Here is a 90,021-nt window from a genome sequence, read left to right on the forward strand (position 1 = left end):
GTACGTTCATCGGACACCGCGCATGAGGAGCATCGTCTGCGGCGTGACCGGCCGCGGACGGCGTTCAAACCGATCCATGCGGCGACGGCGGTGCTGATACTTGCCACGATGCTGTGCGCCAGCCTGACCATGCTCGTCCGGCAAGCGATCCGTTACGAACGGGTACTGACCGATGCTCAGACCTCGTCCGTGGCATCCGGTTCGTCCGATTCGTCGTCCCGTACCGGAATCGGTGATGGAATGGATACGTCGGCCGGTGATGACACCCGATCAGACAGTCGTTCCTCCGACTCCGGTTTCGGTGTGCAGAATGACGATGTTGACGGAACGACGACAAATGGTGACGACGCCGAACAGAGCGGAGGCGAAACATCCATTGACTCGTCGGCGGCCGAACCGGCGCAACCCGTTCCCACCGATGATGGCAGAATCGATCTCAATACCGCGACGTCCGAGGAATTACAGACCGTCAAGGGCATCGGCCCGGTCACCGCCGAACGTATCCTCGCGCATCGTAAGGCGATCGGACGGTTCACCAGCGTCGACCAGCTGCTCGATGTCAAGGGCATCGGCACGAAAACCCTCGCCAAAATCAGAGACGAGGTGGCGGTGCGATGAACAGACGGATACGGCGCGGCCGAATTGTTTCGAACGGGCGGCATGGTGGATTGAGATCCGGCGGCCGCCGATACGGGAAAACAACTGCCGGCATTACGTCACACAGGGAGCAGGGGAGTCGCGACTGGCGCATGCTGCCCGTCGCGTTCGTCGTATGGATGACAAGTCTGGCCGTCCATCAGGCGTTCAACCTGTTCATGGGTTCCGACGCGCCGGACGTTCTATCCCTCGCCGTTCTCCTCCTTGCGATCCTTGTCGCCTGTTGTATCGCATACGCGTCCTCCCGTGCCGCTCTCACCGTGCTCATCGTCGCCGTATGCCTTTGCGGTATCAGCACCCTGTCCGTCGCGCTCGCCCAATGGCACGACCCCGCCACCCGGGCGGCACGTCGAACCGCCGAAACCGCAGTCATCGCAACCATGCGCATCATCACGCCGCCTACAGCTTCCACCTTACGTGACGCGGACTGCCAGACCGACGCGGTCCTGCGATCGTTGTCGGACGGTTCTGTCGCGCAATCCTCGCTCGCCTCCCTGCGCCTATTCGCATCCGGAACGGCATGCGCGCAACTCGCACACGGTTCCGTCATTCGCATCCATGGCGTCCTGCAACAGGCACGATACGGTAAACAGCCGCTCTGGCTGATCACCGAACCTTCATCTGGCATGCCTGAAACGATCCGTGCGCCGACCCTGCCGCGGCGAACGATCACAGTCATGCAGCAGTCGTTCTTCTCCGTCACCGAGCGGCTTTCCGACCAGGGACGCGTGCTCGTGCCGGGTCTGACGCTCGGCGTGCTCGGTCAGGATCACGTCAACATCGGCGACGGTGTATACGACAGGCAGCGTCATGCGCAATCACCGGTCGAGGAGGCGTATACCGAACTGGTCGAAGACAATTTCCGTCGATCCGGCATCATGCATCTCATGGCCGTCTCGGGAGGTCATTTCATGCTCGTCGCCGACCTGATCCGACGACTGTGCGCGCGGCTGCTCATGCCACGTCGGCTGGTCGCCGGTCTCGTGGCGGCCTCGTACCTGCTGCTTGCCGCGGCCATGTACCCATCCGATTCCGTGTTGCGCGCGCTCGTCATGGGATTGCTCGGCGCGGTGGCGCTGTACGTCGGTCGGCGTGGCCAGTCGGTGAGCGCGCTGAGCTGGACGGTGATCGGCGTATTGCTGGCCGATCCTACAATGGCGCGCAGCTACGGGTTCGCGCTGTCCTGCGCCGCCGTGCTCGGCATCGTGCTGTTCTCGCGGCCGCTCGGAACATGGATGGAATCCGTGATGCCGAAAGTGCTGGCTGAATCGCTGGGCATGACCGTTGCCGCACAATCGCTGACCCTGCCAATACAGATCCTCATGGAGCCTGAGCTCTCGCTTGCCTCCGTGCCGGCGAACCTGCTGGTCAGCCCGTTCGTCGGATTCGCGACAATGGCCGGTCTCGCCGCGCTGCTCGTCGCATGGGCAAGCCCGACACTGGGTTTCCTGCTCGCATGGACGGCATCATGTGGCACGCAGGTCATGGAACGCATCGCCGCATGGCTCGCCTCCGGTCGCTACGCCGTCATCGCATGGCCCGCCGACCCGTCCGGTGGACAAACATCCGGCAATCTGCCCGGCGCACTGCTCATGCTCCTTGCGGAAGCCATGCTCGTCGCCGTGCTCCTATACGGCGTCCGTCTCACCCGTCGCCTGAGCGATTCCTGCCCCGAGCTGCCTGGAAAGCCCTTTCGTCCGGGCCCGCGCACGCGCATCGCCCTCTGGTTCGCCCACACCAAGACGTTCCTTGAACGGGACTGGCGCCGGTAAGCGAATCGGCGACGGCATGATTCGTGGGCGAGGCAAACGAAAGCGGACGTCCGATCATCGCGGTCGAACGTCCGCTCACGCCGTTGACAACGCTGCTCAGTACTGGCCGGACTGGGAGGCGAGGGTCCACTGGTCGTTGAAGGCCTGGTGATCGCTCACTTCGGATTTGTCCTTGAGTTGGTACTTATCGATGGCCGTATCGCCATCGTCATCCCACGTCGAATCGACGAGCAGCCACGTGCCGTCGATGTCCACGTAATTCCACGCGTGACTGGCGGTGGTGCCGGTCACGGAACCGATCACCACTCGCGTGTCGAGCCCAGCGGCCTTGGCCAGCAGCTGGTAGGCGTACGCGTATGCCAGGCATACGCCCTTGCCGTCCACCATGCCATAGGCGCTCCATGCGTTCGGATACTGTTCGGAGGACTGCGAGGATTCGAACGCGCTGCCTTCGCCGTTCTTTCCGACGCTGTTCAAGGCATCGTAGTCATAGGTCATACGCGCTGCGAGGAACTGGTCTATCGCGATTGCTTTGTCCCGTGCGGAGCCTTGGAACCTGCCTTTTACGGAATCCACGAAATCAGCAATCTGCTGCTGACGTTTCGCGTAGTCCTGCGGATAGTGCACCCACATCACCGTCCGGTCGCCCTTCTTGCGCACGGTGTAAGACACGCCGGATGAATCGGTGCGTATATACGGGTTCTGGCTGATTACCTCATTCATCACGTCCGACGTGCTCACCTGATAGTCGTCCGTGGCGTAGTCGGTGATATCGATGACCTCGTGGCCGTTGAGAATGTTGTTGGCGAGGTACGTGCCGTATTCGGTCGACGCGTAGGTGAAGTACTGGGACTGTTTCGTGTCCGAGTCGATGTCCTTCGCGTCGTAACCGCTCCAGTCGGTATCGCCTCGCACCGCGTTGATGCGGTCGAGCACGCCGCCAGCCTTCGGCAGTGCTCGGAGCGCGGCCTGAGTAATCTGCGCGAATGCCTGGTTCAGGTCTCCCTCGTAGTACAGGGACCCGGAGTTGGTGATCATCGTTCCGGGGGCGGAGACGGTGAACCGCCAGCTGCTGGAGGAGTTCTCGTCGCGGCGTAGGTCGCTGAACGTGCTGGGAATCGGGGCGGTCGCGCCGTTGGCCATGGTCACGAACGTGTAGGCGTATGCCTGCATCGATTCGTCGGCCGTGTTCTTCTCGCCGAACGCGCCGCTCAGGCCGTAGAACCATTGGCTGACGCGAGCGTGCTCGGCCGTCGTCAGCGGGATCGACGGCACGATGCTGCTTGCGTCAACCGCGCGCCATCGGCCTTCATGCCCGTCCGCATCCACCGCGGTGACGATGAAGTACAGTTTGCCCGCCGAACCGGGATCGTACGAGCCGCCGGCCTGCTGCAGTATGTTCGCGCAGTATTCGTCCGTCGCGTTCTGGCAGGAATCGATCGCGTCCTGCCTCTCCACGGCAAGCGACTGGTAGGCCTCGTTCTGGCTGTAGACGGCGTCCGTGCCGTCGACGAGCTGGTGGCTTTTCGGCTTGTCGTAGTCCTTCGACAGCAGCGTGGTCGTCGTGGACGAGCCGATCTTCGTGACCGTGCTGCGCTCTTCGGCGAAGTAGTCGTCGCCGGGCTGGCCGACCTGCGGGGTGACGATGTAGGCGTACACGTTGTACGACTTCGCGCCCTCGAGCTTGCTCCACGAGATGTCGACGCCGCCCTGCGCGTTGACGGTGGGCGTGATGCCGTTCACGGGGGAGAGCTGTTCGACATCGGTCGGATTGACGACCTTGAAGAACTGGACGATCGGCTTGGCGAGTTTCGAACCGTCCTCGCCCATGTACTGCACGTAATAGTAGCCATCGGACGGCAGGAATCCGTGATCGCTGCCGATGTCGTCGTTTCCGTCGCGCAAGTACTCGGGGATGTCCATCTCGCCGCCGACGTCGATGACGCCGTTGCCGTCCTTGTCGCTTTCCGGCATGCCGGCGTTCGCGCTGGTCGGGACCGGCACGGACAGCGCGGCGTCCTGATAGACCTTCGCGCAGTCGAATGTCGTCATGTCGGCGCCCTTGAGTTTGAACACCCAGTAATCGTCCGGGACGACCGAGGCCTTGCCCTTGAGCGTGATGCGGAACTCGTGGTAGATATCGACCGCGATCGGGTCCCTCAACTCGTACTTGGATGCCGGCAGGGCGCTGCCGTACGCTTGTTCGGCCGTGGGCAGCGATGCGGACTTGTTATCCGAATGGGAGTTTGCAACGAACAGGCCGCCGATGACGCACGCGATGACGGCGAGGACCGCGATCAGTATGAACGGCCACTTCCTCCTGCGCTTGCCGTTGGCGCCCGGTCCGGTCGGCTGCGGCTGCGCGGGGAATGGATACGGCTGGCCGGGATACGGCTGCTGGTTGGGATGCTGCGGTTGCCGGTACGGCTGTTGCGATTGAGCCGGGTAAGGTTGCGGCGGATATGGTCCCGCCGGGTTCGCGGCCGACTGCGGTTGTGGTTGTGGCATGGGCTGTGACTGATGCTGCCCAGCGTATGGTGCCTGATACGGCTGACCGACAGGTGCCGGATACTGTTGCCCGGCCGGTTGCGGGGACGAGAACTGTTGATACGGCTGCTGCGGATGATATTGAGGTTGCTGTGCGTCACCGTTGTCCGCGGTGCCGCCGTTCGGCTGTTGTGTCATGGTGGAAACCCCTTTGTTCGCTTGCGCGTCATTGTCAGCATCATCCTACCCGTCCAAGGCCGGGCCTCCACGGATTTGGCCCTGGTGTTGTCCAACGTTGCGGCGAGATTGGGGAGCATGGCAAACAAGGCAGGCAAGAACGCGCCGTTCACCATCGTGTTCGGCGGCGACCCGTATCTGAACGGGCAGACGGTGCGCGATCTGCGGCAGCGCGCGCGGCAACGCCGTCCCGATGCGGAGCTGATCGAACTCGACGCCGGCGACGCCGACCGCTACGAGTTCGACGAGGCGGTCGGCCCGTCGCTGCTTTCGGACACGGCGATCGTGACCGTGACCAACCTGCAGAACGCCGACGACAAACTCGCCGACGCGATGATCGCCTACTGCAAGGAGGCATGCGCCGACCCGAAGAACGCCAGCATCGTCATCTGCCAGCACGAAGGCGGCATGAAAGGCAAGCGTGTCGTCGACCAGCTCGAGAAGGCCGGCGCCCGCAAGGAGACCGTGGCCGATCTCAAAAAGGCCGATGCGAAGCTCAATTTCACGATCGGCCGGTTCGAACGCAACCATCGGCGCGTCGACCCGGCCGCGGCCCAGCAGCTCGTCGCCGTGCTCGGCGAGAAAACCGGCGAACTGGCCGCCATGTGCGACCAGCTGTGCTTCGACTTCGACGACGACCCGATTGGTCTGAACCGCGTGAACCAATACCTGACCGCCAACCCGCAGGTCACCGGCTTCGCGGTCGCCGACACGGCCGTCGCCGGGCGCACCGCCGAGGCGATCATCCAGATGCGGTCCGCGGTCGAGCAGGGCACCGACCCGATCGCGCTCATCGGCGCGCTCGCGATGAAGCTGCGTTCGATGGCGAAGGCGTCGGCCGTGCGCTCGGGCGTGATCTCGCAGGCCGAGGCGAAGATGAACCCGTGGGTGCTCAAGAACGCGCAACGCCAGCTCTCCGGATGGACGTCGGACGGCATGAGCCGGTGCATCCGACTGCTCGCATGGGCGGACGAGCAGAGCAAGACGAACGGCGGCGACCCGGTGTATGCGCTCGAACGCTGCCTGACCGCGATCAGCAGGAAGGGAAGGGAATCATGAACGACACGAGTCGAAGCATCACCATCGACGTACCCACCGACGACGACATGCGCGCGCTGGGGGAGCGGGTCGCGCGGCAGGTGCACGGCGGCGACGTGCTGTTGCTGTCTGGTCCGCTCGGCGCGGGCAAGACCACGTTCGCGCAAGGATTCGGCCGGGGGCTGGGCATCGGCGAGCCGATCGTCTCCCCGACGTTCACCATCGCCCGCGAACTGGACGGCCGGTTCCCCGACGGCGCACCGGCGCATCTCGTGCACGTCGACGCATATCGGCTCGGCGGCAGCGCGTACGCTCCCGGTCAGGACGCGATCGGCCGGCTGCTCGACGAATTGGAGTCGCTCGGACTCGACGAGGAACTCGAGGATCCGAGCGCGAACACCGTGATCCTTATGGAGTGGGGCGAGCAGATGGCCGCCGCGCTCGCGCCGCAGCGGCTGGAAATCCACATCGACCGGCCGCTGCGGTCGTCTGGCCATGATCCGGCAGGAGATGGCGACGCGGACGACGAGCTGACCAGCGACGGCACGCGCGTGGTCACGCTGGTGCCGGTCGGCGCACGATGGGATTCGTGGACGATCGACTAACGGATAAGGGATGCGGGACTCCTTGTTGTAGACTCGCTACAGGTTTTTCGGACGCATCGTTCGGGATCAGTCACGATCAAGGAGAGACACGCATGGGCTGCACGCTGGTGATCGACACGTCGTACGGTTCGACCGTAGGTATCGTGGGACGCGAACCGATCGTCGAAACCGACTCGCGCACCCACGTCGAACGACTGCAGGTCAACATCGCGCGGGCGATCGACGACGCGGGGCTTGCGCCGTCCGACATCGAAACGATCGTCGTCGGCATCGGTCCGGCCCCGTTCACCGGCCTACGCGCCGGCATCGTCACGGCCAAGGCCCTCGCGTTCGCGACCGGTGCGAAGCTCGTCGGGCAGAACGTGCTCGAACCGCAGCACGAGATGCTGGCCGCCGTCATGGGCGGGCATGATATGTTCGCCGGCGTCGACTTTCTGGTCGGACTGCCACGGCTCGTGCCGGCCGGCGTGTCAGGGAATCCCGACGATACGGCCGCGCGGACAGGGGACGCCGAACTTGATCGTCACGTCACCCTGTGCGTGAACGACGCGCGACGCAAGCAGCTGTACTTCACGCTCATCCACGGCACGATCAGCATGCCCGATGATGAGGCCGACGGCAGTCGCTGGATCGGCATGGACATCGACTATCCCGAACGGATCGTCGAACGCGTGCATGACGTGATCGACGAGCGTTCTGAACGGGATGGCGTGCGTTACATCGTGGACGTGGCCGGTCACGGCGCGGCCAAATATGCATCCGCGTGGACTGGTCTTGGCGACGCTCTCGGATCGGTCGTCGACGGTTCGATACTGGACGCCGGAACGGACGGCGTGGCGCTGTTCTCGGCGATCGCACTGTCGCGCGAACTGCGCGGTGATAAGAAAGTGCCGGTCGAACCGCTGTACCTGCGCCGACCGGACGCGGAGATCCCCGCGCCGCTCAAGCACGTGCTCAACCATGCCGGCGCGGAAAGGACCGCCTGATGCTCGTATCGTTGGACGAACTCGACCGCGAAACGGCCGTCGCCGCGGTGCGTGCGCTCGAGGTCGAACTGTTCGGCAGCCACGCGTGGAGCGAAACGTCGATACGGCAGGAACTCGACGCACCCGCGCGCACGTACGTGTTCGACGTTGCGGACGAGCGGAAGGGCGGCACGATACAGCCGGACGATGTGCGCGGATTCGCCGGCTACTGGTACGACGGCGACGACGCGGAGATCATGGACGTCGGCGTCGGCAAGGCACACCAGCGGCAGGGGATCGCGGCCGCGATGATGACCTGGCTGATCGGGCGGGCTGGCGAACAGGGCGCACGGCGCATCCTGCTGGAAGTCAGCGTCGTCAACGATCCGGCCATCGCGCTGTACCGCCGATTCGGATTCGAGAACATCGGACTGCGCAAACGGTACTACCAGCCCGAAGGCATCGACGCGCACGTCATGGCACTGGACCTGGAACCGCACGTCGTCGGCTTCCAAAGCGCACACGATGCGGACGCAAGCCATCTTGACACGGAGCATACGGAACGCACGAACCACGAGGAGACGATATGAGCGAACCGATCGTACTGGGCATCGAATCGACCTGCGACGAAACCGCCGCGGCCATCGTACAGGGCCGCACCCTACGCTCCAACGTCGTCGCCTCATCCATGAACGAACACGCGCGATACGGCGGCGTCATCCCCGAAATCGCCTCCCGCGCGCATGCCGAAGCGTTCGTGCCGTGCGTCTCGCAGGCGCTCGCCGACGCCGGGCTGGAACTGTCGGACGTGGACGCGATCGCCGTGTCCGCCGGGCCGGGCCTCGCCGGATGCCTCGCGGTCGGCGTGTCGGGCGCGAAGGCGCTCGCATGGGCGGCCGGCAAGCCGATCTACGGCATCAATCATGTGATCGGGCATATCGCGGTCACGCAACTGCAGTTCGGCGCGTTCCCGCCGGACACGCTTGCGCTCATCGTGTCGGGCGGTCACACGTCGCTGCTGCATGTCGAGGACGTGGCGCGGCGCATCGACGTGGTCGGCACCACGCTCGATGACGCGGCGGGGGAGTGCTTCGACAAGGTGGCGCGGCTGCTCGGCTTCCCGTACCCGGGTGGCCCGCACATCGACCGGCATGCGCAGCACGGCGATCCGAAGGCCATCCGCGTGCCGCAGGGACTGACGCAGGGCAAGGCCGGGGCCGCGCACCCGTACGATTTCAGCTTCTCGGGCGTCAAGACCGCCGTGGCCCGCTGGATCGAGGAACAGCAGGCGGCCGGGCGTGAGATCCCGGTGGACGACGTGTGCGCGTCACTCGCGGATTCGGTGGCGACCGTGCTTGCACGCAAGGCGATGCGTGGATGCGAGCAGTACGGGTCGAAGTCGCTGATCGTGGGCGGCGGATTCTCCGCGAACTCGCAGCTGCGCGCCAAGCTGCTCGAATACGGCGAGCGTTGCGGCGTCGAAGTGCGCATCCCGCAGATCAAGCTGTGCACCGACAACGGCGCGATGGTCGCCATGCTCGGCGTGAATCTGGTCGAGGCCGGCGTGGCCCCGTCCGCGCCCGATTTCGCGATCGACTCGGCCATGCCGCTGACCAAGATCAGCATGTAGCCCGTTGTCGGGCGCGGCGGTCTGCCTTCGCGGGCGCTTTGGCCGGGTGTAGAGGCCGCCCCCCACTGAGACTCGCAAGCCCGACTCTGGCATCCGCCGCCCGGGCTTACGGCCGCTGTCGCACCCCGTACCGGCCGTAAGCCCGGGAATGAGCATCTCGTCGTACCAATGGTTCCACTCTTCCGAGCTCACGGCCGTTCCCGGCTATGAAACCGGCGAACCCAGGAGGGTTGTTGGTTTTGCAGGTTCTCTCCCGGGCTTACGCCCGTTTCGGAGGCGATGGCCGGCCGTATGCCCGGGAGAGAACCGGGGCGATGCCTCCTCCCGGGCATACGGCCGGTTTGAAGACCTGATTCGGCCGTATGCCCGGGGACGATGTTGGCTTGCGGATCCCCTCCCGGGCTTACGCCCGTTTTGTGGACGGGAACCGGCCGTATGCCCGGGAAGTTGACGGAATGTACTGGGTTTAACCCAATGCATGGATAGCAAGAGGCCTCGGAACATGAGTTCCGAGGCCTCAAATAAGCTCCTGCGGCTGGGCTTGAACCAGCGACCGTCCGATATACAGTCGGAATCTGACGAAATCGGCTTCTACAAGGCAGCAAACGGCGAGAGTCAGGATGAAGACACTAGGACGGTATGGTTCACCGTATCGAGTCGGTTCGTCACGATGCTGTACGCGATCTGGGGTTTGAGTCTTTCATCGTCGTGCGCATGCTGCGCCGAACACGAGTGACCGGCCTGGAATAGCATTGCTTCCGGGAGGTGATGGGGTTACATCACCTCCCTTTTTCTATGCGAAGGAGCATGCGAATGAATTACTGGAGTACCCGCCGAAACTGCGCACACGTCGAACCTCGCGACGACTGGCAAGAACCTCTTGAGCAATGGATCGAATGGCAGCGGGCACTGGGCCGATCCAAGGAGACGATGCGCACGCGCTGGTACCAGATAAACCGGTTCTCCAGAAAGGTCGATAAACCGGTAGCCGACGTGACCGGCGACGATCTGATCTTCTACATCGCCGATATGGGCACCGAAGGACGGCGTGGCATGCGCAGCTGCATCAAGAGCTTCTACGATTGGGCCGTGCAGCACGGGATCGCGTCACGCAACCCGGCAGACGAAGTGCCGACCATGCCCATGTCGCTGCCGTCCGGCCAGATATGCCCCGAGGACCACATCGAACAGGGCATCGCCAGTCCCGAGGAAGACACGAGGCTCGCCGTCATGCTCGGCGCGTTCTGCGGCCTACGCAGAGCCGAGATGACCCGGATCAATCTCATGAGCGACCTACAGGAAACCCCGAACGGACTGCTGCTGCTCATCCACGGCAAAGGCAACAAGGAACGCACCATGCCGGTCCCCGCACGTCTGGCGGCCGTGCTGCGCAAACGCGAAGGCATGTGGCTGTTCCCCGGAACCGTAGGCGGCCACTGCGGCGTCGATTACGTCGCAAAACGCATCAAACGAGCCACCGGCTACCCCTCGCACAGTCTCCGTCGAAGGTTCGCGACCGTCTCCTACTACCGCAACGGCTGCAACATCGTCCTCGTAAGCCGCATGCTCGGCCACGCCAACATCGCCACCACCATGCGCTACATCGGACTCGTACAGGACGAGATGCGCAACGCGGTCGAATCAGCAACCAGAACAGACCTCATCATCACCAGACCCGCCAACCCGATCGTCGGCACGGATATCGTCGCCTACGACATCAACACGGCAAGAATCGGCATGACACACCTATCAACGGCAGAACGCGAATAGTGCATTAACACACCATTCGCGTAAGGCAAATGAGAAAATAAGCCGCTTGCAGCGGGGGCAAATTGATTAAAAAGCAACTTTTGCCCCCGGAAAAGGACATGACGTGTCGTCGCGTCCGCGAGAACACTATTGCGGCGACTTCGGCCAATCAAATACTGATATGCCAAGACGGCTACCGCTCATCATGGATGTACGCGGGCTGGACGTCGATATACGAGCCGACTTCAGACTGCCGCCGCTGCTCGCGTTCCCACGCGAGACGTTCCCGCACCCGCTGCTCATACTCGCGTTCCTGCTCCAACCGCTGCATCTCCATCGCTCGACGCTCGGCACGCGTCGGACGGTCAAGAAACCACTGAGTCAGCAATATCAAGAACACGCACGCAGCGATTGTTCCCACACTGCCCCAAAACACCGGAGCGAAATCGCTTTTCGTGTGGTCATAACCGAACCACGCCAGAAGAGCAAGGATAAGGGCGAGGCCGCCGACCACGGAAGCGATCCTGTTCAGCAGCCACGCGATCGTACGCAACGGATGCGTGATCAGGCCGACGGCCAAGGCCAGCACCGCCAGCGCGACGGCGATCAGCGCCATGACGATCATGAACACAAGCTCGAAAGCGAGAAACACGGGCATGACAACTCCTTCGTCCCATAACTTCTCTGTTGTCCATCAATACTAACCGGACAACACTACAACTCTACGTGAATAGTGTGTTTATACACAATTCGCGTACACTGGTGAACATGAGACAAGCTGAAGCGATCAGAATTCTCGACTACTGGGACCGGCGTCGGCATTACGTGTACAAGAAGACCGACCTGCGAAAGCTGTTCAAGGAACCCGAGGAGACGTTCAACGACACCCTCGACCGTCTCGTGAAGGCCGGCATCCTCGAACGGCCCGCCCGCAACGTCTACGTCTACCCGCTGGGCAAACGCTACGGCGACACGCTCGATCTGATCGCCCGCACGCTGCGACGCGGCGAACTCACCTATGAGAGCCTGGAAAGCGCATTGAGCATGTACGGTGTCATCAGCCAGATTCCCGTCGACCGCCGCACCTATTCCACCACCGGCCGATCCGGCGAATACGTCACCCGGTACGGCGTCATCGAATTCACCCACACCAGCCTGCAACCATCGCAGTTCCTCGGCGAGCTGCGATATCCCGAAGGCCGCGACCTGCCGGTCGCATCAAAGGCGCTGGCATGGCGCAACCTCAAAGCAACACGACGCAACCTCCACCTCGTCGACATGGAAGCGATGGACGACCCGGATGCATGAAGACATTAGAGGGTGAATTCTTGTTGACCCGGAAACGGGTATACGTATATAATTAAATATATATACGTACAGTGATGGGAAAGGCGTCGACATGAGCAAGCTCACCCTCAGCATCGATGAACAAGTCATCGAGAACGGCAAGAAATACGCGCGCAAACAAGGACGCACGCTGTCTTCCATCGTGGAGGACTACCTGCAAACATTGGGCAGCGAAACAAGCGGGGCGAACCTTTCATCGCCGGTGCGCGCCCTTATGGGCATCGGCAGCGGTCCGGCCGACGAGAACGACTACAAGCGTCACCTTCTGGAGAGGAACCGATGACACGGCTGTTGATCGACACGAACGTGTTCCTCGACGTGATCCTGGAGCGCGGGACGCTGTGCGAATCGTCAGCGCCCGTTCTCGACCTATGGTCCCGCCCCGGCTATGAACTGCTCATGCCGGCGCACTCGGCCGCGACCATAGCCTATATCGTCGAATCGAACAAGGGACGTGACAAGGCAAGGCAGGCGTTGTCGCTGTGCCTCGGCATCGCTCATGTGGCGGCCTTGGACGAGACCGCCATCCTGCGCGGACTATCCTACGATTTCAAGGACACCGAGGACTCCTTCATCGCGGCGATCGCCGAACGCGAACAGGCGGACGCCATCATCACGAACAACGTGAAGGACTTCACCCTTTCGCCGGTGCCCGCAGTCACGCCGGCCGAATACCTCGCCCGCCTCGCAGCAGAATGACCGTCCATCCAAAAGGAATCGAAACCGATGAAGATCATAAATTTCGAGAGCAGCCCCCTGTCCTACCGGTATTACGGCGGTGACGCCGGACGAAAGGTCGGAGTCGTGTACGACGGAGCCGACTGGATGCTGAAATATCCAGGACCCACGCGCAACATGCAAGGATCGGTGCCCTCATACACTTCGGCACCGCTTTCCGAATACCTCGGATCACATGTCTATGAGATGCTGGGCATTCCCGTACACGAAACGACGCTCGGCATCCGCGATGCCCGAATCGTATGCGCATGCCGTGATTTCGTAGCGGACGGCACCCGTCTGGTCGAATTCCGCGATCTGAAAAACTCCCTTTCGGACGACGAACCCGGCTTCTCCGACGCCCCATCCTCCGGCCGCAGCGTCATCCTCGCAGACGTACGAGCCGCCATCAACCGGCACCCGCTGCTGCATGAAATACAAGGAGTCAACGAACGATTCTGGGACATGTTCGTAGTCGACGCGTTCATTCGCAACATCGACCGGAACAACACCAACTGGGGCGTGCTCACAGGCAACGGGCAGCCGCGACTCGCGCCGGTCTATGACAATGGCAGCAGCTTCTTCAACAAGCGCACGCCACGCGCCATAGCGGAGCACCTACATGATCCCGACCTGCTGCGGCGAGACGTGCTCGACGTGCGATCCTGCTACCTCAACGATGCAGGGCGGCCCATCGCACCTCTGAAGTACATAAGCTCCTTGCAAGACGACGACTGCAACCAGGCGCTGGATCGGTTCATGGCCGCATTCGACCCGCACAAGTTCGATGAACTGCTCGACTCGATCCCGGAACAATCGCTCGGCATAACCATCTGCACCGACGAATACCGCGAATACCACCGACAAGTCATCCACCAACGGTACGAAAGCGTATTCGTCCCCGCGTTCGAGAAGATGCGCTCACAACGCAGCGCAGAACCGCAAGAACCTCAGCAAGCTCGCGGTGGGCAGAAAGTCCGAGTGCTTTCCTCCATCAAAGAACGAGCCGAACGCCGCGCGCAAACATCTCAGACCGCCGATCAGAAAACCAGAGGACCGCGTAGCGCAATCCGCTAATCCAAAGGCGCGAGAAACGAAACGGGATAATGCGCAGCATCATCCCGTTTCCATATGAAGAAGACCGAAGCGAACGTGATATCAACTTGCCGATTCAGTCATCTCGGCAAGTTTCCGGGTCGCTTCCCAGTCGCGAAGGAACGCACGCATCGATGATGATAGTTCATCGGCGATACGGGATGGAGCAGCATCCTTAAGACGAATGTAGACATTAAGAGCCTGACCCAACGCGGCAACCTTGTCGTCTTCATCGAAACACATGTTAAGCTCACGCTCAATCATTCGTCCAACCTCGAAAAGACGTCTATCGTGCGCCTTGCGCAAGCGTGTGCGCTGACGTGCGAGGATCTGCTGTCGTCGAGCTTTTAATCGTGTCTCTTTTTCCTGAAGACGTTCTAGCTGTCCCGATAGTTTCTCAATTTCCGAACTCGTCATTTAACCCGAATATCCCTTCAGTACTGCGGCTGCGAGGCATACGAATAAGAAGCCGGCGAATCGTCGGAACGATTCGTCAAAAGACCAGATGCATCTTCGGGAACCACAGCATCGACTGATTCATCAACGGACTGTCCGTCCGTCGAATCGTCTTTCTTTCCCTGACGCTCCTTGCGACTCTTCGGCGGCCATACGGCGGCTTTCTCTCGCGAGGTCATCTGCAACGCCTCGGCGATGTACGAGCGGCTGATCGATTGTTCCTTCTCCAGCGTGGCGGCAGCGGTACGGAACTCATCGATCGCATACCGCATATCGTCCAACTGCACACCCAATTCCGCCAACGCGGCACGCCGTTGCTTCAACGCCTCGAACTCGGCTTCAAGCGCATCCGCAGCGAGCTGACGCATCACCTTGTTACGTTCCCTAGGCTTCGACATGATCGGTCCTCCTGTCCAAAAACTCGTATCGACAGAAGCACCATAACCAGCGGCAACACAGGTTTTGGACGGACATTATCGAAAGCAGCCAAGCTAACGGCGGAGCAAGCGAACGTGTTCTGTGTCCGTCCAAAAAACGCGGGTCTGGAACGAATCTGGAATGGAACAGCATAGGAAGATTCGTGCAGAAGGAGACTCGCAATGAGACTCGTGATCGCGGAGAAAAGATCGGTCGCCCTAGCCATTTCGCAGGCGCTCGACCCGAACCCGCAACAGTCGGACGACTACATCCAGGCAGACGGAAACCTTGTCTCGTGGGCGCAGGGCCACTTGGTCGATCTGACCGAACCCGACGGGTACGAACAATGGTCGGACCCGCATTGGTCAATGGACCAACTGCCCATCATCCCGCAGCAGTGGAAGTGGAAGATTAGAAGCGAAAAAGGAGCCGGCAGCCGCTACCGTACGCTCGTTTCTCTCATGCGCCGACCGGATGTCGACACGCTCGTCAACGCGTGCGATCCCGACCGTGAGGGCGAGGGAATCTTCCACCGCATCGTCGCCCATTCCGGCATCCACAAGCCCGCATTACGCCTATGGGTCGCCAGTCTGGATGAACGCGCGATCCGCAGCGCGTGGCAGGGCATGAAGCCAATTCACGACTATCAGGGACTGGCCGCCGCATCCGACGCGCGGGCCAAGTCCGACTGGCTGATCGGCATGAACGCGACACGTGCCTACACACTCACATACCGCCAACGATTGAACGTCGGACGCGTGCAAACGCCCACGCTCGCGATGATCGTCGCGCGCGACGAACAGATCGCCGGCCACAAGCCGACATTGTTCTGGACCGTGATCGCGGACATGGGCGGATGGCATCTCACCAGTCCCAGGATCGACAGCCAGGCCGTCGCGGAAAACCTGTGTGCCGAAGCCGAAAACGGCGTCTTCCGCATCCTCAAGACGGAACGAAAGACCGTGCACGACAAGCCGCCACGACTGTACGATCTGACCTCGTTGCAGAAGGACATGAGCCGTCTTCACGGCATGACCGCAGCAGCCACACTCGCCGCGCTACAGCACTTGTATGAACTGAAGCTCGCGACCTATCCGCGCACGGACAGCCAGTACATCACCGGCGACGACCTGCCCATGCTGCAACAGCTGACCGGCTCGCAGCGACTCGTGCAAGGCTTCGTGGACCGGCACACGCTCACGCCCGCGCCCCGGCTTGAGCTGACCGTCAACGACGGCAAGGTCGCCGGGCACACGGCGATACTGCCCACGTTGCAACTCGACGGCAGCAAACTCGCCGGCCTGACCGACGGCGAACGCCATGTGGCCGTGCGAATCGTGCGCCGCATGTGGGAGGCGATCGGCGACGACCACACGCATCTCGTCACCACCGTGGAAGCGCAACTCGACGGCGACGACGACATGATCTGGACCAGCAGATCGGACGAAACGATCACGCCGGGATGGAAGGGCATCAGCCCCGAGCCGGCAGCCGCAACGGAAGAAAACAACGATGAAACCGACCCTGTGCGTTCGGTCATCCCGGCGAATCTCACCGACGGCATCGCCACCAGACCGATCGGTCCCGTGACCGTCAAGCAGGGAGAGACGAAACCGCCGAAACCATACACCGAAGCCACCTTGCTGTCCGCGATGGAACACGCCAGCCGAACGCTCGAAGACAAAGACCTCAAGCACGCCCTGGACGACGACGCGTTGCATTCCGGAGGCATCGGCACGCCGGCCACGCGAGCGGGCATCATCGAACAACTCGTGTCCGGCCGTTACGTCGAACGCAAGGGCAAGCAGCTGCGATCCACCGACAAGGGACGGCTGCTCATCTCGGTCGTCGCGCCGGAACTCAAGGACGTTGCGCTGACCGCCCGATGGGAACAGACCCTTACCGACCTCGCGGAGTCCCGCGACAATATCGACGGTATCGAACGGGACTTTCTCGCACAGGTCGCGTCGTTGTGCGAAGCAATTCCCGAAAAAGCCGAAGCATCACTCGCACACGTCCCACGTCCCGCGCAGACGGACAAGGAATCGTTCGGAGTATGCCCGCGATGCGGTAAACCGGTCATCAAGACCGGCAGCCTATGGCAGTGCTCATCGAACAAAAGCGAGAAGACCGCAGACGGCGAATGGAAACAGACCGAGGGTTGCGGCTTCAAGATTTTCGGCACGCTCAGCGGCAAGAAACTCACCGACGCAACCATCCGCAAACTGCTCGCCGGCAAACAGACGCGAGTATCCGGCTTCGTCAGCAAACGAACAGGAAAGGGCTTCGACGCGATCCTCGCGATCGATCCCGAACGCGGCGTACGCATGCAATTCGACCGATGAAAGGAACCGACACCATGACCAGCGAAAACGAACTGTGGGAACCCGCAAAAGACGTCAAGAACTTCTTCCCGCCCGACTTCTGGGAAACCATGAACGACGGCCCCGTCGTCAAGCCGAAGATCAACAACAACCAGTCGAACTCGGAGCGGAACGAGGAGGATAAGACCGCCAAGAAGCTGTCGTTCTTCCGTCGCGGCTAGTCCAACTCTGTTGGGATAAGAGTCGTGCCCTCTTGCAGGGTGCGACTCATTTCCCGTCCCATGCGATCCCATTTAATCTTGAAAGCGATCTGCGCACCGCGATCGAAGGGACGTACCTCATCCCGTTCGTCCATCATCACACGGCGTCGTTCCGCCCACAGTTGCGCCGAACGATCGTCGCCATGTCTGCGTGCCCCGTTCTCCAACGCGACCATGTATCCACCGGCCTGAGTGCCGGATTCATAGAAGATGTCATAGAGCACAGTATCGCTCACATCAGCCAGAGTGAGCCTCTGCGCATCGAGATACGCGATGTCGACTTCCGCCGGCGCGGCCGGCGTCGAGGTGCCGTTGGCAAGCGTTCCGGAATCCTTCGTGATAGCAGGCATACCGTCCTCCAATCCTTTTTGAGAGATGCTACGCGAACAGGGTCACTGAGCAGATCGTATGAAGAAAGTCAAAGTCGCGCAACAAGACATATGAACCACGCCGTGACCGACTCCATTCCTCGATGCATAACGAAAATGTCCGGCCGAAGAACGCAGCGAAAACGATGAAATGGAGATAACGAAAACGACCCACCCCACAGGGGCGGGAATGTCGTAGCAAGCATAGCCGGTGTACGTACACCGGCGCGACGCCCACATGGGCGTCGAAACGAACGGCGGGACACCCGCACCCGATAAGGAAGGACGAACGACAGTGGCATGGAAAGGCAACCGATCACGCCGAATCAGAAAGTCCGTGACATTCAGCGAGAGCGAGTGGCGGTGGGTCGATGATTCGCGCAAGGTCGAGAACCGTATGCGCGTCGAGGCTGGGTTGCCGACGATCGGCTGGATGGCGTGGGCGCGGCGGCGCATCATGACCGCGCAGGCCGTCGAGGTGCATGTGCCGGCGAACATCAACGCGGTATCGGCTCAGCTTGCTCGCATCGGCAACAATGTTAACCAGATCGCGCACGCGGTCAACATCAGGCAGCGGGCCGACCATGACGATCTCATGCAGGTGCAGCAGCAGCTCGAACGGATCGAGGGCATCGTGGCCGGCATGGCGCGCAACGCGACCGACGAGTCGGAGGGACTGCCGTGGCGTACGTGAAGGTCGGACAGATCAAGGTCACGCTGGACAAGGCTGTCGCCTACATCACGAACCCCGGCAAGACGATGGACTACCGGCTCGTATCCACGAACACCGGCAACGAGGTAAACGACTCGAAGGGCATCGCCGAAACGTTCATCCGCAATATCGAACACACCAAAGGAGGCGCGAAAAGGAACAGCGCGGTGCTTGCACACCACATCATCCAATCGTTCTCGCCCGACGACGAACTGACGCCCGAGGAAGCGCACAGTCTCGGCGTGAGGTTCGTGCGCGAGCTGACCGGCGGATGCCATGACTACGTGATCGCCACGCACGTCGACAAAGGACATCTGCACAACCACATCCTTGTATGCCCGACGAACAACCTGACGCACCGCAACATGCGCGTGCAACGCAACACGCTCGCGTATTGGCGTGGGATCAGCGACCAACTGTGCCGGGAAAACGGATTGAACGTCATCGACCAGCGCCGCGCACGACCAGCACCGCAACTGAACGAACTGTATCTGACCGCCAAGGGCGTCAGTCGCAAGGACAATCTCCGCGCGATCATCGACCAAGCGTGCGCGAAGGCGATGACGTTCGACCGTTTCATCGAGAAGATGAACGACTATGGGATCGAGGTCACGGTACGTGGCCGGCATCTCACGTTCACTGAGATCGAGACCGGACGCAAGATGCGAGACGACAAGCTGGGAGTGAACTACAACGAACTGTCGATCATGAGCAAGCTCGACCGGCACACGCTCAACGTCGTCTCGTTCAACCAGGCGATGATCGCGGAACGCGGCGGCGGCAAGATCAAGGTCTGGCTGCCGAACACGCAACGGCAACTGCTGCTGACGATACCCGTTGACCGTCTCGTACGTGACGGCAAGACGTGGAGAGCCTACCTTCCCGACGACGCCAAACAGGTACTCACCGATCCGAACGGCATGAACGTGAAGACCATTCCGTGCGACGACCTCTATCAATGGTTCTCACGTCCGGGAATTCGCATCGCCGACTACGTGCAGCGCCACATCGATTCCGCGGCGCACCGCAGCCTGCACGGCCGTCTGAAGGAAGAAGCGATCGCATGCGACCGGCTCGCGGAAAGCCTGGACGAGCTGCACGCGCTCGGCCAGGTGCTCGACGCCGGCACGACGCGCATGGACATGATCGATGACCTCACTGTGAAAGTCGGACAAGGAGCGGCGAGAATGCAATCGCTCATCGTCGCCATCGCCGACGCCGCCGACCGCAACGACACCGTGACCGTCAGCCAACTCGAAACCCAACTCGATGAAGAGCGTGCAGCCACGGACCGCGACGCAAGAGACGTGCTCGCGCTGCAACGCATCCTCGAACGCGACCAGCAGAAGAACGACGACGAACAACAACGCAAACGTCGGGAAAACGTCCGTCCAAAACCGCGCAGAAACGCGGGAAGGTGAAATCGAGGCCGCCTATCGGCCGGCCTCTTTCACCTTAACAGGAAGGAGAGCCTATGGCGGCGGAAGAACAGGCACAGGACTACGCGATCCGCGCATTCGAGGGCGGGGCGCGCATCAGCGTGGAAGTCGGCAAATTCTTGGGGTCGAAACTGTTCCAGCTGTTCGGACTCGGCATCAAGGTCGCCGCGAACGTGATACACGACATCCGTCATAGCGGACAGGTCAGCGCCAAAACGTTGCAGAAGGACAACACGTCGCTCAAGGTCGAGGAAATCGGCGTCGAACAGAAGAACAGCATCGTCCGCGAACTTAAGAAGCAAGGCATCGCGTTCCATATCGAGCGGGATAAGACCACCGGCAAAATCTATCTGCATTTCTCCGGCAACGATGCGGACGAGGTTCGCCACGCCGTCGACAAGATCGTCGCCCGACTCAGCCAGGAAACCGAACGACGCGAACAGCGGCAGTCGCAAACTGAGCCGGAGAGGACGGAGCCGGCGGAACATGGCAACGAGCCACAGTCGCAAACCCAAGAAATGCCGTCTACGCAACAGAGGGAACAGCCGGCGACCGAGGAAATGCCGACCGTCGAGCAATGGGACCGGGATTCGCCCGACAATCCCGGCTTCGACTTCACGACCGTCGACATCGATCCCAATGCCGCGATCATCGCCGCATCATTGGCGGAACGTGGCGTCCAGTTCCGACAGGAACGAATCAACGAGCACACGCAACGGTTCACCTACCCAGCCAACCAGGCGACCAAGGTCGCGCAGATGCTCGAAGACCTCATCGACCGCACGCCGAACCTCGATTGGAACCGTGTCAACACGCCCAACGAGGCCGACCGGCGAACAGCGGAAACCCGCGAGCCGGAACGCGACGCCGATATCAATAAGACGGAACCAACGCATCGCAAGACCAAGGCCGAAACCATCCAAAACATCAAGCAGCGCGCACAGCAGCGCGTCGAACAATCCAAGGGCGCGCCGAAGCAAACGCATTCACGCACCCGGTAAACACAAGCAAAGGAGCAATCATGGCACAGGCACCGGTGCCGGCGCAGGACAACGCGCAATGGATCAAAACCAATCTCATCGACAAAGACCCGACGCAAAGCGCCGCCGTCGAACAACTCGCGGGCCAATGGGTCAACCACGGCATGCCCCGCGACGGAAAACTACGCGACGCGACGATAGTCATCGTCAACCAGGCGGTAGCCGCGCACGCGCGGGCATGGCCGGCCGACGCGCAAGCCTTCACCCAGCAGGAAGTCAGCCGCGTCGTCGATCTCGTGATCGACGACATCGCGGAACAAGCGCAATTCCTCCAGACGGAACAAACCCACGACGTGACGCAGCAGCCACAGTCCGCAGCCCAAAACGTCACAGAGCAGCAGCCCACAGAGCAGCAGCCGACAGTCGAACCACGACCGCAGGAGGAAACACAGGCTGTTTCGACACCCGTGTCAGCGCCGACGGCACAACCCGAGGCCAAGAAGGAACGATGGCCGCGAGTGAACTTCCCCAACGGCTTCGTCCATCCGTTCCAACGCACCGGCAAGGACGGGCGCGTGTGGGAGATGATGCGCGTATCCATCCCCAACGGCGTCACGCTCAACGGCATCGACCTTAGCGGCTGGCAGATGGACCGGTTCATGGACCGGTACGCCAAGGAAGACAAACTCAACGGCCGTCCCGTCACCGTCAGCTTCAGGCCGAGCACGCCCGTCGAACTCTGGCGCGGCGCGGGCGAAACGCGACAGACCATGAGCGTCGACAACCCGTGGGAACTGTGCAAGGCGGTCAAAGCGCAACGTGAGGCATACGCCGCAGCGAAAGCCGCAGAACGCGACCGCCAGGAGCCGCAACAACGGGCGTCGGAACCACAGACGCGACCCCATGAAGAGCAGGCGTCCGAACCGGAAGCCGACGGCGATCGAGATCATCCCGAACCGTCGCAAGCCCCAGCCGACACGCGGGCCATCCCGGATCACAGCGACTTCAACGACGGCGTGCCCCGCACGTTCGGCGGATACCGGTACGAACCGCTGAGCGGCGATCCTGTCACCCTGCACGACCCGTACGCGGTGGAACGGGAACGAAACAAAACGAGCGTGCTCGACGGCATCAAACAACGCGCGGAACAGCGCACGGCCAGCCAACCCGTAGCATCCGCGCCGACTCAGGTTCACGGCAAGACACGATGACATGGCATGGCGGCCCGCACCTCCCGAAACGATTTGGAGGATGTGGGCCGTCGGCCGTTTGCGACATTCACAAAGGAGTAAAGACATGGTGCGAAGAAGCCGCAAGGCATCCGCATTGACCGCAGGGGTCGAACAGCTCGCGTTCGACTTGTTCGGCGAGGACGAAGTGCTCGACACGCAGGGCAACGTGGTCGCGCAAACTGTGGTAAACGTTTTCCCAAGTGCTGCGGAGCAGCAAAAGCAAGCGAACCAATCCGATGAGGGAAGGACCGATCATGGACAAGAAGACATTCACTTCACTGGACGAACTGGACGTGCCGCGACTGCCGTACAAGGTGATCGTGGAGAGCGGGGTCCACGGGGTGCAGCGCATGCGGCTGATCTGGCTCAAGGAACACTATCCGCAGCAGACGCGCGAGATGATGGTGAACAACGAGCTGGAACGGCATCTCAAGGACACGGAACGACGGTTCAGGGAGACGAAGGCGCGGATCATGGACGAGCTGATGGAGCAACGGCACCTGCTGACCCGTTCGGACGTCATGGAAGCGCATCCGGAGATCACGGACCAGGACCGCTACTTCGGGATGAGACAGTGCGAGGCCGACGCGGAGAGGATGGCCATCGAGCAGGTCGTGGAGAGCTTCTAGCGGCACTCGACCTGCAACGCGCCCGCTCGCCGCGCGAACGGGCCACCGCGAACATCCGCGCCATCCGCACCCTGATCGAACTGCGCGACAGCGGCATGACGCCGGACGAAGCCCAGATCGAGGCGCTGCGCGGCTTCTCGGGCTGGGGCGGATGCGCGGACGTGTTCTCGTCGAAACCGCAATGGAGCGACCTCAATGACGAACTGTCCGACCTGCTGACCGAGGACGAGTACGCGATGGCCCGAGGCAGCACGCTCACCGCGTTCTACACGCCCGCGCCGGTGGTCGACGCGATGTGGAACGAACTGCGCTCGTACCTTGGAGACACGGACGCAACCATCAACGTGCTGGAGCCGGGCTGCGGCACCGGCAACTTCCTCTCGGTTCCGCCCGACGGCATGGACGTCTCCATGACGGGCGTCGAACTCGACCCGATCAGCGCCGCGATCGCCACGCGCCTCAACCCGCAGGCGACGATCGTCAACGCCGATCTCGCGAAATGTCTCATCCCTTCCGGCTCGTATGACGCGGCCGTCGGCAACGTGCCCTATTCGGGAGACATCACCGTCGACTACAAGCTGCTGGACGGCACCACGTCCCGCATGCCGTTGCACGACTACTTCATCGAACGCACGGTGGACGCATTGCGCCCCGGCGGCGTGGCTGTGCTGCTGACCAGCCGGTACACGCTCGACAAGCGCACGGAATCGATGCGGGCCGACGTGGCCCGCAAAGCGGAGCTCGCCGGCCTGGTACGTCTGCCGTCCGCGACGTTCGACCGCCAGGCGGGAACCGAAGCCGTCACCGACGTGCTCATCCTGCGCAAACGCGCCAAAACACTCGACAAGACGCCCGACGAGCAATGGGTCACCGCCGCCCAGATGAACGTGCCCGGCCACGACGAGACGACCGTGACCGTCAACCGGCTGATCGCCGACCACCCACACACGCACGTCGTCGGCGACATCACGCCGGTCATCGGCCGGTTCGGCGGCGACTTCACCGTCGAATGGACGGGAGACGAACGGCAGATCGGCCACGAACTGCAAGACAAGCTCGAAACCCAAGCCGACGACCTCGAACGCATGCCGCTCGGGGAACGGGCGGACGAGCCGGCCGTCGTCGTGCAACCCGACCATGTGACCGCCTACGAGTACACGGTGGACGATCGCGGCGTCGTCTGGCTCGGCGACGACACGACCGTCGAACCAGTCGCATGGGGCGACAACGATACCGCGCAACGGCTGCGCGGCATGATCCGTCTACGCGACCTCACGCGCGAACTGCAAGCACTGGAACTCGACCCGAACCAGACCGACGAGAGCGCGATCGACGCGAAACGCGCGGAACTCAACGACGCATACGACCGTTTCGCGTCACGGCACGGGCATCTGTGCGAGAAGGCCAACCGCAAGGCGTACTCGACAATGGAAGGCGGCTGGCATCTGCTGGGCGCGTTGGAAAACGTCAGTCCGCAGGGCGAATGGCTCGGCAAGGCCCGCGTGTTCGAGCAGCGCACGCTCACCCCGGTGCCGCCCATGCCCGACCACTGCGATTCGCTCACCGACGCGTTCAACGTGAGCATGGACCGTGAAGGCAAAGTAGACCTCGACCTGATCGCGCACCTCACCGGCATGACCGCGCAGGAAGCGGAAACCGGACTCGGCGACATGATCGTCCGCGACCCAGACACCGGGCTGGCCGTGCCGGCGGACGACTACCTGTCCGGCGACGTGGTAGGCAAGGCGCGTCACGTGCGCGACATGGCGGGCATGCTGCACGATCTGGACCGACGCCAGGCCACGCTCGCATGGCATGACCACGAGAACCTGCCGACGGTCACGTTCCAACGCGACGATGACGCCCGGCAATGGCTCGCCACGGTCGGCCAGACGACGTGGGACTGTCTGAACGACCCGTACGGCACCACGTCATATCTGAACCCGGCACCGGTCATGAACCGCGTCCGCGTCTGGCGGCTGACCTGGGAACACAACCCCGACCTGGCACTCGCCCTGGCCGCACGCGCGCTGGATCGACTGCCCGAACACGGTGCCCGTCTCACCCGGCCGGCCAACCGCGATCTGGAAAAGGAGCAAGGCAACGGATTCTACCGGTATCCGTCCGCCGCGCACGATGCCAAGGGCGCGAACGCCCTGTGGTTCGCACTTATCTGGAATTCGACCGGACGATACTACTATGAGCCGCTGCTTGCCAAGGGCAACGCGACCATCAAGGACGTGACCGCGTTCCTGTACCGTCTCGTCGGCAACGACAAGGTGAGTCGGGACGACAAGACGGCGATCATGCGCACCATGTTCGACAGCATGGACATCGGATCGTATTCGGACCACGAGTGGGCAGACACCCCGGTCGGCGACGCGATCCGGCAACTCCTGCCCGACGTGGCCGGCATGACGGAACTCGCCGAGCAGGCGGTGGACGACCCGTCGATCATCGAATACCTGTATTCGGTGACGCGCGACCTGCCCGACGACATGCGTCAGGCCCCCGGATACAACAGCCGGCCGGCCAAGCTCCATGTCGACCGCGAAGCATGGCTCGACATGAAACGACGACGCGACGAATTCATCGACACCTGGCGCGACGAGCACGGAGCCGAGATCGCGGAGCACGAGACGCAGGCCGCCGGCTACGACCATCTGGCCGCCATGCTCGACAACGTGCGCCCGCTGAAACTGGAAACCGAACAGGTCAGCGCACCGTTGGGAGCGCCGTGGATACCGCCGCGTGACATATACGACTTCATGTGCCACACGTTCGACGTGGACTCGGACGGGTCGATGACCCCGGCGAAGCTCGTCAAGTTCCGCGTCGACTACGTGGAGGCGTTGGGCCAGTGGCGAGTCGGCTATTCCGGCGGCGGCGACATCGACTATGAGGCCGCCAAGGAATTCGGCACCGAGGACCGCAACCCGTTCCAGCTGCTGGAAGCCTGTCTGAACAACCAGCAGATCAGGGTCATGAAGGACTCGCCGACCGAAACCACCAAAAGCGGCGAACCGAAAAAGGTCGTGGACGAGCACGCCACGATGGCCGCCGTCGAGAAGGCCGACCATATCCGCGCGGCATGGAACGAATGGGTGTTCAGCGACCCGCAGCGAGCGGAACGTCTCACCGCCCTGTACAACGAACGGTTCAACAACATCCGCCCGCGTCACGTGGACGGCTCGTATCTGACCACGCCGGGCATCGCCGCCGGCATGAGCCTGCGGCCCCATCAGAAGGACGCGGTGGCGCGTGCCCTGCGATCGGACGAAGGCACGCTGATCGCCCATGTGGTCGGCGCGGGCAAGACGTTCGAGGGCGTCGCGCTCACGCACGAGGCCAAACGGCTCGGCAAGGCGTCCAAGCCCATGCTCGTCGTCCCGAACCATTTGGTCGACCAGTGGGCGAACGACTTCATGAAACTCTACCCGACCAGCCGCATACTCGCGATGGGCAAGGACGACCTGCGCAATCCGCTGGCCGTCCGCCGCTTCTGGGGCCGTGTCATGACCGGCGACTGGGACGCGGTGATCGTTCCCGAAAGCCGGTTCAGCCAGCTGCACGTCAGCCGCGACCGTCGCGTCGCCAACATGCAGGCCCGCATCGACGAATACGTGGAGGCGATCAAGGACGCAGCGAAGAAGAACGGCGACAAGGACCCGACCGTCAAACGGCTCGAAGCCGCACGCAAGAAGGTCGAAACGTCGATGGAACGGCTACGCGACGGCAAGGAGTCCCGAGACGACGCCGCGTTGAACGGCATCGAATTCGAGCAGCTTGGCGTCGACATGCTCTTCGTGGACGAGGCGCACCATTTCAAGAACCTCGGCGTGCCCGTCGCGGCCGCCGACCTCGGCATGCAGGTGTCGGGCGCGGCCAAATGCGAGGACATGCTCGACAAGTGCGAATGGCTACGAGAGGCCGGGCACGCCGGCAACATCGTGTTCGCGACCGGCACGCCCGTCTCGAACTCGATGAGCGAACTGTACAACATGCAACGCTACCTCGCGCCCGGCACCCTCAGGGCGCAGGGCCTGGGCACGTTCGCGGCATGGGCCGGCACGTTCGGGCAGGTGGTCCCCACCGTCGAACTCAAACCGGAAGGCACCGGCTTTCAGGTGCGCCAGCGGTTCGCGAAGTTCCAGAACCTTCCCGAGCTGATGAACGCGGTCAAACAGTTCTCCGACGTCATCACCAACGACGACATCGACCTGAAGCTGCCCGAATGCGAGCAGATACCCGTCGCCGTGCCCATCACCGACAGCCAGCGGCAGGAAATGGACGATCTCGTGGAACGCGCCGAACGTGTACGCGCCGGCGACGTGCCGCCCGAACTGGACAACATGCTGCGCATCACCGGCGACGGCCGCAAGATCGCGCTCGATCCCAAACTCCTGGACGACGACCCAGGCCGCAAGCCGTTGGAGGACGGCGGCAAGATCGCCAAATGCGCCGAGAACGTCACCCGCATCTGGCACGAGACAGAAGCCGACAAGGGCGCGCAGCTCGTGTTCTGCGACACCAGCACTCCCGCATCCGGCAAATGGAACGTGTACGCGGACCTCAAACGCCGTTTGATCGACATGGGAGTCCCGGCCGAGCAGATCGCGTTCGTCCACGACGCGGGCGACAACCCAGACAAGCGCGAGGCATTGTTCGAGAAGGTGCGCAACGGCGAGATTCGCGTGCTGCTCGGCTCCACGCAGAAGCTCGGAACCGGCACGAACGTGCAGACCCGGCTCGCGGCAGTCCACGACCTCGACTGTCCGTGGCGTCCGGCCGACCTCGAACAACGACTCGGCCGCATCGTCCGCCAAGGCAACATGTACGGGAAGGTACGCGACTACCGGTATGTGACCGAAGGCACGTTCGACGCGTTCGCCTACCAGACCGTCGAACGCAAGCAGCGGTTCATCAGCCAGGTCATGTCGTCCAAATCTCCCGCACGCGAGGCATCCGATCTGGACGACGTGGTGGTCGACTACGCGAGCCTGAAGGCGATCGCGACCGGCGACCCGAACATCCAGAAGCGCATGAACCTCGAAAACGAGATCAGCCAGCTCACCCTTCTGCGATCCGCCCACGCCCGAGAACAGGCGGCCACGCGCCACGACATCGATACGTGGCTCGAACCGGCCGTGAACGCGCTGCGCCAGACCCAACAGGAGAACATGGCCGACAAGCCCATAGCGGGCAAGGCGCTGGAAACCCACCAGCGCAGCATGCAGGCCGGCCTATGGGAAGGCATCGCCATCAACGGGCAACGATACGTGGACCGCAAGCAGGCGGCCCATGCGATCACGGCCGCAGCGCTCACGAAAACCGACCGCACGATCGGCGAATACGACGGACTGCCCGTCACGCTGCGCTTCGACCAGCAGGGACGCGCGTATCTGGGCATCCAGGCCGCCTACCCGCATCATGCGTCGGCACCGGTTCCCGGAGCCGACGTGACCGGCAACGGCTCGTCCATCAGCCAGCTCGACAGACTCATCCGCCAGAGCGCGAACGGCGGCGACGACATCCCCAAACGACTAGCCGCAGCCGAAGCGAAACTCGCCGCAGCCCGGAACATACTCGGCAAACCGTTCGACCGCGAAACGGAATACCAGGCAAAGAAAGCGGAACTCGCCAAACTCATAGCCGACGAGAAACGAAAGGACAAGACCAAGGAACCGCCCATCGACGGACAGCGGACGGAAACCGCCGGATCGCAGCCGGAAGCCGTCACGACGGAACCGGCGCAAGCGCAGGTGCCCGAAGCCGACGTGACAGCACTGACGGCCGGAGACGCCGAGACAATGTCCGAACTGCGTCCCTTCGACCTCGACCTATTCCCGCGCGGCACGGTCGAAGCATGGTGGAGCGACAGCCGAATAGACCATAACCGGATACCGGAAGGCTACCACCGGTACTCGGTGCGAGTCGGCGCAACAGACGGTGCCAATGCCACGATCGAACGCAGCGTATGGGCCGGGTACGCCGGCGACATCCTCACACGCCAAGACCTCGACCCGCTGCTCAACGGCAACGGCGACCTTCTTGAGATCACCGCGCGACATGAAAGCGCCCGAGAGCCGCTACACGTCCCCTACATCCGTACAGCCGCAACAGACAACGAACCAGAAAGAGCACCCATCATGCAAAACAACGACCATCAATCCGAAAACATGAACGTCACCGCCACGACGCCACCGACCGAGGCCGTGTCCGCCGACACCCAGCAGGAACCGTCGGTCAACAAGTTCGACTACCAGCTGCTGTCGCGGCTCCAGGCCGACTGCGAGTATTACATCAGGCATCCGCACGACAAGCATCTGTGGGCGGGCGGCGTGCAGGAGCAGATCGACAAGATGCGCGAACTCTACGACAAGGTTCCGGCCAAACCCGAATGGCTCAGCAGCGAGGACATCGACCGATACGAGCAGCGCATGACCGCAGCGTCCCTCGCCGCCAAGACCGAAGACGTTTCCCGCTCACCGGTCGCGAACGAATACGCCGACGATCCCGAAGTACAGGCCGAACAGCAGCGCAAGACCGTGCTGACACAGGCCATGCTCGGCACGAACGGCGAGGACAAGCCGACACCGCAGGCCATCGACCTGCTGCACCGCATCGTCAACGAGGTCGGCCAGCACAGCGCGTGGCAGAACACCGCACTGGGAGAATACCGCATCATTCCCTCGGACGAGGCGCGACGGACGCTGATGGACGAAGGCATGAGCGAACAACGCATCGACGAGGCCGCATGCTACGGCGGATGGGACCAGCAGCGCGACCAGTACGTGAGGTTCAACGAGGACGGCGATCTCGTCGGCTTGGACCAGACACAGGCAGACCGGCTCGTATGGGCGAACCGTGGCGAAATACTCGCCCACGCGAAAGAGGACGGCATGCTGTCCGGCCAGACAGTAAGCGACATCGACCACACTTTTAACCAGACGGACAAGCCGGAAACCCGGACCCGTCCAGGGGTGCTCGACGCGATCAGGCAGCGGGCGGCCGCCCGCGCCAACGCGCACACCGCGACGGATGCCCGCGACCGGGGCATCGGCCATTCGCGCTGATCGGAGGAACATGACATCACAGGACACCGAGATACGGCTGATCGGCCGTCTCACGCACGACGTGACCTTCCGCACGGTCGATGACAACAACCGCATCGCCTATCTCGACCTCCAGGTGGAGCTGCCGCCCGAGGACACGATGATCGTGCACGCGCAGGCACGCGGACCCGTCGCGGAATACCTGCACGCGCACGACTGCCGGCAAGGCGATCACATGATCGTATTCGGCACGCTGAAAACCACGCGGAAAGGCGACGAATACGTGGCCGTCCGCATCGCGGCGGCCGGCACCTCCAAAGACTGGCGTCCGTGATGAGAATCAGCGACCCGGATCTGATAGCAGGCATGAACGTCAGCGCGGCCACCGACCCGGCACGACGCCAGACCGTCATGGGCACGGACTGCCTCGACGCCATCGTGCTCGACCCGTACACGCCGCACGGCCGCGTCATCGCGGCCATGTGCGGCGGTACGGGCACGATGGCTGCCTCTCGCGGCGATCTCATGCTGCTGATCCCCATCAAGGAACCAGCGGAGGATACGACACCGGACGTTCGCGAGGCGGAGCATCGACTGGGCGAGGAACGTCTGCTCAAGGAGAAAACCCCTCCACGAACAGAACCGGAGGCGACGGACCCGCAGCGATCCCAGCAGCCGCCGGCCATCCCACCCCGACGCGGACACCGACGCAGGCCGATGTCACGAACCGAAGTGATAGACGTCATACGCTCGCGCGCACGGCAACGAGTCGAAACGCAATGCCAGCAGACGGACGCCGGCGAAGCCGTCGCACTGGCCGCGTCGCAGGAGAGACGGACCCGAGACGCCGCCTTCAGACGGAACGACGGAAAGGAATCATGAATGCCTGAAATCAAGGAACACGCCCGCACCATCATACTCACCCTATTGGGGCTGACGATGCTTTTCATGATCGGCGACAAGATATCCTGGCAGATACGCACCGACCTTGCGGCCGGCATGTCATGGATGGACGTATCCGACCGGTTCTGGCTCGACCTGACCGCTGACCCGCTGCACGTCAGCCTGCACAAGACCGACATGCTCGCCGGCCTTGGCACCGTCGGCCTTGGCCTGTTCGTCTGGATGTACCGCGTATCCACACGGCTCAACACGCGACCCGGCGAGGAGCACGGCTCGGCGCGATGGGGAACCCACAAGGACATCGCGGGCTTCGAGGACCCGATACGCTCGCACAACATCTTCTTCACCATGACCGAACGCATCAGCATCAACACACGCAAGACGCTGCGCAACCTCAACGTGCTGCTGTTCGGCTCGTCCGGCTCGGGCAAGACCCGCTACTACGTCAAACCCAACATTCTCAACGCCGACATGAACTTCGCCTGCACCGACCCGAAAGGGGAACTCGACCGCGACACCGCAGCGCTCATGGAACAACGCGGATATCAGGTGAACCGGCTCGACCTGATCCACCTCAAACGATCCGACGGCTTCAACCCCATGCGATACCTCGACCCGGACGAACCCGAACCGTCGATCCTGCGACTGACCGAGAACATCATCGCCAACACCACCGGCGACAAGAAGGACTCGGACGGCTTCTGGGAACGCGCCGAAAAGGCATTGCTCACCGCGCTCATCACCTGGGTGTACTACACCGAGGACGGACAGGGCACGGACGAACACGGCCGCACCGTCGACAACAGGTGCCTCAACAAGGTCACCGACCTGGTGGGGCAGATGAACGCGAGCGAGCAGAACGAGGACAAGGAATTCATCGTCGACGCGTACTTCGCTGAAGCGGCCATCGAGGCCGACAACTGCCGTCAGCATCCCAAGGAATACGACGAGGACACGCGCCGCATGCTCGACGGCCTGCGTTTCGCATGCACCCAGTACCGTACGTTCCTGCAAGGTGCCGGCGAGACGAAGAAGAGCATCATCATCTCGCTGGGCGTGCGTCTCGCGCCCATGCAGGTCGGCAACCTGCGCGACATCCTCGACCACGACGACTTCGACCTCGAACGGCTCGATGAAGGCAAACGCATCGTCTACCTCGAACTGTCCGACACGGAAAGCACGTTCAGCTTCCTCGCGGCCGTGTTCTACCAGTCCCTGTTCGAGACCCTGGTACGCAAGGCCGACCATGCCGGCGGACAGCTCCAACGGGACGTGCATTGCATGCTTGATGAGTTCGCGAACATCGGCAAGATACCGAACTTCGTGCGCCTGATCGCCACGTTCCGCTCCCGCAGGATCAGCGCCAGCATCATCCTCCAGACACTCAGCCAGGGCAAGAGCCTGTACAAGGACGACTGGGAGACGATCATGGGCAACTGCGATTCGCAGCTCTTTCTGGGCGGCAACGAGCAGTCCACCACCGAATACGTGTCCAAGCGCATCGGCAACGCCACCATCGACGTCGTGGAGACCAGCGAAAGCAAGGGCAGCTCGGGATCGTGGACGAAAAGCGTGCGCAAGAACGAACGCGCGCTGCTCAACCCGGATGAGCTCGGCCAGCTCGACGGCGACAAATGCGTGCTTATGATCCGAGGCGTGCGCCCGTTCCTCAGCCGCAAAATCAACCCGAACGCCAAACTGCCCGGCAGGGATGGGTGAAATTAATTGGTCGGCCGAGTCTAATTAACCTGTATCCGAAATGGGTTAATTAGACTCGGCCGACCAATTCACAGCATGCTGCCGTCGTTGCCCGGATCGGTCTTCGGCGTCGACTGCTGCGGCGTGCTTGGCTTCGACTGCTGGGACGTGTTCGGTTTCGACTGGGTTTGCTGCTTCGGAGTCGTCTGCTGAGGGGTGGTCTGCTGCGGGACGCTCGGCGTGGAAGGCGTGCTGTACGAGGGCGTATAGCTCGGTGTCCACGACGGCGTGCTTGCCTGGGACTGAGCGGCTTCCTCCTGTTCCCGCCTTTCCTGCTCGGCCCGTTGCTTTTCCTCTTCGGCCTTGCGTTTTTCCTCGGCCTCCCTGTCGGCCTTCGTCTTCGCGGCGATGCTGTCGTTGACCGTTTTGGACGCCTTGGCGATCTCCGCCGTGTCCCTGGCCGCTATGGCCTTGTCCAGGGCCGTGCGCGTCTTGTCGTCCGCGACCTTGCCCTTGGATGCGGTCAGCAGTTCCCTCGCGTCGGCGACGATCCTTTCGGTCTTCGATTCGTCGATGTCGTCCATCGCGTCGGAAAGGGCGTTCGCCAGGCGACGGTATTCCTTGGCCGCGCGCCTGTTGGCCCGTTCGGCCGTCGTGGCCGTCTCCGCGGAGTCCGATGGACATGCGGCGACCGCGACGTCCGTTGTGGCGTCGGCCAATGCCGACAGCTTGTCCAGCAGCGTGGCGTCCGCCAACGAATCGGGCTTCGTCTCGCCGGCCATCGTGGCGGCCTTCGCGAGCATCGTCCGGTATGTCTTCCGGGCCTTTTCGGCGGCGTCGGCGGAAGCCGAGCAGCGGGACGCGGCCTGTACGGCCTCGGCCTGTCGATGTTCCGTTTCCCGCATCGTTCGCAGATACCAGATGCCGGCTCCTCCGGCCGTCAGCAGCACGATGAGCAGGCCGATGCAGGCCGAGATGGCGATCGGACGCCACGGCACGGGCCGGCCGGCCGAAGCGGCATCGGGAGCATCATCCCCGTCATCGTCACCCGCGCCCGTTTCATTCTCGGGGAAAGGCGGATCGTCGCGGTCGAACGGCATCTCATGCCAGGCATCGTCATCGGCTGTGTCCGCGACCGCAGGTTCCGTTGGACTGGCCTCCGAACGAATGGGATCGGGGTCGTCGACGAGATCGGCGGACCCGTCGACCTCGATCAGAGGCGGATGGCTGCGGTGCAGCAGGCCGCGTCGTCTGCCCTCCGAGGCCGGTTCGGGAGGGGGCGTGGGCCGTCCGGGGTCATCGGACATGCGGTTCGCCCAATCGGCCAGTTCCGGCCATGCGTTCGGATGGTCGGCGATCTGGTCGAGCATGTCCCAATGCTCGATGTCGACCGCGAACTCGTATAGTTCCTGCTCGTCGAGCGCGGGGTTCAGTCGCAGCGTCATCGCTTCGCTCCCGACGGCATGCTTACCGTGCCGGAATAGGCGACGATCGACGTGGCCTTCCACCCGTCGTCTTCGGCCGTCAGACCGACGGCCCACATGGCGTCGTCGGTGGCCACGAGGCATGACGCCGTATCGGAGCCGGCGCCGGCGAGCCAGTCGCCCCTGATCAGGGAGGAACGCGAACCTGGCCGGGTGTCCAATCCTTCGGCGTCGGATGAGAACAGCGCGTCCAGTCGTTCGTTGTCGCCGGACACGTATGCCTTCACCGCGTCCACGGCCGTCGTGTCGCACAGGACGGCCGTCGGTTCCGCAGCGGCGTCCACGGCCCCGTTTTTGCCGTTGGCGTTCATGCCGTCCTTGACGGTCGAGCCGGTTCGGTCTTCCCGGCTTGTCGCCGGCGCGGCGGCCGCGTTCTCCGGAGCGGCATCGTGCGGGTCGAACCGTTGCGTCGACCATATGGTCGACGCGGCAAGCAACCCGCCGACGAGCACGACGCCGATCACGGTCATCACGATGGTCCGCTTCGAGATGTTCACGAATGTTTCCTCTCCCTATGTGACTTAATGGATGAACGAGATGCCGCCGGCCGCCGCATCGAGCTGAGCCTTGGTGAACGTGCGCACGCTGATGACGCCGAGTCCCACCACGTTCGACTCGCTGATGAGCATGCCGCCGTCCTCGTTGATCCGTTCGACGACGGCGACGTGCCCATACGTGCCGTCCGCGTACAGCACGCCGGGCTGGAACACGATCACGTCGCCGACGCGCGCATTCGAGTCAACCTCGACCCCGCTCGCGGCCGCGTCCGTCCTCCAATCCTTCGCATTGCCCCAGCCGCCGATCGGACGGCCGATCTGCGCGCGCCGCGACGCCGCCCACCACGTGCATTGCCCGTACGGATATCGGGTGTCGGATTCGGTGCCGGTCGCCGCCATGTCCGCGAGCAGATCGTCCTTCATGACGAGTTTCGGGTCCAGACTGCCGACCGTGGTGCCGGCCGACGACGAGCATCCGCCGGAGGTTGAGGACGGACGCCAGATGGCCGTCATGCCTGCGGGCGCGGAATCGTAGACCGCGATCTCCTGGCCGGTCTGATCCCCCGGCTCCGGCCCGTCGATGCCGTCACGCTCGTCATGACGCGCGCCGACGAATTCGCCGTCGCCGGCATAGAATTCCATGTGCGCGTCGCTCCAGATGATGTCGCCCTCCTGCAACGCGTCAACCGAATAATCCAGTTTCTCGAAACCCAACGATGGCAATGCGGTCGCGGCGCTTGTCGTGTTCCACGCGGTTTCCGGCACCGCGTATCCGGCGGCCTTGAGCGCATAGTAGACCAACGACGAACAGTCGTAGTCGGGTCCGTTCCGATGCGGCTGGCTGTACCCGTGCGTGTCGTCGTCCGCGATCGACTTCGCCCACGCCAGATACGCGGCGGTCTGACCGCTGGTGCAGGCCGCCGACGACGATGAGCCGCCGACGAACAGAGACAGCACTGCGGCGACGACGCCCACCGCGACCAGCACGGCACCCAGCAGCGGTGCCGACAACGCGGCCGTGACCGAAGCCATGACGGATGCGACCGCGCCGGCCACGGCCCTCACGGCCGAACGCACCACCGCCGATGCCACGGAAGCCGCACGGTTGACGATCCCGCCCGCCATCCGGCCGGCATGGCCGGCAAGGCGACGGACCCCGCCGGCCGCGCGTCTCGCGCCGCGATACCCGTATTTGAAGCCCTTGACGGCACCGCGACCGGCGATGCGTGCGGTCCGCCCGCCGACACGGCGCGCGGCACCGACCGTACGTCCCTGCACCCACTGTTCGATCTCGTCCTCGTCGTACCCGCCGGCCGCATACTGCGCACTCGTGCGATGCGCCAGACCGGCCGCCCTGCGTCCGCCGAAGCCACCTGCACGCGACGCGCCGCGTCGGACATGCGACAGCCGCGACGCACCTTGCCGCCGCGTGCCGTCGCGTGCCGTCGGCTTTACGCCGGTCGCCGACGCCTTCGCGTCGTCGGGGGCCGTGCCGGCCTCGTTCCGCCGCAGCCGTCTTGAGGCGGCGCGGGCCTTCCTGCGGTTCGAGCGTTGTCTGCGGCGCTTGCGACGTCGACGGCCGGCGGACAACGACGACACGGCGGACGCGGCCTTGCCGGGAATCAGCGTCGAGTCGCCGCCCCGGGACGGTTCGATGGTCCGTATCGCACCGTCCTGCATGTCGCCGGCGTCGTCGGATGCCGTGGGGTACCCCGTCCGGGCAGGCGTCGGCACGGGTCGCACGGTCATTGCGGACGGCCGTGTGCCGGACGGTTCGGCGGCCACGGGGCGAACCGTCACATGATCCGTCGCGGCGTGCGCCGGCGCGATGCCGGCGTCCTCGGGAAAGCCGCCGTCAACGGGCTGGAACAATGCGGCGGCATGCGGGGAATCCGCGCGGCCCGGTTCCGGTTCGTTGCCGCGCAGTCGTGCGGACGCGCCCCGCCGTTCGCTGGCGGTCGCATGGTAGGTGGTCGCGTTGCGCAGCACGTTCACCGATTCGACGGGTTTCGCCTTACGCATTCGACTCTCCGAACTTCGTGGTGAACAGCCGGTACAGTTCGCTCGACTCGGGGATGCGCCCGTTGAACGGTATGTACGCGCCGCCCGACTTGACCATGCCCTGACCCGGCTCCACGCCCGTGAAGTACTCGCGCTGCTCGCCGGACAGGTTCAGCAGGTCGCACAGCGTGTCCGCGTCGGTCGGCTGCTGGTTCATCAGCAGGAGGAAGTCAGAGTTGGCGAGCATCAGACGCGCGTCGTTGTTCAGCAGCAGTTCCTCGATGTTCTGGGTGATGCCGGTGATCGACAGACCCCATTTGCGGGCGCGCTTGTACATGCGAAGGAAGTATTCGGCCGCGAAACGGTTGGAGAACAGCATGTGGAACTCGTCGACCCACAGCCAGGTGCGCCGGCCGGACGCGCGGTTGCGCACGACCCTGTTCCATATCTGATCCAGGACGACCATCATGCCGAACGTCTTCAGTTCCGCGCCCAGTTCCATCACGTCGTAGACGATGAAACGGTTGTCGACGTCCGCGTTCGTGGGATGGCTGAACGCGTTCAGCGAGCCGGTGGCATAGATCTCCAGCGCCTGCGCCGCCTGCTTGGCCGCGTCCTCCGGCATGCCGGCCAGCCCCTGCTGCAAGTCCAGCAGCGTGGGCATACGGTCGCTTCTGTGGTCGCGCAGACGCTGGTACAGGTTCATCAGGCACCGGTCCACGAGTGCGCGCGTCACCTTGTCCATGCCGTTGCCGCCGCCGATCAGCGCGTCGAGCATGTTGAGCATGCCCGAGCATTTGGAACGGATCGGATCGCCTTCCTCGTCGTCCTCGAACGCGATGTCCATCGCGTTGATGTGCTGTCCGCTCGCCTCGCCGATCAGCAGACGTTCACCGCCCAACGCGCGGCATAGCGCGGCGAACTCTCTTTCGGGGTCGATCACGATCAGGTCGTCCTGCGGGCGCGTGAGCAGGGTCTGCAATATCTCGTTCTTCGCCGCCTGCGACTTGCCCGAACCGGACGTGCCGAGGTTGAAGCCGTTGCCGTTGATGTTGCGCGTGCGGTCCACGACCACGGCGTTGCCGCTTCGCGCGTTCACGCCGTGGAACACGCCGCCCGGCTGGAACAGCTCCTGCGTGGTGAACGGGATCAGGATCGCCGCGCCGGAAGTGGTCAGGGTGCGGCTCATCGGCAGCGTGTTCACGCCCAACGGCAGAGAGGCGTTCAACCCGTCGACCTGCATGTACGTCATCGTCTCCGCGACGCACGACTGAGCGTCCACCACGGCGACGACATCCTGCACAAGCTGCTCCAGGCGGTCCTGCGACGGCGCGGACACGTCCACCACGATGATCGAGTCGATCAGACGTTCGCCGTTGTGCTTCAGATCGTCGCGCAGGTCGGCGGCCTCGTCCATGCTTTCGGCCAGGTCATGAGGCAGATAGTCCTCCGGCTGATGGCGCTTCACGTTCTTGGCGCGCTCGTCGGCCGCCTGCATCTCCATCTCCGCGATCTTCGTGTTCACCAGCTTCAGGCCCTCGGCCTTGTTGCGCGGGCGAAGATGCACGCTTACGGTGATGTCGGCCTTGATGTCCGTCAGGCCGGCGAGCAGCTGGTCCGAAAGGTAGTCGGGGAAGTCGCATATCCACAGCGTGCGATGCCACACGCTCGCGTCGCCCGCATCCAGGCGAAGCTGGCGGCGGTCATGCACGTCGATCGCGTGCGGCGTGATGTAGTCCTTCGTGTCCATGCCGCGCGACGCGTCGAACGCGTCCTCGTCGAACGTGAACCGCGTGCCGCGTCGCAGCATCGAATGCAATACTCGCAGGCGCTCCCTGCGGCCGAGCTTGCGAGCCTCGCACCCGTTGACCGAACGCAGCTGGCTGGTGGCCGCCAGGGTGGCGCGGTTGAGCAGCATGCACGCATGCTGCCGGTCCGCATCCTCCAACGTGAACGTCAGGTACTTGTCGGTCATGCTGCACGTCGTGCCGCCGCTCATCAGTTCGCGCACGTTGCGGTTGAAATCGTCACGCAGACGGTCGTATCGGTCGCCCTGCTCGCGCATGATGATGCTGCGCGTGACCTCGGCCGGGTCGAGCGTGCGCGTGACCACCGTGATCTCCAGGCTCATGCCGTCCGACAGGCTGTTGAGGAACCGGCCCCACCGGTCCACTATGTCCATCTGCTGATCCTGCGTGGCGATCGCATAGTTGATGTCGCCCAGACTCATGGTCGCCGAATAACGGTTGCCGCCCAGGTACGCGATGCCGTTGGCCAGCATCGCGTCATAGGCGATCAGATCCTTCGCCGTGCGCGGCGCGCGGGCCTCGTCCCGCCGCCGTTTCCTTCCGCTGCGGGCGCGGTCCGACTTCGCTGACTCCGTGGCCGCGCTTTTCTCGGTCTTGTTTTTGCTACGCATGTCTTGCCGCCTTCCTTCTGGCCGTGCGCTCGTGTTCGTTCATGGACGGTTTGCCGGTCCTCGTCCTGGCAGGCCTTCCGTCGCGCAGGTATACCGACTGTCCCATCGCATGCCGCAGCACGTAGACGGCGTACCGTTCCGGTTTCAGCCCCTTCGGACGCCACCATCCCCATGCGGCGAACGGCACGCACACCGCGAACAGCAGATAGGTGCCGAGATCGGGCTGCTTGAGCAGCCAGAAGAACACGAACGCCTCGCCGCCGCCGACCGCGAGCATCAATGCAGCAGCGAGCATCTGCCGCCAGCTCAGGTTGAGCATGACCTTCGCCTCGACGTTCGACACCTCCTTGTAGACGCGCATCTGCAACGCCATGATCCATCCTCCTTGCCTAGTCGCCGGTGACGGCGCGGGTGACCCGCTGCGAGATGCTGATGACGAACAGGAGCATGATCCCCGCCATCATCAGATTGCCGAAATTGCCCGTCGTCCACGCCACCAGGTCGTCGCTCGCCTCGGGCACCTGCACCGCGCTCGTGACGACCGTCTGGTACAGGGCGAGACAGATGAACAGGGTCACGCCGTTGATGCACGCGCGCGCGTAGCTCTTGAAATAGCCGACGCCGATCGGTCGTGTCTCCTCGTTGACCAGCAGGGCGATCGGCAGGCTCTGGAAAGCGGTCAGCGCGTAGATCTCGATGAACCGCACATACAGCACGACCGTGGCGACCACGCTCGCGATCTGGCTGACGCACCACGGAATCAGCAGGAGCACCATCAACGCGGCCTGCCCCATGATTCCGGCGGCTTTGACCTGTTCGCTCATCGTGTCGCCCAAACCGGTGCCGGTCGACCCGTCGCCGATGCTCAGCTGTCCGCTCACGCCCGAGATCAGGTAGGACGTGATCCCGTTGAACGCCCGGATGAACAGGTCGGCGTTCTGCGCGGCCATCATCACCAGGCAAATCTTGAACATCGTTCCGGCGATGATCTTCACGCCCAGCTCACGGTCGGACTCGATCTTGGTCGAGTTGCGCGCCAGCTCCATGACGAACACGACCGACAGGAGCACGCTCGTCAAAGGTTTGACCGCCGCCGAATGAATGTTCACGGCCAGAGAATACAGCGTGGGGTTCCACGTGTCCGGTGCCTGGCTGAGCATGCTCGAGGCGGCCGACGTGACGCCGCCCCCACCGAGCATGTTCAGCATGGCGATGACCACCTTGTCCATGCGGACGTCCGCCCGTTCAGGACAGCGCGATCGACCCGAACAGCGACACCGCCGCGATGACCAGGCCGCCGCCGACGATCTGCCACATGCCGGACTTCATGTCCGGGCCGTTCTGGTCCTTCAAAGCACCGCCGAACGTGATCGCGCCCCAGACCAGCCACAGGCCGCCGCCGATCTGCCCGAACTTCACGAACAACTGCAACACCTGGTTCAACAAATCCATGCCGCACTCCTTGTCTCTATCCAAACCGATGGAACCCGCCCCGTGCGGAACGGGGCACGATTCCAGCGTCGAACAGAAACAGGCGGTTTTGGACGGACACTTTTACGCACATGCGAAAAGCCCCCGGCGGCAGGCCGGGGGCTTGAACGAAAAACGAACGGGCACGGGTCAGCATTCCCGTGGTTCGACCGGTTCGGGCGGCAGCAGCGGACGAACCTCGCCACGGATGCGCGACACGTCGAAATGCTTCAGATCGTAGTCGCGCTGCAAGTCCAGCCAATACTCCGGCGTCGTGTCCAGCACGTACGCCAGACGGATCGCCATCGGCAGCGTGATGCGGCGCTTGCCCTGGATGATCTCGCCCACGCCGTACGGCGGCACGTTCATCGCCTGGGCCAGACGGTACTTCGTGATGTGGTTCGGGGTCAGGAACCTGGTCTGCAACACCTCTCCCGGCGTTCCCGGCTTGTAGTCGTCGGTGCTTCTCACTGGCGCCTCCTTTCCGACATGTCCACCAACATGATAACGCGCGTCATTATTAATGACGCGCGTCACAATCGTCGATTCGCGTCGGTCAGTCGGACATCTCGATCCAACGGTCGGCATGCTGCGCGTAACGTTTGCGCAGCAGCACGCAGCCGGTGCCGGCGACCGCGAGGATCGCCGCCAGCGTGGTCACGGCCGCCGGGTCGACGCCCGTGGAGGCGAGGCCGGCCGTCTGAGTGCGACTTGCCTTGGCGTCGGCGGCGGTATGCCGGCCATCGGTCTTGGCGCCGCCGTCATGCGCGGTTTCGGCTTTCTTCACCTCTTCGGTTTTCCGCTTCGCCTCGCTTTCGGCCTTCCGGCGTTCCTCCTCGGCCTTTTTGGCGGCTTCTTCGGCCTCCGTCTTCCTCTTGGCCTCGTCCTCCGCCTTCTTCTTGGCTTCGGCTTCGGCCTTCTTCGCCGTTTCGAGTTCCTTGTCGGACGTCTGCTTGTCGGCCTTCGCCGTCTCGTACGACTTCTTGGCCGCCTCGTAGGCCGTGTTCGCGGACACCAGATCGGCTTCGGCCTTGGCGAGCGTCTTCTTGGCCTCGTCGAGGCCGGCCTGTGCCTTGTCGAGCGCGGACTGGGCGTTGGAGTAGCGTGCGATGGTCGCGTTCGCGGATGTCAGATCGGTTTCCGCCGTCCGACGGGTTTCGGCCGCCGTGCGGGCCTGTTCCTTTGCCTGGTCGATGGCCTGGTCGGCCGCTTCGATGCGCGCCTGGGCGTCGGCCTCCTTCCCGGCTGCGGTCGCGCCGTTCGCCACGGCTTCGGCCTTCTCCGTTTCGGCGAGGCTCCTCGCCTTCCTTGCGGCTTCGATCGCCTTGTCGGCGGCCTCTCGGTCGGCGGTCGCGCGGTCGATGCGAGACTGTGCGTCGCGTTTCGCCGTCTCGGCGTTCGCAGCATCGAGGCCGGCCTGTTCGATGGTCCGTTTCGCCTCGGCGACGCGGGCGTTCGCGGCGTCGAGTTCGGCACGGGCCGTGTCGGCGGTCTTGGAGGCCGAATCGTATGTCGCCTTAGCGTCCTTGGTCGCGCTCTGAGCCGTCGCGTACGCCTTGGCTTTTTCTGCCTGCACGGCCTTGGCCTGTTCGAGCTGCTGCATGAGCCTGTTGTTCGCGGCCACTGCGTCGTCGTAAGCCTTCTGCGCCGCCTCGGCGGCCTTGCGCTTCTCGTCGGCCGTCTGCACGGCCTTGGCCGCCGCGTCCGCAGCCTGGCGGGCCTGCTCCTTGAGCTGCGCGAGCTTCGACGCGGCCTGCTGCGCCGCGTCCGCCGCAACGCCGGCGGCCTTGAGCGCATCCCGGTACGCCTGGACGACGGATTCGAGGCCGGCCTTGTATGACGTGACGTCATCGCGCATGCCGGTCGCGGTCATGACGCGCCCGTCGTCCTCGACAGCGATGTTGTTCTCGTCAAGATGCGACCAGAGCTTGTCGGCGAATTCCTGCGAGTATGCGTCCTTCAATGTGGTGCCGCCGTATTCGATGGACGCGTTCTGGCTGACGCCGAAGCCGGTGAGCTTCGCGTCCTTGTCCATGAGGTTCAGGTAATGGCCCGCCTTCTCGTACAGATCGGGGTATGACATGAACACCTCGTACGGCGACAGTCCGGCGAGATCGGGGTTTTCCTTGACCGCCGCATCCCAGACGGCCTTCTCCTCCGTGTACCAGCCGACGAACGGGTCGCGCGCGCCCCACGCGAGGTTTTCGGAAACGCCGTTCCACGTGTACTGCTGATTGTGGGCCATGAACTGTTCCGCCCAGCCCGCGTTGGCCTGGGCCATCGCCATGAGCGTGTCCGACACCTCCAGTTCGGGCAGACCGGCCTCGCGGCGCAGCCTGTTGCCCTCCTCGATGTAGTCCAGCGCCTTGATCATGTTGTCCAGCGTGGTGGCGTCGCCGTCCTCGCCGACATGCACGTATTCCAGGTACTTGGTCACGCTGGGATCGGTCAGCACGCGGTACGCGAGGCTGTCCTTGCCGGCCCGATCCGCGAAATACGCGAGGGACCCCTGCGACAGCTTCTCCTGCGCCGCGTCCGAATCGCCCTTGGCCGCGTCCGCCTTCGACTGGAGATCGGCCGCCGTCTGTTTCTTGGCGGTCAGATCGGCGTCGCCTTCCGCAACGGCCGTATCGGCCGCGTCCTTCGCGGTCTTCGCGTTTTCCGCCGCCTTGTCGGCCTCGGACTGGGCGTCCTTCGCCGCTTGGAGGTCCTTGGCGAGCTTGTCAAGGTCGATCATCTGGGATTCGATACCCGCGACCGTGCCGTCGGCCTTGTCCTTCGCGTCCTTCGCCGTCGCCTCCGCCTTCGTCGCCTGATCCAGCTTCGTCTTCGCGTCCGACGCGGCGGCCTCGGCCGCGTCGCGCTTCGCCGTCGCCCGAGAGGCGTCGGCTTCGGCCTGCGTCTTCGCGGCCTCTCCGGCGGTCCGGTCGGCCTCGGCCTTGTCGGCCGCGTCCTGTGCCGCGGCTTGGTCGGCCTGCGCCGTCCGCTTCGCTTCATCGGCGGCATCCGCCTTGGCCTGGGCCTGGGCCTGCGCCTGCGATGCTGCGTCGATCTTCTCCTGCGCAGTCTCAGCGGCCTTGTCCGCCTCGGTCTGCGCCGCCTGCGCCGTCGCCTTGTCGGTTTCGGCGGCAGTCCGATCGGCCTCGGCCTGCGCCTGCGTCTTCGAGGCGTCATCGAGCTGACGGGATGCGGCGTCGATCTGAGTCTGGGCGTCCTGGACCGCCTGCTGCGCCTCGTCGATCTTCGACGGCGCGTCGGCCACGTCCTGCGCCGCCTGGTCGCGAACCCCGGTCGCGGCTTCGACTTGGTTTGCCGCCTGCCGCTGCGCCTCGGCGGCCTGCTGCTGGGCTGCGGCCGCATCGTCCAGCTTCGCTTGGGCGGAATCCAATGCGGCCGTCGCGGCATCCGCCTTCGCCTGGGCCTCGACAGTGCCGGCCGGTGCGGCCGCGACGGTCTTCTTGGCATCCTGGACCGCCTTCTGCGCCTGTCCGATCGCCGTGGACGCCTGCTCTTCGGGCGTGATCGCGGTGTCGTCGGCCAGTGCGGCCTGCGGCGCAAGCAACGTTGCCCCGGCGACGGTCGCGGCGATGAGAGCGACGCCCTTCTTCGAGTTCTTGTTCATGATGATTCTCCCTCCCCGGCAAGAACCGGAGCGAACGATGGTGATTTCGACGACGCTGCCGGAACCATGCCCCCATCATAGCGGCTACGTAGCCGACGCCGGGGGGCGGTTCCGTCACCGCCTGAACCCAATAATAATGTTCCCCATTAATAATGTCAATTATTATTAATGGGGAACATGCTTTCGGTGTGTCGCGGTTCAGACGCGGCAATGGAAACGTCGGCCGTACAGCCCTTGGGCTTTTCTCCGACGGAAGACGCGGACGCCTGCGGAGCCGACGCCGAACACGCCCAGCGCGCTCACGACGGTCAGCTCCTTGGGATGCGCGTCGCCCTCGGCCTGATCCGGGAAGGGAACCTCGCCCGGCATCCCGGCGCGATGACCGGTGACCAGCAGCCGGTGCGTATTGAGCATGATCGGCGTGCAAGTCACCAGCGTGACCAGATCACGGCCTCGGCTGATGGCGAGCGATTTCGTGTCGTCCGGGTCCACGACCCGGATGTCGTCGACCTCGTACGCCAGCGTCTCCCCGTCGCCCAACTCGATGTAGAACGGATCGCCCTTCTTCACCTCGTCGAGCCGCGTGAACAGCTCCTTGTCGGCCAGACCGCGATGACCCGTGATGACCGCATGCGTCGAGACGCCGCCCACCGGCATGCTCGTGCCGTGCAGATGCCCCAACCCGTTGGACAGCGAGTATTCGCCCGCGCCATGCCGTATCGGAAGTTCCAGGCCGATGCGAGGGATCGACAGCGTGCCCATGATCCCATCGCCCCAATCCAGGGTCTTCTGATAGTCGGCGTCGTCGGAGAAATCGAAATCGCCCAGACCGCTGCCGTCGAGCGCCAGCGGCACGCCGATCACCTGCGGCGTGGACGCCAACCGCTCGTTGTATTCGCGCGCGGCAGCGACCATGCGCCGCAACCGGCCCGTCTCGGCCGAGGCCGTGGCCTGCGCCGCCGACGCCTCGGCGCGGGCCACGCGCGTGTTCGCGGCCTGGCTCACCGCGACCCACCCGAACACGCCGAACGCGATCAGGGCGAACATGACGGCGATCGCGGTCAGCATACGCGACACGTGCCGGGCATGCGCCAGCAGGCGGCGGCCCCGCGTGCGCTGGCTGCGCGAGGCGCGCGAATCGCGGCCGGTCAGCAGGTCATCCCAGTCGGGCATGTCGATCGCCATCACATTCCTCCCATCGTTAAATCACCGATATGAAACGGTCACTGGCGCGCGTCCCGACGACGCTTGAACACGACCACGGCCACGCACGCGCACAGACCAGCGACGCCGGAGACGATCGCAAACACGAGGCCAAAGCCACCGGTCGACGGCATCGCCGGCACCGTCTCGACCCAGATCGCATACACGGTCATGCCGCCGGCGGGAACCGTGACGTTCGATCCCGGCGTGTAGTTCGTGCCGGTACCGTCCTTCTTCGTGTTCCACCGCTTGAACAGGTGGTCGTTCCAAGTGAACCCGTTCTGCTGCGCCTTGACCGACGAACCGATGTTCGCGGTCTGGCTGGCGGTCGAACCGCCGGTCGCGCCATTGCCGTCATACTTGATGGTCGCCTGGTTGATCTTCCAGATCGCGTACAAAGTCGCGCCGCCGGCCGGCATGTTGAGCTTGGCTCCCGGCGTGTAGTTCGTGCCGGTACCGTCCTTCTTCGTGTTCCAACGGACGAACGAATAATTCGTACGCGTGAACCCGTTCGCGCGAAGGGCCACCGACGAGCCGATGTTCGCGGTCTGGCTGGCGGTCGAGCCGCCGGTCGCGCCATTGCCGTCATACTTGATGGTCGCCTGATTGATCTTCCAGATCGCGTACAAAGTCGCGCCGCCGGCCGGCATGGTGATGTTCGCGTTCGGGCTGTAGCTCGTGCCAGTGCCGTCCTTCTTCGTGTTCCATTTCACGAACGAATAATTCGTACGGGAGAACCCGTTCGCACGCGCCTTCACGGTCGAGCCGATGTTCGCGGTCTGGCTGGCGGTCGAGCCGCCGGTCGCGCCATTGCCGTCATACTTGATGGTCGCCTGGTTGATCTTCCACTGCGCGTACAGGGTCATGCCGCCTGCCGGCATGTTCACCTTGGCCCCCGGAGCGTAATTCGTGCCCTTGCCGTCGGCGCGGGTGTTCCAACGCACGAACGTGTAGTTCGTACGGCTGAAACCGTTCGCGCGAAGCCAGACCTGCGTTCCGATGTTCGTGGTCTGCGCGGCGGTCGAACCGCCGGTCGCGCCGTTACCGTTGTACTTGATCGTGGCCTGGTTGATCTTCCACTGCGCGTACAAGGTCGTGCTCGCGTTGAAAGCGTGAGCGGTGTTCTGCGCGTATGGGGTGCCCTTGCCGTCGGCGCGGGTGTTCCAGCCCGTGAAAGTGTAGTTGGTGCGCGTGAACCCGTTCTTGCGCAGGGTGACGTTCACGCCCTTGCCGGTAGTCTGGCTGGCGGTCGAGCCGCCGGTCGAGCCGTTGCCGTTGTATGTGATCGTGATATTCTGCGCCCACTGCGCGTACAGTGCGAGACTGGTTCGGTTGGACCGTTTCATGGTTTCCAGTGTCGCCGGCTTGCCCATGTTGACGACCTGCCCCGGCTTGTACGCGGTGCCGGTGCCGTCCTTCTTGGTGTTCCAACCCTTGAACGTGTAGCCTGTGCGCTGATAGGGGCTGGATCGCATGGTATACAGCCAGTCGCCGCCGACGTTGTTGTTCTGCATGTGCGGGCCGTCCGCATCCACCTTGCCCGAGGTCGCGCCGTTGCCGTCGAAACGGATCAGCGGAATATACACAGGCTCAAAGAAGGTGAAATTCACCGCTCTACAGTCTACGTACGTGACGTTACCCTTATTGTTGGTGCAGGTCGTCGAGTTATAAACAGGGGCGGCATATGACGTTCCCGCTGCCAGGGTTTTCCCCGCGGCCGGAGAAGCCGTTTTGACGGCCGCTGTAGTCCAAGTGAAATCTCCGGATGGGTCGAACTTCAATGGCTGATTGATATTCGACGGAATGTTATAGCCGACATACAAGTAGTCGGCACTTCCGCTGAATGAACTGTGGTTGGGTCCACCGAAAGTGCTGGAACTGGGATATCGACCCCACATGCTGACGTTCTGTACTTGGGCGGAGGTAGGGACTGTCAGAGTATGAGCTTTGGTTCCGTCCCATTGCCCGCTGGAGATGGTTCCGAAGTTAATGTTGCCGCTGCTGGTGACGCTATTCGGCACCTGGTACATGTATTGCAATTGCGGGTTTGTCGTCATCGATGCTGCCTGCGCCGGCACTCCGACGGCAAGGCAGACGGCGGCAGCGCTCAGCGCGGTGACCGCTGAGGCGATGCGTTTCGCCAAACGTGTTTTCATGGTTTCTTTCCTTTCCGAAAAAAATAGCGTGGCGGCGGCTCGGGGCCGGCCGCCACGCTGGTCAGAATGGGTTTTCCGGTACAGGGGTCAGGTCAGGCGGTGATCTGCGGCAGGTTGTTGCCGGGCAGGTTGACGTGGCGCATCTTGACGGCCTTGATGCCGGTCGCGGTGGCGAGCATCAGGACGGCCATGCCGCCGATGATGATGATCGCCATGCTCATGCCGCCGGTCTGCGGGAGCTGGCTCATGTTGTTCACGTTCTTGACGACCGCAACCGGCGTGGTGGTCTTGCCGTTCGCGTCGGTGACCTTCGCGGTCAGGCCGGCCTGGTCGACGCCGGTGATCGAGGTCTTGCCCGCGTCGTCGATGGTCACGCGGAACGAGGGCTTGACGAACGTGAAGTAGCCTTCCGGCACCTGGGTTTCGGTGATGAGGTAGGTGCCCGCGCCGAGACGGTCGTAGTTGATGACGCCCTGGTTGTCGGTCGCGCGCTCCTGCGCCTCGGCCTGCGTGTCCACGTACGTCCACTGGCTGGCGTTCGCGTCCCAGTTGAGCCACTTGCCCAGCGTCTCGTTCTTGATGATGAACTTCGCGCCCGCGACGACGATCTGGTTCGTGTCGGTGCTGGCGGCGCTGATCTTCTTCAGATCGATGTCGAACGTGTCGACGGTGGTCTTGTCCTCGCCCGGCTTCGGCGGGTCGACGGTGGGAGGAACGGTGTTCGGCAGCCAGTTGACGGTGACCTTGACGGTGTTGGTCGCGGCCTTGGCCTTCTCCGCGTCGGTGATCTTGGCCTTGTAGGTGATGGTCACCTGCTGGTTCTCGTAGTTGTCGATCAGCGCGGCCGTCGAGGTGGTCTTGAAGCCCGCGCCGGTGGTGGACGTGCCGAGCGTGTTGAACTGCTTGGTCACGTCGGTGCCCTTGTTCTTGCCGTCGGTGATGGTCGCGGCGAACGAGCCGGCGACGTACTGCATGCCGGCCATCGAATCGTCCACGGTGATCGTGTCCGTGGTCAGCTTGTTCGGCAGGGTGATCCTGACGCGGAACTCGCGGGTTTCGCCGTTGGTCGCGGCCACGGTGTCCTTCCACGTGCCGTCGACGCTCTTGACCTCCTTGTCGGGCTGGGCGACCTGGCCCTTGATGTACGTGCTGCCGAGCGTGACGCCGGTCTTCATGCTGGTCTTGCCGCTGATCGTGGTGGAGATCAGGATCGGCAGGCCGGCGGAATCGGTGACCAGATAGTAGCCTTCCGGCAGCGCCACGGTGAGGGTGCCGCTGTTCGTGGTCAGGTTGGCCTTGACCGGGGTCTTGCCCTTCATGTTGTCCTGGAGGTTGGCGGCGATCTTTCGGGAGACGACGCTGCCGGTGGTCTGGCGCAGCATCTGCGAGGCCGCGTCCTGGCCGGCGGTCGTGTCGACCTTGACGCCGGCGTTGTCGAGCGCGGCCTTGATCCACGAGTCCGTGGCCGCGTCCACGCTCTTCGCGCTCACGGATTTGACGGTGTTGCCGTCGAGCACCACGTCCGGGTAGGTCGCGAGCTTGTAGATGTTGAACGTGTGTCCCGCGAGGGTGCTGCCGGCACCCGCGTTGAGGGTCAGGTTGCCGTCGGCCGCCATCGCGGTCGGGGCGAGCGACAGGCCGGTCAGCAGCGTGGCGGCGGCCAGCGACAGCGCGGCCGCGCGCTTCATGTTCTCGCGACCATTCTGGTTCTTCCTCATTTGTTGTTCCTTTCGGTAGACCGGCCGGCACGCGCGTGCCGGCCGCTGTTTCTCCCCGTGTGGAGGCGCGGGGAAATCTTCGACCGATCCGGCCGTCCGGCGGCCGGATCATGGCGCTCGGACAGGAGACGCCTGATCTTGTATGCAAGGGCGAACGGCGCGGCGGCGAGCATCCAGACGACGGCCGTCGTGACGGCCGCGTCCAGGGACGCGCCCATGATCCGCGTCCCGAATACGATGCGCAGCAGAAACGCGCCGAGCGGCGCGCTCATCGCGCCGAGCGCGAGCGTGAACGGTACGAGCGCCAGGGCGAGAAGCACCGTGCCCGCATCGTTCGCCTCGGCATCATCGGACATGCCAAGACCCCTTTCCCGTGGTGTAAAACCCTTGACTTTTCAAGCATCCGCCCATACGAACAGGTTTTGGACGGACATTTTCCCGTTGAAAATCCCGCAGCGGGAGGGACGGTCGGGGAGGGAAGAAACCGTCCTTCCCGCTGCGGGAAGAGTGTCACAGCGCCGTGCCGTGTGCCGGACGGTGCCCGCGCTTCGCGTCGCGGCGTCGGCGCAGGTGCGCGGAGGCCGCGAGCAGCAGGGCGATGCCGGATGCGACGAGCGTGCCCGACATCACGGCGGGAAGCCATGTGGCCGATCCGGTGGACGACAATTCGCCCAACTGCACGCCATCGGTGCCATCCGCACCCGTATCGTCCGAGTCGGCCGAACCGGTGATGCCGTCGACCAGGTTCCTGACCGGATCGACCTTCGCGTGCACCGTGTAGACGCGTTTCGACAGGCCGTCGGCGCTGACCACGGTGATCTTCGCGTCCGCCTTGTCGCGGCTGGTGGTCACGCTCACCCCGGACTGGCGGTCGAACTGGGGCACGACCGTCCAATGGTCGAGATTGCCGACCGTGGCCGTGTATTCCAGCACGCCCGGCTTGAACCCGTCGACCGGCTTGTTGTTGACCAGGATGCCGGACAGTTCCGCCTTCGAGGTCGCCTCGGTGATGTAGGTGACCGTGTATTCGTGCTGCATGAACGTGGTGCCGTCCGGCGCGAGCACGCTGAGCGTGTACCGGTAGTTCATAGGCGAGATCTTTTCGGTCGCCACGCTCACCGTCTGGCCCGCGTACGACGCGAACGAGAACGAGCCGCCCTCGCCGATGCGGTACGAGTCGGAATCCTCCGTGTGGTACTCGCCTCTGACGTCGGTCCATCCGTGGCTGACGAGGTTCGTCTCCCGACGGTTCTCGGTCTGCGTCAGCCCGTCCTGGTCCTTGGGCTTGCCCGGCGTGAACGCCTCGTCGGCGGTCGGCTCGTCATGGTCGCGCACGACCGTGACCTGGTAGACGCGCGACTGCCCGCCCGCGCTGCTGACCCAGCGCTGCGTGGTCGAATAGCCGGACTGGATCACGTCCGTCGCCTTCACGCTCACGCCGTCAGGCGCTTCGGGCAGCACGTACACGCCCTTCGCGTCGGCCGGTACATGCACCGTGTATGCGAGCGTGTCCGGGTCCCAGCCGTCGATCAACGTTCCTTTGCCGGTGGTGCCGTCATAGTTCACGTAGATGCCCTTGAGCCGTGCGGCGGTGTTCGACGGCTGCTGCTGGGGCTTGGCGAAAGCGACGCGCACCGTGTACGTGGCGCCGTTGAGCGTGATCCTCAGCACGCGGGTCGTCCCGTCGATGCTTGGGGCGACGGGATCGCCCTCGGTCACCTTGTCGGTGTCGGACGCGGACGAATAGCCAAGCGAATAGCTCGCCGTGACTGCATCTGCCGGCAGGGTAAGCGAGTACTCGCCCTTCGCGGGATCGAATCCGGAGATCGGATGCGTCGTGGTCGAACCGTCCGCGTTGCGTTGCAGCACGGTCAGCGCGCTCACGCGTCCTTCCGTGCGCGCGGCGGTGACATCCACGCTCCACCGTTGCTGAACGCCGTCCACGTCGATCGTTCCCGTGGCGACGCCGCTCAGACTGCGGATCAGGGTCGATTCGCCCGTCGTGGTCTTCACGTCGTCGCTCCAGACGACGTTCACGTCGCGGCCGTTCATGTTCAGCGCGCCGACCGTGGGCTTGTTCTTCAGATCGAGCGTGCCGGCGACGTTCGCGTGCCATACGCCGTCGTCCCCGCGATGGAATTCGAGCGTATGATCGTCGTATACGGCCTTCGCCCTGTTGCCGTGCTCGTAGCTCACCGGCATGGACACGCTGGTCCTCTCCTCGTCGTTCGAGTACGTGACGCTGCCCGACCATGCGACCGTGCCCAGGCCGGTCTGGGTGGCGTTCACGCCGGTACGGTCCGCGCGCAGCGTGTATGAACGATCCGGTTTGCCTTCCTCTCCGGCGACGACGGTGATCTCGTCCGACGAATCGCCCGTCGTGTCGGCCGGCAGGTTACCGGACCACACGCCGTCCTGATCGGACAGGTGCAGCAGGCCGCCGGCATGCTTGACGCTGCGCGACTGCACGGCCGGACGCACCGCGTCCAGACTGATCGTATACGCATGATCTCCCGCGTCGTCGCTGAATGAGCCGGTCACCGTGGCGGTCGCGCCCAGCACGCCGTCCGTGTTCGCCACCTTCCAGCGCACCGGCAGCGTGCTCTTGGATTTTCCGTCGTCGAGCGTGACCGACGTCAGGCCGGGAGCCATGCCCGACGTCCATTCCACTCGCCAAGACGTCTCCCAGCGTCGCGTCTTCTCGTTCCAGGTGAACCCGTGGCCGTCCGCGTTCGCGGCATGCCCGTCATCGTACGAGTACACGACCGTCAGCACGGTTTCCGTGTCGTCGCCGTCGTACGTGCCCGCGAACTTCATGACGCCCTCGCGGTGAACGACGCCAAGCGTGTCCGTCGCGGTCGCGTACTCGGACGAACGTTTCGCGTCGTACTTGAGCGAATACTGGTCCGGTACGCCCTGCGGGTCCACTATCACGTCGAACAGGTCATCCGACTTCGGCAGATCGTCCTTCGACGCGACGCTCGCCTTGCCGGCCCAACCGTCATCGGTCTTCTCCAGCGTCACCTTCCGGCCCGCGACCGTCACCATACGCACATCGCGGTTCGTGCTCGCGCCCGTATCCTTGTCGGTTTCGCTATGGGAACCCGAACCGGCATCGCCGTCCTGCACGGCCATCGCGGCCGGCGCGTAGCAGCCCACGGCCAGACTCGCTGCGGCCGCCACCGCCGCCGTTCCCTTCCTCCAGGAATTCGTCACTTCCGTTGTCCTCGCTTTCCGCCGCTCCCTGCGGCACACACCCCACTGTGCGACCGTCTTGCCGGATTTTGGACGGACATGTGAACGATCATCAAAAACGTTAGAACCACACTCGACACGCCGGGGCGAAAACAGGACGCCACGCGCCACGGAAACCGAACCGAGACATCTCGAATTCACGAAATGCCGAAATCATGAATTATGGAAAACACGATTCCATGAAACAGGCCCGTACTTGTCATGTGGGATGATCGGAACGGCCCGCATCTCGGGCGGGAAGCGACATGAAACGGAGGACGCATGCATCCGATCGAAGGCGTCGTCGACGCCGAGGGCATCATGGGCGATCTGAGCCGCGCGCGCATGACGGCGGACCTCAATGATCTGGGCGTCCTGTCGGACGACGAGGCCTCACTGCGCTTCCGCGACATCGCTTTCCGGGAACTCGACATGCTCGCCGACGGGTCCGCGGATGATCGTCCATCATCACACACCCTAAAATGACACGCATGTTCGAATGACAAACCCCAAAACAGCATCTACCATCCCAATTGTCGAACAAATGTACCAACATCGATCGTGAGGGGATGGTGGAATGTCGTACGAATACGTGAGATTCCGCTGCGGACACAGCCGCACCATCAACGCGGACGGACCATACCGGATTGTCAAACAGCGCATCGAACGCGCTCAACAGGAGGAATGCGACCAATGCCGCGCCGCGCGCAATCGGAGCGACGGATTCCGCGAACTATGGGGGTCCAGACAGGACAGGGCCAGGGCCGAACGCATACGCCGCGAAACCCTCGACCGAGCAATCCGTCTCGCGCGCAGGGCACCCGAACGCGAATCGTACGAATGGCGCGAGCTCATCCGGCTCATACTCGACCAGAACGACGCCGCATGGTGGAGCATGGCCGGCGACCAGGCGCTCGTCATGCTCGCCCAAGAGATACGACTCTAGGCCGATGGTCGGAAAGCGCCGTTAGGCCAGAATCGACATGAAGAATTGATGACCGACATCAAAGTCGTTGGCGTTCCGATGGGACGCCAACGACCAAGCGCAACCGACACGCAAGACATGATTCCTTAATTCTGTTTTTCATGATATCCAGAAAACAGGAACCCATGAAAAGGCGCAATGCGATCGGACTCACTCCATATGATCCGCAAGCCACAATTCCAGCGCCTCGGCCAGGCATTCCTCCTTGCGCCGCCCCTCGTCGGCCACCCGCATGTAGAAGCGGCGGCGCAGATCGGCCGGCACGCGCAGCGACACCATCACCTTGTCCGAACCGGACGGGGAAAGCGCGGGGGCCTTCACTCCCACGGCGCGTTTGGCCGGAGCGAACGCGGCATCATCCAGATTGCGCATCACTCGCCCCTTCCGTCCAGCACGCGCAGCAGCTCGTCAAGCACGTCCGCGTACTCGTAGCATTTGACCGGCATATGACCCATCGCCTTCGCGAGCGGCTGGCGCTTGCGCACCACCGCGTCGAAGCACGGCGTACCCTGGCGGTCCAAGGCGGCGACCGTATCACGGTAGGCCGTGGTATTCGTCTCGGCGCGCGTCAGCAGCACCGCCGCCGGAATGCCGGCCGGCACGTCCGCCAACGTCGCCCACGCCTGCTGCAAGTCCAACGGGCTGGGACTGGCCGGAACGATCACGAAGTCCGCGCACTCGATGGCCGTGCGCAGCAAAGGCCCCTGCGGCGGCGCATCCACCACGCACACGTCCGGCACCCCCGCATCCTGATTGCGACGCACCCGCTTGAGCGTGCTGGCGTTCGCCGCCTCCACCGTAACGCCGACCGCCTCGCCGTTCTCGTCGGCCAGATCGGCCCACAGGCTCGCGCTGCCCTGCGGGTCCGCATCCAAGACCGTCACCGGCCGCTCATAACGCCTCGCGTACGCGGCCGCCAGAAACACCGCGCTCGTCGTCTTCGCCACGCCGCCCTTCGCGTTCGCCAATGTGATAATCATCGTCAACTCCTTGAATACTTGATTGATTGTTTTCCCGATCGCTTGAAATAAAGAAACATTGAAATCACACATCCGAGATCAGGCACACGGCGCAGACCGCGAGACCGACCAGACAGAAGGCCAGCAGCGCGAATCCGCCCGCCCGGTCCGCCTTCCTCTGCTCTTCCGCCGTCCTGGGCATGTCCGCGCATTCGCTCGTGCGCCAGGTCCCGTTGCCGTCCGAATCACACTCGGGACGGTCCGGGTCGTCGTCGGCCATACGGTAGTGGACAAGCCGGCCGAGCGTGTCCACGTACGTGCCGGTGCCGTCCCCGTTCTCTTCCAGGTTCGTGCCCTCGCCGTAGCCGTGGCCGTAATCGTCTCGCACATGACGCCGCACGACATACCTGTAGCGGTTGTATGACGGTATATGCGCAAACATATAGACCATCGTCGGCGAGAACGAGGGCAGGTCCGGCGCAGGCGAAGGCAATGGAGGCAACGTCAACGTCGCCGAGAGCATCAATCCGATCATGATGCACACTCCTTGAATTCTGTATTGAATGGAATCGTTAAATCTTGAACTCTGGAAATCATGAAATCCGGGAATCCATGTATCCGTAAGTGAATCCGGCCGTGCAAGAGGAATACGGCCGGGAGTCCGCCGATGCCGCCGGCAAAGCGGCGACGGCGGACTCAGAACAGCGACTGCTGGGCCGGGGATGACGCGATCTTCGGCCGGCGGCGGGCGAGACCGACGCGATGCTTGGGAGTCGCGGCCGCGTGGCGGCGTTCCTTGCGTCGTTCGCTTTCCTCTTCGCGTGCCGTGTCGAACGCCTCGGGGTGCAGTTCCAGCCATGCGATCAGGCGGCGTATGCGTTCCGAGTCGCTGCCGGCCGTCTTGTCGCGGCAGGCCACGCCGTCGCGTTCCGCGATCCGGGCCATCGCGCCGCGCATGCTCTTCGACATGCCGCCCGACAAACCCGTACGGCTGCGCAACACGATCGCCTTCGCCAGACATTCCAGACGGAACGGGCACTGCTCGCAGATACGAGCGCCGGCACGCAACAGGTCGCGCCGTTCGGCCGCGTCCACGCCCTCGTCATCGAAACCCCACATGCGGTCGGCCCACGGTTCCGGGAACCGTTCGCACAGCGGCGTCTCATCGTCGTACATGCTCATGATCCCACCTCCCGCAATTCTCGCGGCCAGTTGCCCGCGAAGCACGAGCCGCCGTGCGCTGCGGCATAGGCCGCCAGATCACGTCGGTTGCGTTCCGAGCGTTCCAGGTCGACCGTGCGCGGTCGATGATCGGGCGGCACCGGCGTAGGGCGGGACGGGGGAGCGGCGGGCGACTGCGATTGGATGTCCGTCGCCTTGCCGTCGCGGGCACGACGGCGTCCGGCGCTGCGATCGTCCACGGCCATGTCGTTGCGCAGCGAGTCGAACGTCCTGGCGAACCTGCGGCCGGAGTCCACATGCTTGGCATGCCAGTCGTGCAAGGTCGCGTACGCCAGCACATCCAGCATCAGCGACTCGGGCGAGGGAACGCCTTCGGAGGCCAGACGCCGGTCCAAAGCGGCGACCGCCCGGCGATCGGCGGCATTCGCCGGCCTGGTGGTCAGCCCCTCGTGACGACGCAGCGACTCCAGCGAGGACAGCACGCGATCGGCCACGGCGTCCGTATCCACGGCGGCGGTGTCGAAGGCATCGAAATCGTCGGACGACTCGACCCATTCGACCAGAACGTCGGCACCGGCATCGGACCCCGGATCGGCAGCCAGGCCGTCGGAATCGATCGCAGTCGCACACGGTTGCGGAATTCCATCCTCGATCGGGGTCGCCCCGCTTGCGGGGAGATGCCCCGTAGGGGCAGAGGGGTTATGTATGTTACTTGTATTATTGGGTGACATTTTGTCCGGTTTTTTGGACAAAATGTCCGAAACCCCCGAGTTATCCACATCATTCGAGATCGGGCACGGGGTGACATTTTGTCCGGAACGCGCGTCTTCACGGGGTGACATTTTGTCCGGAAGCGGTTCCGACCCATTCGAGCCGGCCGTGTCCAGCGTCGTCTCGGCGGCGGCGGCGCGACGGGCTGCGGCCTTCCTCGCATGACGCACGCAGGACATGATGCCGCGCTCGGACGTCTCCTCGACGTCCTCCGCCTCGATGCCAGAGTCCTTCAAGATCACGTTCCACACGACGCTGCGCCGGTCGGCCCGCACCTGCTTGCCGGTCTTGGGATTGAACGCGCTGAACCCCTGCTGGCCGAGTTCGAGATATCCCTTGTCGACCAGCTCCTTGATCGCACGCTGCACGGTACGCTCGTCGATGCCGCAATCGGCCGCTATCGTAGCGATCGACGGCCACGATGCGGTGCCGTCATCGAAATGCGCGCGGAACGCAAGATAGGCAAGCACGGTCTTCGTGGAGTTGCGCACGTCGTGGACGTGCTTCTGCACCCATACCATCGTGTAGGTGGTCATGCGATCACCGTCCCTTCCTGAAGAACGCGGCGTTCCTCTTCGGCGCGGGGCCGATGAAGTACTCCTGTTCCACAATCCCGGCCGGCGTATGCTCGCACATCACGACACGCCCGTCATGATCGGCCTCGGCGGCCATGCCCAGCAGTACCTTCCGGGACTCCGGGTCAAGGCCCTCCACCGACTTGGCCCATTCCACCGTCTCGCGGCTCATAGGTCACCTCCGATCACGTCTGAAACAACACTCGATGAAAATGATTCATCGGTTTGGCACTGTTTTGGACGGACATTCACGCCCAGCCGTCGCGGCACATCGATGAAGCCGAACAGGTAATCCACGGACACGTCCAAAACGGCCGCGACCTGTCGGATGTCACGCGCCTTCCACGCGACACGGAAGGCGAACCGGGAATTGATCCCGTCCTTGTCGACTCCGATCATCTCGCCGAGCTGGCGGTGCGTGGTCCCTTCCTCGGAAAGCAGCTGGTCGATCCGCGCGTTCATCAACGTGAACTCACGCCGGAAATCATCACGCGGCCTGACCATCATCGCCTCCAAACCCATCGAGGAAACCGAACGAACTTATTCTCAGTTGATCGCCGTCGGTTTTTGGACGGACGTTCTCGTCAAGCCGGGACGGCACGTCAGACAAGCCCAGCAGATAATCGACCGACACGTCCAGAAGCATCGCGCAGCGTTTGACGTCGCGCACCTTCCATGCCGTGCGGTACGTGAACCGGGATGTGACCTCGCTCGCATGAAGGCCGATCATCGCGGCGAACCCGCCATGACTCGTGCCTTCCTCCTTCAGCAGCTGGTCGAGCCGTTGGTTGAACAGGGAGAACTCCCTACGGAAATCGTCACGCGGGTCAACCATCATCGCCTCCGGTTCCCACGGTCGCCGAAGACCTGCCCCAGCAGTTTCCTTCGTTCGCCGGCTACACGGGACTGGGGGATGCCCAGCATCGCGCTCACGTACAAATCCTGGCTGCCGTCCGCCGGCGCGGAGAGCAGCAGTCGACGCGCGTCGGCGTCCAACCGAAGATCACGCATCATGGCATCTCCTCCAGCGGGCACGATGCCGTCACCTCCCGGCTTTCGGCGGCGAGCTGGTCGAGCGCGTCCAGCGTGCTGCGCCAGTGGCGGTGTCCGACGGCCTCCCGGCGTTCCTCGTCGCTCATCCGGCTGCGGCACCACCGGTCGATGCATCGTTCGATGCGCTTGTAGCCGATCAGGCGCGGCTCCAGGCCCGCGTCACGGAAGATGTCGACCGGGCGGTCGCCGGCGAGATACCTGTGCACGCACTCGTCCTGAAAGCCGAGCGTGTAGAAGATGCGCGTGGGGGAGACGTGCTCGACCGCAGGCAGGGCCGCAAGATGCTCCATCTCCTCCACGGAGAACTCACTGGGCCTACATCCCTTCTTCGACATGGGAACCCTCCTTCCCGCATGAGGCGCGCAGCTTCGCGAGCAGGCGTTCCTCGGCTTTGTCCCGCAACGTGGACACGCGGCACAACGACCACACGCACAGCGCAAATCCACAAGCCAGAAGCCCGAGCATCAAGGCGGACAGCGCCGACAACACCAGTTCCGCACTCATCGCGCACCTCCCGCCAGCTGCGGCATGCAGCCGCGAGCGGACAGCACGGCGAACTCGGCGGCCGCGTCGCGTTCGCGATCCGCCCACCGGTCCACGATCGACGCGGCCAGCAGCGTCAATGCGGACACCAGCGCGCCCCACACGCCCAACGCCAGATCGAACCAGCCGATCGTCAGCAACAACACGAACGCCATCACGAACGACGCCAACGCGACCGACGCCGCCGCGATCCCGATGCGCCGGTAATGATCCCGACGCGAGACCCAATACTCAACCTCGCCCATCAGCGCACCTCCATGTGCAAGCCATTCGACGGATGCATCAGCATGCACCGCTCCCGCCGAGACGAAACGTGAACAAAACGTGACGAAAATGTCCGTCCAAAACGCGAGACCCGCCGCGTAGCCTTGAGACAGGACGCAGGAATCACGCAGAAAAGCCTGTTAAAGTCAACCATGTGTGATGACACTCCTACACAATGCATGAGCCGCAAACCCCGGTGATCCTGGACAGAACAACAGGGCGAACGACTCGGGAAACGTTGTCGCACAGCCGGTATCCGACGGCAATCGGATACCGGCATTTTCTTGTATTGAGAGGCAAACAGAGAGAAAACCGAATCAGCTAGAACGGACCACCCCCTCCCAATCCAGCCCCGACAGGCAACCGACGATCACGCCGTTTACCCAAACCGGGAACGCTGCCAGACATGTCACGGCCCTTCGGTCGCGCGACCCGTCGAGATTCCCCGACCGATTCGCGATCGACCGAAACAACGCCGCAAGAATCCTCATCGCCGTCAAGACCATCCGTTGCCGCCGACGGTTCGTCGCCAGCAGCGGGTCGCTCGACGCCGGAACCGGAACGGCTGGCCTCATCGATCGCCCCGAACGCCTCGGACAGCAGGCCGAACACGCCGCAGAACACGTAATCCGCGCTGGCGTCCAGAACATCCGTCGTCAACCCCTTCGGTTTGTTGTCGCCCGTCAAGGGAGCGCCGACGTAACGGTACGCACGCCAAGGCCCCTCGAAACCAGCGCCGCCGGCAGGGCGAACCGCGCAACCCACATACCAGCCATCCATCGGCGGGATCGGCTCACCGGAACGCCACGAGCAATCCACCAGCGGCTGAACATCAGCGATACGCATCAGACCAGCACCTCCTTACGGGAATCAAGACCCAGAACGAAATCAGACGACAAGCCATAACGGTCATGAAGAAACAGCAAGTCCTTCTGCTGCCACGCCACATCGCCATTGACTTTCATTGCGATGGAAGCATGGGACTGTCCCATCTCTGCGGCGAGCTTTCGGTAGCTAATTCCATGACCGGTTAGCCACCTTTTCATCGGACTGTTCATCTTCATTTCCTTTTGTTCAAAGTTCCTGAACATCAGATTAGCGGTCAATTTGCTTGAACGCAAATCGTGTGCTTATAATTTGTTCAGAAATAATGAAAAGCGTTTATTTGATTGGAGACACGCCGATGACCTCAGTTATGGCTCAGCCGATGACGAAAGCATCCGAAGAGCATCTGTCGGAAACGATTGCTTTCAATGTTCGAGTCATGCTGGCTGCTCGTGGAGAGAATCAGACCACTTTGGCTGAGGCTCTTGGAGTCAAGCGGGCCGCTATGTCAATGAAGATGTCCGGTAAGACCGGATGGTCTGTCGTGGACTTGGTCAACGCTTCGCGATTTTTGGATGTCCCCGTTGAGTCTTTAATCGACGATAGCTATATGAATCAGATTCAAACGATGAATAACAAAAAAGCCCCGGAAGATTCCGAGGCTTCAAACAAGCTCCTGCGGCTGGGCTTGAACCAGCGACCGTCCGATTAACAGTCGGATGCTCTGCCAACTGAGCTACGCAGGAATATCGGTCACAGGCTTGCGCCGTGCACAAGATGTAAATGATATCCGCAAATCGCGATGATGCAACTTTGCGGGGTGCATCGGCGTGTCGGTCGGCGATGTCGCGTCGAACGGCATGTCCGTTTTACTGCCCGAATGTGGATAGTCGAAAATCATCCACAAAAAATGTGGATAGACACGCCGAGTGTGGATAACTCGCTACCTTTCGACCACATAACCCGTTTCGGCTGGACAGCACGACACGTCGCACGGCAAGGTTGAAGGCACCTCGACGACAACAGGGTCGGCGGGGCGCGAACAACCATTGATCGACTCCAAGGAAGGAACGATGATGAACACACGCACCAACAGGGCCGAGACGCCGGGCGGACGCATCGCCAGATTCGCGGCCGCCGCGATATGTTTCCTCGCGATACTGGCCAGCGGCGCCATCCATTCCGAACATGCGATGGCGGCGAACGGCACGATCACCATCAAATCCGGCGACGGCACCTCGCTGGCCGGCCACACGTTCAACGCCTATCTGCTCGCCACCTATACCGACGTGGAACTCAAGGATTCGTCCACCCTACGTTCGGTCAGCGCGCAGCCGGCCAACAGCGCGGCCTCCACATGGATCTCCACAGCGCTCAAGGCGGCGAACGTCAGCGTCGACGCCTCGGCCGGGCAGAACCCCGCCTCGCAGATGCTGCGCCAGACCACCGGTTCTCAGGCCACGCGTCTCATCGCCGCCACCTTGGAAGCCAACAAATCCGGTCGCACGCCGGCCAAGGCGAACCAGACGTCCAACGGCTCGTCCTTGACGCTCACACTGGCCGAAGGCTTTTACCTGATCACCGACTCGGCGGGCATGCCGATCATCGCGTCCACCACCATCAGCGGAACCACTGCCATGGCATCCGGATCGACGCTGGGAACCGTATACATGAAAAGCAAGGTCAGCGTGCCGAACAAGGAGATCAAAAGTGTCGACGGCACCTGGAAGGAGAGCGCGGCCGCGACGAACGGGGAGACGCGGCAGTTCCGCGTCAGGTTCTCGCTGCCGAACCATCTCGCCGCCGACACCGTGACCGTCGACGACGTGATGGACGGCATGCAGTACGTGTCGGGCACGTTCAAGGCGAAGATCTCCGCAGGCAAAAACGCCGGCAAGGACGTGACCTCGGAATTCGGCAAGGTCGGCTCATCCTCCACGGGGAAGGGCTACAAGGTCACCTCCAGCCAGGCGCTGATCGACAATTACGGCACGCAACAGGTGGAGATCTCCTATTCCGCTACGATCACCGACACGGCCAGGGCCAAGGCGGCTTCGAACACGGTCACGGTCACCATCAACTGGCTTCCAGGCACGAATCCGCCGGGCGTCGACCCGCCGAAGCCCGGCAAGGACTTCGTCCGTGTGCCCACATACGGCATCGACCTGAAGAAAATCAGCGCGGCGAGCACCGACCAGAACAGGATCCCCGTCGAAGGCGCGAAGTTCATCATCAAGAACGAGACGCTCGGCAAGTGGCTGAACTGGGACGCCGGTACCAAGCGATGGGCCTACGTCGACACCGAGGCCAAGGCCCAGCAGCGGGCCACGGACGCCAACGGCGTCATCAGCTACGACAGGCTCGGTGCGGGGACCTACCTGATCTCGGAGACCGTCGTGCCGAAGGGATATTTCGGCTTCGTCAAACCGAGCTTCAGGGTCACGATCGACGACGCCGGCACCATATCGATCACCGGAGTCGAACAGGCCGGGCTGACTGCCAGCGTCTCCAAGGCGAACGGAGCCACCAGTACACCGGTCGCGGTCGTCAAAAACGTCGACAACATGACGCAGCTGCCGATGACCGGAGGCGTCACCGTGGGATTGATGGGCGCGGGCGGTCTGTCGGTGATGGGTCTCGCCCTGGCCAGCGCCGTCAAGGCTGGCAAACTGCGTCGTGACGGTCTGGATGCGGCATGGAGGTCATAACATGGGAATGCCAATCAGATACCGGACTCGTGCGACCGCTCTCGCCGGCGCGACTCTCGCCTGCACGATGCTCGTCTGCCTGTCAATGCCGGTCGCACCCGAGGCGATGGCCCAGGACGTGCCCGCCGTCGGCGAACTGCAACGGGATCCGGTCGCATCCACCGCGGTGATCTCGGACGACAACCCGCTCGGCGGGACAGACCAGAGCGGCCAAGTAGGGGACGATAACGAGCGGTCGGACGATGCGTCCGATGACAGCATGGCCTCCTCGGACGACGCGCACGAGAACACGGGGGAATCTCCGGACAACGACGACGCCGGGGACGAGCCCGTCAACGAATCCGATGACCGGATTGCCGCCGCGCCCCGCCGCAGCAAATCGAGCATCAGACCGTTCTCCTTCTCGGACGACGCCCCGACCCGGGGTTGGCTCCGCTTCTTCGACAAAGACAACGTCGAGATCGCAGGACGCATCACCGTCACCGGCCAGCAGTCATACCAGATGCCTGCACTGGGCGGCGCCAAGGATGTCGAATACCACGCCAATCAGGGCATCAGCGGCACTGCGGACTGGAAGGCCGTGGCATGGCAGTCGCAATGGTTCAAGGTCGGAGGACTGTGCGACGCGGGCTGGTCCGCCGACGTGTGCACCATCACCGGGCACGGCGGCTTCGAGCCCCTGATGATCCGGGGCGAGCAAAGCATGCGCCGATTCCTGCCGGGAGCGCGAGTCAACGCGCCGACGGCCACCGGCTCCGCCGTATGGTGGGCGATATACCACACCAGCTGGGCAATGTACGTCGAACAGATACGGTATGCGCCCAACGGCGGCACCGGCGTGATGCAATCCACATCTGCGGATGTCTCGGCATACGACATCAACAGTGAAACCTACTATTCCAGCATTCCCGCGACCGTTGCCGATAACGGGTTCACCCGCCCCGGCTACCAGTTCGTCGGTTGGAAGGCCAGGGGATCGGGCGCCCTGTGGCAGCCGGGCGACACGAAATGGCTGGCGATCAGCAACAACCCGGCCTCCACCTACACGGATCACCAGATCCTCGATGCCCAATGGGAGAGGCTGCCCCATGCAACCACGATGCCGTCCACCGGCGATGCCGGGCTGGTCACCGCATACATGGCCGGTACCGGACTATGCGGTGCGGGATTGTGCGGGGTGATCGGGCTGACACGCAGACGCGATACCGGTCCGCGAAGCGGAGCACGGCACGATGCCCAGGCCTGAATGGTTCGTCCCCGATGATTGGCACGTGGCGTTGTTCGGCAGAACGCCGCCGATGTCACGTGCCGACCGTACCGCGCTACGACGCCAGTGCGGTACGGTACGGAGGCGATTCCGCCTGCTGGTCGCCATAGCCATGGCCGCAATGATATCAGGACTGTCGGTGTTCGCATGGATCGGCGTCACCCAGGCGCAGTCGCGGCGCGAGGCAGAGCATGCGCTCCCGCACATCGAGTCGAGGCGGGGACAGGAGTACGCTACGTTGCAACGTCTGGTCGAAGACGCCGAAGCGTACAACGCTCGACTGGCACGAACACCTCAGGTCATCGGTGAGACCGCCGATGCGGACGGTTCCGCATCCGGCGACTTCTCCTTCGCGGGCGACACCGAGTATCACGACCTGCTGGATGCGGGAGATTCGATCATGGCGGCGTTGCGTATCCCAAAGATCGGCCTGCTGCTGCCGATCCGTCACGGTGCCGGGGAATACGCGCTGGCGAACGGATTGGGTCACCTACACGGCACCAGCCTGCCGGTCGGAGGCAGGTCCACGCATGCGGTCGTCACCGGGCACCGCGGACTGGCCGACAAAGAACTATTCACCAGGCTCGACGAACTCGCCGTGGGAGACCCGTTCTACATCGAACTTGCGGACGGGCGGACGCTCGGATACCAGATCGACGGCATCGTCGAAACCGAACCGGCAGATACCGACCGTCTGCGCATCGAGACGGGGAAGGACCGCGTCACGTTGGTCACCTGCACTCCGATCATGCTCAACACCAGACGTCTGCTGGTCACCGGAATCCGAGCCAGCATGCCCGATATCGTGCCGATTCCTCAATCGGCGCCACGTGACAGGCGACCGAAGGAATCCACGGCCGTCGTGGCAGGCTCGTGCGCCGCCGCGGGCTGGTCGACGCTCTGGGCTGCAGAAACGCGCAGAAGACGGCGCATACCGTCACGGGCATGCCACATGACCGGAAAGGAGATATCGGCATGATGCACGACGACTACCGCCGGCGCGTACGCAGCCGCATGCTGCGTGAACGGCGCAGACAGGAAGGAGACGGTCTGCGCCATCGATTCGCAGTCGCATGCTGCTGCGCCGCGGCCATGCTGCTGATGTTCGCCGTCATGCCGTCGGACGGCTTCGGCACGGCTGCGGCGAACCAGAGTGCGGGCGGCACATGCCGTGCCGCTCTGGCATGGCCCGTGGCCGATCCGCGGACAATCGGCACATTCGATGCTCCCGCACAACCCTGGTTGCCCGGACATCGTGGCGTGGACCTCGCCGCCGAACCCGGCACCGAGCTGCTTGCTCCCCGGGACGGGACGATATCGTATGCCGGCACCGTGGCCGGAAAATCCGTGGTCAGCATCGCCTCAAGAGGAATGAAATTGACCTTCGAACCTGCGGAAACGAATCTGGCGGTCGGCGCACAGGTGCACGTGGGAACACCGTTCGCGCGCGTCGCACTCGGATCGGATCATTGCGACGGAGCATGCGTGCATTGGGGCGTGCGCCGCTCATCCGGCGAATACCTGGATCCCGCAGCACAGACGGCGTCCCGCCGCATCGTCCTCAAACCGTCCAGCTGAAGAAAGGAGTAAGCCATTCAGACAGATCGTGTGCGTTATCCGACCATGCGTTATCCGACCATGCGTTACCCGACCAACCGTGTCAGTTCGCCGAGATTGAGTTCGAAACTGACGCCGCGATCGGCATAATGCGGCTGGTTGAGCGTCGACACCATCGCATGGCGTACGAACTCCCCGGCGATGTGCGCCGACTCGGCCAGTCCGCGTCCGGCCATCACGGCGCCGCACAATGCCGAGGCGAACGCGTCGCCGGTGCCGTGCGTCATGTACGGCAGCTTCTCATGATCCAACTCATGCCGGGCCGCCACACCGGCCGAGGCGCTCGCCACAAAGTTGCGGATCAGTCCGTCACCGCGGTCGACGCCTTTGAGCACGACGTTGCGTGCCCCCATACTCAGCAGCGCGTCGAGCAGATCGTCCACGGCCCCGTCGTCAAGGTCGAGCCCCTCGTACCTGCGACCGGTCAGGATCGCCGCCTCCGTCAGGTTCGGCATGAGCACGTCGGCCCCGTCGGCCAGCGCCCCCATCGCCTCGCACAGTTCAGGCGTATACGTCGAGTACAATTCGCCGCCATCGCCCATCACCGGATCCACCAGACGCAGCGCACGCGGATACTCACGGTAGAGCCGTTGAATGATCGCCACCTGATCGGGGGAGCCGAGGAAACCGGAATACACACCGTCCAGATCGACCTGTTCCGCACGCCACGCATCCAGATAGCCGTCCAGGATGTCAGTCGTATCGTGGAACGTGAACACGTCGTAATGCGTGTGCGCGGAGAACAGCGCGGTCGGCACGGGACACACGTCGCAGCCTGCCGCCGACAGGATCGGGATCGCGGCGGTCAGCGAGCACTTGCCGTAGCCGCACATGTCGTGCACCGCGGCGATCCGGGGAATATAGCGCGGATCACGGTCATACAGCATCACGTCGTCGGTCATGGTCGTCCTTTCGTCTTCGTTGACGACTCTAGCCGGCGGCCTGACTATCGCGCGCGGGCCATGCCGGTGCCCGCACGCCGAATGCGGGCGCCCGTTCCCGAGCGAATGCCGCACGCGGCGTGTCGCAGATGCATCGGCTGTTTTTCGACGCTTGCCGACAGGACGATATCCCAATGATGCCAAGGGTTGATAAAGGGGTATAGGCAACCGTGATAGCGTTCGGCTTGCATCGGCGGGCACCATGCTCGTAAGGTCTAAACCAACACCTCGCCACGACAGCCGGACATCAACCGGAAACGGCCGGCGGGTGGCGATAACCAGCAATGGAATAACCCCACTGAAGGAGCACATCATGACCGAGCCGAACAAGAAGTACCGTTTCGAGACCCTGCAGCTGCACGTCGGTCAGGAGCAGGCCGATCCGGCCACCGATTCCCGCGCCGTCCCGATCTACGCGACCACCTCCTACGTCTTCCACAACTTCGACCATGCCGAGGCCCGCTTCGGACTGGCGGATCCGGGCAACATCTACGGCCGTCTGACCAACTCCACCCAAGGCGTGTTCGAGAACCGCATCGCGGCCCTCGAAGGCGGCACCGCGGGCCTCGCGGTCGCATCCGGCGCTGCGGCAGTCGAATACGCGGTGCGCAACATCACCCAGTCCGGCGACCACATCGTCTCCTCCAAGAACATCTACGGCGGCACCTTCAACCTGCTCAAGCACACACTGCCGCGCGACGGCATCACCACCACCTTCGTCGACCCGGAGGTCCCGCAGAACTTCGAGGACGCCATCCAGGAGAACACCAAGCTCGTCTACTTCGAGACCTTCGGCAACCCGAACGCCGACCTGCCGGACTTCGAGGCCATCTCCGAGATCGCCCACAAGCACCACCTGCCGGTGATCGTCGACAACACGTTCGCCACCCCGTACCTGTTCCGCCCGCTCGAGCACGGCGCCGACGTCGTGGTCGAATCCGCAACCAAGTTCATCGGCGGCCACGGCACCACCCTCGGCGGCGTGATCGTCGAAGGCGGCAAGTTCAACTGGGCAGAGGTTCCGGGCAAGTTCCCGACCCTGACGGAAGCCGACCCATCCTACCACGGCCTCAACTTCTACGAGGCACTCGGCGGTGCCGCATTCGTGACCCGCATCCGTGCCATCCTGCTGCGCGACACCGGCGCCACCCTGTCCCCGTTCGCCGCGTTCCTGCTGCTGCAGGGCACCGAAACCCTGTCGCTGCGCGTCGAACGCCACGTCGAGAACGCGCTGAAGGTCGTCGAGTACCTGCAGACCGTGCCGGAGGTCGAATCCGTCTCCCACCCGTCCATCCCGGGACGCCGCGACCACGAGCTGTACAAGAAGTACTTCCCGAACGGCGCCGGCTCCATCTTCACTTTCGACATCAAGGGCGGCAAGGACGCGGCACGCGTCTTCATCGACAACCTGCACCTGTTCAGCCTGCTCGCCAACGTGGCCGACGTGAAGTCCCTCGTCATCCACCCGGCCTCCACCACGCACTCGCAGGAGACTCCGGAGGAACTCGAGGACCAGGGCATCCACCCGGGCACCATCCGCCTGTCTATCGGCACCGAGAACATCGAGGACATCCTCGACGACTTGAAGGGCGGCTTCGAGGCGGTCCGCGCCTCCGGCCTCGCCAAGTAAACCGGACAATCCGGCCGGACGGTTCGCGCCCGGCACGATCCGCTCGGTTGCGGACACGTAACGTACGACCGGAAACGAACCGAGTATCCTAAGCCATGACCTCGCCGGAAGACGGGGCATGGCTTAATTGTGTGAAGAGAGGAACCACAGTATGACTGCACGTACGAAGCAGACGTTCAACGCCGCCACCATCCCGCTCATCGCCGTCATGACGGCCGTCACCACCGTCGTGACCATGTTCGTCCAGATCCCCACGCCCACGCGCGGCTACCTGAACCTGTCCGACACCATGATCTTCTTCTCGGCCTACGCGTTCGGCCCGTGGATCGGCGGCATCATCGGCGGCCTCGGCCCAGCCCTGTCCGACCTGATCAACGGCTACCCGCAGTGGGCGATCTTCACGTTCGTCATCGACGGCGTGCAGGCCCTGATCGTCGGCCTGCTGCTCAAGGAGTTCAAGCCGCTCAACGTGATCGGCGTCTCCGTGCTCGCCGGCGTGTGGAAGGTGTTCGGCTACTTCATCGCCGGCGGCATCCTCTCCGGCTGGGGTCCGGCCCTCGGCGAGGTGCTCGGCAACAGCTTCCAGATGGGCGTCGGCCTGATCGTCGGCCTCGCCCTGTTCTCCGCCGTGCGCAAGGCGTACCCGCCGCTGGTGCGCCTGGGCAACCTCGGCGTCAAGGCCGCGGCCTGATCCCCGCCGCTCCCGCAAGAGACGCATCGGCTCCCTTCCGTTCACGGAGGGGAGCCGATTTCGTTGTGCCGGACATGATACGCGGTCATGAGACGGCGTTGATGCCGGTGCCCGCGACCGTCCGCCATGACACGCGATAGGATAGATCGAATGAGCTTGGACACCCTGATCGAGACGCGTGATCTCGGCTGGCGATACGCGCCGATCGTCGACGGCGGACACCCCATAACGGGTCTCGAATCCATTACCGTGGCCATCCATGCCGGCGAATTCGTCGGCATCGTCGGTCCGACCGGCGCCGGCAAATCAACGTTGTGCATGGCCTTGGCCGGCATCATCCCGAACCTTGCGGACGGGCAGATGACCGGCAGCGTCACCGTCGCCGGCATGAACGTGCGCGAGACCACCGTCGCCGAACTGTCCACCCGCGTCGGCTACGTGCAGCAGGACCCCGAATCCCAGCTGTTCTGTGCTTCCGTCGAGGATGAGATCGCATTCCCACTCGAAAACCGTGGCATGGATCCCGCGCTCATGGACGAACGCATCGACGACGTGCTACGGCTGGTCGGCATGGAGGACTACCGTACCCGCATCCCCACCAGCCTGTCCGGAGGACAGATGCAACGCGTCGCGATCGCGGCCGCGCTCGCCGCCGAACCCGACATTCTGATCCTCGACGAGCCAACCGCCGCACTCGACCCGGACGGCCGTCGCGAAGTGTTCGCCGCGCTCGACACGATCCGCTCACGCCGCAACCTGACCGTCGTCATGGCCGAACAGGACACCTCGCATTTCCCCGGGCGCGCCGACCGCATCCTCGTACTCGACCACGGACGCCTCATCGAACAGGGCGACGTCGGCCTATTCTCCAAGCAGCCGGAACTGTTCGAACGGCTGGGCGTCGCATTGCCCGGCGGCCCTGAGCCGGGACTGCGCATCATCGCGGACGATGCGACCGTGCCGACCGGGCCGGAAGACGATCCGATCATCGTGCTGGACCATGTCACCTACCGGTACGCATCCGGCGGTCGCCCCGACGCCGCGAGCCGTCCGCCGGCATTGGATGACGTGACCTGCACGATTCCGCGCGGCGCATTCGTTGGCCTGATCGGCCATAACGGCTCCGGCAAAACCACGCTCGCGCGGCACCTCAACGCGCTCCTGACACCCGCCAGCGGACAGGTGATCGTCGACGGACTCGACACCCGCGAGCATAGCGTCGGCCAGATGGCCGCGCACGTCGGCTTCGTCTTCCAGAACCCCGACCATCAGATCTTCTGTGCCACGACCCGCGAGGAAATCGGTTTCGGTCCGAAGGCGCTCGGCGGAACACCTCAACAGGTCGATGCCGCGGTCGACAAGGCGATGCGGCTGTTCGGCCTCGACCGGTTCGCCGATGTCTCGCCTGCCACGCTCGGCTATGGCGACCGGCGGGCCGTGGCCCTCGCCTCGGTGTTGGCGATGGGCACGCCGATCCTCGTGCTCGACGAGCCGACCGCAGGACTCGACCGCAACCTGTCCGCGCGGTTCCTCGACACGGTTGCCGCGCTGAACAGGAACGGCACGACCGTCATCATGATCAGCCACGACATGTCCGCCGTCGCGCGATACTGCACACACGTCATGCGCATGGACGACGGCCGGCTCGCCGCATACGGCCGACTGGAAAGGAACGACGATGGACGCTGACCTGTACGTGCCCGGCAACGGCTGGCTGCACCGCGCCGACCCCCGCGTCAAATTCGCATTGTCCCTCGCACTGCTCGTCATGTGCCTCATCTGGCGCAACTGGGCGTTCATGCTCGCGATGCTCGTACTCGAACATGTGATGCTCGCCGTCGACCATGTGCCGGCCGAACGCATCGCATGGGTGTGGCGCACCCTCGCCCTGCTCATCGTGCTCATCGTCGCGCTCTGGCCGGTCTTCGACCCCAGCGGCACGCATGAGATCTGGCGGTGGGGCATCCTGCGGTTCACGCGCGAGAACCTCGTCATGGCGGCCGTCATGGGACTGCGCATTCCCGCGCTCGGCTTCGCATGCTTCCTCACCCTGTTCACCACCAGCCAGCCGCGCCTCATTCGAGGCCTCGTCGCCCTCGGCATGCCGTACCGCGCCGGGCTCACGCTCGCCACCTCGCTGCGCTACATTCCGGTGTTCTTCCAGATCTTCCAATCCGTTTCGGCCGCGCAACGTGCACGCGGCCTCGACCTGAACGGAGGCGCCGTCGGCAGGGGAGGGAGCAACCCGATCGCCGCGCTGGTCGCCCGCTTCAAGTCGTATCTGCCGATCATCGTGGCCGTGCTCATCCGTGCCTACCGCATGAGCCAAGGCGTCGGCTGGGCGATGGAATCACGCGGTCTCGGCATGCCCGGCGTCACCCGCACCTACCGGGTGAACCTGCGCATGCGGCCGGCCGACTGGCTGCTGCTCGCCGCGACCATCGCCGGCACAGCGGCCGCGGTCACGGCGATGATCACGATCGGCTGAAGCGACGGCGGCCGCGAACGGGCAAAAGGGGATGCAAAAAGACGTAATGGGCAGGCACCCGACGTTGCGCGGATGCCTGCCCATCACGGTCCGCTTGGCTGCAAGAAGGGGACTCAGCCCGGCAGCTCCAGCTCGCCCAGCTTGTCGGTCAGTTTGATGTTCTCGCTGTAGTCGACCGGGCATGCGATCACGTGCACGCCGCCGTCGGCCATCATCGCCGCCTCGATCGAGGGCTTCAAATCATCGGCGGACGAGACAAGATGGCCATGCGCGCCGAAGCTTTCAGCCAGCTTCACGAAATCGGGATTGCCGAAATCCACGTCGTCATGATGGCCGTTGTGCAGATCCATCTTCCACTTGATCAAGCCGTACGCCTTGTCCACCCACACGAGGATCACGATATGGCAGCCAAGCCGTACCGCCGTCTCGATCTCCTGCATGTTCATCATGAAGCTGCCGTCGCCCATCACCGCGAGCACCGGGCGGCCGCGCCGTGCCAGCGACGCGCCGACCGCGCCCGGCAGCGTCCAGCCCATTGTCGACAGGCTGTTGTCGATGATGCACGTGTTCGGCAGGTACGTCGGATACAGTCGCGCCATCCACATCTTCAACGCGCCCGTGTCCACGAGCGCCACGTCGCTGTCGTTCAGCGCCTTGCGCGTGTCATAGACGACGCGTTGTGGCTTCATCGGGAACGATTCGTCATCCTTGCAGGATTCGAACTCATGCATGAGCAGACCGCGGATGTCCGACTCGGCGTTCGCGAAGGTGACGTCGCGCTCGCGCAACGCGTCGATCAGCTGCGTGAGCGTGGCGTCGATGTCGGCCATGATGTTCAGCGTCGTCGTGTAATGCGCGTCCGTATCCTCCACGAACGTGTTGATGTGGATGATCTTCTTATCGTTCTTCGGGTTGATTTTGACCGGGTCGAACTGCTGGATCGAAAAGCCGATCGCGATGATGAGATCCGCGTCGTCGAACGCGAAGTTCTCGTAGTCGTGGCGCATGAACCCGACCACGCCGAGCGCGTTGCGATGCCGGTCGGAGAACACGCCCTTGCCTTCGAACGTGGTGGCCACCGGCACGTTGAGCTGTTCGGACAGGACGCGCAGCTGGTAGTCGGCGTTCGCGCGGCTCACGCCGTTGCCTGCGAGGATGATCGGATGCTTCGCCTTGGCGATGATGTCGGCCGCGGATTCGATGTCGGCGGGCGTCGGCACGGTGTGCACCTGCAAGGCGCGGCTGAGCGGCTGGGCGTCGGTCGGCGCGGCCTGTTCGGCAATGTCCTCGGGCAGGATGATGCACGTGGCGGCCGGACGCTTGCGCTGGGCGAGCGCGAAGCCCTTGCGCACGGTTTCGGTGACCGCTTGGGGGCTCAGGATCATGTTCGTCCAACGGGTGATCGGACGGAACACCGACACGAGGTCGATGATCTGATGCGACTCCTTGTGGATGCGGTTGATGTTGCCCTGCGCACACAAGGCGACCAGCGGCGTGTTGCTCGCGTTCGCACACGCCACCGGCAGCGTGAGGTTCAGCGCGCCCGGGCCGAGCGTGGCGAGGCACACGCCGGGCTTGCCGGTCAGATGCGCGTAGGTGAGCGCCATGAAGCCCGCACCCTGCTCGTGGCGCGTGACGACGAAGCGGATGTGCCCGTCGCGTTCCAGCGCCTCGATGAACGGGATATTCTCCTCGCCGGGGATGCCGAAGATCACTTCGACGCCCTCCTGCACGAGGCATTGCACCATGAGATCGGCGACGTTGCGCTGATGATGACGGTCGGTGCGCGGACGGGCCGCGGCAACGGTGTCGTGGGTTTGCTCCTCGCCGTCGCGGTCGAATCCGTCGCGCAGACGCGACTCGATGCGGGCGAACAATGATTCGGAATGCTGTTCTGTCACGAGTGCACGAGTATAGCGGAGCGAATGATCGCGACGATGTTACGGATGATATATGGACGTAACAATGCGGCGGATTGCGTTGGTTCATCCTTGGGGATGATGCCGGAGGGGCATGTTTCCTTCCGCCGCACGATGTCGGCGGCGGGCGTTTGCCACGATGATGGAACCATCATCCGATATCCGTCACGAGGAAACGAGGAATCATGGAAGGTATGGTCACCACGGCCGCCAACCCGACCGCCATCGAGGCGATCGACCTGGTCAAGGACTACGGGCAGGGCGACACCGCCGTGCACGCGCTGCGCGGCGTCAACGTGCGTTTCGAACAAGGCCGATTCACGGCCATCATGGGTCCGTCCGGCTCCGGCAAGTCCACGCTGATGCACACGCTCGCCGGACTCGACTCGGCCACCTCCGGCCGCATCGTCTTCGACGGCGCGGACATCACGAAGATGAACGACAACCAGCTCACCCTGCTGCGGAGACATAAAATCGGCTTCATCTTCCAGAGCTTCAACCTGCTGCCCATGTTCAGCGCCGAACAGAACATCCTCATGCCGTTGACACTCGCGGGGGAGAAACCCGACCGTTGCTGGTTCCGCCAGCTCGTCGAGACGCTCGGGCTGAGCGAACGACTCAACCATCGCCCGAACGAACTGTCCGGCGGCCAGCAGCAGCGCGTCGCCATCGCCCGCGCGCTTATCACCAAACCGTCGCTCGTGTTCGCCGACGAGCCGACCGGCAACCTCGACTCCGTCTCCAGCGCCGAAGTACTGAGCTTCCTCAAGCGTTCGGTCAAGGAACTCGGCCAGACGATCATCATGGTCACGCACGACGCAGTGGCCGCCTCCTATGCCGACCGCGCGATCGTGTTCGCCGACGGCCGTATCGTCGCCGACGTGCCGAATCCGAACGCCGAACAGATGAACGAACTGCTCATGGCCGAACGCGAACGCGCCACCCGCGAAGCCATTCGATAAAAGGAATCCCATCATGTTCTCCATCACGCTCAAACTCATGAAGAAAAGCGCACGGATGCTTATCCCCGCGGGCATCGCGATCCTCATCGGCACCGCGTTCATCTGCGCCACGTTCCTGTTCTCCAACACCATGACCGACGCGCTTGGCCGCCAGCAGACCGGCAGCTACGGCGGCGCGAACTATATCGTCACCATCGACTACGACGCGTTGGAATCCGCGACGAAAGAGGAGAAGGACGCCGCATACTCCGCCACCGTCAACGACTTCCATCTCGACCAGGTGGCCGCGACCGACGGCGTCGACGGCGTGCGCGCCGACACGATGACCGACGTCACCGTCGTCAACGGCGACAAGAACGTCAGCGGCATTGCGCTCGACACCGCTAAGGACGTACGTCTGCTGCCCGTCGGCCTCGCGGACGGCGACCTGCCGGCCGACAACGGCGAGATCGCCCTGCCGCAGTCCGTCGCCAAACAACTCGATGTGAAGATCGGCGACACGGTGACCGTCAGCTCGCGCAGCCTGCAGGAGGAAGCGTCGATCGCTGACGCGACTGCGACTGCCACTGTCAAGTCCGGCAACGTCAGCGTACGCGTCGTCGGCCTAACCGACGATCCGAACGGCGTATACGGCTCGTACGGCGGCGCGTCCGTGATCTCGAACGACATCATGGCCGCGTTGCAGGCCGTCGACGACTTCTCGCAGGTGCGCACCAGCCAACTGTTCCTCGACCTCGCCGGCGGCGGTAACGGCACCGACGGCAGCGCCACCGACCCCGCCAAGGCGCAGGCCACGGCCGATCGACTCGCCAAGCTCATGCCGAAGCACTACCGCATGCTTTCGCGCGAGGCCGCCAACCGCGAGGCCATCAAGGCGCTCAGCGTGGATGGCGGCACCGACATCACCACCACGTTCCTGCTGAGCTTCGGCGTGCTCGCCATGTTCGTCGCCGCGCTCGTCATCGCCAACACGTTCCAGGTACTCGTCGCCCAGCGCCGCCGCACGCTCGCCCTGCTGCGCACGATCGGCGCGAAGAAGGGCCAGCTGTACGGCTCCGTCCTGTTCGAGGCCGGCGTGCTCGGTCTGGTCGCGTCCGTGCTCGGCGTGGCGCTCGGCTGCGCGCTGATCGGTGGCCTCACCGCGTCCGGGCTCATGGCCTCGACCGGCATGGACGCGCGGTTCGTGGTCAGCTGGCAGGCGTTCGCCGTGCCGGTCGCATTCGGTATTGCCATGACCGTGCTCGCCTCGCTCGGCTCCGCACGCTCCGCCACAGCCGTCACACCGCTCGAGGCATTGCGGCCGATCGAACTGACCGACACGCGTCGAGCCGGCGTCGTGCGCGGTGTCATCTCCGTGCTGCTTGTGCTGGCGGGCCTCGTGATGGCCGTGTTCGCCGCATGGCAGATGAGCCAGTCGATCGCAGGTCATTCGTCCATGATCACCGACGCGTATTCCACCGTGCTGCTTACGGCCATCGCCGGCTGCGCGTTCATCTTCCTGGGACTCGTCCTGTCCGCCGTGTTCTGGCTGCCCGTGCTCATGCGCGGCGTAGGCGCGCTCGTCGCGCTCGCCGGACCGTCCGCCAAGATCGCACACGCGAACATCCAGAAGAACCCACGCCGCGTGGCCGCGACCGGCGCCGCACTGCTGATCGGCGTCACGCTCGTGGCGACCATCGCGACCGGCGCGACCAGCGCCAAGCAGACGATGGGGGAGGCGCTCGACAAACGGTTCAGCGTCGACATGATCGCCGACGGTGCCGATATGACCGACACGCAGGCCGCCGACGCGGCCAAGGTCAAAGGCGTTACTGCATCCGTCTACGCGCCGACCGTCATGAAGTACGTGACCGACAAGGACGGCAACGACCTGTCCGTGCTGCTCGTCGGTGTGGATGATGCGGACGCGCTGCGTTCGGTGATGAAGGCCGATCTCAAGAATGTCACGATCGGCGACGACACGGTGCTCATGCCGAAATACGACGTGTTCACCGGCAAGAAACTGACGTTCGATGGCGGCACGGCGACGTTCGCGGACATGACGGGCGACTCCGGCGACGGCACGGCGGCGACCGGTAGCGAGACGTCGCCCGGCAAGACGGTCACGCTCAAACCGACGTACGTCGACTACCGTCGCGTGTCCGAAAACTACAATGCGGTCGCGTTCGTCAGCGCCACGCACTTCACGAACGGCGACCTGACGGCCACCGGCCACATGATGCTCATGAAGATCGACGCGGACGCCGCCGGCGTCTCCCTGAACGACGTGCTCACCGACGTGCAGCAGACGTTCACCGCCGGCACCGGCGTGCAGGTGACCGGTCCGATCGCCGAACGATCGCTGTGGGAGACGATGATCAACGGTCTGATGGCGCTGCTCGTCGGCCTGATCGCGGTCGCCGTGCTCATTGCGCTCGTTGGCGTGGCGAACACGCTGTCGCTGTCCGTGATCGAACGTACGCGTGAATCCGCGACCCTGCGCGCCATCGGCATGACGCGCGGCCAGCTGCGCCGTTCCCTCGCGGTCGAGGCGTTGCTGCTCTCGCTCGTTTCCGGCGTGGCCGGCGTGCTGCTCGGCACCGCGTTCGGCTGGCTCGGATCCTACATGGTGTTCAGCCTGTACGGCGACGTGGTCTTCCCGTTCGACTGGGCCGGCAACGGCATCATGCTCGCCGTCGCGGCGGCCGCCGCGCTCATCGCCAGCATCGCCCCCGCACATCGCGCCGTGAGCACGCCGCCGGTAGAAGCTCTCGCCGAAGCCTGATCTTGTTGCAACGGAGGTTTGCCGGACTTGCGTCCGGGAAGCCGGGGGAACAGTCCACTGGACTGTTCCCTTTTTCCGGCTTCACGCGTATTGGCCGCGAGCTTCGCTCGCTTTGTGGCCAATCGCGCCCGTCGAGGCTCTCGCCGAAGCCTAGATACATTCAAAAGCTGGCGGAGCCCAGGCGTCCTGCAATTATGGACAGCCTAACGGCTGGCTGTTTTGCTGGTTCGCCTGTCGGCTCGCACATTGCCTACAAACAGCTCTGCTGTTTGCTTGACGGCAATGTCCCTCGGCTGAGGAAGCTGCCGAGCATCAGCGAGACTGAGGGAGCGTACACCCCTAGACATACATAGATTCAGTATGTCGTAGCGTGTACGCTCCCTCAGTCAGCTTCGCTGCCGGCTCCCTCAGCCGAGGGAGCCGAGAAATACAGGCTCACGCCCATGCGTTCACATTGGGCAGCTCCCTCAACTGAGGGAGCTTAAGATATGGGAACTCATACGATCCCGTTGTCGTAGGCGAAGACGACGGCCTGCACCCGGTCACGGGCGTTGATCTTGGCGAGAATATGCGCCACATGCGTTTTCACGGTAGGCAGGCTGATGAACAGCTTGCTCGCGATCTCCTGGTTGCTCAGCCCGTGCGCGATCTCGACGAGGACTTCACGTTCGCGGTCGGTGAGCAGCTCCAACTCCGGATCGGTGTACGCCGGCTGCCCGGACTGCGCAGACGCGGCGGTTGCGGCCGCAGACGGCGCATCGGCCGGCGCGTCGCCCTTCGCATACCCGTCCTGCATCATCTTCTCGATCAGCCGCTTCGTAGCCGACGGCGCGATGATCGCGTTCCCGTTGAACACCGTGCGGATCGAACTCAACAGCGTCTCGGGTTCGGTGTCCTTGAGCAGGAACCCCGACGCACCCGCGTTGATCGCGGCCATCACATACTCGTCCAGATCGAACGTGGTCAGAATGATCACGCGCGTCGGCCGCGCTCCGTCCGCCGACTGCAGCGAGCTGATGCGCCGCGTCGCCTCGATGCCGTCCATGCCTGGCATGCGGATGTCCATCAGCACCACATCCGGGTGCGTCGATTCCGCCAACGTCACGGCCTGCGAACCGTCGCCGGCCTGACCGGTCACCTGCATGTCGGGCTGGGAGCCGATCACCATCGCGAACCCGGCGCGCACCAGTTCCTGGTCGTCGGCGATCACCACTCGAATCCTGTTCTCACTCATGATTCACCACTGTATTCGTTTCCTGGTAAGACGACAGTGGACGACACCCTGATTCTTCCCTGATCCGTAAAGAAGATGCGGGTGGTTTTCGCTCGCCGATAGAGTTGTCGGCGAGCGAAAACCACCACGCAGAAAGGGCCTTATGCCCGAGATGCCCCGGCTAGTTGTTCGTCGAGCGAGGCGGCCGGGCGCAGCCGCATCTCGGGCTGTTCGTGTTCGTGCGCCTCGTCGCTGAACCCGGTTTCGCGCAATACGCTGAGCAGTTGACGCATATGCTTGAGCGCGGTGCGTCCCTGCTGCCCGATCGCCGCGAACGCCGCCGCGATCGACTCGGCGGACGGTTCCTCACCATGTGCCTCGGCCTCATCCAGCATACGGATGTCGGCCACGGTACGGTCGATCACCAACGTCAGCGTCTCGCTCACCTCGGCCTGAATGTTCGCGCTGATCCGGTCGCGTTCCATATTCGCCGCCAACACCTTCTGCTTGGCCTGTTCGGCCTGCAGCGCCTCCTCGCGCGCCTGCAGCACCAGCACGTTCGCGCCGCTCGAACGCTGCCATCGTGCCAGCAGGATCGTGCCCACGCACATCGCGCCGACCATGCCGGCCCACATCGTCGCCTCGACCAGCATCCTGAGCGCAGAGCCGCCGATCGTCCCGTAATCCGAGGAACGCAGCATCCAATGCAATACGCTCGCATACCCGTAATCACTCACCAGAACCTTGAACCCGAACAGGATCGCGACGCCGACCGAGGCCACGCCGGTCCAACGCCAGGCGGTCGGCCGCCCGTACAGCACCGCCGAATACAGCGCGCACAACGCGAACAGGTTCGAGAACAATACCGGCTCGAAGACCATCAGCTGGAACACGGATACGATCACAACCGCGAGTGCCGCGCCTTCGGGGAACCGACGGCGCAAGCACAGCGGCAGCATCGTCGTCACGACGATGAACCGGCCGGTCGCCAGTTCGCCGGCGGTGCCGTCCAGATAACCGTCGAATATCGACGCCGCATTGCTGCTCAGGATCGCGATGAGCAGCAGCGTGCCGATGATGTCGGTCGCCAGATAATGCCGTTCGGTCCATTGCGACAGCCGTTCCACCCAGTTGAACGGTTCGCCGTTCGCCAGCACGGCCTGCGCGATCGGCTTGGAGCGCATCCGGTCGCGCAGCTGACGCCATGTGGGGATCTGGAGGAGCGCGGGGATGGAGGGATGTCTCCGCTCGCTGCGCCCGGTCGGCATGCCGGTGGAGGAGGGCGGTGCGGTTGACGGCATGACGTCAGGGGCGGTCGGTTCGGTCGGCATGACCGTGCGGAAGGGCCGTTCTGCCGATACGCCAGCAGGAGAAGAGGACGGTTCGGCCGATGCGACAGTGTCGACGGGATGTTCGGATGAATCGGCAGAAGCACATGCCTTTGTCGCGGCGGGAGAGCTCAGCGGGATCACGGCGTGCACGGCGAATCCTCCGCCGACCTGCGGGCCGGCAGTCACCGTGCCGCCGGCCGCTTCGACGCGTTCGCGCATGCCGAGCAGCCCGTAGCCCGGCTGATGTCCGTCCAGCGCGGCCGATGCGCCGCGGCCGTCATCGGCGACAGTGATGTCCAGCGCATGATCGGACCAACGTTCGCTGATGACGACGTGCACGTTCGGTCCCGCGTACTTGCGCACGTTCGTCAATGATTCCTGCACGAGATGATAGACGGCGACGCTGGCCGTTGCGGACAGCAGATCCGGCCTTGCGGCACCGTCGATATGCCGCGTGAGCGTACTGCCGGCGGATGATGCGGACGGCATGGAGGAGGACGCGGCCGAAGATGCGGACGTTGACGGAGCCGTGCCCGAAGATGCGGCCGATGCGACGGCCGCCCGCGCCTGATCGACGAGCGCGTCGATGTCCGTATAATCGGCGTGCTCCGATCCGCCGAACACGCCGAACAGACGTTTCATATCATGCAGTGCGCGTTCGGACTCGTGCCGTATCGTCTCCATCGTGTGCCGGGCCACGGCCGGGTCATGCGCGCCCGCGTACCGTCCGCCGTCCGACTGCACGATGATGATCGACAACGTGTGCGACACCACGTCGTGCATGTCGCGGGCGATACGCGCGCGCTCCGCCAGTGCCGCGATGCGTCGCTCCTCGGCCTCGCCGGCCTCAAGCGCCTCGTTGCGTTCCTGCATCATGCGGATCGTGATGAGCCGCGCCCGCTGCCAGAACGCGGCGATGGCGGTCGCGACGATGCACGATAGAATCGCGACGGCATAGATCGCCGTCTGCTGCATCAGGTTCTGTGCGCACTGTCCGGTGAACCGGCCGTCCGCATAGACGAGCCAACATTCCGGCATTCCGTTCAGGTCGACGCTGCTGATGTCCGTGGGTCTCACATACGGCGCGAAATACGGTCCGACGAGCGCCGCCCATGCGATGACCGCGCCGGCCAGCACGCCGATCGCCGACGCCAGCACGATGAACGCCTTCGTATTGCGCGGATCGCCATAGACGATCACCGAATACAGCATGGCCAGCGCCAGAAAATCCGACGGCACCATCGCCGGACCGACGATCAGCTGCAGCGCGGACAGGCTCGCGAACGTGAGCGCGGCGGTCTGCGGGCGCGTGCGGCGTATCGCGAGCGGAAGCGCCAGCACGACCGACCAGACGGTCATCGGTCCGGTCTCGTACGAGAACAACACGCCGGGCATGTTGCTGGCGGTCACGCCGAACAGCAGTCCGAACCCCAAAGCCGCCAACACCGCGATGATCGAATCCATGACCAGCATGCGGACGCGACGGTTGCGCGCCAGTCGATCCCATGATGCCCATACACGTTGCCCGATACCCATAATCGACCAGCCTATCGCGGCACCGGGCCGCGCGTCCATCATGCGCGGGGATGAGCCGGTTTTGTCCCCGTGTACGGCTGATATGGAGAACAGCCGTATCCTTCAAGGAAAGGGGAGCGCATGACGCTGCTTGCTGAATACTACGTGCCCGGACTGCATGTGGAAGACCGTTCGATCAAGGTGCCGCTCGACTGGGCCGGACATGAGCCGGGCAAGGGCTTCGACGGGGAGACGATCAGCCTGTTCTACCGCGTGGTCACCGCACCCGAACACGTGCACGACGACCTGCCGCTGCTCGTCTACCTGCAGGGCGGCCCCGGCGGCGAAAGCCCGCGCCCGCTCGACCCGACCTCCGACGGCTGGATCGCCGAGGCGATCAAGCACTTCCGCGTCATCCTGCCCGACCAGCGCGGCACCGGCCGCTCCAACCGAGTCGACACGCAGATCATGGCCCGTCTCGCCCCGGCCGGCGCCCGTGCACAGGCCGACTATCTCAAACTGTTCCTCGCCGATTCGATCGTGCGCGACTTCGAACACCTGCGCCGCACCGAATTCGGCGGCGCAAAGTGGGTGACACTCGGCCAAAGCTACGGCGGCTTCCTCACACTCACCTACCTGTCGCTCTACCCGCAGGGCGTGGCAGCCAGCTTCACCTGCGGCGGCATCCCGCATGTGCCGGCCGACGCGGCCGAAGTCTACGAGCACACGTTCCCGCGCATGGCCCGCAAGACCGCGCAGTTCTACGAGCGCTACCCGCACGACATCGAACGCGTCGCCGCCGTGGCCGACCGGCTGGCCGCCGGCGGCGTGAGTCTGCCGAACGGCGACCCGTTCACCGTGGAGCGTCTGCAGTGCCTCGGCTCCGACTTCGGCATGAAGCCGAGCTTCGAACGCGTGCACTGGATCCTCGACTCCGCGTTCCTCGACGGCGACGGCTCCGCAAGCGCCGATTCGCCGCTGTCGGACGAGTTCCTGTCCAAGGTGGAGATCGCCACGTCGTCACGCCCGCTGTACTGGCCGCTGCAGGAGTTCATCTACGCGAACGGCGAGATGGACGAGCCGATCCGCTGGGCCGCGCAGCGCGTGCGCGATACGAAGCCCGAATTCGGGCCCGGTGTGCGCCCGCTCAACTTCACCGGCGAGGCGATGTTCCCGTGGATGTTCGAGCAGGAGCGCGCGCTGCGCCCGTTCAAGCCGGCAATGGATCTGCTCATGGAAGACACGCGGTTCGGCGTGATCTACGATGCCGATCAGCTCAAGCGCAACGAAGTGCCGTTGCAGGCCGCCGTGTACTTCGACGACATGTACGTCGACTCGCTCATGCAGCTCGACACGCTGAGCCGCGTCGGCAACTCACACTACTGGACCACCAACGAGTTCGAACACGACGGCAACCACGGCGACCGCGTATTCAAGCACCTCTACGCGGAAGCGTTGAACCGCGGCGACCTCGAAGAGCTGTTCTGAGCGCACGGTTACGCCAGCGAAGCGAACGAAAGGACACACATGAGCATGGATCTCACCATCGGATTCATCGGCTACGGCAACATGGCCCAGGCCATCGCGCAGGGACTGGTCGACGCCGGCGTCGTCACGGGCGGCCATATCGTCGCCTGTGCCGCGCATTGGGACAAGCTCGAACGCACCACGGCCGAGATCGGCGCACGTCCGCTGCACAGCGCGACCGAAGTCGCCGTCGCGGCCGACGTGGTGATCATCGCGATCAAACCGTACCAGATCGAATCGGTCGTTGGCCCGATCGCCGACGAACTGGCCAAGCCCGGCAAGATCGTCGTGTCGATCGCCGCCGGCTGGAACCTCGCCAAATACCGCGGCCTGTTCGGCGACAAGGCCGCGAACATGCACATCCAGTGCACGATCCCGAACACGCCGATGGCCGTCGGCAAGGGCGTGCTCGTCACCGAAGCCGACAACACGCTCACCGACGCGCAAACCGAGACGTTCGAGGAGCTGTTCGAGCCGATCAGCCTCATCGAACGCGTCGACACCGCGCATATGAACATCGCCATGTGCATCGCCGGCTGCGCGCCCGCCTTCACCGACATGTACCTTGAGGCGCTGGCCGACGCCGGCGTCAAATACGGGCTGCAGCGCGCCACCGCCTACCGTCTGGCCGCGAAGATGGTCGAAGGCGTGGGAGCCTTGTACATGGCGACCGAAACGCATCCTGGCGCGATGAAGGACGCGGTCTGCTCGCCCGGCGGCACCACGATCCGCGGCGTCGCCCAACTCGAGAAGGACGGCTTCCGCGGCGCCGTCATCAACGCCGTCGACGCGATCGAATCGTGAAACGGAAACGATGAAACGAAGCGCATGCCGATTACCGTTAATCGGCATGCGCTTCGTCATAAGAAGCGCCGGCGGCGGCCCTGACCGTCGTCCCAGCCATGAGAGAGGAAACGATATGGCCATCAGATCATCGCGCGCCTTCACGGCCGTGGCCGCGGCGCTGTCCGCGGGTCTGCTTCTGGCGGGATGCGGCAGCACCTCCGCGGGCAACGGCGGTTCGGACACGGCGTCGTCGGACAACATCATCACCATCGCGTCGGGCGAGCCGCAGAAGGGGCTCATCCCCGGCGACACGTACGAGGCCGCGGGCGGCAACGTCATCGACATGGCGTTCTCCGGACTGGTCGTGTTCAAGGCGGACGGCACCGCGGTCAACGAGGTCGCCGACAAGATCACGCCGAACTCCGACAGCACCAAGTTCGACATCACGCTCAAATCCGGCTGGAAGTTCTCGGACGGCACCCCGGTGACGTCGGAAAGCTTCACCAAGGCGTGGAGCTACACCGCGAACGCGAAGAACGGCCAGCTGTGCGCGAGCTTCTTCTCGATGATCAAGGGATACGACGACCTGCAGGACACGTCCAAGCTCAAGGGCGACGAACAGTTGTCCGGCCTGCACATCATCGACGACACGCACTTCACCGTCGAACTCAACAAGCCGTACTCGGTGTTCCCGGTCATCCTCGGCTACTCCGGCTACAACCCGCTGCCCGAGGCGTTCTACAAGGATCCGAAGGCGTTCGGCGAGAAGCCGATCAGCGACGGCCCGTACATCGTCAAGAAGTGGGAGCACAACTCCAGCATCGAAATGGTCAAGAACCCCGACTACAAGGGCAACCTCACCCCGAAGAACGACGGCCTGACCTTCAAGATCTACACGTCCAACAACGCGTCCTACTCCGATGTGCAGTCCGGCAACCTCGACGTGTCCGCTACCATCCCGAGCTCCGCCGTCAAGACGTTCCAGAAGGATCCGAAGCTCGGATCGTACAGCGAACCCGGCTCGGGCATCGCCACGTTCACCATTCCCGACACGCTCGAGCATTTCAAGAACGACGAGGAAGGCAAGTTGCGCCGTCAGGCCATCTCGATGGCCATCAACCGCAAGACGCTGTGCGACAAGATCATGGCCGGCACCGCGACCCCCGCATCCGACTTCACCGCGCCGCCCGTCTCCGGCTACTCCGACAGCCTGAAGAACAAGGGCACCCTCGAATACAACCCGACCAAGGCGAAGGAACTGTGGGCGAAGGCCGACAAGATCTCCAAGTTCACCGGCACGTTCACCATCGCCTACAACTCCGACGGCGACTACAAGGCCACCTATGACGCGGTGATCAACCAGATCAAGAACGTGCTCGGCATCGATGCGGCCACGAACCCGATGCCGACCAGCAGCGAGTTCCACGAGGCCGTCACGAGCCGTTCGATCAAGGGCGCGTTCCGTGCCGGCTGGCAGGCCGACTACCCGTCGATCGAAAACTACCTCGCCCCGCTGTACGCCTCGAACGCGGCCGACGGCCACGGCTCGAACGACGGCGACTACAAGAACCCCGAATTCGACGCGCTACTCGACAAGGCCGCCAGCGCCTCCAGCGTGGACGCCGCCAACAAGCTGTACCAGCAGAGCGAGGAGATCCTGCTCAACGACCTGCCTTCGATCCCGCTGTACAACCAGAACTCCAGCGCCGTCTACGCCAAGGGCGTGAAGAACGCCGAACCGACGTGGAAGGGCGTGCCCACGTTCTACGAACTGACCAAGAAGTGACGGGCGTCTGACCCGTTTCGATTCCGATGGGGGTGCACCGGTGGCTGCCGGTGCACCCCCATCGTCGTTTTCGACCGTATTTTCCCGCGCGTCGATTCCCGCGGCATGCGGTCATCGGCCGCATGATTATCGCGTACGCACATACAGGTGATACGGCTCATCCTCGATCATGAACAACGGCACGAACTTCAGACCCGTGAGCCGGTGCGTGAATGCGAGCTTGCTGCCCGACCGTTCGAACGCGGCATCGGGATCGGCGTCATCGATCGGCACGTCGAGCATGTCCGCTCGCTTGTCCAACGCGGCCAACACATACGGCCCCCATGCCACGGCCGCGACTTCGGGCCGGTCGGGCGTCGGCAACAGCCGCACATGCGGCGCAAACATCACGTCGAGTCTCGCGCCATCCCACGAATCCAAACCGATCGCACTGGCCGTGAACGACAGTTCGCCGATCTCGGAGCGCGACAGTTCGATCACGCCGAACGGTACTTTACGGCCGTCCACCCGCAGATCGATCTGGCCGCCCGCACTCCAGTCCGGCACGCGCAGGCACAGCGTCGCACGATCGAGCCGGTCGATCCGAATCGTCACACGTTCGGGCGAGGCATCGTCCGCCGTCACGGTCAGCCGCGCCGCATCGTCATCCAACGTGCCGTTGAGATACCGGCGCACATACAACGCGTCCTTGTCTGTGAAATACGCGCCGTGCGCGGCGTAGAAATGCGATTCCAAACCGGTGCCGTGGCAGCAGCTGTTCTCGTCCGGATCGAACTCCTTGCGCCCGCCCGGCTGCGTCGGCATGAAATAGATGCTGCCGCCGTCATCGGCATGGGCCCGGCGATGATCGCATGTCGCGGCGATATGGTTGATTCCCGAGTGCTCGACATAATCGGCGTATCGCGGCTCGGAGCAGTACCGTTCCAATTCGACCGCCAGCTTGACCAGATTGTACGACGCACAGCTTTCCGCCGTATCGTCCGCCAACAGCGAACCGATCTCGTCCGGCTGATGGAACATCTCGCCCTGGCCGGTGCCGCCCATCGCATAAAGATGATGGCCGAGCACCGCATCCGCGAAGAACCTCGCCCGATCGAGATAATACGGCAGCCCGGTCGCCTCGAACAGCTTCGCCGCGCCGATGACCTGCGGGATATGCTGGTTCGCGTGCATGCCGCCCAACGCATCCACATGCTGACGCAGCGGCTCCATCAGCCGGTCGTTGTCGAACAGGCAGGCGGCGGCAAGATGCCGTTCGTCGCCGGTGTGCTTATACAGGTCGGCCAGCGCGTCGTTCATGCCTCCGAACTCGCCGGCGATGTACAGACTCCACATGCGCTGCAGCCGCTCGTGATCCAGCCGGTGCAGCCGCTCGTATGTCCAGTCGCCGATGCCGCGGGCCACATCGAGCGCCTGACGGCTGCCCGCATACCGGTACGCGTCGAGCAGACCGGCGAGGATCTTGTGCAGCGTGTAATACGGCGCCCAGATCGTCGGATACGGCGCCAGCTCCTCCAAACGGTCGAACTGCGTCTCGTCATACGCTGACAGGAACCCCGGTTCCGCTCCCGGCCGCGCGGCGAACGCCCGCTGCACCTCGGCCAACGACGCCACCACATACTCCAGCTTGGCCTTGATCGCCATATCCCTGCTGGCCGCATACGCCAGCGCATAGGCCGACAGCGTATGCCCGGTAGTATGACCGCGCAACAGCGAATCCGGCGCATCCCAACCGGTCATCGGCTGCGCGCCCCGCGTATCAAGCCCGGCCGCACGGCGGAACTCCACCAACAGCCGGTCGTCGTCGACCCCGCGCAGATAGGCAAGACGATGCCGCTGATTGCGCGCGAGCACGCCGTCGCCCGTCAGACGTACATGGCCAAGCGGAATCGGCGTGCGCCGGTCGGCCGTATCCTCACGCGGCTGCGGATCCTGATCGACCACATGCACGATGGCAGTCACGGCTACGTCCGTGCCGTCGACCACGCCATGCCAGCGCACGTCGTGCCGGTGCCCGCCGTCGTGCGGTAGGCGCGGGGCCGTATGTTCCACGCCGTCATGCCATGCGATGCGCTGCGAAATCGTCATGCCGTCCTCGGTGCGCACCGCCGTATACGTCGGCAACGCATACGGCTCGCCGGAGCGTACGGTCAGCGAGACCGGGAACACGCTGCGTATGGCGACGGTATTGTGCTGTTCGAGCACGCGCACCGTGAACGTGCGCGTCGCGCTCGCCATGCCGTGCGTCAATGTCGCGGTCAGCGTCACGTCGCGATAGCCGCGGCCGTATTCCGGCTGGTGCACCGTGCCGTCCGGTCTGATCCAGCGTTCGTCGTCGCTCGACCAAGTGATCGTGGAACCGTTCGCGCCGCTCGCCGGCAGATCGAGGTCGAACTCGACGGTGCCGGTATTGCCGATATACAGCAACTGCGCATCCTTGTCCGCGATCCGTTGATCGGTTGCGTTGGTGTCTGCCATGATGGTGCCTTCCGACGGTGCGTGACGCCGGCCGCCGGGAATACGCGGCCGGATACGGTATCCATTATCCGATCGTTCTCGATTTGGAAAACGCGACAGACCGGAACGTAGACCTGTACCGGTCGCAACGATAGGCCACGCCTGACAGGTCCGTAACACCGTCGTGAACTGCCCGTTACCCGTTCGGCGATGATGCGTAAACGGACTGCAACACATGCGGTCTTTACTCGACCATACCCAAGACGGTAAGGGTTCCGGTTCCACGGGACGCGGCGTCGGGCATCATGAGGGAGGAAACCCATGCACATCAACAAGAAGCAGATCATCGCGGCGACCGCGGCGGCACTGTCCGCGGGATTGCTGCTCTCCGGCTGCGGTTCGAGCACCGGCAACGGCGGCACGGCGTCCAAGGATTCCGGAGGCATGGTCATCACGATCGCCAACGGCGAGCCGCAGAACCCGCTGGTCCCCGGCAATACGAACGAGACGACCGGCGGCAACGTGATCGACATGCTGTTCTCCGGCCTCGTCGGCTTCAAGCCGGACGGCACCTCCGTCAACGAGGTGGCCGACAAGATCGAGCCGAACTCGGACAACACGAAGTTCGACGTCACGTTGAAGTCCGGCTGGAAGTTCACCGACGGCACTCCGGTGACGTCCGAATCGTTCACCAAGGCGTGGAGCTACACGGCGAACGCGAAGAACGGCCAGCTCAACTCCAGCTTCTTCTCGGTCATCAAGGGCTACGACGATCTGCAGAAGGACGGGCTCAAGGGCGACGAGCAGCTGAGCGGCTTGCACGTGACCGACGACACGCACTTCAGCGTCGAACTCAACGAGCCGAACGCCGTGTTCCCGGTCATCCTCGGCTACTCGGGCTACTATCCGCTGCCGGAATCCTTCTTCAAGGACCCGAAGGCGTTCGGCGAGTCCCCGGTCGGCAACGGCCCGTACAAGTTCAAGTCGTGGAAGCACAACGCCGACATCGTCGTCGAGAAGAACGACGACTATCCGGGCAACTTCAAGGCCAAGAACGACGGCCTCGACTTCAAGGTCTACACGTCGAACGACTCCTCGTACGCCGACATCCAGTCCGGCAACCTCGACGTCTCCTCGAACGTGCCGGCCACCGCGCTGAAGACCTTCCAGAAGAACTCCAAGCTCAACTCCTACTCCAAGGCCGGTTCCGGCACCGCCACGTTCACCATCCCGCAGTCGCTCGAACACTTCAGCGGCGAGGAGGGCGTGCTGCGCCGCCAGGCCATTTCGATGGCCATCGACCGTGAGCAGATCACCAGCAAGGTGCTTTCCGGCACCGCCACCCCGTCCAAGGAATTCTCCTCGCCGATGACCGCCGGCTACTCCGACAGCCTCAAGGGCAACGAGAACCTGACCTACAACCCGACCAAGGCCAAGGAGCTGTGGGCCAAGGCCGACAAGATCTCCAAGTTCTCCGGCACGTTCACCATCGCCTACAACACCGACGGCGGCACCAAGCCGATCTACGACGCAGTCGTCAACCAGCTCAAGAACAACCTCGGCATCGACGCGGCCACGAACCCCGTGGCGACCTTCCAAGAGTTCCGCGCCGCGATCACCGACCGCACCATGAAGAGCGCGTTCCGCACCGGTTGGCAGGCCGACTACCCGTCGATCGAGAACTACTTGAAGCCGATCTTCTCGTCGTCCGCAGCGGACGGCAAGGGATCGAACGACGGCGACTACAAGAACCCCGCGTTCGACAAGCTGCTCAACGAGGCCGCCAAGGCGTCCAGCCTCGACGCGGCGAACAAGCTCTACCAGCAGGCCGAGGAGATCCTGCTGACGGATCTGCCCGCCATCCCGCTGTACAACTCCAACGCCAACGGCGTGTACGCGAAGGGCGTCAAGAACGTGGAACCGAACTGGAAAGGCGTCCCGGTGTTCTACGAAATCACCAAGGGCTGATTGCGCACGAATGACCGTGAACGCATAATGTGACCGATGCTCGGCCTCGTCGTCCTACCGCGGCGGGCCGGGCATCGTCGTATATACGCGAGGCCAACAAGCCCGGAGCCGTCTACCACGACATGCTCGACGCGGCGCTCGCCTCGGTCGCACGCTCGTTGCACCGGCTCGGCATCCTGCCGGTTAGCGTCGAAGAGGCGTTGCGGCCCGACGGTCATCAGCATTACCGCTGGCTCTATCACGGCACCGGGCACCACATGGGCATCGACGTGCACGACGCCTACCGGTCGCGCAACGAATACTATCCGGACGCGCCGCTCAAGCCCGGCATGGTGTTCACGCTCGAACCCGGCCTCTATTTCGACGTCGCCGGCGAACTCGTGCCCGAACGCTACCGCGGCATCGGCGTGCGCATCGAAGACGACCTCATGGTCGATACGGACGGGACGACCAAGCTCATCAGCGACTTCGCCCGCACGCCCGACGAGGTCGAGGCGTGGCTCGCATCCCACGGGCCGGAACGGTACCTCGACAGCTTCCTTGCGCAGGAGGCTGCCTGCGCGTGACCTGGTGCTTTGCAGAGTGTTTTCTGAGGCTTCTGCTGTTTTCGTGGGTTAGGTTGTTGGTGTTGGTAGTTGGATGTTGAGTCCGCCGCATCTGAGCATGACGAGGCTGATGAGGTTGGTGACGTGGTGGAAGCCGTAGGCCATGCGGATGG

Annotated in this window: 78 protein-coding genes and 1 tRNA gene (1 of these 79 only partly in view); 40 read left to right on the plus strand and 39 right to left on the minus strand. The window is 63.7% G+C overall.

What is annotated here, in order from left to right; genetic code table 11:
- On the plus strand, positions 1-618 hold the 3' portion of the coding sequence (locus tag JS541_RS03290) for a helix-hairpin-helix domain-containing protein (RefSeq protein WP_240539223.1). The gene continues 27 nt to the left of window position 1, outside the view; the window shows 618 of its 645 coding nt (coding positions 28-645); the start codon falls outside the window, past its left edge; the stop codon is at positions 616-618.
- Between the two features lie 131 nt (positions 619-749).
- Positions 750-2,429, plus strand: coding sequence for a ComEC/Rec2 family competence protein (locus JS541_RS03295; protein ID WP_214373054.1), 1,680 nt, complete (start codon positions 750-752; stop codon positions 2,427-2,429).
- Positions 2,430-2,525: 96 nt separating this feature from the next.
- Here JS541_RS03295 and JS541_RS03300 read toward each other — a convergent pair whose 3' ends face one another.
- On the minus strand, positions 2,526-5,114 hold the full coding sequence (locus JS541_RS03300; RefSeq protein WP_214373055.1) for a transglutaminase domain-containing protein: 2,589 nt from the start codon (positions 5,112-5,114) through the stop codon (positions 2,526-2,528).
- A gap of 117 nt (positions 5,115-5,231) precedes the next feature.
- Between JS541_RS03300 and holA the strand changes: the two genes are divergently transcribed.
- The 6 genes from holA to JS541_RS03330 all read left to right on the plus strand — a co-directional run bounded on the left by holA (position 5,232) and on the right by JS541_RS03330 (position 11,161).
- On the plus strand, positions 5,232-6,212 hold the full coding sequence (holA, locus tag JS541_RS03305) for a DNA polymerase III subunit delta (protein WP_214373056.1): 981 nt from the start codon (positions 5,232-5,234) through the stop codon (positions 6,210-6,212).
- A complete protein-coding gene (gene tsaE / locus JS541_RS03310; protein WP_214373057.1) occupies positions 6,209-6,796 on the plus strand; it encodes a tRNA (adenosine(37)-N6)-threonylcarbamoyltransferase complex ATPase subunit type 1 TsaE in 588 nt (195 codons plus the stop codon). Before holA ends, tsaE begins: the two co-directional genes overlap by 4 nt.
- A gap of 92 nt (positions 6,797-6,888) precedes the next feature.
- A complete protein-coding gene (tsaB, locus tag JS541_RS03315; protein ID WP_214373058.1) occupies positions 6,889-7,782 on the plus strand; it encodes a tRNA (adenosine(37)-N6)-threonylcarbamoyltransferase complex dimerization subunit type 1 TsaB in 894 nt (297 codons plus the stop codon).
- Positions 7,782-8,351, plus strand: a complete 570-nt coding sequence (gene rimI / locus JS541_RS03320; RefSeq protein ID WP_214373059.1) for a ribosomal protein S18-alanine N-acetyltransferase — start codon at positions 7,782-7,784, stop codon at positions 8,349-8,351. The genes tsaB and rimI overlap by 1 nt, the downstream gene beginning before the upstream one ends.
- The gene (gene tsaD / locus JS541_RS03325) at positions 8,348-9,391 is read left to right on the plus strand and encodes a tRNA (adenosine(37)-N6)-threonylcarbamoyltransferase complex transferase subunit TsaD (RefSeq protein WP_214373060.1); all 1,044 of its coding nucleotides are present in this window, start codon (positions 8,348-8,350) and stop codon (positions 9,389-9,391) included. Before rimI ends, tsaD begins: the two co-directional genes overlap by 4 nt.
- 813 nt (positions 9,392-10,204) lie before the next feature.
- On the plus strand, positions 10,205-11,161 hold the full coding sequence (locus JS541_RS03330) for a tyrosine-type recombinase/integrase (protein WP_214373061.1): 957 nt from the start codon (positions 10,205-10,207) through the stop codon (positions 11,159-11,161).
- A 172-nt stretch (positions 11,162-11,333) separates the two neighbouring features.
- On the opposite strand, the gene JS541_RS03335 is transcribed toward JS541_RS03330, so the two are convergent.
- A complete protein-coding gene (locus JS541_RS03335; RefSeq protein ID WP_214373062.1) occupies positions 11,334-11,798 on the minus strand; it encodes a hypothetical protein in 465 nt (154 codons plus the stop codon).
- Between the two features lie 110 nt (positions 11,799-11,908).
- Here JS541_RS03335 and JS541_RS03340 point away from each other — a divergent pair, with 110 nt between their 5' ends.
- The 4 genes from JS541_RS03340 (at position 11,909) to JS541_RS03355 (ending at position 14,281) form a co-directional block, all read left to right on the plus strand.
- The gene (locus tag JS541_RS03340; RefSeq protein ID WP_214373063.1) at positions 11,909-12,448 is read left to right on the plus strand and encodes a hypothetical protein; all 540 of its coding nucleotides are present in this window, start codon (positions 11,909-11,911) and stop codon (positions 12,446-12,448) included.
- A gap of 91 nt (positions 12,449-12,539) precedes the next feature.
- The gene (locus JS541_RS03345; RefSeq protein ID WP_214373064.1) at positions 12,540-12,770 is read left to right on the plus strand and encodes a DUF6364 family protein; all 231 of its coding nucleotides are present in this window, start codon (positions 12,540-12,542) and stop codon (positions 12,768-12,770) included.
- Positions 12,767-13,186: a PIN domain-containing protein gene (locus tag JS541_RS03350; protein ID WP_214373065.1), complete on the plus strand. Its 420-nt coding sequence runs from the start codon at positions 12,767-12,769 to the stop codon at positions 13,184-13,186. Before JS541_RS03345 ends, JS541_RS03350 begins: the two co-directional genes overlap by 4 nt.
- 27 nt (positions 13,187-13,213) lie before the next feature.
- A complete protein-coding gene (locus JS541_RS03355) occupies positions 13,214-14,281 on the plus strand; it encodes a hypothetical protein (RefSeq protein WP_214373066.1) in 1,068 nt (355 codons plus the stop codon).
- An 81-nt stretch (positions 14,282-14,362) separates the two neighbouring features.
- Here JS541_RS03355 and JS541_RS03360 read toward each other — a convergent pair whose 3' ends face one another.
- Positions 14,363-14,716: a hypothetical protein gene (locus JS541_RS03360; RefSeq protein ID WP_214373067.1), complete on the minus strand. Its 354-nt coding sequence runs from the start codon at positions 14,714-14,716 to the stop codon at positions 14,363-14,365.
- Between the two features lie 17 nt (positions 14,717-14,733).
- Positions 14,734-15,153, minus strand: coding sequence for a hypothetical protein (locus JS541_RS03365; RefSeq protein ID WP_214373068.1), 420 nt, complete (start codon positions 15,151-15,153; stop codon positions 14,734-14,736).
- 201 nt (positions 15,154-15,354) lie between these two features.
- Here JS541_RS03365 and JS541_RS03370 point away from each other — a divergent pair, with 201 nt between their 5' ends.
- Together JS541_RS03370 and JS541_RS03375 are read left to right on the plus strand one after the other, a co-directional pair.
- Positions 15,355-17,517, plus strand: a complete 2,163-nt coding sequence (locus JS541_RS03370; RefSeq protein WP_214373069.1) for a type IA DNA topoisomerase — start codon at positions 15,355-15,357, stop codon at positions 17,515-17,517.
- Positions 17,518-17,531: 14 nt separating this feature from the next.
- Positions 17,532-17,717 carry a hypothetical protein gene (locus tag JS541_RS03375; protein WP_214373070.1) on the plus strand — a complete coding sequence of 62 codons (186 nt, stop codon included), beginning with the start codon at positions 17,532-17,534 and terminating at the stop codon, positions 17,715-17,717.
- On the opposite strand, the gene JS541_RS03380 is transcribed toward JS541_RS03375, so the two are convergent.
- On the minus strand, positions 17,714-18,106 hold the full coding sequence (locus JS541_RS03380; protein WP_214373071.1) for a hypothetical protein: 393 nt from the start codon (positions 18,104-18,106) through the stop codon (positions 17,714-17,716). The genes JS541_RS03375 and JS541_RS03380 overlap by 4 nt on opposite strands.
- Before the next feature lie 355 nt (positions 18,107-18,461).
- Here JS541_RS03380 and JS541_RS03385 point away from each other — a divergent pair, with 355 nt between their 5' ends.
- From JS541_RS03385 to JS541_RS03420, 9 genes are all read left to right on the plus strand, one after another.
- On the plus strand, positions 18,462-18,818 hold the full coding sequence (locus JS541_RS03385; RefSeq protein ID WP_346428276.1) for a MobC family plasmid mobilization relaxosome protein: 357 nt from the start codon (positions 18,462-18,464) through the stop codon (positions 18,816-18,818).
- Complete coding sequence (locus tag JS541_RS03390) at positions 18,806-20,257, plus strand: relaxase/mobilization nuclease domain-containing protein (RefSeq protein WP_214373073.1); 1,452 nt, start codon at positions 18,806-18,808, stop codon at positions 20,255-20,257. The genes JS541_RS03385 and JS541_RS03390 overlap by 13 nt, the downstream gene beginning before the upstream one ends.
- A 53-nt stretch (positions 20,258-20,310) precedes the next feature.
- A complete protein-coding gene (locus tag JS541_RS03395; protein ID WP_214373074.1) occupies positions 20,311-21,276 on the plus strand; it encodes a DUF3801 domain-containing protein in 966 nt (321 codons plus the stop codon).
- A 20-nt stretch (positions 21,277-21,296) separates the two neighbouring features.
- On the plus strand, positions 21,297-22,466 hold the full coding sequence (locus JS541_RS03400) for a hypothetical protein (protein WP_214373075.1): 1,170 nt from the start codon (positions 21,297-21,299) through the stop codon (positions 22,464-22,466).
- Positions 22,467-22,741: 275 nt separating this feature from the next.
- Positions 22,742-23,116, plus strand: coding sequence for a TnpV protein (locus JS541_RS14720; protein ID WP_240539224.1), 375 nt, complete (start codon positions 22,742-22,744; stop codon positions 23,114-23,116).
- Positions 23,062-30,192: an LPD11 domain-containing protein gene (locus JS541_RS03405; protein WP_346428278.1), complete on the plus strand. Its 7,131-nt coding sequence runs from the start codon at positions 23,062-23,064 to the stop codon at positions 30,190-30,192. Before JS541_RS14720 ends, JS541_RS03405 begins: the two co-directional genes overlap by 55 nt.
- A gap of 10 nt (positions 30,193-30,202) precedes the next feature.
- On the plus strand, positions 30,203-30,505 hold the full coding sequence (locus JS541_RS03410; protein WP_214373077.1) for a hypothetical protein: 303 nt from the start codon (positions 30,203-30,205) through the stop codon (positions 30,503-30,505).
- Positions 30,502-31,053, plus strand: coding sequence for a hypothetical protein (locus tag JS541_RS03415; RefSeq protein WP_214373078.1), 552 nt, complete (start codon positions 30,502-30,504; stop codon positions 31,051-31,053). The genes JS541_RS03410 and JS541_RS03415 overlap by 4 nt, the downstream gene beginning before the upstream one ends.
- Entirely contained in the window at positions 31,054-32,793 is a 1,740-nt protein-coding gene (locus JS541_RS03420) for a type IV secretory system conjugative DNA transfer family protein (RefSeq protein ID WP_214373079.1), read from the plus strand.
- Between the two features lie 68 nt (positions 32,794-32,861).
- Here JS541_RS03420 and JS541_RS03425 read toward each other — a convergent pair whose 3' ends face one another.
- The 14 genes from JS541_RS03425 to JS541_RS03490 form a co-directional block, all read right to left on the minus strand.
- Positions 32,862-34,217 carry a hypothetical protein gene (locus JS541_RS03425; RefSeq protein ID WP_214373080.1) on the minus strand — a complete coding sequence of 452 codons (1,356 nt, stop codon included), beginning with the start codon at positions 34,215-34,217 and terminating at the stop codon, positions 32,862-32,864.
- Complete coding sequence (locus JS541_RS03430) at positions 34,214-34,753, minus strand: hypothetical protein (protein WP_214373081.1); 540 nt, start codon at positions 34,751-34,753, stop codon at positions 34,214-34,216. The genes JS541_RS03425 and JS541_RS03430 overlap by 4 nt, the downstream gene beginning before the upstream one ends.
- 24 nt (positions 34,754-34,777) lie before the next feature.
- Entirely contained in the window at positions 34,778-36,775 is a 1,998-nt protein-coding gene (locus JS541_RS14725; RefSeq protein WP_240539225.1) for a CHAP domain-containing protein, read from the minus strand.
- Entirely contained in the window at positions 36,768-39,173 is a 2,406-nt protein-coding gene (locus JS541_RS03440; protein WP_214373082.1) for a type IV secretion system protein VirB4, read from the minus strand. Before JS541_RS03440 ends, JS541_RS14725 begins: the two co-directional genes overlap by 8 nt.
- Positions 39,166-39,546, minus strand: coding sequence for a PrgI family protein (locus tag JS541_RS03445; RefSeq protein WP_214373083.1), 381 nt, complete (start codon positions 39,544-39,546; stop codon positions 39,166-39,168). Before JS541_RS03445 ends, JS541_RS03440 begins: the two co-directional genes overlap by 8 nt.
- A 16-nt stretch (positions 39,547-39,562) precedes the next feature.
- Positions 39,563-40,402 (minus strand): type IV secretion system protein, encoded by an 840-nt coding sequence (locus JS541_RS03450; protein WP_214373084.1) that lies wholly within the window; start codon positions 40,400-40,402, stop codon positions 39,563-39,565.
- A gap of 16 nt (positions 40,403-40,418) precedes the next feature.
- Positions 40,419-40,625: a hypothetical protein gene (locus tag JS541_RS03455; protein WP_214373085.1), complete on the minus strand. Its 207-nt coding sequence runs from the start codon at positions 40,623-40,625 to the stop codon at positions 40,419-40,421.
- A 168-nt stretch (positions 40,626-40,793) separates the two neighbouring features.
- Positions 40,794-41,114, minus strand: coding sequence for a HigA family addiction module antitoxin (locus JS541_RS14975; RefSeq protein WP_346428280.1), 321 nt, complete (start codon positions 41,112-41,114; stop codon positions 40,794-40,796).
- 85 nt (positions 41,115-41,199) lie between these two features.
- Positions 41,200-44,265, minus strand: a complete 3,066-nt coding sequence (locus JS541_RS03465) for a CAP domain-containing protein (RefSeq protein WP_214373087.1) — start codon at positions 44,263-44,265, stop codon at positions 41,200-41,202.
- A gap of 198 nt (positions 44,266-44,463) precedes the next feature.
- Positions 44,464-45,450, minus strand: a complete 987-nt coding sequence (locus JS541_RS03470) for a class C sortase (RefSeq protein WP_214373088.1) — start codon at positions 45,448-45,450, stop codon at positions 44,464-44,466.
- Positions 45,451-45,488: 38 nt separating this feature from the next.
- Positions 45,489-47,054 carry an InlB B-repeat-containing protein gene (locus JS541_RS03475; RefSeq protein WP_214373089.1) on the minus strand — a complete coding sequence of 522 codons (1,566 nt, stop codon included), beginning with the start codon at positions 47,052-47,054 and terminating at the stop codon, positions 45,489-45,491.
- A gap of 662 nt (positions 47,055-47,716) precedes the next feature.
- Positions 47,717-49,342 (minus strand): SpaA isopeptide-forming pilin-related protein, encoded by a 1,626-nt coding sequence (locus tag JS541_RS03480; RefSeq protein WP_214373090.1) that lies wholly within the window; start codon positions 49,340-49,342, stop codon positions 47,717-47,719.
- Positions 49,339-49,698 carry a hypothetical protein gene (locus JS541_RS03485; protein WP_214373091.1) on the minus strand — a complete coding sequence of 120 codons (360 nt, stop codon included), beginning with the start codon at positions 49,696-49,698 and terminating at the stop codon, positions 49,339-49,341. Before JS541_RS03485 ends, JS541_RS03480 begins: the two co-directional genes overlap by 4 nt.
- 154 nt (positions 49,699-49,852) lie before the next feature.
- The gene (locus JS541_RS03490) at positions 49,853-52,558 is read right to left on the minus strand and encodes a hypothetical protein (RefSeq protein WP_214373092.1); all 2,706 of its coding nucleotides are present in this window, start codon (positions 52,556-52,558) and stop codon (positions 49,853-49,855) included.
- Positions 52,559-52,858: 300 nt separating this feature from the next.
- On the opposite strand from JS541_RS03490, the gene JS541_RS03495 reads away from it, so the two are divergent.
- Positions 52,859-53,062: a hypothetical protein gene (locus JS541_RS03495; protein ID WP_214373093.1), complete on the plus strand. Its 204-nt coding sequence runs from the start codon at positions 52,859-52,861 to the stop codon at positions 53,060-53,062.
- A 91-nt stretch (positions 53,063-53,153) separates the two neighbouring features.
- Positions 53,154-53,522 carry a hypothetical protein gene (locus JS541_RS03500; protein WP_214373094.1) on the plus strand — a complete coding sequence of 123 codons (369 nt, stop codon included), beginning with the start codon at positions 53,154-53,156 and terminating at the stop codon, positions 53,520-53,522.
- Between the two features lie 189 nt (positions 53,523-53,711).
- Here JS541_RS03500 and JS541_RS03505 read toward each other — a convergent pair whose 3' ends face one another.
- The 15 genes from JS541_RS03505 to JS541_RS03575 all read right to left on the minus strand — a co-directional run bounded on the left by JS541_RS03505 (position 53,712) and on the right by JS541_RS03575 (position 60,479).
- Entirely contained in the window at positions 53,712-53,933 is a 222-nt protein-coding gene (locus tag JS541_RS03505; protein ID WP_214373095.1) for a hypothetical protein, read from the minus strand.
- Positions 53,933-54,541 (minus strand): ParA family protein, encoded by a 609-nt coding sequence (locus JS541_RS03510; RefSeq protein WP_214373096.1) that lies wholly within the window; start codon positions 54,539-54,541, stop codon positions 53,933-53,935. The genes JS541_RS03505 and JS541_RS03510 overlap by 1 nt, the downstream gene beginning before the upstream one ends.
- 64 nt (positions 54,542-54,605) lie before the next feature.
- The gene (locus JS541_RS03515; RefSeq protein ID WP_214373097.1) at positions 54,606-55,055 is read right to left on the minus strand and encodes a hypothetical protein; all 450 of its coding nucleotides are present in this window, start codon (positions 55,053-55,055) and stop codon (positions 54,606-54,608) included.
- Between the two features lie 161 nt (positions 55,056-55,216).
- Positions 55,217-55,702: a WhiB family transcriptional regulator gene (locus JS541_RS03520; RefSeq protein ID WP_214373098.1), complete on the minus strand. Its 486-nt coding sequence runs from the start codon at positions 55,700-55,702 to the stop codon at positions 55,217-55,219.
- Positions 55,699-57,009, minus strand: coding sequence for a helix-turn-helix domain-containing protein (locus JS541_RS03525; protein WP_214373099.1), 1,311 nt, complete (start codon positions 57,007-57,009; stop codon positions 55,699-55,701). The genes JS541_RS03520 and JS541_RS03525 overlap by 4 nt, the downstream gene beginning before the upstream one ends.
- 4 nt (positions 57,010-57,013) lie before the next feature.
- Positions 57,014-57,220: a hypothetical protein gene (locus JS541_RS03530; RefSeq protein WP_214373100.1), complete on the minus strand. Its 207-nt coding sequence runs from the start codon at positions 57,218-57,220 to the stop codon at positions 57,014-57,016.
- Complete coding sequence (locus JS541_RS03535) at positions 57,217-57,510, minus strand: helix-turn-helix transcriptional regulator (protein WP_214373101.1); 294 nt, start codon at positions 57,508-57,510, stop codon at positions 57,217-57,219. The genes JS541_RS03530 and JS541_RS03535 overlap by 4 nt, the downstream gene beginning before the upstream one ends.
- Before the next feature lie 25 nt (positions 57,511-57,535).
- Positions 57,536-57,886 carry a hypothetical protein gene (locus tag JS541_RS03540; RefSeq protein WP_214373102.1) on the minus strand — a complete coding sequence of 117 codons (351 nt, stop codon included), beginning with the start codon at positions 57,884-57,886 and terminating at the stop codon, positions 57,536-57,538.
- On the minus strand, positions 57,883-58,062 hold the full coding sequence (locus tag JS541_RS03545) for a hypothetical protein (RefSeq protein WP_214373103.1): 180 nt from the start codon (positions 58,060-58,062) through the stop codon (positions 57,883-57,885). The genes JS541_RS03540 and JS541_RS03545 overlap by 4 nt, the downstream gene beginning before the upstream one ends.
- Complete coding sequence (locus tag JS541_RS03550; protein ID WP_214373104.1) at positions 58,059-58,436, minus strand: HTH domain-containing protein; 378 nt, start codon at positions 58,434-58,436, stop codon at positions 58,059-58,061. Before JS541_RS03550 ends, JS541_RS03545 begins: the two co-directional genes overlap by 4 nt.
- Complete coding sequence (locus tag JS541_RS03555; protein WP_214373105.1) at positions 58,417-58,605, minus strand: hypothetical protein; 189 nt, start codon at positions 58,603-58,605, stop codon at positions 58,417-58,419. Before JS541_RS03555 ends, JS541_RS03550 begins: the two co-directional genes overlap by 20 nt.
- The gene (locus JS541_RS03560) at positions 58,602-58,889 is read right to left on the minus strand and encodes a hypothetical protein (protein WP_214373106.1); all 288 of its coding nucleotides are present in this window, start codon (positions 58,887-58,889) and stop codon (positions 58,602-58,604) included. The genes JS541_RS03555 and JS541_RS03560 overlap by 4 nt, the downstream gene beginning before the upstream one ends.
- A gap of 340 nt (positions 58,890-59,229) precedes the next feature.
- Positions 59,230-59,754: a hypothetical protein gene (locus JS541_RS03565; RefSeq protein WP_214373107.1), complete on the minus strand. Its 525-nt coding sequence runs from the start codon at positions 59,752-59,754 to the stop codon at positions 59,230-59,232.
- A complete protein-coding gene (locus tag JS541_RS03570) occupies positions 59,754-59,966 on the minus strand; it encodes an XRE family transcriptional regulator (protein WP_214373108.1) in 213 nt (70 codons plus the stop codon). The genes JS541_RS03565 and JS541_RS03570 overlap by 1 nt, the downstream gene beginning before the upstream one ends.
- A gap of 440 nt (positions 59,967-60,406) precedes the next feature.
- Positions 60,407-60,479: transfer RNA gene (locus JS541_RS03575), tRNA-Asn, on the minus strand.
- Positions 60,480-60,806: 327 nt separating this feature from the next.
- On the opposite strand from JS541_RS03575, the gene JS541_RS03580 reads away from it, so the two are divergent.
- The 4 genes from JS541_RS03580 to JS541_RS03595 are packed head-to-tail and all read left to right on the plus strand — an operon-like array spanning position 60,807 to position 65,286.
- Positions 60,807-62,441: a SpaA isopeptide-forming pilin-related protein gene (locus JS541_RS03580; protein ID WP_214373109.1), complete on the plus strand. Its 1,635-nt coding sequence runs from the start codon at positions 60,807-60,809 to the stop codon at positions 62,439-62,441.
- Position 62,442: 1 nt separating this feature from the next.
- A complete protein-coding gene (locus tag JS541_RS03585; protein ID WP_214373110.1) occupies positions 62,443-63,687 on the plus strand; it encodes a hypothetical protein in 1,245 nt (414 codons plus the stop codon).
- Positions 63,674-64,687 carry a class C sortase gene (locus JS541_RS03590; protein ID WP_214373111.1) on the plus strand — a complete coding sequence of 338 codons (1,014 nt, stop codon included), beginning with the start codon at positions 63,674-63,676 and terminating at the stop codon, positions 64,685-64,687. The genes JS541_RS03585 and JS541_RS03590 overlap by 14 nt, the downstream gene beginning before the upstream one ends.
- A complete protein-coding gene (locus tag JS541_RS03595; protein WP_219068520.1) occupies positions 64,684-65,286 on the plus strand; it encodes a peptidoglycan DD-metalloendopeptidase family protein in 603 nt (200 codons plus the stop codon). Before JS541_RS03590 ends, JS541_RS03595 begins: the two co-directional genes overlap by 4 nt.
- A gap of 65 nt (positions 65,287-65,351) precedes the next feature.
- On the opposite strand, the gene JS541_RS03600 is transcribed toward JS541_RS03595, so the two are convergent.
- A complete protein-coding gene (locus tag JS541_RS03600; RefSeq protein WP_214373113.1) occupies positions 65,352-66,227 on the minus strand; it encodes a bifunctional hydroxymethylpyrimidine kinase/phosphomethylpyrimidine kinase in 876 nt (291 codons plus the stop codon).
- Positions 66,228-66,579: 352 nt separating this feature from the next.
- Between JS541_RS03600 and JS541_RS03605 the strand changes: the two genes are divergently transcribed.
- The 4 genes from JS541_RS03605 (at position 66,580) to JS541_RS03620 (ending at position 71,075) form a co-directional block, all read left to right on the plus strand.
- Positions 66,580-67,896 carry an O-acetylhomoserine aminocarboxypropyltransferase/cysteine synthase family protein gene (locus tag JS541_RS03605; protein WP_214373114.1) on the plus strand — a complete coding sequence of 439 codons (1,317 nt, stop codon included), beginning with the start codon at positions 66,580-66,582 and terminating at the stop codon, positions 67,894-67,896.
- A 151-nt stretch (positions 67,897-68,047) separates the two neighbouring features.
- Positions 68,048-68,587 (plus strand): ECF transporter S component, encoded by a 540-nt coding sequence (locus JS541_RS03610; protein WP_214373115.1) that lies wholly within the window; start codon positions 68,048-68,050, stop codon positions 68,585-68,587.
- Between the two features lie 150 nt (positions 68,588-68,737).
- On the plus strand, positions 68,738-70,276 hold the full coding sequence (locus JS541_RS03615) for an ABC transporter ATP-binding protein (protein ID WP_236036724.1): 1,539 nt from the start codon (positions 68,738-68,740) through the stop codon (positions 70,274-70,276).
- Positions 70,266-71,075 carry an energy-coupling factor transporter transmembrane component T gene (locus JS541_RS03620; protein WP_214373116.1) on the plus strand — a complete coding sequence of 270 codons (810 nt, stop codon included), beginning with the start codon at positions 70,266-70,268 and terminating at the stop codon, positions 71,073-71,075. The genes JS541_RS03615 and JS541_RS03620 overlap by 11 nt, the downstream gene beginning before the upstream one ends.
- A gap of 113 nt (positions 71,076-71,188) precedes the next feature.
- Here JS541_RS03620 and JS541_RS03625 read toward each other — a convergent pair whose 3' ends face one another.
- Positions 71,189-72,976, minus strand: a complete 1,788-nt coding sequence (locus tag JS541_RS03625) for an acetolactate synthase large subunit (RefSeq protein ID WP_338023513.1) — start codon at positions 72,974-72,976, stop codon at positions 71,189-71,191.
- A gap of 203 nt (positions 72,977-73,179) precedes the next feature.
- On the opposite strand from JS541_RS03625, the gene JS541_RS03630 reads away from it, so the two are divergent.
- The gene (locus tag JS541_RS03630; protein WP_214373117.1) at positions 73,180-73,956 is read left to right on the plus strand and encodes an ABC transporter ATP-binding protein; all 777 of its coding nucleotides are present in this window, start codon (positions 73,180-73,182) and stop codon (positions 73,954-73,956) included.
- Positions 73,957-73,969: 13 nt separating this feature from the next.
- Entirely contained in the window at positions 73,970-76,720 is a 2,751-nt protein-coding gene (locus JS541_RS03635) for an FtsX-like permease family protein (protein ID WP_214373118.1), read from the plus strand.
- 496 nt (positions 76,721-77,216) lie between these two features.
- On the opposite strand, the gene JS541_RS03640 is transcribed toward JS541_RS03635, so the two are convergent.
- Positions 77,217-77,954 (minus strand): response regulator transcription factor, encoded by a 738-nt coding sequence (locus JS541_RS03640; protein ID WP_214373119.1) that lies wholly within the window; start codon positions 77,952-77,954, stop codon positions 77,217-77,219.
- A gap of 140 nt (positions 77,955-78,094) precedes the next feature.
- Positions 78,095-80,800 carry a histidine kinase gene (locus tag JS541_RS03645; RefSeq protein WP_240539226.1) on the minus strand — a complete coding sequence of 902 codons (2,706 nt, stop codon included), beginning with the start codon at positions 80,798-80,800 and terminating at the stop codon, positions 78,095-78,097.
- Between the two features lie 120 nt (positions 80,801-80,920).
- On the opposite strand from JS541_RS03645, the gene JS541_RS03650 reads away from it, so the two are divergent.
- The 3 genes from JS541_RS03650 (at position 80,921) to JS541_RS03660 (ending at position 84,878) form a co-directional block, all read left to right on the plus strand.
- Positions 80,921-82,267 (plus strand): alpha/beta fold hydrolase, encoded by a 1,347-nt coding sequence (locus JS541_RS03650; RefSeq protein ID WP_214373120.1) that lies wholly within the window; start codon positions 80,921-80,923, stop codon positions 82,265-82,267.
- A 39-nt stretch (positions 82,268-82,306) separates the two neighbouring features.
- On the plus strand, positions 82,307-83,110 hold the full coding sequence (gene proC / locus JS541_RS03655; RefSeq protein WP_214373121.1) for a pyrroline-5-carboxylate reductase: 804 nt from the start codon (positions 82,307-82,309) through the stop codon (positions 83,108-83,110).
- 115 nt (positions 83,111-83,225) lie between these two features.
- Positions 83,226-84,878, plus strand: coding sequence for an ABC transporter substrate-binding protein (locus tag JS541_RS03660; RefSeq protein WP_214373122.1), 1,653 nt, complete (start codon positions 83,226-83,228; stop codon positions 84,876-84,878).
- A 126-nt stretch (positions 84,879-85,004) separates the two neighbouring features.
- Here JS541_RS03660 and JS541_RS03665 read toward each other — a convergent pair whose 3' ends face one another.
- Positions 85,005-87,356: a beta-L-arabinofuranosidase domain-containing protein gene (locus JS541_RS03665; RefSeq protein ID WP_214373123.1), complete on the minus strand. Its 2,352-nt coding sequence runs from the start codon at positions 87,354-87,356 to the stop codon at positions 85,005-85,007.
- A 300-nt stretch (positions 87,357-87,656) separates the two neighbouring features.
- On the opposite strand from JS541_RS03665, the gene JS541_RS03670 reads away from it, so the two are divergent.
- Both JS541_RS03670 and JS541_RS03675 read left to right on the plus strand, forming a co-directional pair.
- Complete coding sequence (locus JS541_RS03670) at positions 87,657-89,303, plus strand: ABC transporter substrate-binding protein (protein WP_214373124.1); 1,647 nt, start codon at positions 87,657-87,659, stop codon at positions 89,301-89,303.
- A gap of 29 nt (positions 89,304-89,332) precedes the next feature.
- Positions 89,333-89,869 carry a M24 family metallopeptidase gene (locus tag JS541_RS03675; RefSeq protein ID WP_214373125.1) on the plus strand — a complete coding sequence of 179 codons (537 nt, stop codon included), beginning with the start codon at positions 89,333-89,335 and terminating at the stop codon, positions 89,867-89,869.
- The last annotated feature ends 152 nt before the right edge of the window (positions 89,870-90,021 follow it).

It is taken from the genome of Bifidobacterium sp. SO1, from assembly GCF_018555335.1.
GTDB classification, from domain to species: Bacteria; Actinomycetota; Actinomycetes; order Actinomycetales; family Bifidobacteriaceae; genus Bifidobacterium; species Bifidobacterium simiiventris.

What these genes read in the sequence shown, in the direction of transcription:
- JS541_RS03395 (WP_214373074.1), top strand. Translation starts at nt 20,311, where the DNA reads ATGGCGGCGGAAGAACAGGCACAGGACTACGCGATCCGCGCATTCGAG.
- rimI (WP_214373059.1), top strand. Translation starts at nt 7,782, where the DNA reads ATGCTCGTATCGTTGGACGAACTCGACCGCGAAACGGCCGTCGCCGCG.
- JS541_RS03470 (WP_214373088.1), bottom strand. Translation starts at nt 45,450, where the DNA reads ATGGCGATCGACATGCCCGACTGGGATGACCTGCTGACCGGCCGCGAT.
- JS541_RS03515 (WP_214373097.1), bottom strand. Translation starts at nt 55,055, where the DNA reads ATGATCGGATTGATGCTCTCGGCGACGTTGACGTTGCCTCCATTGCCT.
- JS541_RS03615 (WP_236036724.1), top strand. Translation starts at nt 68,738, where the DNA reads ATGAGCTTGGACACCCTGATCGAGACGCGTGATCTCGGCTGGCGATAC.
- JS541_RS03410 (WP_214373077.1), top strand. Translation starts at nt 30,203, where the DNA reads ATGACATCACAGGACACCGAGATACGGCTGATCGGCCGTCTCACGCAC.
- JS541_RS03375 (WP_214373070.1), top strand. Translation starts at nt 17,532, where the DNA reads ATGACCAGCGAAAACGAACTGTGGGAACCCGCAAAAGACGTCAAGAAC.
- JS541_RS03645 (WP_240539226.1), bottom strand. Translation starts at nt 80,800, where the DNA reads ATGGGTATCGGGCAACGTGTATGGGCATCATGGGATCGACTGGCGCGC.
- holA (WP_214373056.1), top strand. Translation starts at nt 5,232, where the DNA reads ATGGCAAACAAGGCAGGCAAGAACGCGCCGTTCACCATCGTGTTCGGC.
- JS541_RS03555 (WP_214373105.1), bottom strand. Translation starts at nt 58,605, where the DNA reads ATGAGTGCGGAACTGGTGTTGTCGGCGCTGTCCGCCTTGATGCTCGGG.
- JS541_RS03335 (WP_214373062.1), bottom strand. Translation starts at nt 11,798, where the DNA reads ATGCCCGTGTTTCTCGCTTTCGAGCTTGTGTTCATGATCGTCATGGCG.
- JS541_RS03355 (WP_214373066.1), top strand. Translation starts at nt 13,214, where the DNA reads ATGAAGATCATAAATTTCGAGAGCAGCCCCCTGTCCTACCGGTATTAC.
- tsaE (WP_214373057.1), top strand. Translation starts at nt 6,209, where the DNA reads ATGAACGACACGAGTCGAAGCATCACCATCGACGTACCCACCGACGAC.
- JS541_RS03565 (WP_214373107.1), bottom strand. Translation starts at nt 59,754, where the DNA reads ATGCGTATCGCTGATGTTCAGCCGCTGGTGGATTGCTCGTGGCGTTCC.
- JS541_RS03665 (WP_214373123.1), bottom strand. Translation starts at nt 87,356, where the DNA reads ATGGCAGACACCAACGCAACCGATCAACGGATCGCGGACAAGGATGCG.
- JS541_RS03360 (WP_214373067.1), bottom strand. Translation starts at nt 14,716, where the DNA reads ATGACGAGTTCGGAAATTGAGAAACTATCGGGACAGCTAGAACGTCTT.
- tsaD (WP_214373060.1), top strand. Translation starts at nt 8,348, where the DNA reads ATGAGCGAACCGATCGTACTGGGCATCGAATCGACCTGCGACGAAACC.
- JS541_RS03585 (WP_214373110.1), top strand. Translation starts at nt 62,443, where the DNA reads ATGGGAATGCCAATCAGATACCGGACTCGTGCGACCGCTCTCGCCGGC.
- JS541_RS14720 (WP_240539224.1), top strand. Translation starts at nt 22,742, where the DNA reads ATGGACAAGAAGACATTCACTTCACTGGACGAACTGGACGTGCCGCGA.
- JS541_RS03630 (WP_214373117.1), top strand. Translation starts at nt 73,180, where the DNA reads ATGGAAGGTATGGTCACCACGGCCGCCAACCCGACCGCCATCGAGGCG.
- JS541_RS03590 (WP_214373111.1), top strand. Translation starts at nt 63,674, where the DNA reads ATGCCCAGGCCTGAATGGTTCGTCCCCGATGATTGGCACGTGGCGTTG.
- JS541_RS03295 (WP_214373054.1), top strand. Translation starts at nt 750, where the DNA reads ATGCTGCCCGTCGCGTTCGTCGTATGGATGACAAGTCTGGCCGTCCAT.
- JS541_RS03660 (WP_214373122.1), top strand. Translation starts at nt 83,226, where the DNA reads ATGGCCATCAGATCATCGCGCGCCTTCACGGCCGTGGCCGCGGCGCTG.
- JS541_RS03485 (WP_214373091.1), bottom strand. Translation starts at nt 49,698, where the DNA reads ATGTCCGATGATGCCGAGGCGAACGATGCGGGCACGGTGCTTCTCGCC.
- JS541_RS03610 (WP_214373115.1), top strand. Translation starts at nt 68,048, where the DNA reads ATGACTGCACGTACGAAGCAGACGTTCAACGCCGCCACCATCCCGCTC.
- JS541_RS03380 (WP_214373071.1), bottom strand. Translation starts at nt 18,106, where the DNA reads ATGCCTGCTATCACGAAGGATTCCGGAACGCTTGCCAACGGCACCTCG.
- JS541_RS03595 (WP_219068520.1), top strand. Translation starts at nt 64,684, where the DNA reads ATGATGCACGACGACTACCGCCGGCGCGTACGCAGCCGCATGCTGCGT.
- JS541_RS03550 (WP_214373104.1), bottom strand. Translation starts at nt 58,436, where the DNA reads ATGTCGAAGAAGGGATGTAGGCCCAGTGAGTTCTCCGTGGAGGAGATG.
- JS541_RS03440 (WP_214373082.1), bottom strand. Translation starts at nt 39,173, where the DNA reads ATGCGTAGCAAAAACAAGACCGAGAAAAGCGCGGCCACGGAGTCAGCG.
- JS541_RS03540 (WP_214373102.1), bottom strand. Translation starts at nt 57,886, where the DNA reads ATGATGGTTGACCCGCGTGACGATTTCCGTAGGGAGTTCTCCCTGTTC.
- JS541_RS03300 (WP_214373055.1), bottom strand. Translation starts at nt 5,114, where the DNA reads ATGACACAACAGCCGAACGGCGGCACCGCGGACAACGGTGACGCACAG.
- JS541_RS03465 (WP_214373087.1), bottom strand. Translation starts at nt 44,265, where the DNA reads ATGAACAAGAACTCGAAGAAGGGCGTCGCTCTCATCGCCGCGACCGTC.
- JS541_RS03455 (WP_214373085.1), bottom strand. Translation starts at nt 40,625, where the DNA reads ATGGATTTGTTGAACCAGGTGTTGCAGTTGTTCGTGAAGTTCGGGCAG.
- JS541_RS03330 (WP_214373061.1), top strand. Translation starts at nt 10,205, where the DNA reads ATGAATTACTGGAGTACCCGCCGAAACTGCGCACACGTCGAACCTCGC.
- JS541_RS03510 (WP_214373096.1), bottom strand. Translation starts at nt 54,541, where the DNA reads ATGATTATCACATTGGCGAACGCGAAGGGCGGCGTGGCGAAGACGACG.
- JS541_RS03370 (WP_214373069.1), top strand. Translation starts at nt 15,355, where the DNA reads ATGAGACTCGTGATCGCGGAGAAAAGATCGGTCGCCCTAGCCATTTCG.
- JS541_RS03420 (WP_214373079.1), top strand. Translation starts at nt 31,054, where the DNA reads ATGCCTGAAATCAAGGAACACGCCCGCACCATCATACTCACCCTATTG.
- JS541_RS03350 (WP_214373065.1), top strand. Translation starts at nt 12,767, where the DNA reads ATGACACGGCTGTTGATCGACACGAACGTGTTCCTCGACGTGATCCTG.
- JS541_RS03600 (WP_214373113.1), bottom strand. Translation starts at nt 66,227, where the DNA reads ATGACCGACGACGTGATGCTGTATGACCGTGATCCGCGCTATATTCCC.
- JS541_RS03495 (WP_214373093.1), top strand. Translation starts at nt 52,859, where the DNA reads ATGCATCCGATCGAAGGCGTCGTCGACGCCGAGGGCATCATGGGCGAT.
- JS541_RS03580 (WP_214373109.1), top strand. Translation starts at nt 60,807, where the DNA reads ATGATGAACACACGCACCAACAGGGCCGAGACGCCGGGCGGACGCATC.
- JS541_RS03365 (WP_214373068.1), bottom strand. Translation starts at nt 15,153, where the DNA reads ATGTCGAAGCCTAGGGAACGTAACAAGGTGATGCGTCAGCTCGCTGCG.
- JS541_RS03670 (WP_214373124.1), top strand. Translation starts at nt 87,657, where the DNA reads ATGCACATCAACAAGAAGCAGATCATCGCGGCGACCGCGGCGGCACTG.
- JS541_RS03635 (WP_214373118.1), top strand. Translation starts at nt 73,970, where the DNA reads ATGTTCTCCATCACGCTCAAACTCATGAAGAAAAGCGCACGGATGCTT.
- JS541_RS03505 (WP_214373095.1), bottom strand. Translation starts at nt 53,933, where the DNA reads ATGCGCAATCTGGATGATGCCGCGTTCGCTCCGGCCAAACGCGCCGTG.
- JS541_RS03500 (WP_214373094.1), top strand. Translation starts at nt 53,154, where the DNA reads ATGTCGTACGAATACGTGAGATTCCGCTGCGGACACAGCCGCACCATC.
- JS541_RS03450 (WP_214373084.1), bottom strand. Translation starts at nt 40,402, where the DNA reads ATGGACAAGGTGGTCATCGCCATGCTGAACATGCTCGGTGGGGGCGGC.
- JS541_RS03640 (WP_214373119.1), bottom strand. Translation starts at nt 77,954, where the DNA reads ATGAGTGAGAACAGGATTCGAGTGGTGATCGCCGACGACCAGGAACTG.
- JS541_RS03340 (WP_214373063.1), top strand. Translation starts at nt 11,909, where the DNA reads ATGAGACAAGCTGAAGCGATCAGAATTCTCGACTACTGGGACCGGCGT.
- JS541_RS03620 (WP_214373116.1), top strand. Translation starts at nt 70,266, where the DNA reads ATGGACGCTGACCTGTACGTGCCCGGCAACGGCTGGCTGCACCGCGCC.
- proC (WP_214373121.1), top strand. Translation starts at nt 82,307, where the DNA reads ATGAGCATGGATCTCACCATCGGATTCATCGGCTACGGCAACATGGCC.
- JS541_RS03445 (WP_214373083.1), bottom strand. Translation starts at nt 39,546, where the DNA reads ATGGCGTTGCAGATGCGCGTCTACAAGGAGGTGTCGAACGTCGAGGCG.
- JS541_RS03480 (WP_214373090.1), bottom strand. Translation starts at nt 49,342, where the DNA reads ATGAGGAAGAACCAGAATGGTCGCGAGAACATGAAGCGCGCGGCCGCG.
- JS541_RS03560 (WP_214373106.1), bottom strand. Translation starts at nt 58,889, where the DNA reads ATGGGCGAGGTTGAGTATTGGGTCTCGCGTCGGGATCATTACCGGCGC.
- JS541_RS03425 (WP_214373080.1), bottom strand. Translation starts at nt 34,217, where the DNA reads ATGACGCTGCGACTGAACCCCGCGCTCGACGAGCAGGAACTATACGAG.
- JS541_RS03520 (WP_214373098.1), bottom strand. Translation starts at nt 55,702, where the DNA reads ATGAGCATGTACGACGATGAGACGCCGCTGTGCGAACGGTTCCCGGAA.
- JS541_RS03400 (WP_214373075.1), top strand. Translation starts at nt 21,297, where the DNA reads ATGGCACAGGCACCGGTGCCGGCGCAGGACAACGCGCAATGGATCAAA.
- JS541_RS03530 (WP_214373100.1), bottom strand. Translation starts at nt 57,220, where the DNA reads ATGAGCCGCGAGACGGTGGAATGGGCCAAGTCGGTGGAGGGCCTTGAC.
- JS541_RS14725 (WP_240539225.1), bottom strand. Translation starts at nt 36,775, where the DNA reads ATGCGTAAGGCGAAACCCGTCGAATCGGTGAACGTGCTGCGCAACGCG.
- JS541_RS03545 (WP_214373103.1), bottom strand. Translation starts at nt 58,062, where the DNA reads ATGATGCGTGATCTTCGGTTGGACGCCGACGCGCGTCGACTGCTGCTC.
- JS541_RS03535 (WP_214373101.1), bottom strand. Translation starts at nt 57,510, where the DNA reads ATGAACGCGCGGATCGACCAGCTGCTTTCCGAGGAAGGGACCACGCAC.
- JS541_RS03570 (WP_214373108.1), bottom strand. Translation starts at nt 59,966, where the DNA reads ATGAACAGTCCGATGAAAAGGTGGCTAACCGGTCATGGAATTAGCTAC.
- JS541_RS03650 (WP_214373120.1), top strand. Translation starts at nt 80,921, where the DNA reads ATGACGCTGCTTGCTGAATACTACGTGCCCGGACTGCATGTGGAAGAC.
- JS541_RS03525 (WP_214373099.1), bottom strand. Translation starts at nt 57,009, where the DNA reads ATGACCACCTACACGATGGTATGGGTGCAGAAGCACGTCCACGACGTG.
- JS541_RS03345 (WP_214373064.1), top strand. Translation starts at nt 12,540, where the DNA reads ATGAGCAAGCTCACCCTCAGCATCGATGAACAAGTCATCGAGAACGGC.
- tsaB (WP_214373058.1), top strand. Translation starts at nt 6,889, where the DNA reads ATGGGCTGCACGCTGGTGATCGACACGTCGTACGGTTCGACCGTAGGT.
- JS541_RS03605 (WP_214373114.1), top strand. Translation starts at nt 66,580, where the DNA reads ATGACCGAGCCGAACAAGAAGTACCGTTTCGAGACCCTGCAGCTGCAC.